Source organism: Nitrospirillum bahiense, from assembly GCF_007828025.1.
Taxonomy (GTDB): domain Bacteria; phylum Pseudomonadota; class Alphaproteobacteria; order Azospirillales; family Azospirillaceae; genus Nitrospirillum; species Nitrospirillum amazonense.
The window spans coordinates 1-106,672 of record NZ_VITO01000021.1; the positions used below are offsets into that span (position 1 = coordinate 1).

Below are 106,672 nucleotides of genomic sequence, written 5' to 3' on the forward strand. Positions count from 1 at the left end.
GGCCTCTTGCCTGCCACCGCGTCTGGTAGCTTACCCGACGCGGCCTCATTCAAGTTACAAGGATAGCCAAGGCCACGGATGTGGCCGCCCGGCGCTTGAGGAACATCACTCTAAACCGCCATTACGGCATTCTGCCGCAATGGCAGGTGACACTGGATCAGCGTGCCCTGGTCGCTGTCGCTGATCTCCACATGGCCGCCGTGCAGCTCGACGAAGCTTTTCACCAGTGACAGGCCCAGGCCGGCGCCGGCGGGATGGTTCTGCACCTCGCCGCGCTCGAACTTGTTGAACACGCGCTGGCGGTCGGCGGCGGGGATGCCGATGCCGGTGTCGCTGACCGATAGCACCATCTCCGGCCCCCCCTCCCCCATCTGGCGCTTGGCCGACAGGGTGACCTGGCCGCCTGGCGGCGTGAACTTCACGGCGTTGCTGACCAGGTTGTACAGCGCCTGCTTCAGCCGGCGCTCGTCGGCGTCGAGGTTGCCGATGTCGGACGGCACCTGCACCAGCAGGGTCACATCCTGCTTGCGCGCCCAGTCCAGGGTCAGGCCCGACACCGCCTCCAGCAGCTGGCCGACATCCACGGGGGAGCGGTCCAGGGTCATGAAGCCGGCCTCGATGGTGGCCAGATCCAGGATGTCGTTGATCAGGGCCAGCAGGCGGCGGCTAGCCTCCAGGACGCCCTTGGTGTAGTCCGCCTGGCGTTCGTTGAGCGCGCCGAAATACTGGTTATTGAGGATTTCGGCGAAACCCATGATGGCGTTCAGGGGCGTGCGCAGCTGATAGGAGACGTTGGCGATGAATTCCGACTTCAGTCGATCGGCGGTCGCCAGCGCTTCATTGCTGGCGCGCAGCGCCTCTTCCACCCGCACGCTGTCGGTGATGTCCAGCACGCTGATCAGCACGGCGCCGTCGGGCAGCGGCACGTTGGACACGTCGACGATGGACCGGTCGGTGCGCTCCAGTCGGCCGGCGTAGCTGGACCGTTCCAAAAGGTCGGCGATCATGGTGCGCCGGCGGGCCGGCCAGTCGCCGTCGTGGTCCAGCAGGGGTTGCAGCTTGTCGATCACCTGGGTGATGTGCGGCTCGCCGTTCAGGTCCGGTCCCTTCAGCCGCCAGATGCGGGCGAAGGATGGGTTCCACAGCTTCAGCCGGCCGTCGCCGCCGAACACCGCCACCCCTTCCGCCAAATTGTCCAGCGTCTCCTGCTGCACGGCCATCAGGGTATTGTAGGAGGATTCCAGGGCCAGCGCGTTGGTCACGTCCTCCAGCACGAACATCAGGCCGCCGAAGGGGTGGGGCACGGCGATGGTGCGCAGGGTCGTGCCGTCCGGCAGGTGGGTCAGGTCCTCGCGTGGCTCCGTCAGGTTGGTGAATTGGGCCAGCTGCGCGCGCTTCCACCGGGGGAAGTCCACCTCCTCCTGCAGGCGCCGGCGGCTGCGCAAATCCTCCAGCACCTCGCCATAGCTGGGCTCGGTCTCCAGCCAGCTCTCGTCCAGGCCCCACAGCCGGGCGTAGGAGCGGTTGTGGAACTTCAGCTTGGTGTCGGCGCCATAGATGGCGATGGCGGAACCCAGATGCTCCAGCACGTCGGCATGGGCGGCGATGTGGCGCTCCAGCTCCGACGACAGTTCCTGCTCGCGGGTGGTGTCCAGCGCATGGCCCAGTAGGGCGGCGCCCCCCTCCAGCGGCATCTCCAGCGGCGTTTCCGTCAGGCGCAGCAGCTGGCGCTGGCCGGCGACGATGACATGGCGGCTTTCCCAGGCCGGCTGCCTGCTTGACAGGGCGCGGGCGGCCAGCGACTGGCCGGCACCGGGACCGGTGACCAGCTCCACGCCCTGCGCCACCACTTCCTCCGGCGGCACGCCGACCGCCGTGCCGTAGGCCTGGTTGCACCAGGCCAGCGCTCCGTCGGCACGCCGCATCCACAAGGGGAAGGGCAGCAGGTCCAGGGCGGCGCGGAACTGGGCCAAGCCCTCCTCCGCCACTTGGCGGCGCCGCTCCTGGGCCTTGGCGTCCGCCGTGGCCGCGGTGACGTCGCGCAGCCACAGCACACTGATTGCCGACGGCAGATCGCCCCCATCGCCGGGGGCCACGGGCGGCACAACCCGGCGGCCGATCGCCAGCAGGCTGCGGCGGCCCTGATGGCAGGCCAATTGGCGGGTGAAGGGGGTGCCACCGGTGTCCAAAGCGCGCAGCGCCTGACGCAAAGCCTCATCATCCGGCGTGGTGAAGGCCTGCGCGATCTCATCCGGGCGGCTGCCAGGCTGCGGGTCGGGAATGCCAAGCCAGGCGCCGGCGCTGGCGCTGGTGCCGATGACGCGGCCGTCCTGCCAGGCCACCCATTCATCGGGGCAACCGGCCAGCAAGGCGTCGGCCCGCACCGCCTGAGCTTCGACCCGGCTGCGCTGGCGGGTAAGGCGCGTCAGGCAGACACCCACCGCCACCAGGCTGGCGGCCGACCCCGCCAGCACCAAGGACAGCGGCAGGTCGGGAAATCCCAGGCGCAGGCACGGAATCCCGGGCGCGGCCAGGGCGGCGACAGTCAGCGCTAGAGGCAGGGTGGTGGCGTTCTTCGGCATGACGCGCGAATCTTAGTTAATGACGAGGTGGGTGCCAAGCCAACGGAAGGCTACGTTTTCGCGGCAAACCCTTGCCTCACCAAACAAAGCTCCCTCCCAGGGCGTTCCCGTGCCTGGCCCACGCCTGGCGCGCCCAAGGAAAAGGCCGGGCGCGACGGCCCGGCCTTTCCCTGAAACCGCTGGAACCAGGGGCCCCGCGTTCTTCTCAATAACGGTAGTGATCGGGCTTGAACGGGCCCTGCGGGCTGACGGCGATGTACTCCGCCTGCTTGTCGGTCAGGGTGGTGAGGATGGCGCCGATCTTGGCCAGGTGTAGGCGGGCCACCTTCTCGTCCAGGTGCTTGGGCAGCACATAGACCTTGTTCTCGTACTTGTCGGCGTTGTTCCACAGCTCGATCTGGGCCAGCACCTGGTTGGTGAAGCTGGCGGACATGACGAAGCTGGGGTGGCCGGTGGCGCAGCCCAGGTTCACCAGGCGGCCCTTGGCCAGGACGATCAGACGCTTGCCGTCGGGGAACACCACCTCGTCCACCTGCGGCTTCACCTCTTCCCACACGTAGTTGCGCAGGGCGTCGATCTGGATTTCGCTGTCGAAGTGGCCGATGTTGCAGACGATGGCCCGGTCCTTCATCTCACGCATGTGGTCCAGCGTGATGACGTCGACGTTGCCGGTGGCGGTGACGAAGATGTCGCCCAAGGGGGCGGCCTGTTCCATCGTGACGACCTGATAGCCTTCCATGGCGGCCTGCAGGGCATTGATGGGGTCGATCTCGGTCACCATGACGCGGGCGCCCTGGCTGCGCAGCGAGGCGGCGGACCCCTTGCCCACGTCGCCGTAGCCGCAGACCACGGCCACCTTGCCGGCCATCATGACGTCGGTGGCGCGCTTGATGCCGTCCACCAGGCTCTCGCGGCAGCCGTACAGGTTGTCGAACTTGGACTTGGTGACGCTGTCGTTCACGTTGATGGCCGGGACCTTCAGCGTGCCCTTCTTCATCATCTCATACAGGCGATGCACGCCCGTGGTGGTCTCTTCCGACAGGCCGCGGATGTCGGCCAGCATCTCGGGATACTTGTCGTGCAGGATCTGGGTGACGTCGCCGCCGTCGTCCAGGATCATGTTGGGGGTCCAGCCGTCCGGGCCGCGCAGCGTCCGCTCGATGCACCACCAGAACTCCTCCTCCGTCTCGCCCTTCCAGGCGAAGACCGGGATGTTGGCGGCGGCGATGGCGGCGGCGGCGTGGTCCTGGGTCGAGAAGATGTTGCAGGAGGACCAGCGCACGGTGGCGCCCAGGTCCACCAGCGTCTCGATCAGCACGGCGGTCTGGATGGTCATGTGCAGGCAGCCGACGATGCGGGCGCCTTCCAGCGGCTTCTTGCCCGCATATTCCGTGCGCAGGGCCATCAGGCCCGGCATCTCGGTCTCGGCGATGGTGATTTCCTTGCGACCCCAGCCGGCGAGGCCGATGTCCTGGACTTTGTAATCGGTGAAGGCGGTCATGGGGACGATGCTCCTTTGGTGCCCGGGGGCTTTCGGGGGCGGCAAGACGCGCCGGCGCCCCGGCCTTCCCAGGCTGGATGATGGCCAGGGTGTACCAGCGGACCGCCGCACCAGCAAGCATAAAGATATCTTTATGTGTGTATTTGTTGGGGAGACTCTAGGCCGCGACCGCGGCCGCCGGAGCTTTTCGGGGAGCGCCAGCGGACTGGAAAGCGAGGAAGGCAAGCGGGCGGATGCCCGCGCCCGCCGCCTGAGGGAACTATCTCAAGAACCTCTCCACCTCGTGCACCAGCACGACACGCCCCGCCAAACGGCCGCCCAGGGGGCCGCGCACGGATCGGACCAGGGCCGGGTTGGCGGTGACGTAGACCAGCTGCAGGCCCTGGGCCAGGGCCAGGTACAGGCAATCCTGGGCCGGATGGGACAGTTGCGCCGCCAGGCGCACGGCATCGGCCAGCAGCGGGCGTGACGGCATCAGCTCCACCTCCGCCCCTTGCAGGGCCATGGCGGCGGTGGCGGCCTCCACCGCCGTCAGGTCGCCCAGAGCCACCTTGGCGCCCAGCACCTGGGCCAGGTCGCCCATCAGCACGTCGGGCGCCAGCAGGCGGTGGCCCAGCAGGCGGTCGGCCACCGGGCTGGTCGCCTCCGGCACCACCCATTGCAGGGCGACCGAGGCGTCGATGACGAATTGCAGCGTCATGGCTCGTCCCCCGGCCCGGAAATGCCACCCGCCGGAATGGCCTCCGGCAGGGCGGCCCAGGTCTCGGCCCGCGTGGCGGCCATGACGTCGCCGGCAGGGCGGTGGGCGCGATCGGCCAGGGACTGGCGCAGGGAAGAGGCGAGGGCGCGGAAATCCTGCGGCTCATTGGCCAGCGCCTGGCGCAGGATGTCGCGGCACTCGGCTTCCATGGAACGGCCGTGACGGGCGGCGCGCAGCTTCAGGCGGCGCACCAGTTCCTCATCCAGGCCACGGACGGTCAGGGCGGTGGGCATCGGGGTCCTCCCAGGCAATGCCAGCAATGCTGGCACGCCCAAAGGTGAATCAGAGACCCGAACCCCGTCAAGCTATTCGCATTGCCCTCAAGCGCCGGGCGCCGGCGTCCGCCGGCTTGGCTTCCTCGCTTTCCAGTCCACTACGTTCCCCGGAAAGCTCCGGCGGCCACGGTCGTGGCCTAAGCCGCTTGGCGGCATATCGCCGTCAAGCGGCGGCGTCGTTGAAGTCGTCCAGCAGGGCGGCGATGCGGCCCCGGTCGGTCTGGTCCATGATGGTGCGGGCGCGGCGGGTGGCCTCGATCAGGTCCAGCCCGCGCAGGCGGCGCTTCACCAGGGGCAGGTTGTTGGGCGCCATGGACAGCTCGCGAATGCCCAGGCCCAACAGCAGGGCGGTGTAGCGCGGGTCGCCCGCCATTTCCCCGCAGATGGACACGGGGATGCGGGCGCGCAGCGCCGCTTCGGTGGTGAACTGCACCAGGCGCAGCACGGCCGGATGCAGCGGGTCGTACAGGTCGGCCACCTGCTCGTCGCCCCGGTCGATGGCCAGGGTGTACTGGATCAGGTCGTTGGTGCCGATGGCGAAGAAGTCGCAGAAGGGCGCCAGGCCGTCGGCCGACAAGGCGGCGCCCGGTATCTCGATCATGATGCCCAGCTTGGGCAGGGGGTGGGCGATCTTCACCCCCCGGCGGCGCAGGCGGCGCACCACCGTGGCCATGATCTCACGCACGCGCCGCACCTCCGCCACCGAGCTGATCATGGGCAGCAGGATACGCAGGTTGCCGTGCGCCCCGGCGCGCAGCATGGCGGCCAGCTGGGTTTCCAGCAGCTTGGGTTCCTTCAGCGACAGGCGGATGGCGCGCAGGCCCAGGGCGGGGTTGGTGGGTTCGCTGAAATACCCCCGCAGGGCGGTGGCGATCTTCTCCCCGCCGATGTCCAGCGTGCGCGCCGTCACCGGCTTGCCGTCCATGCTGGTGACGATGCGGGTCAGGATCTCCGTCTGCTCATCCTCGTCGGGCAGGTCCTCGCGGTTCATGAACAGGAACTCGGTGCGCAGCAGACCCACGCCCGATGCCCCCACCTCGATGGCGCCGTCCAGCTCACGCGGCAGTTCCAGGTTGGCGTTCAGGGTGACGGAGGTGCCGTCGCGGGTGATGGCCGGCAGCTTGCGCAGGCTTTTCAGCTGCGCCCGTTCGGCCAGCAGCTCGGCCCGGCGGCGGCGGTAGCCGTCCAGCACGTCCGGGCTGGGGTTGACGCAGACTTGGCCGGCGATGCCGTCCACCACCACCGTGTCGCCATTCTGAACGCCCTGCAGCAGGCCCAGGGTGCCCAGCACGGCCGGCAGGCTGAGGGACCGCGCCATGATGGCGGTGTGGCCCTCCGGCCCGCCCAGCATGGTGGCGAAGCCGGCGATGCGGCGCGGATCCATCAGGGCGGTGTCGGCGGGGCTCAAATCCTCCGCCAGGACGATGCAGCCCTCCGGCAGGAAGGAGAAGGCCTGGTATTTGTGCTGCATCAGGTTGCGCAGCAGCCGCTGGCCCACCTCGCGCACATCGGCGATGCGGGCCGCCAGGTAGGCGTCCTCCATATCGGCGAAGCTCTGCGCGATGCTGGTGATTTCCGCCTGGACCGCGGCCTCGGCGTTCACCTTGTCCTGACGGATGCGTTTTTCCACGCCGCGCATGAGGCGGGAGCCCGACAGCATGGCGAAATGGGCGTCCAGCAGGAAGCCGATCTCCTCCGCGGCGCTGTCCGGCAGGCCGGAGGCCTTGGTCTTCAGCTTGCGCACTTGGCGGCGCGCCTTGTCGGCGGCGGTGGCGAAGCGCTGGACCTCCGCCTCCAGTTCGGCCTCGGGAATGGCGTATTCCGGCGCCAGCAGGGCGCTGGCGTCCACCACATGCGCCGGCCCGATGGCGATACCGGAGGAAACCCCCACGCCCCGCAGCAGACGATCGGCCGCCGCCTTCATCGTGCGGCCCCGGCCAGATGCGCGATCGGCCATTTGCCGTTCAGTCCTCATCGAACTTGCGGTCGACCAGGGCGACCAGGGCGTCCAGCGCCTGTTCCCCCTGTGGCCCCCGCGCCCGCAACGTGATGGAGGTGCCGATGGCGGCCGCCAGCATCATCAGGCCCATGATGGACTGGCCATTGACCTGGGTGTCGCCCCGCTCAACCTCCACCTCGGCATCGAATTCCGCCGCCAGCTTCACGAACTTTGCCGCCGCCCGGGCGTGCAGGCCGCGCCGGTTCTGGATCAGCGCCGTGCGCGACGGGCCGAATTCGCCCGCGTTTCCTTCCCCCCCGCCCGTCATGGCTTAGTTGTCCGCCAGCAGAGATGACGCGACGTTGATGTACTTGCGGCCCGCCTCGCGCGCGGCCTGTACCGCGCTCTCCAGCGTCTCGGTCTTGCGCACCGAGGCCAGCTTGATCAGCAGGGGCAGGTTCACGCCGGCGATGACCTCGACCTTGGCGCGGTCCATGGTGCTGATGGCCAGGTTGGACGGCGTGCCGCCGAACATGTCGGTCAGGACCACCACACCGTCGCCGGTGTCGCACTCCGCGACCTTGGCCAGGATGTCTTCCCGCCGCTGCTCCATGTCATCTTCCGGCCCGATGCAGACCGCGCGCACTTGTGCCTGTTCCCCCACCACGTGTTGGAGGGCCAGTATGAACTCCTCGGCCAGGCGGCCGTGGGTCACGAGGACCATACCGATCATCGGGTCTCCCTATTGACGACATGCGCGGGCTCCGGGGACACGCCGGACCGGTCCAATTCCCGGTGGGCGACGCCCACCCGGGAGCCCTGGGTTTGCAACCATGCCGCCAGCCGGTTGGCGACAAAGACGGAACGATGGCGGCCCCCGGTGCACCCCACGGCGATGGTGAGGTAGCGCTTGCCCTCGTTCAGGTAGCGGGGCAGCAGGGGGGCCAGCAAGCGGGTGAGGTTGTCGAAGAAGGCGGGGAAGTCGCCATCCTTCTCGATGAAGGCACCCACGGGCGGATCGTTGCCGGTCAGGGGCCGGAGATCGGGAACCCAGTGGGGATTGTCGAGAAAACGGACGTCGAACACCAGGTCGGCCTCACGCGGGACGCCGTGGCGGAACGAGAAGCTGGTCACGAAGACATGCAACGACGGCGCCGTGTCCAACCGGAAATGCCCGCCCAGCAAACGGCGGACATCGTGGATGGAAAGCTGGGTCGTGTCGACCACCACATCGGCGTTGTCACGCAAGGACCACAGCAGACCGCGTTCCCGGGCGATGCCATCGGGCACGGGCCGGTCGGTGGCCAGGGGATGGGGCCGGCGGGTTTCGGTGTAGCGCCGCTGCAGCGCCTCGTCCGACGCCTCCATGAACAGCAGGCTGACGGTCCGGCCCGTGGCCTTGCGCAACCGGTCCAGTTCCGCACCCACGGCGTCGGCGGAGAAATCGCGGGTGCGGCTGTCGATGCCGATGGCCAGCGGCCGGTCGCTGGCCTGTTCCACCAGATGGGTCAGTAGCGACAGGCGCAGGTTGTCCACCGCCTCGTAGCCCAAATCCTCCAGCGCCTTCAGCGCGGTGGAAAGACCGGCGCCGGACAGGCCGGTGACCACCACCACGGGCGGCCGGGTCATGGGAAGCTCACTCATGCCGCCACCTCCTCGAACGCAGCCGGCACCAGGGGCAGGCCGGCGGCCACGGCCGCCAGGGCCAAGCGCAGGGCGGCGGGGGCGGAGGCGGCGAAGGGCCACAGCGCCACGCGGGGCACGGCCACGCCGGCCAGGGTCACGGCGGCGGGATCGGGCAGGCGGGAAACGGCATCGCGGTCGACCAGATCGACCACGAGGCGCACGAAGGCGGACGGGGTGGCGGGGGCGGGCAGGATGCCCAGTCCGCGCACCTCTATCAGGCCGGCCAGACACTCGGGCGCGGTGGCGGTCAGCAAGGTTCCCGTAGGATCGGCGACAAGATCCACCTGGTCGTCAGCCACCAGCAGGGCGCCCGCATCCACCAGGCGCAGGGCCAAATCGGATTTGCCCGACCCCGACGGCCCCCGAAGGAGGACGCCGGCACCGCCAACACTGACGCAAGTGGCATGGACGCGGATCATGGTCGAGGGAAGGTGCGACCGATGGTCCCCCCTGTCAATGGCATGACGCGTATGCGCGGTCCCCCCGGACCCGCCTGCCCTTACCATCGCCCCCCCGCCTTCCCTTCCCGACCCCGCTGCGATCCCTGCCGTCGCGGCCCCTTCGCCAACCCCCGAAGGCGGATATGGGATACCGATCGCGCCGTCGGTTTTAGCAGAAGCGGCGGGCGGGCGCAAAGTCGGGCCGACATATTCGTTTGGCGGCGCAACATTCGGTGGGGAGATTTGTAACGACGCGTGGCGGCGGACCACGATAGAGTGCCGAGGTCGGGCCGGCCTTCCGCGCAAACGGCCGGACGCGGCGCGAATGCCGCTCTTGGACCAGCGGGGTGCGGCCCCATATCATTGACGCCCCGGGGACGCCGCAAGGCCCGCCACCCAGGGGTATCTTCGCGTTCCGGCCGCCGTTCGGTTGCGCCGCATCATGGATCAACCCAGCGACAAGGTCCCCCGATGCCCGACAGCACGCCTCCCCAAAACCCACCCGGTTCCAACGAGACCACCGCCCCCAAGATGAAAGGGCGCAACGGCCAGCCGCATAAGCGGGTCAACCTGGGCCTGCAGGGCGGCGGATCGCACGGCGCCTTCACCTGGGGCGTGCTGGATCGCCTGCTGGAAGATGGCCGGCTGGAAGTGGAGGCCATCTCCGGCACCAGCGCCGGCGCCATGAACGCCGTGGTCATGGCCGACGGCTATGGCAAGGACGGGCGCGAGGGCGCCCGCCAGGCGCTGCGCACCTTCTGGACCAAGGTGGGGGAGGCGGGACGGAGCTCACCCTTGCAGCGCAGTTGGCTGTCGCGCCTGCGCGGCAGCTGGCGGGTGGACGACAGCCCGGGCTATGCCTTCATCAACCTGATGAACATGGTGGTCTCGCCCTATCAGAGCAATCCGCTGGGCATCAACCCGCTGCGCCGCATCCTGGAAGACCTGATCGATTTCGACCAGGTGCGCTTCGCCGCCGGCATCGACCTCTACCTGTCCGCCACCAATGTGGAGACGGGCAAGGTCAAGATCTTCCGCAATCGCGACATCACCGTGGACGCCGTGCTGGCCTCGGCCTGCCTGCCCCAGATGTTCCAGGCGGTGGAGATCAAAGGGGAGTATTATTGGGACGGCGGCTTCATGGGCAACCCGTCGCTGTGGCCCATCGCGTACGAGAACGAGAGCCACGACATCATCGTCGTGCAGATCAACCCGCTGGTGCGCAAGGGCGTGCCCAAGACGCCGTTCGAGATCGCCGACCGGGTGAACGAGATCACCTTCAACGCCTCGCTGATGCGTGAGATGCGGTCCATCCGCTTCGTTTCCCGCCTCATCGACTCCGGCGACCTCACCTCCGACCAGTACAAGGCCCTGCGCATGCACGTCATCGAGAATGACGAGGCGCTGGCCGACATGCACGCCAGCAGCAAGCTGAACGCCGAGCCGGAATTCCTGCAGTACCTGTTCACCAAGGGGCGGGAGACGGCCGACAGCTGGCTGGCCGCCAATTTCGATAAGGTGGGCGTGGAGACCAGCGTCGACATCGTGCAGGATTATTTGTGAGGTTTGAGGGGCTGCCCATAAGGCCCCTTGGCCCCAGGCCCCCGCCGGCTATATGATCGTGCTATGGTCGAGACCCGCCCCACCACCTCCCGCCTCGGCGGGCTGATCCCCGACGGTTCGGACCGGCACTCCATCCTGGTGCCGCCGCCGGCGCCCACGCGCGCCGTGCAGAAGGCCAAGCCCGGCAACCGCTGGCCCTCGGCCCGTGAGCTGGCCAGCCTGATGGTCAATGGCATCCTGACCCTGCCCGCGCGCTATCGCCGGGGCATGTTCCTGGACGTGCTGATTTAGCTTTCCCCGGCCTTCGTCCCCCGGCCTTCGTCCAAGCGTCGCCCCAGGCGACCACTCCGATCATCTTTATCCGCGAAGCCCGGGCGATCCTCACCCTTGGCTGGCGGGGCTTGGTGCTGATCGCGCGTCCAGGCAAACTGCTCTTCTCTGATTTTTTAATTAGAATAATTCCAATCCTGGCGCTTTGGGACTAGGATGGTGCGGTCACCGTCCCCTTGAAGACGCCACCAATGACCCTGCCCAGCCTCAAGCAACTCCGTTATCTCGTGCACCTGCATGAGCACCGGAATTTCAGCCGGGCGGCCGCAGCGTGCAACGTCACCCAGGCCGCCCTGTCCTCCGGCATCCAGGAACTGGAGTCCCTGCTGCGCCTGCACCTCGTGGAACGCACGCGGCGCATGGTGGCCTTCACCGCCGTGGGCGAGCAGGTGGTGGAAAAGGCGCGCGAGATGCTGCGCGTGGCGCAGGACCTGGGCAATATCGGGCATGGCGAGGGGCCGCTGGCCGGCATGCTGCGGCTGGGCATCATCCCCACGGTGGGCCCCTATCTGCTGCCCCGCCTGCTGCCCAGGTTCGCCAGCAGCTATCCCCTGCTGGAACTGCATGTGCGGGAGGAGTTCAGCGCCAACCTGTGCGCGGCACTGGGCCATGGGGAGTTGGACTGCGCCATCCTGGCCCTGCCCTATCCCTGCACGGCGCTGGACTATGATTTCCTGTTCGATGACCCGCTGATGCTGGCCTTCCATATGGAGGACCCGGTGGGTGGCCACGCCACGCTGCAGGAGGCCGACTGGACGGAACGCCTGCTGCTGCTGCCGGACGGGCACTGCCTGCGCGACCATGCCCTGGCGCTGTGCGGCCGCGCCGACCTGCAACGTCAGGCCATGTCCGCCGCCACGCTGCAGACCCTGGTGCATCTGGTGGACAACAGGCTGGGCGTCACCTTGCTGCCGGAAATGGCGGTGCAGGCCGGCCTGCTGCATGGCCTGCACGTGACCACCCGCACCCTGCCGGATCCGGAGGCCAAGCGCCGCATCGTGCTGGCTTGGCGCAACGGTGCCGCCCTCAGCACCACCTATCAGCGCCTAGCGCAAGCGATTCGCGAGGCGCAGCACTAGGTGGGCATGTCCAACGCCACCACATTGCCGCGCCGCACAAATTATTAATACCTCTGACCTGCCTTATGTTAATAATTATGTCGCCTATCCATTAGCGGCGTTTTTCATTTTTATTTCCTTTATAGATTTTCCCTATAAGAATTATAGAATCAATTAGTTTGTTCCGTGTTTTTCAGCATGTTAGCTGCAGATGCATCCGAGTTCTGACTTTCCCACAAGGGAGATTTCGATGCACACGCGCGCCCTTTCCTTCGCCCTGCTGCTGTCGGCGGCCGTCTCACCACTGGCTCTGGCCTGCACCGCCCATGCCCAGGACAAGCCCCAAATGGACAGGCCCCAAGGGGACAAGCCGATGTCCAACCAGGACTGGTGGCCCAACCGGCTGGACCTCAGCCCGCTGCGCCAGAACGAGGCCGCGTCCAATCCCTATGGCGGCACGTTCGATTACGCGGCCGAGTTCAAGAGCCTGGATCTGCAGGCGGTGAAAAAGGACATCGACAAGGTCCTGACCACACCCCAGGCTTGGTGGCCGGCGGACTACGGCAACTACGGCCCCTTCTTCATCCGCATGGCCTGGCACAGCGCCGGCACCTATCGCGTGGGTGACGGGCGCGGCGGCTCCGGCGGCGGGGAGCAGCGGTTCGAGCCGCTGAACAGCTGGCCGGACAACGTCAACCTGGACAAGGCGCGCCGCCTGCTGTGGCCCATCAAGCAGAAGTACGGGCGCAAGCTGTCCTGGGGCGACCTGATGGTGCTGGCCGGCAACGTCGCGCTGGAGAACATGGGCTTCAAGACCCTGGGCTTCGCCGGCGGCCGCATCGACGAGTGGGAGCCAGACCTGGTGTTCTGGGGGCCGGAGAGGAAGTGGCTGGACGACCAGCGCTTCGACGGCCAGCACCAGCTGAAGGGGCCCCTGGCCGCCACCCAGATGGGCCTGATCTACGTGAATCCGGAGGGGCCCAACGGCAACCCCGACCCCATCGCCGCCGCCAAGGACATCCGCCAGGCCTTCGGCCGCATGGCCATGGATGACGAGGAGACGGTGGCCCTGATCGCCGGCGGCCACACCTTCGGCAAGGCCCACGGCGCGCATGAGGCCAAGTGCCTGGGCAGCGACCCGGCGGGCGCCGGCATCGAGAAGCAGGGCCTGGGCTGGGAGAACAAGTGCGGCACCGGCAACGGCGCCGACACCGTCAGCAGCGGGCTGGAGGGCGCCTGGTCCGCCAACCCCATTGCCTTCACCACCCAGTACCTGGACAACCTGTTCGGCTTCGACTGGGTGCAGACCAAAAGCCCGGCGGGCGCCATCCAGTGGATGCCCAAGGACAAGGGCGCCGGCGAGCTGGTGCCCGACGCGCACGACCCGAACAAGCGCCACCCGCCCATGATGTTCACGACGGACCTGTCGCTGAAGATGGACCCGGGCTTCCGCGCCATCGCCCTGCGCTTCCAGAAGAACCCGGACGAGTTCGCCGCCGCCTTCGCCCGCGCCTGGTTCAAGCTGACCCACCGCGACATGGGGCCCCGCGCCCGCTACCTGGGCAACGAGGTGCCGAAGGAGGTGTTCAGCTGGCAGGACCCCATCCCGGCCGCCGATTACGCCATGATCGACGCCCAAGACGTGGCGCAGCTGAAGGACAAGATCCAGGCGTCGGGCCTGACGGTGCCGGAACTGGTGCGCACCGCCTGGGCCTCGGCCGCCAGCTTCCGCGGCACCGACATGCGCGGCGGCGCCAACGGCGCCCGCATCCGCCTGGCCCCGGAAAAGGACTGGGCCGTCAACGACCCGGCGGAGCTGAAGAAGGTGCTGGCCAAGCTGGAGGGCATCCAGGCCGACTTCAACCGCGCCGCAAAGGGCGGCAAGAAGGTATCGCTAGCCGATCTGATCGTGCTGGGCGGCGGCGTGGGCATCGAGCAGGCGGCCAAGCAGGCGGGCTACACCGTCGAGGTGCCGTTCAAGCCCGGCCGCACCGACGCGACCCAGGCGCAGACCGACGTCGCCTCTTTCGCCTACCTGGAACCGGCGGCAGACGGCTTCCGCAACTACTACGGCCCCCACAACCGGCTGTCCCCAGCCGAGGCGCTGGTGGACAAGGCCAACACCCTGACCCTGACGGTGCCGGAGATGACGGTGCTGGTGGGCGGCCTGCGCGCCCTGAACGCCAATGAGGGGCAGTCCAAGACCGGCGTGCTGACCACCCATCCGGGCACGCTGAACAATGAGTTCTTCGTGAACCTGCTGGACATGGGCACCAAATGGGCGCCGTCCACCAAGACCCAGGGCGTCTACGAGGGCTATGACCGGGCCAGCGGCGCCCTGAAGTGGACCGCCAGCCCCGTGGACCTGATCTTCGGATCGAACGCGGAGCTGCGCGCGGTGGCGGAGGTCTACGCCAGCGACGATGCGAAGGAAAAGTTCGTGAAGGACTTCGTGGCGGCCTGGAGCAAGACCATGGAACTGGATCGCTTCTGAGGTTTTGGGCCAGTCGATATCGACCCGCCATTCGGGGGGCCAGGCATCGCGCCTGGCCCCCTTTTCTCATTCAGGCGCTGCGCACGGCGTCCAGGAAGGCGCGGACCAGAGCCGGATCCTTGTGGCCCGGCCCATCCTCAACGCCCGAGGACACGTCCACCGCCTGCGCCCCGCTCACGCGGATGGCCTTGGCCACCGTGTCGGGGGCCAGGCCGCCGGAGAGCATCCAGGGCTTGGACCAGCGCCGGCCGGTCAGCAGGGTCCAATCGAAGGCGACGCCGTTGCCGCCGGGCAGCACCGCGCCTTTCGGCGGCTTGGCGTCGAACAGCAGGATGTCGGCCACCGGCTCATAGGCCGAGGCTGCGTCCAGGTCGGCGGCGGTTTCCACCTTTAGCGCCTTCATCACCGGCAGGCGGGTGGCGGCACGGATGGCGGCCACCCGTTCCGGCGTCTCCTCCCCATGCAGCTGGATCAGGTCCAGCGGCACCTGGGCCAGGGCCTGGTCCAGGAACTCATCCGTGGGGTCGACGAACAGGCCCACGGTGCGCACGCCGGTGGGCACCATGCGCGCCAGCTCCGCCGCCAGGGGCAGCGAGACGTTGCGTGGCGACTTGGCGAAGAACACCAGGCCGATGTAGCGGGCGCCACCGTCCACGGCCGCCCTCAAGGCCTCGGGATGATTGATCCCGCAGATCTTCGCCTTGACGGGCATGGTGCGTGCTCCTCAAACGCCGGCGCGGCCCTGCGGCCGCTTGGCTAGTCCTCAGTTTCCAGTCCGCTACGCTCCCCGGAAACTTCCGGCGGCCCCGGTCGGGGCCCAGGAGCAATGCGCTAAATTCTCAGGCCGCCAGCTCGGTGACGATGCGCTGCGCGGCCTGGACGGGGTCCTGGGCGTCGGTGATGGGGCGGCCGATGACCAGGTAGGTGGCGCCGGCCGTCACGGCGGCGGCCGGGGTCATGATGCGCTTCTGATCGTTGGCCGAGGCCCACACGGGGCGGATGCCCGGCACCATCAGGGTGAAGTCGGGCCCCAGCTGCCGGCGCAGCACGGCGCACTCATTGGGCGAGCAGACGACGCCGTCCATGCCGGCGACATGGGCCAGATCCGCCAGCAGGGCCACCTGGTCGGCCACCGGCCGGTCCACGCCCACCGAGGCCAGGTCCAGCAGGCTCATGCTGGTCAGCACCGTGACGCCCAGCAGCTTGGGCCGGGGCACGCCCATCTGGGCCGCCGCGTCGGCCGCCGCGTCCACCGCCGCCCGCATCATCGCCGCCCCGCCCAGGGTGTGCAGGGTGATGAAGGCCGGCGCCAGGGGCATGACGGAGCGGATGGCGCCCGCCACCGTGTTGGGGATGTCGTGCAGCTTCAGGTCCAGGAACAGCGGCATGTCCAGGCCCTCGGTCACGGCGCGGATGCCGTCCGGCCCGGCGGCGCAGAAGAATTCCAGCCCCAGCTTGACGCCGCCGACATGGCCGGCCAGCCGTTGGGCCAGGGCGCGGGCCGCCTTGGGCTCAGGCGTATCCAGGGCGACGAAGGTGCGGCGGGCGGGCTGGATCATGGCGGGGCTCGACTCCGGCTATCGAGGGGATTTTAGAGGAGATACGGCATCCGCACCCCGGGCGCATGCGCAATTATGCGCGAGGGGGCCTGCGCGTCAGGGGGCCTCTTCCGCCGGCCGCCAGCCGCCCAGCGGATAGCCCCGCAGCGCATGGTAGGTGCTGCCCTGCCGGCCCAGCACGCTTTCATAAAGGATGAAGCGGTCGACCGGGAACGGCCCCGCCTGGAACAGCCCGTGTTCCTCCATCAGGCGGCCCACGCGGGCCGCCGGTGTTTCCCGGCCCAGGGTGGCCAGGGTGACGTGGGGGCTGAACTTGCGCGTCTCGGCCGCCAGCCCGGCCCGCACCACCGCGCTCTCCACCTTGGCCTGCAGATGGTCCAGCGCCGGTTCGGGGCGCACGCCGGCCCAGAGCACGCGCGACTTCTCCCCCTTGCCGAACTGGCCCAGGCCATCGAGCGCCAGGGTGAAGGCAGGCGCCACCACCAGGTCCAGCGCCTCATCGATGTCCTGGGCCACGCCTTCATCCACCTCGCCGATGAAGCGCAGGGTGAGGTGATAGTTTTCCGGCGGCACCCAGCGGGCCCCCGGCAGGCCGCCGGTGAGGCGGGACAGGGCGTCCCGCACCGCTTCCGGCATTTCCAGGCCCACGAACAGGCGGATCATGACGCTGTACCTTGGGACCCCGTCCTTACGGGCAGGGTGACGGGTTGGACTGGTGCACGGCCTCGATCTCGTCGATCACCGCGTCGCTCAACGTAACGTCGGCCGCGGCGATGTTGCTTTCAAGGTTGGCCATGCTGGTGGCGCCGATGATGACGGCGGTCATGAAGGGCTGGCGCAGGGCGAAGGATATCGCCATCTGCGTCGGGTTCAGGCCGTGGCGGCGGGCAATGTCCAGGTAGCGCGCCACGATGGGGTCGACCACCGGCCCGCCGTAGCGGGACCCGCGGGTATCGATGGCGCGGCGCGAGCCCGCCGGCATGGCGCCGTTCAGGTACTTGCCGCTCAAGGTGCCGCCGGCCAGGGGCGAATAGCCCAGCAGGCCAACCTGCTCGCGCACCGCCACCTCCGCCAGATCGGTGTCGAAGACGCGGGACAGCAGGTTGTAGACGTTCTGGATGCTGGCGATGCGGGGCAGCCCCTGCCGTTCCGCCGCGCGCAGATAGGCCATGACGCCCCAGGCCGTCTCGTTCGACACGCCGATGTGCCGGACCTTGCCGGCCGTCACCAGCTCACCCATCGCCGCCAGCGTCTCCTCGATGGGCACGCCGCCGTCGCTGTACAGCCCTTCCGGCGCGCCCCGGCCGAACAGGGCCAGGGGCCGCTGCGGCCAGTGCACCTGATAGAGGTCGATGTAGTCGGTGCGCAGGCGCCGCAGGCTGGCGTCCACGGCGGCATGGATGTTGGCGCGGTCCAGCCGGTGCTGGCCGCCGCGCACCCAGGGCATGGGACCAGGGCCGCTGACCTTGCTGGCCAGGAAGACCTGGGACCGCCGGCCGGTGGCCTGGAACCAGCTGCCGATGATCTCCTCCGTCCGGCCATAGGTCTCGGCGTTGGGCGGGACGGCGTACATCTCCGCCGTATCGAAGAAGGTGACGCCCCGGTCGAAGGCGTAGTCCATCTGCGCATGGCCTTCCGCCTCGGTATTCTGGCGGCCCCAGGTCATCGTGCCCAGGCAGATGGCGCTGACGGTGATGTCGGTACGGCCGAGACGGCGGTGTTCCATGGGGGGTGTCCTTGAAAGGCGGGAAAAGGTTAACGCCTGTCTACGCGAGGTCAGCTGCGGGGAATAGCCCCGGCGGCGCTGTGAAACCCCCTATTTGCCCGCCGCCGCGCCACCGTTCAGCGTCGTCAGCGCCTTGGCAACCAGGGGCTTCAGCCCCCGGACCATGACGGCCACGCCGTCGCCATTAGGATGCATGCGGTCGGCGATGGTCAGCTTCGGGTCCAGCGCCACGCCGTCCAGGATGAAGGGATAGAAGGGCAGCGCGTACTGCTTGGCCAGGTCCGGGTAAATCTTGTCGAAGGCGGCGACGTAGTCGGCGCCCAGGTTGGGCTGGGCCTTCATGCCGGCCAGGATGGCGGGGACGTGCCGGTCCTTCAGGGTGGACAGGATCTTGTCCAGGTTGGCGCGGGTTGATTTGGGATCGATGCCGCGCAGCATGTCGTTGGCACCCAGTTCCACCACCACCAGGTCCGGCTTGTCACCCAGCATCCAGTCCAGGCCGGCCAGGCCGCCGGCCGAGGTCTGGCCGGAGACGGCGGTGTCACCCACCGTAACGTCGAAGCCGTCCTGGCGCAGCGCCGCCTCCAGCTGGCGCGTCAGCCCCTGGCCGGGCGGCAGGTTGTAGCCGGCCGACAGGCTGTCGCCCAGCACCGCCACCTTCAGCGGCCGGGCCTGGGCGGCGCCCGTCACCAGGCCCAGGGCCAACAGCGGGGCGAGCAGCAGCGAGGCGAGTGGAAAGGAAAGTCGCATTGCCGGTATTCCTGTTGAAATAAAAGGGGCCCGGGCCATATCGGCTGGAGACCTTCAGCCCGAAAGCCACGCGCCCATGCCCCCTGTCCAGCCCGCCCTGGAATTGAACGGCCTGACCCTGACATTGGAAAGCGCCGCCGGGCGCGTCAACATCCTGAAAGGTATCGACCTTTCGATCCAGGCGGGGGAACGGATCAGCATCGTCGGGCCCAGCGGGTCGGGAAAATCATCGCTGATGATGGTCATCGGCGGGCTGGAACGGCCCACCGGCGGCACGGTCACGGTGGCGGACCAGATACTGAACACCCTGTCGGAAGACGCGCTGGCCCGCTTCCGCCGCGATCATGTGGGGATCGTCTTCCAATCCTTCCACCTCATGGCGGCGATGACGGCGCTGGAAAACGTGGCCCTGCCCATGGAACTGGCGGGCGAGGCCGACGCCTTCGACCGCGCCCGCGACGGCTTGGCGGCCGTAGGCCTGTCCCACCGGCTGGACCATTATCCCGGCCAGCTGTCGGGCGGCGAGCAGCAGCGCGTGGCGCTGGCCCGCGCCTTCGCCCCCCGGCCCCGCCTGATCCTGGCGGATGAACCCACCGGCAACCTGGACCAGGAGACGGGGGAGCAGATCATCCGCCTGATGTTCGACCAGGCGCGCCGCCACGGCACCACCCTGATCCTGGTGACCCACGACCCCGGCCTGGCCGCCCGCTGCGACCGCACCATCCGCCTGGCCGACGGCCGGGTGGTGGAGGATACCGCCTTGGCGCGCGCAGCGCTCGCCGACTGAGGCCGCCATGATCACCCTGACCGAACTTAAGCTGGCGGCCCGGCTGGCGCGGCGCGAACTGCGCGGCGGCATCCGGGGCTTCCGCATCTTCCTCTTGTGCCTGGCCCTGGGCGTGGGCGCCATCGCCGCCGTGCAGTCGGTGGCGGGCGGCATCCAGCGGTCCCTGACCCAGGACGGCCGCGCCATCCTGGGCGGCGACGCGTCGGTCCGCGTCCTTTACCGCGAGGCGACGGCGGAGCAGCGCCAGTGGCTGGAGGGCCAGGGCACCGTGGCGGTCACCGCCGACATGCGGGCCATGGCGCGCAAGGCGGCGGACACAGCCGGCGGAGAAGCCGACCTGGGCGCCAGCGGCCTGGTGGAGCTGAAGGCGGTGGACGGCCGCTATCCGCTCTATGGCCGGTTGACCCTGACGGATGGGGGAAGCGACGCACAGACCCGCCTGGCGGCGCGCGACGGCGTCTTCGGCGCCTTCGTCGATGACACCCTGGCCACCCGCCTGTCGCTGAGGATCGGCGACAATCTCGTCGTCGGCGACACGACGGTGGAGGTGCGCGGCATCATCGACCATGAGCCGGACAAGGCCGGGTCGGGCAGCATCGCGCTGGGGCCCCGCCTGATGATCGCGATGGACGCCCTGCCCGCCACCGGGCTGATCCGGCCGGGCAGCCTGGTCAACTGGTCCTACCAGTTGCGCCTGCCCGAGGGCACGGACGCCGCCGCCTGGGCCAAGACCGTGGACCAGACCTTCCCCGACGCCGGCTGGCGGGTGCGCGACTTCCACAACGCCGCCCCGCAGTTGACCCGCTTCATCGACCGGCTGGCCCAGTTCCTGACCCTGGTGGGCCTGACCGCCCTGCTGGTGGGCGGTGTGGGCGTGGGCAACGCCGTGCGCAGCCATATGGACGCCAGCGTCCATTCCATCGCCACCCTGAAATGCCTGGGCGCGCCCGCGCGCCTGATCTTCCAGGTCTATCTGATGCAGATCCTGGCGCTGGCCGGGCTGGGCATCGCCGCCGGCCTGGTGCTGGGCGCCGTGCTGCCGCTGGTGGCGGGGCGCGCGCTGGCGGGCCTGCTGCCCATCACGGCGGAGATCGGCGTCTATCCCGGCCGCCTGGCCCTGGCCGCCCTGTTCGGCCTCACCACCGCGCTGGTCTTCTCCCTCTGGCCGCTGGGTCAGGCGCAGGGGGTGCCGGCGGCGCGGCTGTTCCGCGAGGGATCGGCCGGGCGCCGGGGCCGGCCGCCGGCCCTGGTGCTGGCCGCCCTGGCCTGGCTGGCGGCGGCCCTGGGGTCGCTGGCCGTGCTGACCTCCGTCGACCAGAAGCTGGCGGCCTTCTTCGTCGTCGGGGCGGCGGCGACCCTGCTGCTGTTCTTAGGCGCGGGCACCGGCATCACCCGCCTGGCCCGCCTGCTGCCGCGCCCCCGGCGGCCGGCCCTGCGCCTGGCCCTGACCAACCTGCATCGGCCGGGCAACCTGTCAGGCATGGTGGTGCTGTCGCTGGGCCTGGGGTTGACCGTGCTGGTGGCCGTGGCCCTGATCGAGGGCAACTTCCGCCGCGAGGTGGGGGAGAGCCTGCCGGCCAACGCGCCCAGCTTCTTCTTCGTCGATATCCAGCCCGACCAGCTGGACCAGTTCCGCCGGACGGTCCTGGCCGTGCCCGGCGCGCACGATCTGGAAACCACGCCCAGCTTGCGCGGCACCATCGTGCGGGTGGAGGGCAAGCCGGCGCAGGAGCAGGTGCACGACCCCGACAAGAAGTGGGTGGTGAACGGCGACCGCGGCGTGACCTATCAGGCCGCCGCCCCCGCCGGCGACAAGGTGGTGGCCGGCGCCTGGTGGCCGGCGGACTACAGCGGCGATCCTAAGCTGGCCATCTCCAAGGACGTGGCGCAGGCCTTCGGCATCGGCCCCGGCGCCCACATGACCCTGTCCGTCCTGGGCCGCGAGATCGAGGCGGAGGTAGCGGTGGTGCGCGACCTGGACTTCACCACCCTGGGCATCAACTTCACCCTGGTGATGAGCCCCGGCGTGCTGGAGCACGCGCCACAGACGCATCTGGCAACGGTGCGGGCCCCGGCGGAGGCCGAGGCCGCCATCCAGCGCGCCGTCATCCAGGCCTTCCCCAACATCACCGCCATCCGGGTGAAGGAGGCGCTGGCCACCGTGTCCACCATCATCGTCAACATCGGCATGGCGGTGCGGGTGGTGGCGGCCGTGACCCTGGTGGCCGGCACCCTGGTGCTGGCCGGCGCCATCGCCGCCGGCCACCGGCGCCGCGTCTATGACGCCGTGGTGCTGAAGGTGCTGGGGGCCGTGCGCGCCACCATCCTGCGCACCTTCCTCATCGAATACGGCGCGCTGGGCTTGGTGACGGCCGTCATCTCCGGCGCGCTGGGCACGCTGACGGCCTGGGCCGTCCTGACCAAGGTCATGAACATGAAGTGGGTGTTCCTGCCCCAGACCCTGGTGCTGACTGCCCTGCTGAGCACCGCCATCACCCTGGCGCTAGGCCTGGTCGCCACCTGGCGGGCGCTCAGCCAACCGGCCGCCCCGCTGCTGCGGGAGGAGTGAGGTGCCTTTCCGTATCTACGGATTTGTAGTAACATTTTCCTGTGAAGAAGCGCTTCGTATGGGATCCGGATAAGGCGGCCAGTAACGTCCGCAAGCACGGCGTCACCTTTGGGGCCGCCATCGTCGCTTTTGCGGACCCATTCGCGCTTACCACTCAAGACCGTTTCGAAGATGGCGAGGAGCGTTGGCAAACCCTCGGCATCGCGGAGGGATTCATGCTGCTCATGGTGGCCCACACCATCTGGGAATTGGATGAAAACGGCGAGGAGTTGGAAATCATCCGCATTATTTCGGCCCGCCGGGCCGATCGACAGGAAAGGCGACGCTATGAACAAGAAACTCGTTAGCGTGACCATCGACCTGGCCAATCCCCCACGTTTGAGCGAGGAGGAAAAGGCCCAGTTGAAGGCCTTGGCCGAACGGCCCGAGAGCGAAATCGACTACAGCGACATCCCCCAGACGACGGATGAGTTCTGGAAGAACGCCGTGCGTGGCCGCTTCTACAAGCCGACCAAGACGTCGACGACCGTACGGATCGATTCCGACGTGCTGGCTTGGCTGCGGTCCCAGGGCAAGGGCTACCAATCCCGCATCAATGCCATTTTGCGGCGGGAAATGTTAGCTTCCCTCAAGAACGGCTGAGGGGCGGCGATGAATCAGGAACAGGCGGTCAGCAAGCTGAGGGCCCATGAGGCCGAACTGCACCGGGCCGGCGTCGCGCACCTGTTCCTGGTGGCGGGCGCCACGGCGCCGGAGCACGAGGGCGGCGTCGACCTGTTCCTGGACAGTCACAACCCGCGCTTCAGCCTGATCGAACTGGCGGACATCCAGGACAAGGTGCGCGCCATCCTGGGCCGGCAATCCGAAGTCACCACCCGCGACGGCCTGCACCCCCAGTTGCGCCCGAGGATCGAGGCCGACGCCTTGCGCGTGTTCTGATGATGCGGCGGAGCGTCATTCTGCGCCTGGGCGACCTGCGTGAAATCCTGGATGGGATCAGCGGCATCACCGCCGGCACCGCCTATCCGGAGTTCGCCGAAAGCTGGGGCCTGCAACGCGCGGTGGAACGATCGCTGGAGATGGTGTCGGCCACCGTCCGGCAATTGCCGCCCGACGTGACGGCGGCGGAGCCGGACATCCCCTGGCGCCAGATCGCGGCCATGGGCCAATTGCTGCATCCCCCCGACCGGCGGGTGGCAACCCGCGTGCTGTGGAACAGCGTGCTGGAGCACCTGCCCCCATTGTCGGATGCCATCGACCGCCTGATCGTGCGGGAGGAAGGCCGGTAGGGCCGGAGCTACCTTCAACTCCTATTTTTCCTCTTTTCCATAGGATGCGACCGCATCCGCCGGAAGTTTCCGGACAGCGGCAGCGGACTGGAAACTGAGGACAAGCCAAGGGGCGCATGCCCCGCCGGCGCCTGAGGCGACGTCAAGCCCCAGGCACGCCCCGGCTGGTGGAATACTCGAAGTGCAGCGCCTCACCCGGGTGGACCAGGGGATGGATGGCGTGCACGGCCATGGCGGCCTCGGCGAAGCCGCACAGGATCAGCTTCACCTTGCCGGGGTATGTCGCGATGTCGCCGATGGCGTAGACGCCCGGCACGTTGGTGGCCATGGTCGCCGGGTTCACCGCCACATGGTGGTGTTCCACGTTCAGGCCCCAGCTGGCGATGGGCCCCAGGTCCATGGCCAGGCCGAAGAAGGCCAGCAGGGCGTCGGCGGGCAAGGTCTTCTCCTCCCCCTCCAGCGTCGCGACCTTCACACCGCTCAGCCGGCCGTTTTCCCCCTCAAGGCCGGCCAGCTGGTAGGGCACGACCATGTCGATGACGCCGTCCTTGGCCAGCTGGTCCAGGCGGGCGGCGCTTTCGGGTGCCGCGCGGAACTTGGCCCGGCGGTGGACGACCATCACCCGCTCCGCCACCTCGGACAGCGAGATGGCCCAATCCACGGCGCTGTCGCCGCCGCCGGCGATGACCACGCGCTTGCCCGCGAAATCCTGGCGGCGGCGCACCAGATAATGCACCGACTTGCCCTCATACTCGCCCAGGCCGTCCAGCGGCGGCTTGTTGGGGCCGAAGGCGCCGCAGCCGGCGGCGACCAGCACGGCGCGGCAGTCGATGGTTGTGCCCTTGTCGGTGCCCACCAGCCAACGGCCATCCTGGCCCGGGGTCAGGGTCGTGACCTGCTGGCCCAGATGGTAGTTGGGCTTGAAGGGGGCAGCCTGTTCAGCCAGCCGGTCGATCAGGGTGGCCGCCTCCACCTGCGGATAGCCCGGAATGTCGTAGATGGGCTTTTCGGGATAGAGGGCGGTGCACTGGCCGCCCACCATGTCCAGCGCGTCGACCACGTGGCAGTCTAGCTTCAGCATGCCGCATTCGAAGATGGCGAACAGGCCCACGGGGCCGGCGCCGATGATGCAGACGTCGGTGCGGTGGACGCCGCCGGGGGCGATGGTCTCAAGCTGGCTGGACATGGGTCTGGTCTACTCCTGACACGGCACTTGGGCGCACGGCACGCGGGGACCGGCGGCGAAGGGCGTGTCCAAAGGGGTCCGCACGGCCGGTCGGCGGTTCGGGTTGCTTTCATCACGCGAATTGATGCGCTAATCAACTGCCCAGTTTGCGGGGCCCAGTTTGCGGGATGCGTCCCGCCTGGATGCTTGCTCCGGTAACGTACGCCGCCGCAGTATCCGCCGGCGGCCCTCCATCCCCCCGGCACCCCACCCTCAGGAGTCCCATGCCCCACGCGCTGACATTGGATCTGGCTGATGAGCAGGCGACGGCCGACCTGGCGGCGCGGCTGGGCCGCCTGTTGCGGCCGAGCGACGTGGTGGCCCTGTCGGGTGACCTGGGGGCCGGCAAGTCCGCCTTCGCCCGCCACCTGATCCGCAGCCTGGGGGATGCCGAGGAAGAGGTGCCCAGCCCCACCTTCACCCTGGTGCAGACCTATGACCTGCCCGGCTTCCCCCTGTGGCATTTCGACCTCTACCGCCTGACGGAACCGGATGAGGTGCTGGAACTGGGATGGGAGGAGGTTATTCATGAGGGCGTGGCGCTGGTGGAATGGCCGGTGCGCCTGGGCGCGCTGCTGCCCGCCAACCGGCTTGACCTGCACCTTGCCATCACCGGGCCCGAGAGCCGGCGCGCCACGCTGACGGGCCACGGCGCCTGGGCCCGCCGCCTGGATACCCCTGATTGGGGCCCCGAGACTGGGAAAGCTTCTGAGCCATGAGACGCGACACCCCGCCCCGTGAGACCGTCATCCGCCGCTTCCTGGACCAGGCCGGCTGGGGTGCCGCCCGGCGCCAGCCCATGGGCGCCGACTGGTCGGCCCGCCGCTATGAGCGCCTGACCCTTAACGGCGCCACCGCCATCCTGATGGATTGCCGGGACGAGGTGGCGGCCAGCCAGGTGCCGCCCTTCGTCCAGATCGCCGGCCTGCTGCGCGACTGCGCCCTGTCGGCCCCCCTCATCCTGGCGGGGGATGAGCCGCAGGGCCTGTTGCTGATCGAGGATTTCGGCGGCGACGACTACGCCCGCCTGCTGGACGGCGGGGAAGAGCCATGGCAGCCGCTGTATGAGGTGGCGACCGACGTGTTGGTCGCCCTGCACCAGCGTTTCGTGCCGGCCTCCGCCCCCGACCTGTCGCGCTATGACGTCGGCCTGTTCCGCGATCAGGTCATGCTGTTCGCCGACGCCTTCGTGCCTGTCGTGCGGGGCAGCGCCCTGCCGGCCGGCGCCTGGGACGAGCTGGCCGAGGCGTGGGAGGGGGTGCTGCCCGCCGCCCTGTCCCTGCCCCCCACCCTGCTGCTGCGCGACTACCACCCCGGCAACCTGATGCGGCTGAAGGACCGGGCCGGCGTGGCGGCCTGCGGCCTGCTGGACTTCCAGGATGGCGGCATCGGCCCCCGCGCCTACGATCTGGTGTCGCTGCTGGAGGACGCGCGGCGCGACGTGCCGGAGGCGTTGCGCCAGGCCATGACCCTGCGCTACCTGGCCGCCTTCCCCGACATCGACCAGGGGACCTTCAGGGCGTCCGCCGCCATCCTGGGCGCCGTGCGCCACGCCCGCATCCTGGGCCGGGTGGCGCAACTGATCCAGGCCACCACCGGCGCGCCGCAGCTGTCCTTCCTGCCCCGGGTGTGGGGCCAATTCACCGGCGCCATCCGCCACCCCGCCTTGTCGCCGATTGCCCACTGGGTGGAACGCCATCTGCCCGCTAACCTTGATGCCGATTCCATCGTCCGGAGTTTCTGACGCGATGTCCGCTTCTGCCGCCACCGCCACCCCCCCTTCTGCCAACCCCGCCCCTGCCGCCTCCGTCCCCCACACCGCCATGGTGCTGGCCGCCGGCTTGGGCCTGCGCATGCGCCCGCTGACCCTGACGCGGCCCAAGCCGTTGGTGGAGGTGGGCGGCGCCCCGCTGTTGGACCACGCCCTGGACCGGCTGGCCGAAAGCGGCGTGGAACGCGCGGTGGTGAACACCCACCACCTGGGCGCCATGATCGAAAGCCATCTGGCGGGCCGGTCCAGCCCCGCCATCACCCTGTCGCCCGAGGCGGACCTGCTGGAGACGGGCGGCGGCGTACGCCACGCCCTGCCCCACCTGGGCGCCGATCCCATCTTCGTCGTCAACGCCGACATCCTGTGGCTGGACGGGCCCATTCCGGCGCTGAAACGGCTGGCCGCCACCTGGGACCCGGCGGTCATGGACGTGCTGCTGCTGATGATGCCCACGGTGGCCGCCGTCGGCTATGACGGCCCCGGCGACTACCACATGGAAGCCGACGGCCGCCTGCGCTATCGCGCCGAGGGGGAACTGGCCCCCTTCGTCTTCGCCGGTGTGCACATCGTGAAGCCGGAGCTGTACCACGCCATCACCGAGAACCGTTTCTCCAACCTCAGGCTCTGGCAACAGGCGGAAGAGGCGGGGCGCCTGTACGGCATGCGCCACGACGGCGTCTGGTTCCATGTCGGCACGCCCGACGCGGTGGAGGAGGTGAACACCCTGCTGGGCCACCCCATCCTGCACGACGCCAAGCTGAGCCAGCCGCGCAAGGCCGAGCCCTGACCCCATGACCTGGCCTGCCGCATCGGGGGAGGAGACCGGCACATCCCTGTTCACCATCGCGCCGGGGCTGCCGTTCGTGGACGCGCTGGCGGCCGGCATCCTGGCGCGGGTGGGCGATGACCCGCTGGCCCTGTCGCGGCTGACCGTCCTGCTGCCCACGGTGCGCGCCGTACGCTCCCTGCGGGAAGCCTTCCTGCGCCTGTCGGGCGGCAAGCCCATCCTGCTGCCCCGCCTGTCGCCCCTGGGCGACGTGGATACGGACGAGGTGGTGTTCACCCAGGGTGGCACCGAGCTGCCCCAGGCCGTGCCCGCCCTGCGCCGGCAGCTGCTGCTGGCCCGCCTGGTCATGCGCGCCCCCGACCTGGCCGCCACCCCCGCCCAGGCCGTGAGCCTGGCGGGCGAATTGGCGCGCCTGCTGGACGAGGTGCAGACCGAGGGCTGCAAATTCGAGGATCTGGCCCGCCTGGTGCCGGACGACTACGCCCAGCACTGGCAGGTGACCCTGCGCTTCCTGGAAATCATCACCCAGCATTGGCCGGCGCTATTGGCGGACGAGGGGGGTGTCGATCCTGCCAAGGAACGCGAACTGCGGCTGAAGGCCCTGGCCGAAACCTGGCGCGCCCAGCCGCCGCCCGGCCCCGTCATCGCCGCCGGCTCCACCGGCAGCATCCCCGCCACCGCCGACCTGCTGGCGGTGGTCGCGGCCTTGCCCCAGGGCGCCGTCGTCCTGCCCGGCCTGGACCTCGATTGCGATGAGGCCACCTGGCAGGATTTGGACGAGGCCCACCCGCAATACGGGCTGAAGCGCCTGCTGGAACGGCTGGAGATCCGCCGGGGCGCGGTGCGGCCCTGGCCCCTGCCCGACCCGCTGCCGGAGGTCATGGCCCACCGCCGCAGCGACCCCGCCCGCGCCCGCCTGGTGGCGGAGGCCTTGCGCCCCGCCGGCACCACGGAGGCCTGGCAGGACCTGTCCGCCAGCGCCCTGGCGGCGGTGGCCGATCAAGCCCTGGCCGGCCTGTCGCGCCTGGATGCCGCCACCCCGCAGGAGGAGGCGGGCGCCATCGCCCTGATGATGCGCGAGGTGCTGGAGACGCCGGGCCGAACGGCGGCCCTGGTGACGCCCGACCGCGACCTGGCCCGGCGCGTGGCCCTGGCGCTGAAACGCTGGGACATCGCCGTCAACGACAGCGCCGGCCTGCCCCTGACCCAGAGTGCGGTGGGCAGCTATCTGCGCCTGCTGGCCGACTGGGCGGCGGAGCCGGCCCCCCTGGCGCTGTTGTCCCTGCTGAAGCATCCCCTGGCGGCGGGCGGGCAGAACCCATCCTTCTTCCGCGCCCAGGTGCGCGACCTGGAACGGGCGGTGCTGCGCGGCCCCCGGCCGGCCGATGGCTTCGAGGGCCTGCGCCTGGCCCTGGCCCAGGCGGAGCCCCGGCGCTTCGACAGCCATGGCGACCCGGACGCCCACCGCGCCCGCCTGTCGGCCTTCATCGACGGGCTGGAGGAAATCCTGCGGCCCCTGCTGGCGGCCATGAGCGGCACGGGCAAGACCCTGGCCGGCTGGCTGGACCTGCATGCCCGCACGGCGGAGGCCCTGGCCGCCAGCGACACGCAATCGGGCGCCGACCGCCTGTGGCGCCTGGATGATGGCGAGGCCGCCGCCGCCTTCGTGGACGAGTTGCAGGACGCCGGCCACGATTTCCCCGAGCTGGGCGGGCCGGACTATGCAGCCGTCATCAGCGCCCTGATGGTGGGCCGCGCGGTGCGCCCCCGCTATGGCCTGCACCCGCGCCTCTACATCCTGGGCCTGCTGGAGGCGCGGCTGCAGCAGTTCGACGTCATGATCCTGGGCGGTCTGAACGAGGGCACCTGGCCGCCGCAGCCCAAGGCCGACCCCTGGCTGTCGCGCCCCATGCGCCAGCGCTTCGGCCTGCCCACGCCGGAACGGCACCTGGGCCAGACGGCGCATGACTTCGCCCAGGCCTGCGGCGCCGCCACCGTGGTGCTGACCCGGTCGGAAAGGGTGGAGGGCACGCCCACCGTGCCGTCGCGCTGGCTGCTGCGGCTGGACACGGTGCTGAAGGCGCTGGGCCGCCCCCGCGCTTTAAGCACCACCATGGGCCGTTGGACCGCCTGGACGGAGGCCATGGACACGCCGGCGGCCGTGCGGCCCTGCCCCCCGCCGGAACCGCGCCCGCCCGTGGCCGCCCGGCCGCGCCGCCTGTCGGTCACCCAGGTCGAGACCTGGATGCGCGACCCCTATGCGCTCTACGCCCGCCACGTCCTGCGCCTGGAGGCGCTGGACCCGCTGGACGCCGATCCCGGGGCGGCCGACCGCGGCACGATGATCCACAAGGCGCTGGACGACTTCATCAAGGCCAACCCCGGCACCCTGCTGCCCGAGGATGCGCGCGAGCAGCTGCTGCGCTTCGGCCGCCTGGCCTTCGCCCCCTACAGCGGCCAGCCCAGCCTGGAAACCTTCTGGTGGCCCAGGTTCGAGCGCATCGCCGACTGGTTCCTGGCGCTGGAGCGGGAGCGGCGGGCCGGCGGCATCCAGCCCCTGGCGACCGAGGCCAAGGGCATCCTCACCCTGGAGACGGCGCACAAGCCGTTCGAGATCATCGCCAAGGCCGACCGCATCGACCGCCACCCCGACGGGTCCATCGCCATCATCGACTACAAGACCGGCACACCGCCGCGCGCGAAGGACGTGGAGCTGGGCTTCGCCCCCCAACTGCCGTTGGAAGCGGCCATCGCCCTGTCCGGCGGTTTCGGCCTGCGGGCACCGGTGGTGGAGCAACTGGCTTTCTGGCGCCTGACGGGGGGTGAGCCCGCCGGCCAGGTGGTGGCCCTGAAACTGGACCCCGCCCGCCTGGCGGCGGAGGCGGTGGAGGGCCTGCGCCAGCTGATCGACCTGTTTGACCAAGAATCCACCCCCTACCGCTCGCAGCCCCGGCCGGGCATGGCGCCGCGCTATTCCGACTATCTGCATCTGGCACGCGTGGCGGAATGGTCAGTGGGCGACGGGGGTGAGGCATGAGCGAGGTCTTGAACCGCCCCATCGACCCCACGGTCAAGCAGCGCCAGGCCTCGGACCCGGACACGTCCGTCTGGGTCGGGGCGTCGGCGGGCACCGGCAAGACCAAGGTGCTGACCGACCGGGTGGTGCGGTTGATGCTGGCCGGCACCGAGCCTGGCCGCATCCTGTGCCTGACCTTCACCAAGGCGGCCGCGGCGGAAATGGCCAACCGCATTGCAGAACGCCTTGCAAGTTGGGCTGTCATGGCGGATGGCGACCTGACGCAGGCCCTGGCCGAGCTGAACGGCCGCCCGCCCACGCGGGATGAGGTGCTGACCGCCCGCCGCCTGTTCGCCCGCGTGCTGGACACGGCCGGGGGTATGAAGATCCAGACCATCCACGCCTTCTGCCAGTCCCTGCTGCGCCGCTTCCCGCTGGAGGCGCGGCTGCCGCCCAATTTCCAGGTCATGGATGACCGCACGGCGGCGGAAGCTCTGGCCGAGGCGCAGGCCCACATGCTGGCATCCGCCCAGGACCGGCCGGACACTCCCCTGGGCCGGGCCCTGAAACGCCTGGCCGGCGCCCTGAACGAAGAAAGCTTCGCGGAGCTGCTGGCCGACCTGGTGGCCCAGCGCGGCCGCATCCGCCGCATCCTGGACGCGCATGGCGGCCTGGAAGGAACGGTGGCCGCCCTGTTCCGCCATCTGGAGGTCGATCCGGGCGAGACGGAGGGAAGCGTGCTGGCCGCCGGTTGCCGGGACGAGGTGCTGGACGTCCCCGGCCTGCGCGCGGCCTGCGCCGCCTTGGCCATGGGCACCGCGACAGATGTGGAGCGCGGCCAGGGCATCCAGCTGTGGCTGGACCAGATCGACCGCCGCCTGACCGACATCGCGGCCTATCGCCAGCTGTTCCTGACGGCGGACGGCACGGTGCGGTCGCGACTGGCCACCAAGGGTGCCCTGGCGGCCAACCCGCGCACGGCCGACATCCTGGCCCAGGAAGGCCAGCGCCTGGTGGCGTTGCAGGAGCGTCTGCGCGCCGTGACGGTCGCCCAATCCACCGCCAGCCTGCTGACGCTGGCCGGCAGCATGCTGGAAGGCTATCAGCGCTGGAAGGACAGCCGGGCGCAACTGGACTTCGACGATTTGATCCTGGCGGCCAGCGCCCTGCTGACCGGCGATGCCCAGGCCTGCGCCTGGGTGCTGTACAAGCTGGACGGCGGCCTGGACCACATCCTGATCGACGAGGCGCAGGACACCAACCCGGAGCAATGGCGGGTGGTGAGCGCCCTGGCAGAGGAGTTCTTCGCCGGCGAGGGCCAGTCGCAGGCCCGGCGCACCCTGTTCGTGGTGGGTGACGAGAAGCAGTCCATCTTCAGCTTCCAGGGCGCCGACCCGGCGGAGTTCGCGCGCATGCGCCGCACCTTCCAGGCGCGGGTGCAGCAGGCGGAACGCCCCTGGGCCATCGTCGACCTGGAAACCAGCTTCCGGTCCGTCGGCGCCGTGCTGCAGGCGGTGGATACGGTGTTCGCGCAGCAGGAGGCCCGGGACGGCGTGTCGGCCCAGGCCATCCGCCACCGCCCCTTCCGCCAGGGCATGGCGGGCACGGTGGAGCTGTGGCCCCTGGTGCGGCCCGGCGACGGGGCGGACACCCCGGCCTGGTCCCCGCCCCTGCACCATGAGCCGGAAGACAGGCCCCAGGCCCGCCTGGCCACGGTCATCGCCGACCACATCGCCCATTGGATCGCCAAGGGCGAGGTGCTGGAGGCGCGCGGCCGGCCCCTGACCGCCGGCGACATCCTGGTGCTGGTCCGCCGCCGCAACGCCTTCGTCCAGCAGCTGGTGCGCGCGCTGAAGGAACGGCGCGTGCCGGTGGCGGGCGTGGACCGCATGGTGCTGACTGAGCAGTTGGCCGTCATGGACCTGATGGCGGTGGGCCAGTTCCTGCTGATGCCGGAAGACGACCTGACCCTGGCCACCGTGCTGAAAAGCCCCTTCATCGGTCTGGATGAGGAGGCGCTGTTCACCCTGGCGCACGGGCGCGGCGGCCGCCTATGGCCGGCCCTGGTGAAGCGGGCGGAAACGGACCCGCGCTTCCAACCCGCCTACGCCTGGCTGCGCCGCCTGCTGGGCGAGGTCGACTACACCGCCCCCTATGAGCTGTTCGCTGGATTGCTGACCCGCCCCTGCCCGGCCGACCCGGTCAGCGGCCGGCGCGCCCTGCTGGGTCGCCTGGGGGCGGAGGCCATCGACCCGGTGGATGAGTTCCTGAGCCTGTGCCTGGGTTTTGACCGCGCCCATCCGCCGTCCCTGCAAACCTTCCTGCACTGGCTGGCCGCCGGAAAGACGGAAGTGAAGCGCGAGCTGGACACGGGCGCCAAGGATCGCGGGCCGGAGGGCGGGCAGGTGCGCATCATGACCGTCCACGGTTCCAAGGGCCTGCAGGCGCCGGTGGTCATTCTGCCCGATACGACGCGCAAGCCGGTGACCAGCCCGCGCATCCTGTGGCCCCACGGAGACGAAGAGGGCGGCGGCGATGGCCACTCCGCCCCTGGTGTACCCCTGTACGCCCCCCGGCGGGAGCAGGAGGACGTGAGGGCCCGGGCCGCCCGCGCCGCCGCCGACCGCCGGCGCGACCAGGAATACCGCCGCCTGCTGTACGTCGCCCTGACCCGGGCGGAGGACCGGCTGCATGTCTGCGGCTATGAGGGTAAGACGGCCACCAGCGACGACACCTGGTTCCGCCTGACGGAACGGGCGCTGGCCGCCGTGGCGCCCAGCCGGGCCTTCGACCTGACCGCCGTGTCGGGCCTGGGATGGGCCGGCGATGGCCGGGTGCTGTCGGAGCCGCAGACCCGCCCGCCGCCCGCCCAACGCGCCGCGCGCGACGGTGCCGAGGCGATCCCCCCCACCCCCGCCTGGCTGCTGGCCCCACCGGCGGCCGAGCCCGCACCGTCGCGTCCGCTGGCCCCCTCCCGCCCGGATGGGGAGGAACCGGCGGTGCGGTCGCCCCTGGGCGATGGCGAGGCGAAAGAGGCCCGCCGCTTCAAGCGCGGCACCTTGATACACAAGCTGCTGCAGCTGTTGCCGGAAATGCCGGTGGCGGCCCGGGCCGGGGCCGCCCGCCGCTGGCTGGACCGCCCGGCCCATGGCCTGGACGAAGCCGCGCGGGAGGAAATCTGGTCGGAAACCCTGCGCGTGCTGAACCATCCGGAGTTCGCCGACCTGTTCGGTCCCGACAGCCGGTCGGAAGTGCCCCTGGTGGGCACGGTGGGCACGCGCCCCCTGGCGGCGCAGATCGACCGGCTGGTGGTGACGGCGACCGAGGTCAAGATCGTCGACTTCAAGACCAACCGTCCCCCGCCCCGCACGGCGGAGGATATTCCCGGCCTGTACGTCTCGCAGATGGCCGCCTACCGGGACGCTTTGAGGCGTATCTATCCGGACCTGGCCATCCGCTGCCTGCTGCTGTGGACCGACGGTCCCTTCATCACCGAGGTCGATCCGGCCCGCATGGATGCCGTCATTTTGAGCTGAACCTTATCGCGCGCCGGGAGTTACCCAAGAGGGGGGATAAGTGGGTCATTGGCCCGCCAGCCTACCGGAGGAGCCCTGACGATGTCCGACTACACCCTGTACTACTGGCCCGTCCCCTTTCGGGGGGAATTCATCCGCGCCATCCTGGCCCATGCGGGCAAGGCCTGGGACGAACCCGAGGTAAGCACCCTGGTGGCGGTGATGGAGGATGCCCCAGGCGACCAGCCGGCACCCTTCATGGGTCCGCCCGTGCTGGTGGACCGGGCGGCGGATTTCACCGTGTCGCAGATGCCGGCCATCGCCCTTTACCTGGGCGATACCTTGAGCCTGCTGCCGCCCTCGCCACAGGGCCGGGCCATGACCCTGAAGATCGTGGCCGACGCCAACGACGTGATCGATGAGATCACCCTGCACGGCGGGCGGGAGATGTGGACACCCCCGACGTGGGAGGATTTCGTCCCGCGGCTGCGGCGCTGGATGTCGATCTTCGAGGCGACCGGCCGGCGCCACGGCTTGCAACGCGACCATGGCCTGATGCTGGGTGGGGACGCCATTGGCGTGGCCGACATCGTCACCGCCACCCTATGGTCCACCCTGCGCCGCGTCCTCCCCCGCATCGGCGCGATCCTGGACGAGACGGCCCCAGGGATAGCGGCCCTGAGCCGCGGGGTCTGGCAGACGCCGGCCCTGGCCGCTTGGGACAAGGAGTCGGTCAGGCGCTACGGCGACAGCTATTGCGGCGGCCAGATCGAGAAATCGCTGAAGAGGGCGGTCAACGGCTGAGGCGGCCGGCGGGCCCCAGTCAGATCAACTGGCGTCAGACCAACTGCGTCAGGTCAGGCGGCGGTTCCACTCGCGGTACATCCGCTCCGCCTCGTCCGAACCGGCCAGGATCTCGACCAGGCGCAGGTTGTTGAACATCTGCCGTCGGACCTCGGGATCGCCCCGGGCGCCAGGCGCGGCCATCATGCGCTCGGTCTGGCGGTCGATCTCCCGCCGGATTTCCGTGATCTTGGCGGTGATCTCGCGCTGGATGCCCAGGTGCCCCGCCAGCTTGGCGGAGCGCTTGAGCGCCAGAACCGTGGCCTCCGCCTTCTTCATCTCGTCGGGCGGGGTGGAGACGCCGCCGGCGGAATACATCAGGCCGGCCAGGGTCTTTTCCACGTCGCCCAGCACGGTGGTCAGCACGAATTCGCCGATCTCACTGCGGGCGGCGGCCACGCGGTCGACGATCTTCTTGTCGCGCAGGATGGCGACACTGTCGTTGACCGAGGTGAGCCCATCGGTCAGCCGCTCCGCCACCGCGGCAAGGGAACCCAATTGCTGCACCGGATCCTTGGGAAGTGGGGCGGCTCCTGGTGTGGCGCCCGGCGTCGGTTCCGGCGCTTTGGCCATGGTACCGGTCTGGCGCAGCAGGTTGCCCACGACCACGCCCGACAGGTCGCGCGTCAGGGCGTCACGCTGCGCCTGGCTGTTGCCGGTCACGCGCATGTCGGTCAGCATCTTCAGGACCACGCCGGGGCGCAGCATGCGGGCGGTCAGCACCAGCAGCACGGGCGCCGCGGCCTGCGGGCTTTCCGCCCCGCCCAACTGCGCCATGACGCCCTTGATGGCCTCGACATGGCTTTCCGCCAGGTCGCCGATAGGGCGTTCCGGTAGGCGCTGCTTCAAATCCTCGATGATTCCGCCCAGCAGCAGGACGTCGCGCAACGTCTGGATCTGCCGCAGCACATCGTCGTCACGGCCGAAATTATCGACCATGAAGCGCAGGTTATTTTCGGCCTCGTCGGCGATGGCCGCCAGCGCCTGGGCGCCCGCTTCCCAGAGGGGGGCCGCCACGCGGGCCATCACACGCGGATCACGCGGATCGGCCTTCAGGATGCCCTGGGCGACGCCATCCACCATGCCGCCGTCCAGCCGCGCCCGCACCAGCTTCCACGCGGTGGGCAAGGTGCCGCGCGACACCCGCTGCAGCCTGCGTGTATAGACGCCGGGATCGTCGAACAGATCCTCCGCCGGGCGGAAGAACAGGCGCGAGACGGTGGGCCGCCGGGGCGGGCGCAGCTGGGTCAGGCGCGGGCGCATCGCGTCGAATGCGCCGGCGATGCCGGGCTTGTCCCCCAGCTGTTCCAGCAGGGCGTAGATTTGCAGGAACTTGGCGTCGCTGAGCCGGGTGGCGTCACGCGCCAGGGTCTGCCACTGGGCGATGGCCGCATCGGTCATGACAGCGTCGCCTTCAAGGCTTCGATCCGCATCACCGCCGTCATGTCGAGGGCACCGGTACGCCAGTCCTCCCCCATGCGCAGCCAGCGCGTCTGTATCTTGCCCAACACCTCAAGATCGTAAGCCGACGGCTCCTTGCCGCCCTCGCCCACCGGGATCAGGGGGGCCAGGCGGAACAGCTCACCCATGGTGGACTGCTGCGTCTCCAGCGGGCTGTCGGACACGCTGTCCCACAGGCGGATGAGGAAGGGCCAGCCGTCCATGAGCCAGCCAAGCCGCGTCACATCCTCCGCCACCGCGGCGCGCAGGGCACGGAAATCACCGGCGATGGCGCCCAGGTCGCGGCAGCGGGCGTCCAGCCGCGCCAGCCGGTCGCGCGACATGTCCAGCGCCGCCTTGGCCGTCTCGGCCACGAAATCGGCCAGCTGCGACACTTCGGAGAAGTCGGTGGCGCCCCAGCGCTGCAAGCTGGCGCGGGTGCGCTCCAGTTCACCCACCGCCATGCGCAGGCGGCCCAGCTGCTGGCACTGCGGCAGGCCCACGGGGGCGATCAGCGTGGCCAGGGTCTCCACCCGCGATACCATCTCCTCCACGGGCAGGTTGGCCCGCTGGCCCAGCTGCCCCAGGGCGGCGCGCATCAGGCGCCGGCTTTCGGAACCGGTCATGCCGGTGGCCAGCAGCTCGCCCGGGTCCATGCGCGCCAGCTTCAGCAACTCGATGACCAGGGTGAACTGAGTCAGCGCCTGATAGCCCACATCCAGCGCCAGGGTCTTTTCCGCCGCCAGCGAGGCGTCGCCGCCGGCCACACCCGTCGCCTGCACGGCCAATACCGCCTGGCGCACGGTGTCGGGCGAATACTGCTTCAGTTCCAGCAGGGCGTCGTACAGCAGCCTGTCATGCAGGGTGACGGTCATGACCGCGGGCAGGGAGCGCCAAGGCATGATGTACATGCCCTTGCCGCCGTTGAAGCTGGGCAGCAGGAATTCCGGTTCGCCCTGGCGGGTGGGCCGCATGCGGGCCTGACTCAGCATCGGGGTGGTGAAGGGAATGGAAATTCCCCGCTCACCAAACGTACCCGGCGAAATATCCAGACTTTTCGCTTGGCTCATCCCAGAAACCGCCGCCCCCCGCTGTCCCCCGGGCCCTGCCCGCCCCCCATTTGGGGAGGCGAGCCCAGCCTCTCCTATCCAAAGGAAATATGCCAGACAAATGATTAATTGTGACGGGACGTGATGGAACCCGATTCCACCCAGCCTGGTCACGGACTGACCCCTGGACAATTCTTTAAGCAAATCCCGGGCCAGCGCCACGTCCCCCATAACCAACGTGCGCCCGAGATTTTACCGCATGCCGCCAAGGAAAGAAGCTTACAGACGTCGCGTTAAAATATTTCAACCGACTCGAAAAAGGGGAGCGGACAGGGGTGGCATGGCAAACCCCGCCATGGCCAAACGTCCCCGTCTTCAAGGATGGCCCGCCGCCGTTGGGGGCCCGTCGCGGGCGGGCCCGACGCCATGACCATGCGGCCGCACCGTCTTCGACTGGGCATTTTCTGCGTTTTGGGCCCGAGGGGGAAGGTATTGCCGCTTTTCAAGGGGGGCCCGCCACCGCCCTGCCCCCCATCCGGGCCCGCCTTGACCATACCCGCCCAGGGCACCTACATTTATCGGTGAAACTGGGCGCGGAATCCCCGCGCACCTACCCGCACTAGGTAGGGCCACCATAGGAACCCCCAAGCCCTGGGGCCCTAGCAGCCAAGGATAGCGTTATGAGCGAGAATACGGTGAAGGTGACGGACAGCAGCTTCGAGACCGACGTGCTGAAGGCCGGCGGCCCGGTGCTGGTCGATTTCTGGGCCACTTGGTGCGGCCCCTGCAAGATGATCGCCCCGTCCCTGGAGTCCATCGCCGAAGAGCTGAACGGCCAGCTGACCGTGGCCAAGCTGGACATCGACGACAACCCCAACGTCCCGGGCAAGTACGGCGTGCGCGGCGTGCCGACCCTGATGCTGTTCAAGGACGGCGAAGTGGTCGCCACCAAGGTTGGCGCCCTGCCCAAGCAGGCCCTGACCGACTGGGTCAAGTCCAACCTGTGATCTGAACCGGCCCACCGGGCCGGAAGCTGCCGGGTAGAGAAAGGCGGGCGTCCCCAGGGCGCCCGCCTTCTTCTTTGCGCATCACGCGAGGCAACATCCTGGGGCCGCCTTCCCGGGAGGCGCGTCACCCCCTGCCTAAAAATCTTGTTAATAATGATATTGATTCTTAGTTTCATAGCATTTACGGTCCCGACAAAAGACGGGGACGAAAATGCGAACGAAAACAACCTACTCCTTCCTGCTGCTGGCCATGACCGCGTTGTCCTGGCCGCCTTCAGGGGCCGCGCTGGCCGCTGAGGCCGCGCCTGCCGCCGCCCCGGGGGATGCCCCCGCGGAGGGCGAGGCGCTGGACGACATCATCATCACGGGTGAAAAGGCCAACCGCACGCTGAAGGAGACGACGACCAGCGTGGCCGTCACCACGCCGGCGCGCATCGCCCAGGAAAACATCCAGACCATCCAGGACATCTACGACCGCACGGCCAACGTCGCGCAGACCTACGGCGCCGCCGGCTTCACCATCCGCGGCATCGGCAACACCGGCGTATCCAACGCCGGCAACGCCGACGCCGCCACCGTCTATATCGACGGGGCGCCTATTCCCGGCGCCGCCCTATTCGGCGGGCCGACGGACATGTGGGACGTGGCGCAGGTGGAAATCCTGCGCGGGCCCCAATCCACCATCCAGGGGCTGAACGCCATGGCCGGCGCCGTGGTCATCACCACCCGCGACCCCGCCGCCGACCATTGGGCCGGCGACGCCCGTGTGCAATGGACCGACCAGCAGGAACGCACCTTCTCCGCCGCCGCCGGCGGGCCGCTGGTGGCGGATGAACTGGGCCTGCGGGTGGCGGCGGAGCGGCGCATCAACGACGGCATCATTGAGAACAAGGTGCTGGGCGACCATGACGACGCCCTGCGGTCCCTGGCCCTGCGCGGCAAGCTGAAATGGACGCCCAAGGCCCTGCCCGACCTGACGGCGGTGCTGAGCTATGACCGCACGCGGCGCGATGGCGGCTATCTCTACCAATATGTCCGCACCGACGTGCCGGACTATTACGACCACCGCACCTCATTCTCCAACCGGCCCAACATCGGCAAGGTGGATACCGACATCGCCACCCTGAACCTGTCCTATAAGCTGAGCGACACGCTGACCATCACCAACGTCGCCTCCTGGAACCGGCTGCGCCAGGACGCCAGCCAGGACAGCGACGGCACGCCGGCGGACATCGAGGTGGTCGACAACAAGACCAAGGCTACCACCTACACCGAGGAACTGCGCCTGAACTATGCGGGCGACCGGTTCAGCGGCCTGCTGGGCGGGTGGTATTATAACCGCGATTTGGCCGTCGACGCCGATAGCCACGTCACCGTCACCACGCCACTGACGACCATCACCAACCTGCTGCGGGGCGCCGGCTTCCCCGCCGCCACCGCCAGCGCCATCAGCGCCGCCTATGGCCAGGTCCTGCCCGTGATCCCGGTGTCCTACCAAGCCCACCAGCCGCAACAGGTGGAGACGGCGGCCCTGTTCGGCGACGGGCGCTACCGCCTGACCGACCGGCTGTCGCTGCTGGCCGGCTTCCGTTACGACCATGAGCAGAACCGGTATGGCGCCGGCACCGCCACGCAGTTCACCGGCACCTATCCCGACCCCGCCGCCTTCGGCGCCGCGGGCACGCCGTTGAACCTGGCCGTGCAGGCCATCAACCGGGGGGTGGCCGGCATTGTCGCCCAGGCGGCCTCGGCCACCGCGTCCAACCAGCGCACCTTCGACGCCTTCCTGCCCAAGGCGGGCGTTTCCATGGATTGGACGCCGGACCTGGTGACGGCCTTCACGGTGCAGCGTGGCTATCGCTCCGGCGGATCCAGCCAGAACGCCGCCCACGCGGCTTTGGTGCCCTATGATCCGGAATACAGCTGGAACTATGAGGGCTCCGTCCGCTCCACCTGGCTGGACGGGTCGCTAGCCGTGAACGCCAACGCCTTCTACACGGACTGGAGCGACCAGCAGGTCACCGCGCGATTCAGCGACAACGTCTACGACTACAACACCGTCAACGCCGGCAAATCCCACCTCTACGGCGTTGAGCTGGAAACCACGCACAAGATCAGCCCGGTGGTGGACTGGTACGCCTCCGTCGGCTATCTGCGCACCAAGTTCGATGAGCTGCACATACCCAATGGCGGCAGCGCCACCGTGGATCTGACGGGATCTGAATTCCCCTATGCCCCGCATTGGACGCTGGCGGGCGGCGTGAACCTGCATTTCGGCGGCGGCTTCGTCGCCAACCTCAACGCCAACTGGCGCGATGCTGTCTTCACCGCCGTGGGCGCGACGCAGGGCCAGTACCGCGTGGGCGCCCGCACCATCGCCAACACCCGCGTGGGCTACGACGCGGGGCTTTGGGGGGCCTACCTGTTCGTGAACAATCTCACGGACGAGCATTACGCCCAGTACGTCCTGACGTCCCAGAACCGCGCCATCCTGGGTGCGCCGCGCACCATCGGCGGCACGCTGGAGGTGCATTGGTGACGGCGGCGCGTCAGCCGTTGTCGGCCAGGATGGAACCCGCGAGGTAGAGCGACCCGCAGATCAGGGTGCGGGGGGCGGCACCCTGCCTGGCCAGCCAGGCGATGGCGTCCGCCGGGCTGGCGGCCTCGGTCACATGGGGGATGCCGACCGCGCGGGCCGCCTCGGCGATATCTGCGGCGGGGCGGGTCGCCTCCTCGCCCGGAATGGATATCGCCACCAGGCGGCGAACGTAGGGGGCGATGGGCCGCAGGAAGTCCGCCGGCACCTTGCTGGTGATCATGCCCACCACCAGGTCCAGCACCTCACCGGTGCCGGTCCAGCGCTCAGCCTGCACACCCAGAACCTCGCCCGCCGAGTCGTTGTGCCCGCCGTCCAGCCACAGCTGGGTGCCAGGCAACAGCTGGGCCAGGGGCCCGCGCGTCAGGCGCTGCAGGCGGCCGGGCCATTCCACCGTGGCCAGGCCCGTGACGATGTCGGCGTCCTGCACCGTCAGGGGCAGGTGCTGCAAGGCGGCGATGGCGGTGCCGGCGTTGCCGATCTGGTGGGCGCCCAGCAAGCCCGGCATGGGCAGGTCCAGCGTGCGGCCAAAGCCTTCGAAGCGGAAACCGACGGCGGTGGCCAGGGCCGACCAGTCCGCACCGGCGACCGCCAGCGGCGCGCCCAGCGCGGCGGCGCGGTCACGGAAGACGGACAGAGGCACGTCCGGCGCCTGGGGGCCTACCACGGCGGGACAGCCGGGCTTGAAGATGCCGGCCTTCTCGCCCGCGATGGCCGCCAGCGTGTCGCCCAGGAACTGGGTGTGGTCGAAGGAGATGCGGGTGACGACGGTGGCCGCCGGCCGGTCCACCACGTTGGTGGCGTCCAGCCGCCCGCCCAGCCCCGTCTCCAGCAGCAGCACGTCGGCCGGCACCTCGGAATAGGCGAGAAAGGCGGCGCAGGTGATGATCTCGAAGATGGTGATGGGGTCGCCCTGGTTGGCGGCCTCGCACCGTTCCAGCAGGGTGACCAGGGCGGCGTCATCCACCAGGCGGCCGGCCAGGCGCACCCGCTCGTTGAAGCGGACCAGATGGGGGCTGGTGTAGACATGCACCCGGTGGCCCGCCGCCTCCAGCATGGCGCGGAGGAAGGCGATGGTGCTGCCTTTGCCGTTGGTGCCAGCGACGTGGACGACGGGGGGCAAATGATCCTGCGGCCGGCCCAGCCGGTCCAGCAGGCGCTTAACCCGGTCCAGCGACAGGTCGATGACCTTGGGATGCAGCTGGCCCAGCCGGGCCAGCACCTGGTCCAGATCCGACACGACCATCCCCCCTCCGTTCAAACTCCAGCCTTAGCGGCTGGTCACAGGCACCGGGCGCGGGCGCGACGGCTCGGTGGGGATGCGCACCACGTCGGCGCCGGGGCCGGGGCTGCGCAGCAGGTCGATCAGGCGGGACAGCATGCCCTTCATCTCGCGCCGGTGCACCACCATGTCCACCATGCCGTGTTCCAGCAGGTATTCCGACCGCTGGAAGCCTTCCGGCAGGGTCTCGCGGATGGTGCTTTCGATGACGCGGGCGCCGGCGAAACCGATCTGCGCGCCGGGCTCGGCGATATGGATGTCGCCCAGCATGGCGAAGCTGGCCGTGACGCCGCCGGTGGTCGGGTCGGTCAGGATGACCAGATAGGGCAGCCCCGCCTCCTTCACCATCTCGGCCGCGATGATGGTGCGCGGCATCTGCATCAGCGACAGGATGCCTTCCTGCATGCGGGCGCCACCGGAAGCCGGGACCACGATCAGCGGCGCCTGCTGCAGCACGGCCAGCTTGGCCGCGGCCAGCAGGCCCTCGCCCACCGCCATGCCCATGGAGCCACCCATGAAGGTGAAGTCGAAGGCGGCGACCACGGCCGGGCGGCCGTCGATGCGGCCGTGGGCCACGACGATGGCGTCGGGGCGGCCGGTCTTGGACTGCGCGTCCTTCAGGCGGTCGGTGTAGCGCTTCTGGTCACGGAACTTCAGCGGATCCACCACCGGCTTGGGCAGCTCGATGGTCTGGAAGCCGGCGTCCAGCGTCATCTTCAGGCGCTGCATGGGGTCCAGGCGCATGTGGAAACCGCAGTGCTGGCAGACGTGCAGGTTCTCTTCCAGGTCGCGGTGGAAGATCATCGCGCCACAGGACGGGCACTTGTGCCAGAGGTTGTCCGGCACCTCTTTCTTGGACACCAGGGCCTGAAGCTTGGGGCGGACGAAATTAGTGAGCCAGTTCATGTGCTTAACCTTAAAGACATTCGCCTGGCCAGGGCCGGCGCTGACAAACACCAGCGGGGGCGGCGCCTGATGGCGCGCCCCCGGGACAGGTGAAAGCCGATCTTGTAGCCTATTTCCGCGCGCCGCGCACCCCGGCCGCCAACTCCCCCACGAAACCCAGCACGTCGGGCACCAGGCCGGGCTTGGCCTTGCCGTCGGCGTCCAGGTTGGCCTCCAGCCGGCGGACGATGGCGCTGCCCACCACGGCGGCGTCCGCCACCCGGGCCACGTCGGCCGCCCCGTCCGGGGTGGTGATGCCGAACCCCACCGCCACGGGCAGGTCTGTCCCCGTCCGCAGGTGGGCCACGGCGGCGGCGATGGCGTCGCTGGTGGCCGAACCGGCACCGGTGATGCCGGCGATGGAGACGTAGTAGATGAAGCCCGAGGTGTTGGCCAACACGGCCGGCAGGCGGGCCTTGTCCGTGGTCGGCGTCGCCAGGCGGATGAAGTTGACGCCCGCGGCCTGGGCCGGCAGGCACAGCTCGCCATCCTCTTCCGGCGGCAGGTCGACGACGATCAGGCCGTCCACCCCGGCCGCCTTGGCGTCGGCCAGGAAGCGGTCCACGCCATAGGCGTAGACGGGATTGTAATAGCCCATGAGGATGATGGGCGTGTCGGCATCACCCTCACGGAAGGCCTTCACCAGGTCCAGCGTGCGCGTCATGCGGGCGCCGGCGGCCAGCGCCCGCAGGGTGGAGGCCTGGATGGCCGGGCCGTCCGCCATGGGATCGGTGAAGGGCATGCCCAGCTCGATCAGGTCGGCGCCGGCGCCCGGCAGGCCCTTCAGCAGGCCCAGGCAGGTGTCATGGTCCGGGTCGCCGGCGGTGATGAAGGCGACCAGGCCGGCGCGGCCCTCCGCCTTCAGGGCGGCGAAGCGGCGATCGATGCGGGAATTCGTGGTGCTCACAGGCTGACCCCCAGTTCGCGGGCGACGGTGAAGATGTCCTTGTCGCCCCGGCCGCTGAGGTTCACGACCATCAGGTGATCCTTGGGCAGGGTGGGCGCGCGGCGGATGACCTCGGCCAGCGCGTGGGAGGATTCCAACGCCGGGATGATGCCTTCCACCTTCGACAGGCGCTGGAAGGCGTTCAGCGCCTCCGTGTCCGTGGCGCTTACATAGGTGACGCGGCCGACATCGTGCAGCCAGGAATGCTCCGGCCCGATGCCCGGATAGTCCAGGCCGGCGGAGATGGAATGCCCCTCCAGGATCTGCCCATCCCCGTCCTGCAGCAGGTAGGTACGGTTGCCGTGCAGCACGCCGGGCCGCCCACCGGTGAGGGAAGCGGCGTGCGCGCCCGTCTCGATGCCGTGGCCGGCGGCCTCGACCGCCACCATGGCGACCTCGGCGTCATCCAGGAAGGGATGGAACAGGCCCAGGGCGTTGGACCCACCGCCGATGCAGGCGACCAGCGTGTCCGGCAGGCGGCCCTCCATGGCCATCATCTGTTCACGCACCTCATGGCCGATGATGGACTGGAAGTCGCGCACCAGGGCCGGATAGGGGTGCGGGCCGGCGGTGGTGCCGATGATGTAGAAGGTATCGCCGACATTGGTGACCCAATCGCGCAGCGCCTCGTTCATCGCATCCTTCAGCGTGCGCGAGCCGGAGGTGACGGGCTTCACCTCCGCGCCCAGCAGCTTCATGCGGAAGACGTTGGGCTGCTGGCGGGCGATGTCGACCTCGCCCATGTAGATGGTGCAGGGCAGGCCGAACAGGGCGCAGACGGTGGCCGTGGCGACACCGTGCTGGCCGGCGCCGGTCTCGGCGATGATGCGGGTCTTGCCCATGCGCTTGGCCAGCAGGATCTGGCCGATGCAGTTGTTGATCTTGTGCGCGCCGGTGTGGTTCAGCTCTTCGCGCTTCAAGTATATCTTGGCGCCGCCCAGCTCATTGGTCAGCCGCTCGGCGAAGTACAGCTTGCTGGGGCGGCCGACATACTGGTTCAGGTAATAGCCCATCTCGGCCTTGAAGGCCGGGTCGTCCTTGGCGGCGGTGTACGCCTTTTCCAGGTCGAGGATCAGGGGCATCAGGGTTTCGGCGACGAAGCGCCCCCCGTAGATACCGAAATGGCCGTGCTCGTCTGGACCGGCGCGGTAGGTGTTCAAGCTCATGGGGCGGCGCTCTCATGTCAGCTGGGCCAACCCCGGTTGGACCCAAGGGCAGGCAGGCCGCCGACGATACCGGCCCTGGCGGCGATTTCAAGACCGGCCGCGCCGCCGCGCCCTGATGCCCGCCATGCGCAATGGCCCGTGATCCAGCAACTTAATTGCGCGTACGAGAGATTTCAGCCCCGCGGCAGCTGCACCGTGAACACCGCGCCCAGCACCTTGCCGGTCGCGTCCGTGCGGTTGGTGGCGAAGATGCGGCCGTTGTGGGCCTCGACGATCTGCTTGGAGATCGAGAGGCCCAGGCCCGAATGGGTGCCGAACTTTTCGCCCGCCGGCCGCTCGGTATAGAAGCGGTCGAAGATGGCCTCGGTCTTGCCGGCCGGGATGCCGGGCCCGTCGTCGGTGCAGGTGATCTCCACCCTGTCGCCCACCACCTTGGCCGCCAGCACCACCTTGCCCCCGGGCGGGGAGAAGGATAGGGCGTTGGAGATCAGGTTCTGGAACACCTGGGTCAGGCGACCCTCGATACCCGGGACCACCAGGTTGCGGCTGGCCGGCGGCAGCTCCACGTCCACCGTCACCGGCGGCGGTCCACCCTCCCCCTCCTCGTCCGGCGCGGCGCCCAGCGTGTTCTCGTGGATATCCTTGAACATGGTCAGCATGCGGCGCAGGTCGACGGAGTTGGCCTCCGCGCGGCTCAGCTCCGCATCCAGGCGGCTGGCGTTGGAGATGTCGCTGATCAGGCGGTCCAGGCGGCCCACGTCGTCGGCGATGATACCCAGCAGCTTGCGCAGCCGCGTCTCATCCTTCACCAGCTGCACCGTCTCCACGGCACTGCGCATGGAGGTCAGGGGGTTCTTGATCTCATGCGCCACGTCGGCGGCGAAGCGCTCGATGGCGTCCATGCGGTCCCACAGGGCCGATGTCATGGCCCGCAGCGATTGCGACAGGTCGCCGATCTCGTCATGCCGGCCGGAGAAGTCGGGCAGCACCGCCTGGCGGCCATGGCCGTAGCGCACGTCGTCGGCCGCCGCCGCCAGCCGGCGGATGGGACGCACGATGGTGCTGGCGAGATAAATGGACATCAGGACCGTCAGCACGATGACGCCGCCGAACACCTTCAGGATGTTCACGCGGAATTCGCGCACCTCGGTATCGATCTCGGACCCGCTGCGGCTGATCAGGACGGCGCCCAGCACCTGCTTGTAGCGCTGGATGGGCACGGCCACGGTCAGCACCATGTCCTGCTTGCCGGCATCGCCGGCCACGCGCCAGACGTGGGTGGCCGCCTCACCGTTCAGGGCCTTCTGCACGTCGGGGAAATGGCTGCCGTCGGCCGCCCGGTTCTCCGCGTAGACCGGCAAATGGTCACGGGTGGGCAGGGCCCGCACGATGGCGTTGTAGAGGTCTATGCCCAGCTGGGTCAGCTGATTGCCGTCCGGCAGGGGCGGCAGTTCCTCGATCTGCACGCGGGTGCCCTTGGCCAGGCTCAGCACCCGGCTGTCGGCCTGCAGCTTGCCCTTGGGATCGTACAGGCGGAAGCGGGTGTCGGTGGTGTCGCCCAGGCGGCGCACCATCTGGGCCGCCAGCGTCCAGGAGATCGTGCCCGCAGGCTCGTTGAACTCATCGCTGCTGGGCTCCATGGCGCCTTCGCCCAGGGCGCCGGAGAAGATGCGCGCCTCGGTCGTCAGGATGTCCAGCTGGCGTTGCACCAGCCAGTCCTGATAGCGCTCCAGGTACAGCAGGCCTGACAGCAGCAAGGCCAGCGCCAGCAGGTTGACGGTCAGGATGTGGCGCGTCAGGGGGGAAATGACGCCATAGGACCGGCGCCGGCGGGCGCGCACCACCGGCTTGGCGTCACCGTCCGCCTCCGCCTGGGCGCCGCGCCGCAGGGGCGCGGCCGCCATCTCCTGCGCCACCGCGGTCCCCCCGGCGGGGGCCGCACGTCGTCCCAGCATATCCTTGAGCATCTACATTGCCTCAGGCGTCGCGGTATTTATAGCCCACGCCGTACAGGGTTTCGATCTGGGCGAAGTCCGCGTCGGCCACCTTGAACTTCTTGCGCAGCCGTTTCACATGGCTGTCGATGGTGCGGTCGTCGACATAGATGTGCTCGCCGTAGGCGGCGTCCATCAGCTGGTCGCGGCTTTTCACATGGCCCGGACGCTGGGCCAGCGCCTTCACCAGCAGGAATTCCGTCACCGTCAGGTCGATCTCCTGCCCTTTCCAGGTGCAGGAATGGCGAGCGTTGTCCAGCACCAGCTCACCCCGCACCATGACGGAGCCCGGTTCGACCGTTCCCTTGCCGCCGCCGGCGTTCAGCACCTCGCGCCGCAGCAGGGCCTTGATGCGTTCGATCAACAGGCGTTGGGAAAAGGGCTTCTTGATGTAGTCGTCCGCGCCCATGCGCAGGCCCTGCAACTCATCGATCTCATCATCCTTGGAGGTGAGGAAGATGACGGGCATGGCCGAGTTCTGGCGGATGCGCTGCAGCAGCTCCATGCCGTCCATGCGTGGCATCTTGATGTCCAGCACGGCCAGATCCACGGGGCGGGAGCTGAGCGCGCGGTGGGCCTCATCCCCGTCGGTGTAGGTGCGCACCTCATACCCCTCGGCCTCCAACGCGATGGAGACGGAGGTCAGGATGTTGCGGTCATCGTCAACCAGCGCGATGGTCTGAACCACGGAGTTTTCCCCTCTTCCCACTTTGCCCCGGCCGTCCGTCCGACCAAAGTCGGGGGACAGCCCCAGTTCACCAGATTGCCTGGCACTATGGCATGATTACGGCGAAGTATGCAGCCGCCCCTGCCACTAGAGGAATAGTCCGCAAGGGGCGGGGCGGTTCCAAAGAAATGGGTGGAGTGACGCCGGTGACAATGCCTCCCGACATACCCCCGCAACCGGCAGCCGCCAGCGCCCCGGCCGAGGCGCGGCAAACCGCCCTGGACCTGTTGGCGAGCCGACCCCAGGCCACGCTGACCACCCTGGTCGCGGGCTCGGCCGATGACGCAACGGCCATGGCCGGCTGGCCGTACCCGTCCCTGGTGCTGGTGGCGCTGGATGGCGGCGGCCGGCCCCTGCTGTTGCTGTCGGAACTGGCGCTGCACACCCGCAACCTGCGCCAGGACGGCCGCGCCGCCCTGCTGTTCGAGGACACCGCCGGCCGGGAAAACCCGCTGACCGGGCCGCGCCTGTCCGTCATGGGGCGGGCGGAAGCCCTGGCCGGGGAGGCGGCGGAGGCCGCGCGCGCGGTCTACCTGGACCGCCATCCCGGGGCCGCGCTCTATGCCGACTTCCCCGATTTCCGCTTCTGGCGGATGGAGATCGCCCAGGCCCACCTGGTGGCGGGCTTCGGCCGCATCCACTGGCTGAGCGCGGCGGATTTGACCGTGTAAGTCACATCCCCGCCAGCGAGCGGATGGCGCTGTATTCATGGGTGCGCACGCCGCCGATGGCCGGCTGGCTGGCGGTGGTCACCAGGGCCGCGGCCACCACCTTGGCTGGGATGGGGCGGTACTTTTCCAGGCGTCCGCTGAGGAAGGGGCCGACCACGGGCGCCAGCAGCTGGAAGAACCGCTCCAGCGGCCGGTCCTGCCTGCGCTTGCCCAGCAGCAGCGAGGGGCGCAGGAAATGGCGGGAGGTGAAGCCCAGGGTGGCCACGTAATCCTCCATCATGCCCTTGGTCTTCAGATACAGGCGATGGGAGGTCGAGTCGGCATCGACGGAGGAGACGCCGCCGAAAAAGGTGGCGCCGGCGCGCCGCGCCGCCTTGGCCACCGTCACCACATACTTCAGGTCCACATCCTGAAAGGCGGCGTCGCTGCCGGCATCCTTGCGGGTGGTGCCCAGGGCGCACAGCAGGGCGTCCACCTGCACGTCGGGCGGCAGGTCGGTCAGGGTGGCGAAGTCCACCACCAGCTCGCGCAGCTTGGCATGCCGCAGGCCGGTGGGCGTGCGCACCAGGCTGACCACCTGGGCCACCTTGGGCGATTCCAGCAGCATGGTCAGGGCATGGGCACCCACCAGGCCCGTCCCTCCCACCAGCAAAACCCGCAAACCGCCCGCCTGATTCATGCCCGCCTATCCTTGAAAGCCGTACGACCCAAAACCGCGAAATCGCGGGACCTTAACACGGGATCTGGGCGTTAAGGAAAGAGGTGCCGGTTTGAACCAGGTTTATTTCGCAATTGCGAAAGACTGGGACGGTTTTTTGAGACGTCCAAATGGGTAGTGGCGGAATCGAAAAAGTGAGCGCATCATTCCTGTAATAAATAGGGAGGCTGCTATGAAAAAGGACGCTCAGATCCTTCAGGATGTGCCTGCTTTCAACGCGATCGGCCTTGGCCTGGTTTTCGGCATGTCCGAACTGGCCGTGTACGCCGCCGCCCAGCTCTTGCTGCCCGGTCTGGGCCTGAAGATGGACATCGCCATCCTGGCCTGGGGCGCCAGCCTGATGATCCTGGGGCCGACCCTGGGCCTGGCCGCCATCTACGGCTTGCATCAGGTGGTGGCGAAGAGTGGCCCGGGCAAACCCTCCGGTCACAGCCTGGCGCCCGTGCCGCCGGGCACGCCGGGGTCGGACGACAAGCCCACCAACTGGTTCCCCTACGATCCTGACAGCATCGACATGTTCGACACCGAAAGCCCCTACCCGCATGTGGGCGCGAAAGCGCCGGCGAGGCCGCTGGAAACCGTGAGGTAGGCGACGCACCCTCCCATCAGGACGAAGGCCGGCCCCGTGACGGAGCCGGCCTTTTGTTTGTCTCAATCGAAATCCCCGGCCAAAGCGGCGCGCACAGCCTCCGGCATCACCGTCATGTGCGGATATTGGTCGTGGTCGATGCCCACCACCACCCGCGCGTTCGGCTGGCGGAACAGGGCCACCTGGGCGTCGGTGAAGGGGAAGTGGACGAACTGCACGCTGGAGGCCTTGCCGGCGGCGGAGGTGCGGTCCAGGTCGGCCTCGGGCAGGCCGCGCACCTTTTCGCCGGCGAACTCCAGCCACAGGGTGTTCTCCACCCCGCCCAGCCGCCCCAGCAGGGCCTTGCGCCGCAGCGGGTCGTCGATCTCGAACATGATGGTGGCCACCAGTTCCCGCCCCTTGGGGATCAGCGGGTTGTAGGCGCGCAGCTCATCCTCGATCTGGGCCTCGCCACCGCGCTCGATGAACAGCATCTCATGCACCTGGGACCACATGGTCTCATAGCTTTCGAAATGGAAGGTGGCATAGGGCCCGACCGCCAGGCGACGGTTACGCTTCACCGCCACCAGGGCGCGGCGGCGCTCCGCCCGGATCCGGCCGTATTCGTCCATGGGCATGATGTCGTCCCGGCCGATGGCGTGCCGCCGGCTGGAAACGAGAGAGGGGGCCTGGGTCATGATGGGGTCTCCTGAACGCGCCCGGACTATGCCCCAAAGGCCTCACAGCCCATAGGCCCGGGCGAAGATTTCGACGGGGTGCAACTGCTCCAGGGATGCCGCCCACGCCGGATCCAGCCGCTCCACCCCCTGGCGAATGTGTTCGCCCGCCAGCGGGCATTCGGATGCCAGGTAGTGCTTGGCGTTCTTGACGGCCTGGCTGGCCACCGGCTTGCCCACCTTCAGCGCCGTCTCGAAATTGCCTTTCATGACGCCCCAGCTGCCGCCATGGCCGGAGCAGCGTTCCACCACCTTAAGCTCGGCCGGGCCCATCCGCCCGCCCTCGGCGTCCTTGGGGATCAGGCGCAGCATCTCCGCCGCCTTCTGCCCCATGTTCTGCGCCCGGGCGTGGCAGGCGATGTGCAGGGTCACACCGCCCTCCAGCGGGCGCAGGCCGGGGGCCAGCCCTTCCTTCTGGGCGATGTCGACGATGTATTCCGCGATGTCGAAGGTGGCCTTGGACAACCGCTCCACCGCCGCGCGATCGGGATGGTTCGCCGGCACCAGATGCAGCCATTCGAATTTCAGCATCAGGGCGCAGGACGGCACCAGGGCGATGACGTCATAGCCCTGGTCGATCCAGCGGCCCAGGTGACGGGCGACCAGGCCGGCGTTTTCCACCACCTGTTCGATACGCCCCTGTTCCAGCTGGGGCATGCCGCAGCAGGCGGGATAGGCCACATCCGTCGCCACCCCGTTGTGCGCCAGGATGGACTGCGCCGCCTGGCCGATGCCGGGGTTGCTGAAGTTGACTAAGCAGGTGGCGTAGAACACCGCCTTGCGCCCCGCGGCGGGCCCCACCGGATTGACCGCCGGCGGGTCGTCGGCCGCGCGCGCGACGAGGCTGCGGCCCTGGAACTTGGGCAGGCTGGCCGCGGCGTCGATGTCCGCCACCTTTTCCATCACGCGGCGCGTCAACCGGTTGCCGGTGGAGGTGGCCCAATTCACCAGGGACGCCACCTTGCCCGCGACACGGCCGTTGCGGTCGGTGCGGGTCATCTGGTCCACCGCGAAGGGCACGCCGTGTTTGCGCGCCTGCACCGCGCGATAGCGCAGCATCAGATGGGGGAAATCCAGGTTGAAGGGGTGCGGCGGCACATAGGGGCATTTGGTCAGGAAACACATGTCGCACAGCGTGCAGGCGTCCACGACCCTGGCGAAGTCCTTGCTTTCCACCGTATCCAGTTCTTCCGACGGGGAATGGTCCACTAGGTCGAACAGGCGGGGGAAGCTATCACACAGGTTGAAGCAGCGGCGGCAGCCGTGGCAGACGTCGAAGACGCGCCGCATCTCCGCATCCAGCAGCGCCTCGTCATAAAATTCCGGGTTCTGCCAATCCACCGGGTGGCGGACGGGGGCCTCCAGGCTGCCTTCGCGCATGGGCGCACCTCCGCCGACGCCGGCCTGCATCCAAGAAACGGCGTCGGGATAGGGCTGGGGAAGATCAGGCTTTACCGGGGGCCGTGGTCAGCTGTTCAGCTGGTCCAGCGCCTTCTGGAAGCGGCCGGCGTGGCTTTTCTCCGCCTTGGCCAGCGTCTCGAACCAGTCGGCGATCTCATCAAAACCTTCATCGCGGGCGGTGCGGGCCATACCGGGATACATGTCGGTGTATTCGTGTGTCTCACCCGCGATGGCGGCCTTCAGGTTCAGGTCGGTGGAGCCGATGGGCTCACCCGTCGCCGGGTCGCCGACCTCTTCCAGGAATTCCAGATGGCCATGGGCATGGCCGGTTTCGCCTTCAGCGGTGGAGCGGAACACGGCCGCGACATCGTTGTAGCCTTCGATGTCGGCCTTTTGCGCGAAATAGAGATAACGGCGATTGGCCTGGCTTTCGCCCGAGAACGCTTCCTTCAGGTTGCTTTCGGTCTTGGTACCCTTGAGCGACATGGCAACAGTCCTCCACGACAGGGTTCACGCAAACCTTCAGCGGCCATCTGCGGTGGCCTTTCATGCGGGCGATGATCATGCCACGCCCAGGCCGGCGGGGCAATTCGTCTAGAGAAATTCCAAACTATCGGCTCGCCCGGAAGGGGAACCGTTTGAAGGATGGGGGAGGATGCCGCCCGCCGTTCAGTTCCCGTCGCTGAGGCGGATGATGACGTCCACGCGGGCGACACGTGTGCCGGCGGGCGCGTCGGGCAGGCCGCTGACGGCCAGGGCGTCGCCCGGGATGTCGATCAGGTGGCCGTTGCCCTCGAAGAAGAAGTGGTGATGGTCCGACACGTTGGTGTCGAAGTAGGACCGCCCGGCCTCCACCACCACCTCGCGCAGCAGGCCCGCTTCGGTGAACTGGTGCAGGGTGTTGTAGACGGTGGCCAGGGACACCCGCATGTCGGCGGTCGACGCCTCGCCATGCAGCTGTTCCGCCGTCACGTGGCGGTCATGACCGTCGAACAGCAGCTTGGCCAGGGCCACCCGCTGGCGGGTCGGGCGCAGGCCCGCGCGCGCCAGGCGATCCGTCGCCTGGATGGCCATCGCTTCGCTGCCGAAGTCTTCAGCGGTGAGGGGGGCGGGGGTGAGGTCGGTCATGATCTGCATATGGGCAAGAACGGGGGACCGGAAAAGACCCGATCCTCAAGGATTTCCGCTATTCAGCCATGAAATTTGGAATGAATCCAGATTTAAAGGCGCTGGCCTGGACTGCGCCTGGGGAAAAGGTTGGTGGCGGCCATCATTCAGCCGACCAAACGAAAAGAGGGCCGAAACCGGCCCCCTTCCCTTGCGATGATCCCGCGTCATGTCCCCCGACCGCGATCCGCACTCAGTACCCCGTCGCGATCCGCTCCACCAACTGCTTCACCGTCGGCACGAAGCCGTTCTGGTACCAGGGGTCGCTGGCGAAGCGGTAGGCGTTGTGGCCGGCGAACATGAGCTGGTGCTCCACATCCTCGGAATGGCTGATGTTCTGCAGGGTCTTCTGGATGCAGAAGGAACGCGGATCCGCCTTGCGGCCCGTGGTCCCTTCCTCGTTCTGCGCCCAGTTGGAGAAATTGCAGGCCGACAGGCAGCCCATGCAGTCGATCTGGTCCTGGCGGATGACCTCCGCCTGGGCGGGATCGACGAAGATAAGGGTGGTGTCCGGGGTCCTCAGGGCCACGCTGTTGCCGCCGGCCACCCAGCCCTGCGCCCGCTCGCGATCATGTTCGGTGAGATACACCGGGCGGCCGCGCGGGCCCACCATGAACTCGGCGGTCAGGTCGCCGACCGGCTCCACCGAATAGGCCACCTGCCGCTCGGCCCGGCCCTTCAGCTCTTCCAGGAAGGGGTTGCTGACGGCGGAGGAATAGAAGCCGGTGGGGGAGAAGTGGTTCAGGTAGACGTCACCCTTCTTCAGGGTCAACAGCCGCTGCTTCCACGCGTCGGAAATGGGGCTTTCCTTGGTCAGCAGCGGACGGGTGCCGAACTGGAAGCCGACGGGCCCGATCTCCGGATTGTCCAGCCAGTGGTCCCATTCCGACAGCCACCACACGCCACCCGCCATGATGATGGGCGTCTCGTTCAGGCCAAAGCTGTTCATCATCTCGCGCAGGGCCTTCACGCGCGGATAGGGATCCTCCGGCTTCAGCGGGTCCTCGCTGTTGGACAGGCCGTTGTGGCCGCCGGCCAGCCACGGATCCTCATAGACGACGCCGCCCAGGAAATCCCGGAACTTGTTGTAGGCGCGCAGCCACAGGGCGCGGAAGGCACGGGCGGACGAGACGATGGGGTAGTAGTACACGCCGTGCTTCACGGCGATTTCGGCCACGCGGTAAGGCATGCCGGCGCCGCAGGTGATACCATGGATCAGGCCCTGCGCCCCTTCCAGCACGCCGTGCAGGATCTGCTCGGCCGCCGCCATTTCCCACAGCACGTTCATGTGGATGCGGCCCTCGCCGCCCGCCGTCTCGTGCGCCACGCGGGCCTGGTAGATGCCGCCGCGGATGGAATGCTTGATCAGTTCCTCATGCCGCTCACGGCGGGTCTTGCCATGATAGACCTGGGGGATCAGCTGGCCGTTGTCGTCGTAAGCGTCGGCGTTGACGCCGGAGAAGGTGCCAACGCCGCCGGCCGACGCCCACGCGCCGGAGCTTTCGCCGTTGGAAACGGAGATGCCTTTGCCACCCTCGACGACGGGCAGCACTTCCTTACCGGACATCACCAATGGCCGCAGCGCCTTCAACTCACGTCTCCTGAAAACCGGACCTCGCGCCAACCCGTGCCCCATGCGAGGGGTACCGGAATGGTTCGGGTCCCCAATACATATAGGGTGGCGGCGGGCGGCCGCTAACATATCGCAGGCTGGATATAGGAAAACCGGGGCGGGCGAAAGGCCCCTCGTCCGCTTGACGGGGACTGCGCCTGATGTTTTTGCCCACCCAGCCCGCCTTTTCAGCCCGCGATTTCCATGAGCCCGCTGGGCGTGTCGGTGAATACCGATGAAACGCCCCAGCCCAACACCTCCCGCGCCATGGGCACCGTGTTGACCGTGTAGGCCAGCACGGGCCGCCCGGTGGACTTATACTCCCGAATGCTGGCCGCGTCCTCCCTGCGGGCGTTGACGTTGATGGTGCTGACGTTCAACTGCTCCACCCGCTGGCGCCAGTTGGCCGGCCGCCGGTCGATGAGGTAGCCCAGGGGCCAGCGCGGCACCACCTGGCGCGCCATGTCCAGGGACGCGTCGGCGAAGGAGGAGACCAAGGGCGGCGGCCGGTCGTCCGGCCACAGGGAATAGGCCAGGGTCAGCGCGACGCCGGCCGTTTCCTCCTCCCGCCCCGGGCAGGGCTTGATCTCCAGGTTCAGCCCCAGGTTCAGGGCCAGCACCAGCTGGATGACCTCCACCAAGGTCGGCACCTTCTCACCCCGGAAGGCGGGCGAGAACCAGGACCCGGCATCGAGCTGGCGCAGGGCGTCCAGCGTCAGGTCCTTGGCCGGGCCCGTGCCGTCGGTGGTGCGGTCCAACGTGTCGTCGTGCATCAGCACCGGCACCAGGTCGGCCGTCAGCTTGACGTCCACCTCCACCCACCTGGCGCCCTGCGCCGCCGCCATGTGGATGCCGGACAGGGTGTTCTCCGGCGCATGGCGGGCGGCGCCCCGGTGGCCGATCAGGCGGGGCAAGGGGCCCAAAGGCAGGATGTCGCTCATGGTATCGGTCCTTGATCAGGAACACACAGCCGGTCCCCCGGCTGGCAGTGGGACAGCAACCGACGCAGATCGTCCAAGTCCAGGGCGGTGCAGCCGGCCGTGGCGGCGCGGTCGGGCCGCGTCAGGTGCATGAAGATGGCGCTACCCAGGCCGGGCACGGGAGGGGCGTCGTTGTGCCCCAGCACCACGACGATGTCGTAGACGTGGTCGTCCCGCCACATCACCTCATGGCCGGCGGGAAACGGCAGCGTCACCGGGCGGTTGTAGTCGGGATGGGTGGGATCGTCGCACCAGCCCCCGTCCGGCGTGAGCGCCACCACCGGCAGCGCCGTCACGGGTGCGGAGACGCGGTCCGGGCGATACAGAACGCGACGCAGCGGGAAGCAACCCACGGGCGTGCCCCCGTCCCCTTCCCGCTTGTCCTGGATGATGCCACCCCGGCCGATGACGCAGGCGGCTTCATGCGCCTGGCCCCGACGGTCCCGCCAGCGCAAACGGTAGCCGGCGCCGGAACCGGGGGTGGCGGAACTGGAAAACGCGGGGCCAGGAAACGCGGGATCAGGGATCAAATGGATGTCCATTCCCCCCTCTATACCTTAACGGGCCCCCAATCAATTGGGCCGCGTCAATGCGGGGCGACGTCAGTGCGCGGCGCCCTGGGCGTCCTTCATCGCCTGATACTTGGCCAGGTTGGCCATCATGATGTCGGCGATGAACTGCTTGGGCAGCGGGGGCGGACCACCAGTGGCGTTGCTGATGACGGCGGCACCCGTTTGGGCGGCGCCACCCTGGGATGCGGCCTGGCTGTCGGTCGCCCCGGCCGGCGGCATAGCGCTGGCGGACAGGACGCCGCCCGGCTGCTGCGGAATCGCGGGCTGGGCACCGGTGGGCGCCTGGCTGCCGTTGATGCTGGCCGAGGCGGCCGTGGCCTGGGCCAGCAGGGTGGCCGTGTCCTGGCCCATGGCGTTGGTGTAGGCCTGGATGGCCTGGGGAACCGGGGTGCGCTGCGGCTGCGCGGTGGCGGCCGTGCCGCCATCCATCACCTGGATCATGGCGGGGTGGGAGGCGGCGGCCAGGGCGGCCTGCGACTGTACCGCCTGGGATTGCGCGGCATTGGCCTGCACCGCCCCCGTCTGCAGCACGGTGGGGCCGGCGGTGGCGGATTTGATGTTCTGGACGTAGCTGGGGGCGACCAAGGTGCGGCCGGTGGGGGCGCCCGCGCCGGCGCCCGCCATGGCGCGGTAGTTGGCCAGGGTCAGGCCGTGCGCCTGCTTCTGCCCCAGGTGGGTGCCCGCCTCGTTGCTGGCTGGCCGGGCCATGGCGGCGGCCTGGGCCGGCATCAGCTGCGGACCGGCGGCCATGGGCATGGACTGGGTGCTCACACCGATGTTGGCGGCGGCGTTCGCGGCCTGGGCCATCGCCTGGGTAGCGTTGGTGATCTGGCTGGCCTGCTGCGCCAGGGCCTGGGACGGGTTGGCGCCGGGCACGGCCCCCGGGGAAGCCATGGCGGGAGCGTTCACGGCCATGGCGGGTACGGCCGCCAGGTTGGGGAAGGCCTGGCCCTGGGACCGCACCGTGGTGGCCGGCGTGGCCAGGCCGGGCACGGCACCGGCGGGAACCGAACTGGTGCGTACCATCTGGCCCGGAACCGGCGCCGCCTGCGCCACGGCCGGGGCCGCACCTGCCGTCTGGGGCGCCAGCACCAGGGACTCGACCTTGGCCACGGGCGCACGGCCAGCGGTTGGGGCTTGGTCGGGGGCGTGGTCCGGCTGCTCCTGGCCATCACCGTGGCCGCCCTGGCGCCCTTTGCCGCCGCCCTGGTCCTCGTCGGGGTCCAGCGTGACTGTGCCGGTCTTGTGGTGCCCCAGGCCCAGGGCGTCCATGACGTGGCCGCCCACGTCCTCGCCCGTTTCCTCCTCGATGATGGCGTCGCCGGTGGCCAGCGCCATGCCGATGGGGCCGCCATAGAGCAGGCCGCCCAGAATCTTGGCGGGGGCCTTGATGGTGTCGCCCGTGATCTCCCGATAGATCGTGCTGATGACGGGGATGTGCTGCAGGGGATTGATGATGTCGACCACGTCCCAGAAGGACATGTGGTTGTCCTTGTGGGCGGCGGCCTGGGCCTGGACCGCGGCCGCGGTACCCACCGGGGCGGAACCCACCTGGCCGGGCAACGCGCCGGCCTGTTGCGTCGCGTCCTGCGCCACCTGCTGGCCCAGCTGGTCCTGGAAGTCACCCGTCATCCCCGCCTGGCCGGCGGTCGCGGCCGTGGCGTTGCCGCCCGCCAGCGCGGGATCGGGGTAGGACGGCGACAGGGCAGACTGGACGCTGGGGGTCATGGGGCTTTCTCCTGCACCCACAACCCAAAGCAAGCAATATGCCAGTCTAAATATTCAATCTTTTCAGATCGTTAGATCACGATGCCGGCCCTGCGAAACCGCCCATCGGCAGATTCAACCGAGCGGGGTCAGCCGGACTTGCCGGGCCCTTGCCCGTCATAGCCCCGGGCCGTCACAGCAGGTGGCCGGCCTTTTCCGCCTTGGTGCGCAGGTAGGCGATGTTGTGGCCATTGGCGGGGAAGATGTGGGGAACGCGATCCACCACCTGCACGCCCCAGCGGGCCAGCTGGGACAGCTTGTCCGGGTTGTTGGTCATCAGCCGCACGGCATGGAAGCCCAGGGCCTTCAGCATGGTGGCCGCCGGCAGGTAGGTGCGCTCGTCCGCTTCGAAGCCCACCATCAGGTTGGCGTCCACCGTGTCGACGCCGGCGTCCTGCAGGCGGTAGGCGCGCAGCTTGTTCATCAGGCCGATGTTGCGGCCCTCCTGCGCCAGGTACAGCACCACGCCGCTGCCCTGGGCCGCGATCTCGCGAATGGCGCCGCGCAGCTGGGCGCCGCAGTCGCAACGCAAGGAGCCCAGCAGGTCGCCGGTGAAGCATTCGGAATGCAGGCGGGCCAGCACCGGCTGCGCCGGATCGGGGTTGCCGATCAGGATGGCCAGATGCTCCACCCCGCCGTCCGGCGCGCGGAAGGCGATCAGGCGCGTATCCTCCGCATCCAGCAGGGGGACCGAGGCTTCCACCACCTGGCGCAGGGTGGACTCGCCGGCGGCCTGGTAGGCCTGGACGTCGGCACCGCGCACCGTCAGCAGGTCGTTGCGCGCCGCCACCTCGGCAGCGCGGGCGGCCGGCACCTCGGCCACCACGACGGCCGGTAGTAGGCGCGCCAGCTTGACCAGCAGCAGGGCCTCGCCCTCGGCCGAGGGGAAGGGGCGGACGATGGGCGTGATGTCCAGGGTGGCGTGACCTGGCCGGGTGGGGTCGGCCAGCAGGCGCACTAGGTCGGGCGTCAGGCCTTGACCCGACGTGCCTTTATTCGACGGGCCTGGGGCCGGGGCGATGACCACGGTGCCGGCCCCCATGGGGTCGGCCTGCGCCGGCTCCACCGCCTGGGTCAGCAGGCCGGCGGCGATGGCGCGCTTGTCGGTCACCACCAGGGCGGGCTCGCCCCCGCCGCCTTGGGCCGCCGCCTGCCGCACTAGGGCCAGGGCCGGGGCGTCCGCCATCTCCGCCGCGCGCACCAGCAGGGCACGGCCGTCACCGCCCTGCAGCATCACCAGATCGCCGCGGCGCAGCTCGGACACCACGCGCTGGACGGAGCGGCTGGCGGTCCGCAGCAGGGGCGAGATGGGTTCGGCGGCGAGCGACATGCGGGTATATCCAGGCGACACGGGAGAGCGGCACGGGGCCTTGGGACTTAACTACGAGACAGAGCTGAGGGACGGCGCAAAAAACGGGCACCGGCGTATGGGCAGCAGATGGTCATTTGGCCCGCCCGGCACAACCACTTCCGCCCAAATCATACGGTATCGGTCCCCGGCGCGCGGGCGAAGCGCTAGCGTTGCATGGGTCCCCAGCCCGCCGGTGGGCCGCCGTGTGGGAATAAATCCCGCGCCGGCGTCGATCGCCCCACCAGCCCCGCGCCGGGCGGCCAGCCGATATGACCGATCGCGCCATGGCTTTTCCCGGCGGGAAACACCAGAGTAAGCGGCGCATCCGACCATCGGGCGGTTGGCCGGCGGTGTGGCGGACACCACGGTAACCCGCTGATGCAACGGTGTTTCCCACCCCGTTTCCGTTTGTTTCCGGCCATCGCGCCGGCCCCGTCACGTCAGGACCCGAACGGGATGTTCCGTGCCTTCACCCCGGCCTCAGCCCCCTCTTCCGGCCCGCCCCCCGGCGGTGGTCGCGGAGGCGACGCATGATCCAGCCGCAGATCATCGACGGTGACTGGCAGGCCCTGCGCGAGCCGCTGGACGACAAGGCGCGGGCCATCGAGCTGGCGTGGGAATTCGCCCGCATGGTGCCGTCGCGCCCCCATGTCCTGGATCTGGGCGCCGGCCTGGGCGCCAACGTCCGCCACCTGCTGCCCCGCCTGGGGCGCATGATCCAGGACTGGACCCTGATGGACACCGACGCCACGGTCCTGGGCGGCGTGGCGGAGCGCATGCAGCGCTGGGCGCATGAATTGGGCTGGGGCATGGCGCGCAATCCGCCGGAAGCCGCGACACCGGGCGCGGTGGGCGAGTTGATTCTGTTCGGCGACGACATGCGCAGCCGCCTGACCCTGATCCAGCGTGACATGTCGTCCGACCTGCACGACCTGGGCATCCAGCGCCATGACGGCGTTACCGGCAATGCCTTCTTCGATCGCGTGTCGGCGGAATGGCTGGACCATTTCGTTGTCGAACTGACGGCCAGCGGCCTGCCGCCCGTACTGGCCACCGGGGTGCAGGATGGCCGGCTGCTCTGGCGGCCGGAGGATCCGGACGATGGGATGGTGGTGGAACTGGCGACGGCCGCAGCCCAGCGCGACTACGGCTTCGGCCCGCCGCTGGGCGACCAGGCATCCGCCGTTCTGGTGGAAAGGCTGGAGGCCGCGGGCTATCGCCTGGACGGCGCCCGGTCGGACTGGCGGCTGTCCGGCCTGCGCGCCCGGCAGGCGCACCTGGACCTGGTGGACATATTGGCCGCCCAGGCGGAGGCGCGCGACCCCGCCATGGCCGACCGCATCGGCGCCTGGCGCGAGCGCCGCCGCGCCGCCGTCATGCGGGTGGAGCTGATCGTGGGCCACGCCGACATCCTGGCCAGGCGATAGAGGGAAGCCCAGCCCATGGGGGCATGCGTCCATGGACCCCCGTGCGAACGATCCGCACCCATGGTAAGAAGACGACACGACTGTCCGCCTCCATCCCCCGTTTCCCTAGTCCAGGCCTATGACGACCCCAGGCGCCAAGAAGCTGTTGCTGGTTGAGGATGACGAAACCCTGCGCCACCTGTTGGCCGAGCAGCTGACAGCCTTGGAGGAATTCGACGTGCGGCAGGCCGCCCAGGGCGCCACGGCGCTGGCCGCCGCGCAGGCGGTTTCGTTCGAGGCCATCCTGCTGGCCAGCCGCCTGCCCGACATGGACGGGGCCGCCGTCTGCGCCGCCTTGCGCCAGGCCGGTGTGGACTGCCCCATCCTGCTAATGGCGGCGGAGGGGGAACCCGACGTGGCGGGCTGCAGCGACCGGCTGGTCAAGCCCTTCCGCATCGGCACCCTGCTGGCCAAGCTGCGCCAGCATGCCCGGCCCACGGGCGACGACCCGGCCCTGCGCATCGGCCCCTATGAATTCCGCGCGGTCGCCCGCACCTTGCGGGAGGACGGCACGGGCGCCGAGACCCGCCTGACCGACAAGGAAGCCCAAATCCTGGCCTATCTGCACCGCGCCGAGGGCGCGGTCATCAGCAGGGAGCAATTGCTGGAGCAGGTGTGGAACTATAACGAAGGCGTCACCACCCACACCCTGGAAACCCATATCTACCGCCTGCGGCAGAAGATGGAGCGGGACCCGGCCAACGCCGTCCTGCTGGTGACCGAACCCGGCGGATATCGACTGGCCCCATGACAAAACCCCCTTTCCGGTTCGCCCGGGCGGCATCCCTTTCCCTGGTGCTGGCCGTGGTCGCGGCCTGCGGCGGCGCGCCCAAGCCCTTCCCCGTGCCCCCGGCGGAGGCTGATCTGCCGCCGGCAAATACCGCCGCCATCCGCCGCGTCGTGCTGGTGCATCCGCCCAGCAAGGAGAAGGTGGACGTCATCTACTGGCATGACGGCGCCTACGACGCCCACGCCATGGCCGAGGTGGCGCACATCATGCGCGATCGCCATACCGGCGAGACCCATGACATCGACCCGGCGCTGATGGACTTCATCAGCGGCGTCATCCTGCGATCCAGCCTGCCACCGACCACACAGGTGGACATCCTGTCGGGCTATCGCTCACCCGAGACCAACGCCGCGCTGGTCAAGGTCAACCGCAACGCCGCCCGCGAAAGCTTCCACATGCAGGGCCGCGCCGCTGACATCCGCATCCCGGCGCTGAAGGGCGACGCCATCACCGAGATCGCCAAGACCATGCAGCGCGGCGGCGCCGCCTTCTACGATGGCAGCGGCCACACCCATGTGGATACGGGCCCGGTGCGCACCTGGGCGACGTATTCCACGCGCTGATTGGGTATCCTCGCGCTTCAGTCCGCCTTCGGCTCCCCGAACGCTCCAGCGGGCGGGGGGCGCGCCCTAACGAAAAAGGCCCGGGGGTGAGCCCGGGCCTTTTCCTTGAGAAGGCGCGCTTTTATCAGAAGCGGATGCCGACGCCGACGCGGACCTGGCTTTCGTCCGGGGTCGTGCGCAGCTGGCCGCCGGCCAGATCCCGCGTGGAGTGCGAGTAGTCGGTGTAGTCGTACTCGATGCGGGTGAACAGGTGCTCGTCGATGGCGTAATCGGCACCGACGCCGTACTTCACACCGTCATAGTCCTGGGCGTATTGGCGGGAGGCGCCACCCGTCAGGGCGGTGGTCGTGTCGATGGAGGTGTGCTGGTAACCGACGCGGCCGAACAGCAGCAGGTCGGGCTGGACCACGTAGCCCAGGCGGGCGCTGACGCCGGCGCTGTAGTTGGGCTGCACGCGGTAGCTGCCCAGGGCGTCGCCGTAGGTCCGGTCGCCGGTGTAGAAATTGGCTTCGCCTTCGGCGCCGACATAGATGTTGTCATAAACGGTCTGGCCGTAGCCGGCGAAGAGGCCGCCGTTGAAACCCTGGGTCTCATGGCTGGGCGTGCTCTGCTGGCCGCCGACGGTGGCCCGCTGATGGGCGTTGAACCAGTCATAGCCGGCGTTGGCACCAACATAGCCGCCATCGAACGTGCTCTGCGCCAGGGCCGGCGTCGCGGCAACCGCGACCAGAGCCGAAGCGGCCAAGACAATAGTCCGTAAATGCGACATGGTAACTCTCCTTTAAGGTCCCTAATCCGCCACAATTTCATTGCTGCAAGCAATAAAACTTGGGCGTGTTTCGGCGATGTTTCGTCATCACCTTCAAGTCCATCGCGCTACTATTGCGGATAACTACTGATGGATGACCGATTCATTACGCCCTCGAGACGGTCATAACCTGTGAGGATCGTCACACTTTCCATGTCGTCAGCGCACGGCTGGAAATCAATACTAAGCCCTTATTTCATGCCTAGACCGAATTAGTGCCCAGACTTCGCCACAAATGAATCGTTGTCGGCACGCGGCGGACATAGAAAAAGCCGCCCAAGCTACCCTGGGCGGCTTAATCCTTAACCAAAGGCATCGGCTGCGGCCGGATGCCTCGGGCTTATTATAGGTCCCCCTCAAGCGGCGGGGCGCGGGCATCCGCCCGCTGGCCTTCCTCGTTTTGCAGTCCGCTGACGCTGCCCGCGAAACTCCGGCGCCCGCCCTTGCGGGCTACCAGCGGCAAGGAGCCCCTGCCGCTGGGGCAAAAGTCCGGCCCTGGGGCTTACGCCTCCTCGGCCTTGTCCTTCTTGCTCAGATCTTCGCCAGTGGCCTGGTCGACAACCTTCATCGACAGCTTCACCTTGCCGCGATCATCGAAGCCCAGGACCTTCACCTTCACCTCGTCGCCCTGGTTGACCACGTCGGTCACCTTGGCCACGCGCTGCGGCGCCAGTTCGGAGATGTGGACCAGGCCGTCACGGGCGCCCAGGAAGTTCACGAAGGCGCCGAAGTCCATGACCTTCACGACCTTGCCGACGTAAATCTCACCCACCTCGGGTTCGGCGACGATACCCTTGATCCACTTGATGGCGGCGTCGGACGCCTTGCTGTCCACGGCCGCCACCTTCACGGTGCCGTCGTCCTCGATGTCGATCTTGGCGCCGGTCTGCTCCACGATCTCGCGGATCACCTTGCCGCCGGAGCCGATCACGTCGCGGATCTTCTCCTTCGGGATGTTGATCACGGTGATGCGCGGGGCGTTCTGGTTCACGGCGTCACGGGCACCGCCGATGGCCTTGGCCATCTCGCCCAGGATGTGCAGACGGCCGTCCTTGGCCTGCGCCAGGGCGACCTTCATGATGTCCTCGGTGATCGAGGTGATCTTGATGTCCATCTGCAGGGCGGTCACGCCCGCCTCGGTGCCGGCCACCTTGAAGTCCATGTCGCCCAGGTGATCCTCGTCACCCAGGATGTCGGACAGCACGGCGACGCCGGTGTCTTCCTTGATCAGACCCATGGCGATACCGGCCACGGGGCGCGGCAGCGGCACGCCGGCATCCATCAGCGCCAGCGAGGTGCCGCAGACGGTGGCCATGGAGGACGAGCCGTTGGACTCGGTGATCTCGGAAACCAGGCGCAGGGTGTAGGGGAAGGCTTCCTTCGCCGGCAGCAGCGGGTGCACGGCGCGCCAGGCCAGCTTGCCATGGCCGATCTCGCGACGGCCCGGGCTGCCCATGCGGCCGGCTTCACCCACGGAGTACGGGGGGAAGTTGTAGTGCAGCATGAAGTTTTCGCGGTATTCGCCTTCCAGCGCGTCCACGATCTGCTCGTCCTGGGCGGTGCCCAGAGTGGCGACCACCAGGGCCTGGGTCTCGCCGCGGGTGAACAGGGACGAACCGTGGGCCCGGGGCAGCACGCCCACTTCCGCCACGATGGGGCGGATGTCCACGGTGCTGCGGCCGTCAATGCGCTTGCCGGTCTCCAGGACCGTGCCGCGCAGCACGTCGGCCTCCAGATCCTTGAAGGTGCTGCCGACGGCTTCCGCCGTGTGGGCCGCGTCCGCCGTCAGGGCCTCGACCGCCTTCTTCTTGGCGGTGGAGATGGCCTCATAGCGTTCCTGCTTCACGGTCAGGGTGTAGGCGGCGCGGATGTCGGCACCCACCAGCTCGTTCAGCTTGGCCTTCAGGGCGGCCTTGTCATAGGCCGGGGCCGGCAGATCCCAGGGATCCTTGGCGGCCTGCTCGGCCAGGTCGATGATCAGGTTGATCACCGACTGGAAGGCGGTGTGGCCGAACATGACGGCCTTCAGCATGATCTCCTCGGACAGCTCCTTGGCTTCCGACTCGACCATCAGCACGCCTTCCTGGGTGCCGGCGACCACCAGGTCCAGATCGGTGGTCTCGACCTGCTCCAGCGTCGGGTTCAGGATGAACTCGCCATCCTTGTAGCCGACGCGGGCGCCGCCGATGGGGCCCAGGAAGGGCAGGCCGGACAGCGTCAGCGCGGCGGAGGCGCCGATCATCGCGACGATGTCGGGATCGTTTTCCAGGTCATGGCTCAGCACGGTGCAGACGACCTGCACCTCGTTGCGGAAGCCGTCGACGAACAGCGGGCGGATGGGGCGGTCGATGAGGCGGGAGGTCAGCACCTCCTTCTCGGTCGGACGGCCCTCGCGCTTGAAGAAGCCGCCCGGGATCTTGCCGGCGGCGAACGCCTTTTCCTGGTAGTTGACGGTCAGGGGGAAAAAGTCCTGGCCCGGCTTCACGGACTTGGCGCCGACGGCGGTACAGAGCACGACCGTGTCGCCGTAGGTGGCGATGACAGCGCCATCAGCCTGACGGGCGACCTTGCCCGTCTCGAGGACCAGCTTGCGGCCGCCCCATTCCATCTCTTTACGGAAAACCTTGAACATATCTTGCTTCCTTCCATCCGATACTCGGTGCACGTCCCGGATTGGACGGCCGAGCCGGGGCCCTATCGGCAGCACCCGCATTAGAAACCTTTAAATGACAGATGGCCAGCCGGGTCCACCCCGGCTGGCCATCTGCACTACTCAATAACCGCACTCATCCGCTTTTGGATCATCCGGACCGCGTTCTGCGCGCGGAACGGCAGCGTCGGGGCGCCGGTCCCGCCGGAAGGCGGGTGGCCGGTACCACCGGTCACTGCGGTCGCTTGCGCCAGGGGCGCCGTCCGGACCATACCCTTAGCGACGCAGGCCCAGGCGCTGAATCAGCGACGTGTAGCGGGCGGCGTCCTTGCGCTTCAGGTAGTCCAGCAGGCTGCGGCGCTGGCTGACCATGACCAGCAGGCCACGGCGGGAGTGGAAGTCCTTGTTGTGGGACTTCATGTGGTCGGTCAGGTTGGTGATGCGTTCCGTCAGGATCGCGACCTGCACCTCGGGCGAACCGGTGTCGCCTTCGGCGGTCTTGTACTCGGCAATGAGCGCCTGCTTGCGCTCGGCAGTGATCGACATCGTCGTCTCCATCACTTAGAGGTTCAAAACGCGCACCGGACGGACCTCCGCCCCCTCGACATGGACCAACGCCACCGGCTTGCCACCTGAAATGGCAAGCGCGATGGGCTCCCCGCCCGCCAACTGATCGTGAATGGCCTCAAGCCGTTCCAGATCATGACGGCGCAGCAGCGCCACCGTTTGTCCGTGTCTCAGTCGGTGCGCTTCCGCTTCCGCCAGGGCCAGCGCCGGGATGTCGTCCAGCGCGGTCTCGATCGGTTGCAGAAGTCCTTCGACCGTGGGTGTCTGCGCCACCCGTTCCAATTCGTCAAGCGAAATCGCCTGATCCATGGTGAAACGCCCGACCCGCAAACGCCGCAGGACGGACACATGGCCCACCGTGCCCAAGGCCAGGGCCAGGTCGCGCGCCAGCGAGCGCATATAGGTACCCTTGCCGCATTCCACCTCGAACTCGGCGTGGTCGGCGTCCGGGCGGCCAGTCAGCAGGAAGCTGTCCACGCGCACGATGCGCGGCGCCAAATCCACCCGCTCACCCTCGCGCGCCAGATCATAGGCCCGCTCGCCCGCCACCTTGATGGCGGAGAACTGCGGCGGCACCTGGCTGATCTCGCCCTGGAAATTCTCCAGCGCCGCCTCGATGTCCTCGTCGCTGGGACGGTGGTCATGGGTGGCCGTGACCTCGCCCGCCAGGTCGTCGGTGGTGCGGGACTCACCGAAGCGCAGCGTGAAGCGGTAGGTCTTGCCGCAGTCCATGGCGTAGGACACGGTCTTGGTGGCCTCGCCGAAGGCGATGGGCAGGATGCCGGTGGCGATGGGGTCCAGCGTGCCGGCGTGGCCCGCCTTTTCCGCCTGCATCAGCCAGCGCACCTTGGCCATGGCCTGGGTGCTGGTCATGCCCGGCGGCTTGTCCAGCACCAGCCAGCCGTGCAGCGGCCGGCCCTTGCGCTTACGGGCCATCGTGGCGCTCCGCGTCGGCGCCATCCTCGGCGTCCGCGCCACCACCGTCGTGGTCGCCATCCGCATGATCCAGGTCGCGCTGCACGTCCGGGCGGTGCAGCAGCTGGTCGATGCGCTGGGCGTAGTCGAAGGACACGTCGACCTGGAAGCTGAGGCGCGGCACGTGCTGCAGGCGCATGGCCTTGGCCACCTGGCTGCGCAGATAGGCCGAGACGCGGTTCAGCGCCTTGATCTGCTCCGGATGGCCGCCGCCCAGCGGCATGACGAAGGCCGTGGCGTTCTTCAGGTCGGGGCTGATGCGTACCTCGCTGACCGTCACGTTGAGGTCATGCAGGTCGGGGTCGCGGAAATCGGCCCGGCGCAGGATTTCGGCCAGGGCGTGGCGCAATTCCTCGCCCACGCGCAGCTGACGTTGAGAGGGGGCCTTGCCGGCGCGCAGGTCGGCGTCACCATGTCGGCTCATGGGTCACTATCCTAGTAAGGGCCCGGCCCCATTCCGTTGGGGGACAGGGCCGGCCCGCCCGTCCCATCACGGGAACGGCGCAGGGTCCAAGCGGCTCGGGTAAGAGCCAAAACGGCCGTCCGGGGTTGGACCGGACGGCCGGGTTGTCAGGCAGTACTCTTCCAGTCGAGGAAAGCGGGCCGCGCTTACAGGGCGCGGGCCACCTCTTCCATCTCGTAGGCTTCGATGACGTCGCCCGCCTGGATGTTGTCGTAGTTCTCGAAGGCCATGCCGCACTCGTAACCTTCGCGCACTTCCTTGACTTCGTCCTTGAAGCGCTTGAGCGTCTTGAGCGTGCCCTCGTGGATGACGACGTTGTCGCGCAGCAGGCGCACGCCGGCGCCGCGCTTCACGATGCCTTCCGTCACGCGGCAGCCGCCGACCTTGCCGACCTTGGTGATGTTGAACACCTCCAGGATCTGCGCGTTGCCCAGGAAGCGTTCGCGCAGGACGGGCTTCAGCATACCGGTCAGCAGGGCACGGACATCGTCGATGATGTCGTAGATGACCGAGTAGTAGCGGATCTCCGCGTTGTCCCGCTTGGCCATTTCACGGGCCTGCGGATTGGCGCGGACGTTGAAGCCGATGATGATGCCGCGCGAGGCGTTGGCCAGCGTGACGTCGCTCTCGTTGATGGCGCCCACACCGGAGTGCAGGACGCGCACCTTGACCTCGGCATTGTCGCCGGCCAGCTTTTCCAGCGTGCCGGAGATCGCTTCGATCGAGCCCTGCACGTCGCCCTTGATGACCAGCGGCAGTTCCTTCACCTCGCCCGCCTGGATCTGCTTGAACATCTGTTCCAGCGAACCACGCGCCGACTGGGCGACCTGGGCCTCCCGCTTCTTGCGCTGACGGAACTCGGTGATCTCACGGGCGCGGGCCTCGCTCTCGACGACCGAGAACTCGTCACCGGCCAGCGGCGTGGCGTTCAGGCCCAGCACCTCCACCGGGGTGGCGGGACCGGCGCTCTCGACGTTCTGGCCACGATCGTTGACCAGGGCGCGGACACGGCCCCACTCGCTGCCGGCGACGACGATGTCGCCCACCTTCAGCGTGCCGCGCTGCACCAGCATGGTGGCCACGGAGCCACGGCCGCGTTCCAGCTTGGCTTCAACGACCACGCCTTCGGCGGTGCGCGCCGGGTTGGCCTTCAGCTCCAGGATTTCGGCCTGCAGGAGGATGTTCTCCTCCAGCTTGTCCAGGCCCTTGCCCGTCTTGGCCGACACTTCCACGTCCAGGACGTCGCCGCCCATGGCCTCGACCACCAGGCCGTGCTGCAGCAGTTCCTGCCGCACCCGGTCCGGCTTGGCGCCGGGCAGGTCGCACTTGTTGATGGCGATGATGATCGGAACCTCGGCCGCCTTGGCGTGCTGGATGGCTTCGACCGTCTGCGGCATGACGCCGTCGTCGGCGGCCACCACCAGCACCACCACGTCCGTGACGTTGGCGCCACGGGCACGCATCTCGGTGAAGGCGGCGTGGCCGGGGGTGTCGATGAAGGTGATGCGCGAGCCCGACGCCAACTGCACCTGGTAGGCGCCGATGTGCTGGGTGATGCCGCCGGCCTCGCGGCTGGCAACGTCGGTGTGACGCAGGGCGTCCAGCAGCGAGGTCTTGCCGTGGTCGACGTGGCCCATCACGGTCACGACCGGCGGACGCGGCGACAGATCCTCGTCCCGGTCAACGTCACCCTTCACGCCCACCTCGACGTCGGCTTCCGACACGCGGTGCGCGCGGTGGCCGAATTCCGTCACGATCAGTTCGGCCGTGTCGGTGTCGATGTTCTGGGTGATGGTGGCCATCACGCCCATGCGCATCAGCGCCTTGATCACATCCGCGCCACGCTCGGCCATACGGTTGGCCAGTTCCTGCACGGTGATGACTTCGGGGATGATGACGTCGCGAGTCACTTTTTGCGTATCCTGACGCCCGCTCAGGCGCTGCTTCTCACGTTCACGGGCGCGGCGCAGCGCGGCCATGCTGCGGCCACGCTGGGCGCCACCGCCCTCGTCGCTCAGCGCCTGGGAAATGGTCAGCTTGCCGGCGTTGCGGCGACGCTCGCCACCCTTGGCGGCCTTGGCCGGGGCCGGGGCCGCGACCTTGCTGGCGGTCTTCGCGGGACCGCCCGGGCCGGCGCGGCGGCGCCCACCCTCGTCATCCTCGTCATCGACGGCGCGCGGGGCCAGCGGGCCGCGCGGCGCCACCGAATCGGCGGTGGCGGTGGTCGTGGCACCGGCGTTGCCGGCGGCGGGACGGGCGGCGCGCGGGGCCTCTTCGGCCTTGCGGGCGGCCTCGGCCTCCTTGCGCTTGGCCTCTTCCTCCTGGCGGCGCTTCTCCGCCTCGGCGGCGACGCGCTTTTCCTCTTCCTGGATCATCCGCAGCTCTTCCAGCTCGCGGCGACGCAGGGTTTCGTCGTCCAGGGGGCCGTCGTTGACCGGCTCCTCGACCACGGGCTCAGGCGCGGGCGCGGCCTCGGCCGGGGCCTCGTCGGCCATCGGCAGGTCGGCGGCGGCCACCTCATCCAGCAGCTCGTCGGCCACGTCCTCCTGGGCGGGGTTCTCGCCCATGGCGCGCAGGGCGCGCAGACGGGCTTCACGCTCGCTGTCGGTCAGCTGGCGGGGGGCACCGCCACGCGGCGGCTGGCCGCGGCTGCCGCCCTGGGCGGGCCGGCCCTCGGCGGCGGCACGGGCGGCGGCGCCGCCATCGGCCACGCCCGGACGGGCGCCCTGTTCAAAGGTTCGCTTGCGCTTGACCTCAACCGCAACGGTCTTGGTGCGGCCGTGCGAGAAGCTTTGGCGCACGGATCCCGCGGCCTCCGTCTTCTTCAGCTCCAGCTTGCCTCGACCGGTAAGGCTCAACTTCTTGCGGTCCTGGTCGCTCGTGTCAGTCATACGATTTCCGACTGTTTCATCGTTGTCGCCCCGGGGCCGATGCCCCAAGGCCATCCCTTACCCAGCGCTGGGCCTAACGCCCCTTGGAGAGGGCGCGCAGCCTGTCCGCCTCCCGCTGCAGGCGCTGGACCAAAGGTCCGGCACCCACCACGGCATGCACCGCGTCATCGCGGCCCAGCGCCATGCCCAACTCCCCCCGGTCGAAAATATCGACCACCGGGATGCCGGGGGACAGCGCGTCCAGCTTGGACCGGCCGTCGGCAGCCCCATCGGACGCCTCCAGCCTGAGCCCTATGCCCGACCGCGTACCGATGGCCTTGGCGCGCAGCGCCGCAGCCACCTTCTCAAACCCCGCCACCGCCTGGCCGCCCCGCCGGGCAAGCCCGACCAGGTCCAGACAACGGCGACGCAGAAGGCCCGACACCTGGGCCCCCAAGTCCGCCGGGGTGCGCACCGACCGGCGCGCCGCCTTGGCGAACAAACCTTTGGCGACCGCCTTTTCAACCAAGGCGGGGTCCGCCGTCAACCACAGCCCGCGTCCGGGCAGGGTTTCCTCCACATCGGGGACGATCGTGCCGTCGGGTCCGACGACAAAACGGATCATCCCGTCCTTCTCTCCGACCACCCCGCTGGCGATGCACCGGCGCAGTGGGCTTTTGGCCCCCCCGACCGCCTCCGCCTCGCCTTCCGGCAGCAACGGCGCGTCGGGGTCCGGTGTCATCGCCGGTCCCGAGACCTGCGGGGAGACCATGAACCAGGCCCCCCTCAGGCGTCCGCGCCGGACTCTTCGTCCGCGAACCAGTGGGCACGCGCGGCCATGATCAGCTCATTGGCCTCGTCCTCGCTCATCGAGTCCTTGCCCAGGATTTCGATGAGCTCGTCGCCCGCCAGGTCGGCGAAGTCGTCCAGCGTCTTGACGCCCTTCTCACCCAGCTTGACCAGCATGGGGGCCGTCAGCGCCTCGATGGCCGCCACCTCGTCGGTGACACCCAGTTCCTTGCGGCGGTTTTCCAGGCGGCTGTTCTGCTCTTCCAGGAAATTGCGGGCGCGTTCCCGCAGTTCCTCGGCCACGTCCTCGTCGAAGGCGTCGATGGAGGTCAGTTCCTCGGTATCGACGTAGGCGATCTCCTCCACCGAGCTGAAGCCTTCGGCCACCAGCAGATGGGCGATCACGTCGTCAACGTCCAGGGCCTCGATGAACATCTGCGACCGGGTCTTGAATTCCTCGGTGCGACGGTCGGATTCCTCCTGCTCCGTCATGATGTCGATGTCCCAGCCGGTCAGCATGGACGCCAAGCGGACGTTCTGGCCGCGGCGGCCGATGGCCAGCGACAGCTGGTCGTCGGGCACCACCACCTCGATGCGCTTGGTCTCTTCGTCCAGCACCACCTTGGCGACCTCGGCCGGGGCCAGCGCGTTCACCACGAAGGTGGCGGCGTCGCGGTTCCAGGGGATGATGTCGATCTTCTCGCCCTGCAGCTCGCCGACCACGGCCTGGACGCGGCTGCCGCGCATGCCGACGCAGGCGCCCACGGGGTCGATGGCGCTGTCATTGCTGATGACGGCGATCTTGGCGCGGCTGCCCGGGTCGCGGGCCACGGCCTTGATCTCGATGATGCCGTCGTAGATTTCCGGCACTTCCTGCTTGAACAGGCCGGCCATGAAGGCGGGATGGGTGCGCGAAAGAAAGATTTGGGGGCCGCGCGGCTCGCGCCGCACGTCGTAGATGTAGGCGCGCACGCGGTCGCCGTTCTTGAAATGCTCGCGCGGCAGGCATTCGTCGCGGCGCAGCACCGCCTCGGCGCGGCCCAGATCCACGGTCACGTTGCCGTATTCCACGCGCTTGACCAGACCGTTGACGATGTCGCCCATCCGGTCCTTGTACTCGTCATACTGACGGTCGCGCTCGGCCTCACGCACCTTCTGCACGATCACCTGCTTGGCGGTCTGCGCGGCGATGCGGCCGAAGTCGATGGGGGGCAGCGGGTCGATCAGGAAGTCGCCGACCTTGGCGTCCGGGCGCTTGCGCTTGGCCTGGGCCACGGAAACCTGGGTCGCCTCGTCCTCGACCGTCTCGACCACTTCCAGATAGCGCATCAGGTGGATATCGCCGGTCTTGCGGTCGATGCGGGCGCGGATGTCGTGCTCGTGGCCGTACTTGGACCGGCCAGCCTTCTTGATGGCCTCTTCCATCGCCTCGAGCACATGCTCTTTCTCGATGTTCTTTTCGCGGGCGACGGCGTCAGCGACTTGAAGAAGTTCCATCGAAGCGAACCTTGCCTTCTGTTACGTCAGTAAGAACGACTGTTGGGTGTGATACGTGGCGACTTGGGGGAAACGGGGTCAGTGCTGGTGCTTGCCCTCGGCGGCCGCCTTCAGCAGCGCGTCGTTCATCACCAGCTTGGCCCGCAGGATCAGGTCGAAGGGCACAGCGGCCGGGCCAGTGGGCATTTCCACCAGCACCTTGCCATCCTCGATCCCCTTCAGCATGCCGATGAAGCGGCGCCGGTCATCCACCGGCTGCGACGTCTCCACCCGCACCTCAAAACCCGCGTAGCGCTCAAAATCCTTGGGCCGGGTCAGCGGCCGGTCGATGCCGGGGCTGCTGACCTCCAGCGTGTAGGCGACATCGATGGGGTCTTCCACGTCCAGCAGGGCCGACACGGCGCGGCTGATCTCCGCGCAATCGTCCACCGTCATGGCGGCACCGTCCACGCGCTCGGCCATGATCTGCAGCGTCGGACGGGCATTGCCCGTCAGCGACACGCGCACCAAGTCGTAGCCCATGGCCTCGACCGAGGGGGCGATGATACCGGCGATGCGTTCCTGTACGTCCATCGATCTCTATCCAGGGAACGGCCGATCGGGCCGTCCCCGCCTTCGCTTGGGGACGGTTATGGGGCGAAACCTGCCCGCCTGACATCGCCGACCCCAGATAATAAAAAAAGTGGGCCAATGGCCCACCCGCAAAGCGTTCCAGCCAGCCACCAGATTGTCGATGGCCGGATCGTTATGAGGATTGCTGCGGCGGATCATAGTCGTCACGGCGTTTTGCGCAAAGGGTTTTCATGCGCCATCCGCCATGTGCCGGAAGGGATGCAGGCCAGCGTCACCGCCGGTTGTCATCATCCCCACCAAAGCTGGTGCCGTTAAACACCAGCGAGCCCCATATGGTGTGAAAAATAGCTAACGTCAAGATGTCCGGCGTCCCCGGTCAAGGCTGCCGGAACATCTTTTTCGCGAGCGTCAGAACATGGATTCGATGACCCGGTCGGGCGGCTTGTGGCCGTCGACGAAGGTCTTGATGTTGACGATGACCTTTTCGCCCATATCCTGCCGCCCCTCGATGGTGGCGGAGCCCATGTGCGGCAGCAGCACCACGTTGGAAAGCGCCAGCAGCTTGGGGTTGATGGCCGGTTCCTGCTCGAACACGTCCAGGCCGGCGGCGCCGATCTCGCCCTTGGCGAGCTTGCGCGTCAGCTCGTTCTCATCGATCACCTCGCCGCGCGCGGTGTTGACGATGATGCTGTTGGGACGCAGCAGGTTCAGGCGGCGGGCGGACAGCAGATGGTACGTCGCCGGCGTGTGCGGGCAGTTGATGGAGATGATGTCCATCCGCGCCAGCATCTGGTCCAGGCTTTCCCAATAGGTGGCCTCCAGCTCCTGCTCGATCTCGGGATGGACGCGATGCCGGTTGTGGTAATGCACCGACAGGCCGAAGCCCCGGGCGCGTCGGGCCAGCGCCTGGCCGATGCGCCCCATGCCGACGATGCCCAGGCGCTTGCCCCAGATGCGCGTGCCCAGCATCAGGGTGGGGCCCCAGCCCGTCCACTGGCCGGCGCGGATCAGCCGCTCGCCCTCGCCCACGCGCCGGGCGGTCGCCAGGATCAGGGCCATGGTCATGTCGGCCGTGTCCTCGGTCAGGACGCCGGGCGTGTTGGTGACCATGATGCCGCGCTCACGCGCCGCCTTCAGGTCGATGTGGTCGACGCCGTTGCCGAAGTTGGCGATCAGCTTCAGCTGCGGGCCGGCGTGGGCCAGGACGGTGGCGTCCAGGCGGTCGGTCACGGTGGGGACGACGACGGTGGCGACCTTGACCGCCTCCGCCAGTTCGGCGGGGGTCATGGCATGGTCGTCGGTGGAGAGCCGTGTATCGAACAGCTCCATCATCCGCGTCTCGATGACATCGGGCAGCTTGCGCGTCACGATGACGAGGGGCTTTTTCCGCTCGGACATGGTTCCTCCCGAGATAGCGTTCTTGCCATAGCAGCGAGGGGCGCCGCTGTCCAGCGGCCCTGGGACGCATGCCGGGTTCGTGGCCCGATGATACCCGTGACAGGGGCGACGCTTGACCCCGGCGGATGGGCGATTTCTATTGGGGACCGAAACGTCGCCCCATCCTTCTTTCCCATCAACGGGGACAGCCTTTGAAACGGTCGCCCATGGTCCGCTTTTTCCGGCAGGTGCTGCCCCGCGCCGCGATCGTCCTCGCCTTCGCCACCGCCGCCGCCCTGGCCGCCCCACCCACCCACACCGGCACCGACGGCACCGGTGCCGCCAGCGACCAGCAGGAGGGGGAGCCGCAAAGCGACGCCGCCCACCCCGACGCGGTGGTGCGCAGCGGTCTGCCCGTGCCGCGCTTCGTCACCTTGCGGTCCAACGAGCTCAATGTCCGCACCGGCCCCGGCGTGCGCTATCCCGTGGAATGGGTGTTCGTGAAGGCCGGCATGCCGGTGGAGATCACGGCGGAGTTCGACACGTGGCGCCGCATCCGGGATGTGGAGGGCACGCAAGGCTGGGTGCATCAGAGCACCCTGTCCGGCCGGCGGGGCATCATCGTCACCGGCCAACAGACCCGCACCCTGCGGCGCGACGCCGCGTCCGCCTCGGAAGCGGTGGCCCAGCTGGACCCCGGGGTCATCGCCAAGCTGCGCAAGTGCAAGGGCCCGTGGTGCCAGGTGGACGTGGGCGGCTTCCGCGGCTGGCTGCAGCGCGATGAGGTCTGGGGCGTCTACCCCAAGGAAGAGGTGGGTGAGTGATGGACACGCCCCTGCCGCCGGAGGACGACCAGGCGCTGCGCCAGGCGGTGATCGACACCGCCCGGGCCATGAACACGCTGGGCATCAACCAGGGCAAGAGCGGCAACGTCAGCGCCCGCTGCGGCGGTGGCTTCCTGGTCACGCCCTCGGGCGTGCCTTATGAGGCGCTGACGCCGGACGCCATCGTCTTCATGGACCTCCAGGGTCGCTATCGCGGTACCATGGTACCGTCCAGTGAATGGCGCATGCACCTGGCCATCTACCAGGAACGGCCCCAGGCCGGCGCGGTGGTGCATACCCATTCCACCTTTTGCACCGCCTTGGCCTGCCTGCGCGAGCCCATCCCGGCCTTCCACTACATGGTGGCCGTGGCCGGCGGCACCCGCATCGAGGTGGCGGACTACGCCACCTTCGGCACGGCGGCCCTGTCGGACGCCATGATGGCGGCACTGGGATCCCGCCGCGCCTGCCTGCTGGCCAATCACGGCATGATCGCCTTCGGCGCCGACCTGCGCCGGGCCCTGGACCTGGCGGTGGAGGTGGAAAGCCTGGCCCGCCAGTACTGGCACGCGCGCATGATGGGCACGCCGGTCATCCTGGGGGAGGAGGAGATGGCGGAAGTGCTGCGCCGCTTCGCGACCTATGGGCGCCAGCCCAAGGACCTGCCGCCCGGCACGCCGCAGGCGCTGGAGTTTCCTGAAAAGCTCCCCTGATGCGCGCCTGGACGGATGCTTCCGTTCAGGCTCACACTACCTCCCAGCGCCGCCCGATGAGGCGGCGGTGAAACGACTGGGAGTGCGCCATTCATGACCCTGGATACGCCGCCGGGCTATGCCCCGCTGAGCGATGCGACCCTGCCCGATTTCCTGGCCGCCGTGCCGGCCCTGGCCACGCGCCTGGGCGGTTCCCCCGCCGACTGGCGGGTGACCGAAGTGGGCGACGGCAACCTGAACCTGGTCTTCCTGGTGGAGGGGCCGGGTCACGACGGCAAACCCACCGGCCTGTGCGTCAAGCAGTCCCTGCCCTATCTGCGCCTGGTGGGTGAGGGATGGCCCCTGGATCTCAACCGCGCCTGGTTCGAGCAACGGGCCATGGCCCTGCATGCCGCCGGCGCCGCCGGCCGGGCGCCGGCCCTGCTGCACTATGACCCCACGCTGTACGCCATCGTGATGGAGCGGCTGTCCCCCCACATCATCCTGCGGCGCGGCCTGGTGCAGGGTATCCGCTATCCCCGCCTGGCGGAGCATGTCAGCGATTATCTGGCGGGCACGCTCTACGCCACCAGCGACCTGGCCCTGCCGGCCTCGAAGAAGCGGCCCCTGGTGGCGGCCTTCACCGCCAACGACGCCCTCTGCCGCCTGACGGAGGACGTGATCTTCACCCAGCCCTACATGACCCATCCGCACAACCGCTGGACCAGCCCGCAACTGGACGCGACGGCCAAGGCGGTGCAGGCGGACACGGCCTGGAAGCTGGCGGCCAGCCGGCTGAAGCTGAAGTTCATGGCCAGCCCCGAGGCGCTGATCCACGGCGACCTGCACACCGGGTCCATCATGGTGACGGAGACGGACACGCGGGTCATCGATCCGGAGTTCGCCTTCTTCGGCCCCATGGGCTTCGACGTGGGTGCCATCATCGGCAACCTGCTGCTGAACTACCTGTCCCAGGACGGGCACGGCACGGAGGAGCATCCCCGCGACGCCTACCAGGACTGGGTGCTGCAGACGGTGGAGGAGCTGTGGACCCTGTTCCGCGCCAAGTTCCTGCACCTGTGGCGCACCAGCGGCGAGGGCGACGCCTATCCCGCCGCCCTGTTCTCCGGCCCCGACGGCACCGCGTGCCTGGAAACGGAGCGCCGCGCCTATCTGGACCGGCTGTTCACCGATGCCCTGGGCTATGCTGGCGCCAAGATCACCCGGCGCATCCTGGGCCTGGCCCACAACATCGACCTGGAAAAGATCGCCGACCCCGACATGCGCGCCCTGTGCGAGACCCGCTGCCTGGCCTTGGCCCGGTCGCTGATGGTGGAAACCGGCCGCTATCCCACCATCAAGTCCGTGACGGAGGCCGCCCGCCACGTGCGCCGGACCGTCACGGCGGTGGGGCCCATCGACAGGCACGGGCTGGCGCTGGACGCGCTGTAATATCATACCAGCGGCACGAGATGGTGACTCGTGCCGCTGTAGGCCCCGACCGGGGCCGCCGGAGCGAGCACCGCCCAGTTGGTGTATAGGGGGGGCGTAGCGAGGACAAGCCTAGGCGGACGGATGTCCGCCGCCCGGCGCCTGAGGGAGCATTTGAACGGTCACGTTCAAATGCCGCGCGTATCAGATGTCCCCCGGCGGCGGGTACGCCTGCTGCCGGGGCCACAAGCGCCCCTACTCGTCATTCACCGCCACCTGGGCCATCCGTTCCGGCGGCTGGTGGTCGGGGAAGAGCTGGGCAAGGTCTTGCGGACTGCACACGCCGCGTTCGGTGATGAGGCCGGTGATGAGGCGGGCGGGGGTGACGTCGAAGGCGTAGTTCACCACCGGGCTGCCCTCGGGCACCAGGCGCACGGTTTCCAGGTCGCCGTGGCCGGCCAGGCCGGTGATATGGGCCACCTCGTCGCCCGAGCGTTCCTCGATGGGGATGCCGGCGACGCCGTCCTCCAGCGTCCAGTCTATGGTGCTGGACGGCAGGGCGACGTAGAAGGGCACGTCGTTGTCCTTGGCCGCCAGGGCCTTCAGATAGGTCCCGATCTTGTTGGCCACGTCGCCCTTGGCCGTGGTGCGGTCGGTGCCGACGATGGCCAGGTCCACCAAGCCGTGCTGCATCAGGTGGCCACCGGTGTTATCGGGGATGACGGCATGCGGCACCCCATGCTGCCCCAGTTCCCAGGCGGTGAGGAAGGCGCCCTGGTTGCGCGGTCGCGTCTCATCCACCCAGACATGCAGGGGGATGCCGGCCTCATGCGCCAGATAGATGGGGGCGGTGGCCGTGCCCCAGTCGACGGTCGCCAGCCAGCCGGCGTTGCAATGGGTCAGGATACGCACCGGCCGGTCGGGGTTGCGCTGGTGGGCGGCGCGGATCAGGTGCAGGCCGTGGCGGCCGATGGCGCGGCAGATCTCCACGTCCTCGTCGGCGATGGCGGCGGCCTCGGCATAGGCGCGGTCCAGCCTGTCGCCCGGCGGGGTCAGCAGCAGCACCTCGCGCATACGGTCCAGGGCCCAGCGCAGGTTGACCGCGGTGGGCCGCGTGGCCATGAGGCGGGCGTGCGCCCGTTCCACATCGCCGTCCTCCACACCGGCTTTCATTGCCAGCGCCATGCCGTAGGCGGCGGCGGCCCCGATCAAGGGGGCGCCCCGCACCTGCATGGTGGTGATGGCCGTGGCCATGGCCGCCGCGTCGGACAGCGCCACAGTCTCGAACCGGAAGGGCAACCGTGTCTGGTCGATGATGCCGACGGTCCGGCCATCGGGCTCCGCCCAGATGGTCCGCATCGCCTCGCCCGCCACTTTCATGGGATGTGTCCTCCCAGTTGGTATCGGGCCCATCCTGGCCCCCCAAACCACAAGGCCCCCGGAACCGGTGGTTCCGAGGGCCTCTGGCGAATACGATCAACAGGCTGATCCCGCGCTCAACGGGGCGCGAGGATCATGATCATCTGCTTGCCTTCCAGCTTCGGCATCTGTTCGACCTTGGCCAAGTCGTCCAGGAACTCCTTCACGCGCACCAGCACATTCATACCCAGATCCTGGTGGGCCATTTCACGGCCACGGAAGCGCATGGTGACCTTCACCTTGTCGCCCTCCTCCAGGAAGCGGCGTGCGGCGCGCATCTTCACGTCGTAGTCGTTGTCGTCGATGTTGGGACGCAGCTTGATCTCTTTGACTTCGATGATCTTCTGCTTCTTGCGCGCTTCCGCGGCCTTCTTCTGCGCCTCGTACTTGAACTTGCCGTAGTCGAGGATCTTGCAGACGGGGGGCTCGGCGTTGGGCGAGACCTCGACCAGGTCGAGGCCGGCCTCTTCGGCGGCGATCAGTGCATCGCGCAGACTAACGACGCCAACCATCTCGCCAGCGGCGTCGATGAGGCGGACGGAACGAGCGTTGATCTCCCGGTTAACGCGCGGCCCCTCACGGGTGGGGGCCGACTCTTGGCTGGGCCTGGCTATGGAACCTTCTCCCTGGTTTACGGTGGCCGCGGGGTGGGTGGGTGCCCCGGGACGGGGCGGGCGGCGACACCGGATAAAAAGACGTGGATGTGTACTTGTAAGAAAAGCCAGCGCCGCGCAACTGCGGATTTCTCTCCACAGCCCCGTTGGGCGCTGGTCAGACCATAATTATCCTCAGAACGCGGCCTCCGTCACTCCCTCCGAAGGGACAGGGGCCCGTGCCTCAAGCTTAAGCGCCGCCACCGCGTCGTCAAGCGACAGCAGCTCCTGGTCCTTGCCACCCAGGCGGCGCAGGGCCACGGTACGGTTCTCCGCCTCGCGGCCGCCGACCACCACCAGGACCGGCACCTTGGCCAGCGAATGCTCGCGGACCTTGAAGTTGATCTTCTCGTTGCGGGTGTCGACCTCGACCCGCAGGCCGGCCTTGGCCATCACCTTGGCCACGTCCTCGGCATAGGCGTCGGCCTCGGACGTGATGGTGCAGACCGTGGCCTGGACGGGCGACAGCCACAGCGGGAACTTGCCGGCGTAATGCTCGATCATCATGCCGATGAAGCGCTCGAACGAACCCAGGATGGCCCGGTGCAGCATCACCGGGCGGTGGCGGGCGCCATCGGCGCCGATGTAGCTGGCGTCCAGGCGTTCCGGCAGCACGAAGTCCAGCTGCAGGGTGCCGCACTGCCAGGTGCGGCCGATGGCGTCGGTCAGGTGGAACTCCACCTTGGGGCCGTAGAAGGCGCCTTCGCCGGGCAGCTCCTCGAACTCCAGGCCGTTGGCGGTCAGGGCGTCGCGCAGCCCCTGCTCGGCCTTGTCCCACACCTCGTCGCTGCCGGCGCGCACGTCGGGGCGCAGCGCCAGCTTCACGGCGATCTTGTCGAAGCCCAGATCCTTGTACACGCCCAGCTGCAGCTTGAAGTAGTCCGCCGCCTCCGACGGCACCTGGTCCTCGGTGCAGAAGATGTGGGCGTCGTCCTGGGTGAAGGCGCGGACGCGCAGGATGCCGTGCAGCGCGCCCGAGGGCTCGTTGCGGTGGCAGGCGCCGAACTCCGCCAGGCGCATGGGCAGGTCGCGATAGCTCTTCAGCCCCTGGCGGAAGATCTGGACGTGGGCCGGGCAGTTCATGGGCTTGAGGCCCAGGAACTTCTCACGTCCCTGGTCGTCCACCGACTCCCGGATCTTGAACATGTTGTCGCCATACATGTCCCAGTGGCCGGACGCCTTGAACAGGCTGCTGTCGTAGAGCTGCGGCGTGCGCACCTCCAGATATCCCGCCTCCTTCAGCTTGGCGCGGATGTAGCGTTCCAGCGCCTGCCACAGGGTCCAGCCCTTGGGGTGCCAGAAGACGCTGCCCGCCGCCTCTTCCTGCAGATGGAACAGGTCCATCTCGCGGCCCAGCTTGCGATGGTCGCGCTTCTCCGCTTCCTCGATCTGGTGCAGGTGCTCGGCCAGCTCCTTCTCCGTGCGCCAGGCGGTGCCGTAGATGCGCTGGAGCATGGGGTTGCGGCTGTCACCGCGCCAATAGGCGCCCGCCACCTTCATCAGCTTGAAGGCGTGGCCGATCTTGGACGTGGACGGCAGGTGCGGGCCGCGGCAGAGGTCGTACCAGCCACCCTGGCGGTAGATGGTGATCTTCTCGCCCGCCGGGATGTCGCCGATGATCTCGGCCTTGTAATGCTCGCCGATGGACTTGAAGTGGGCGATGGCCTCGTCCCGATCCCAGACCTCACGCGTGAAGGGGCTGTCCGCATCCACGATCTCGTGCATACGCTTCTCGATCTTCACCAGGTCGTCGGGCGTGAACGGCTCATCCCGGGCGAAGTCGTAGTAGAAGCCCGTGGCGATGGCCGGGCCGATGGTGACCTGCGTGCCGGGGTACAGCTGCTGCACCGCCTCCGCCAGGATGTGGGCGCAGTCGTGGCGGATCAGCTCCAGCGCGTACGGCGCGTCGCGCGTCAGGATGGCGACCTTGGCGTCATGCTCGATGGCGCGCGACAGGTCGCGCTCCTCCCCGTCCACCGTGACGGCCAGCGCCGCCTTGGCCAGGCTCTTGGAGATCGACTGCGCGATCTCCAGGCCCGTGACGCCCGCCGCGTAAGTTCGCACGTTGCCGTCGGGCAACGTGATCGCGATCTGAGGCTGGTCAAGGTTTTCAGCGGTCGTCATGGCGTTCAGGGTTTGTCCAAATTGAAGAAAGGCGACTTTGGGTAGCGGGGGCGGAACTGTCAAGCGTTGGGCCCGGTGGTAAGCCGGCTGGCGGGGCATAAGCGCCGCATGGCTGTGTCCCCCCGGGCACAGGCGCGCGCAACAAGTGGAACAATCGGCCTAAGCCGGAGCGTTTGCCCCATCTGGCTCCCCATCTGGGGCCACATCGGGCTTGGGCCGCAGGCGCAGCGCGGTCTCCACCGCGTCCACCCCCAGGTCGGCCAGATCCAGCACCTTGATCCAGGCGGCGTCCGGCCCCCAGGGGGCGGAACGCGCCGGATCGGTATGGTGCGACATGATCATCAGCGTCGGGCAGCCCAGGGCCGCCGTCAGGAAGATGGGGCCCGTGTCGTTGCCCACCGCGCCCTCGGCCCGGCGCGCCAAGCTGGCCAGCTGGCCCAGGCTGGTGCGGCCTACAAGATCGACGGCCCAGGGGCAGTCGCGCACGATGGCCCGCGCCGCGTCGCGGTCGGCCTCGGTGCCCACCACCACCGGGGTCAGGCCCCGGTCGGCCAGGCGCCGGCCCAGCATGGCATAGCGCTCGGCCGGCCAGCGCTTGTGCGGCAGGTGCGGCGAGCAGCCCGGCACCAGCAGAACGAAGGGCCCCTCCGGCGCTAAACCGGCCAAGTCGCCGGCCAACCAGTCCAGGTTGGCGGGGCCGGTGTCGGGCACGCCGGCGGCCTCCAGCTGGACGCGGTAGCGGTCGTGGTTGTGCAGGCCCTTGAGGTCGGGTAGCGGAAAGGCGGCCCCGGGGGCGGCGCCCGACCACAGCGGCCGGCGCCCCGGCCCCATCAGCCAGTAGTAGCGGGCGGTGCGCGGCTTGTTCTGCAGGTCATAGATGGTGTCGAAGCGGCCGGCGCGCAACTGGCGGCGCAAGCGCCAATAGGCCAGCGGGCTGCGGCCGCGCGGATCGGCCCAGACCTCGTCGAACCAGGGCATGGCCCGGCCGAAGCCGACGAAGGCCGGCCCGGTCAACAGGGTGACATGGGCCTGTGGGTGACGGCGGCGGATGGCCTGGAAGGCATCGAAGCATTGCACCAGGTCACCCAGGGCACCCAGGCGGATGACCAGGATGCGTTTGGTCTCCGTCACGAGCCGACCTTGCGGTACGCCGCCATGCCGACGGTGGCCCGCAGGTGCAAGAGCTCGGCATAAACGGCCAGCGTGGCGTCGCACATGCGCTCCCGCGTGTAGTTCTGCAGCACGAAGCGGCGGGCGTCGGCCGCCAGCGCCCGGCGCTGCAGGCTGTCCAGGGCCAGGGCCTCGCCGATGGCGGCCGCCATGGTGGCGGGGTCGCCCGGCGGCACCACCAGCCCGGTTTCGCCATCGATCACCGTCTCCGCCACGGCGCCGTGGTTGGTGACGATGACGGGCTTGCCCATGGCCTGGGCCTCCACGATCACGCGGCCGAAAGCCTCCGGCCGGGCTGACGCGCTGACCACCACGTCGGACAGCAGGTAGGCGGCGGCCATGTCGTTGCAGTGGTCGGCGATGGTGACCTGGCCTTCCAGGCCCAGCTCGCGGATGCGCGCCACCAGTTCCGCCCGGTACTCGGTGCGGCCCTGGTCGGACCCCACCAGCACGGCGCGCACGTCGTCGCGCTTCAGCCGGGCGATGGCTTCGATCAGGTCCAGCTGCCCCTTCCAGCGCGTCAGGCGCCCCGGCAGCAGGACGATGCGCTGGTCCTCGGGCAGGCGCCAGTCGCGCGCCAGCTTGATCAGCCGCTCCTGGCTGACCCGCTCGGGGTCCAGGTTCACGGTGTCGACGCCGCGCGGGATGGTGCGCAGCCGTTCCGGCCCCACGTCGTATTGGCTGGCCACATGCTCCGCCACGAAGCGGGAGACGGCGATGACCCGGTCGCCCCTGCCCATGACCGCGTTGTAGCGGCGCTTCAGCTCACCCTTGAAGTTGTAGGGCGCGTGGAAGGTGGTGACGAAGGGGATGCCGGTGCGCCGCGCGGCGATCCACGCGCTCCACGCCGGGGCGCGGGACCGGGCATGGATGATGTCCACCCCGCGCTCGCGGATCAGGGCTTCCAGCCGGCTGGCGTTGCGCCAGATGGTGAAGGGGTTCTTGGAGGCCAGCGGCAGGGTGATGTGCTCGGCCTTGTAGCGTTCCAGCTCACGCGCCATGGGGCCGCCGCCGGACGCCACCAGGGCGGTGCCGCCGGCGCGCATCAGGGCGGCCGCCATGTCGACGCAGCCGCGCTCCGCCCCGCCCGTCACCAGGTTGGGGATGACCTGCAGCACCACGGGCCGACCGCCGCCGAACCAGCCGGCGACGGTGGTTCCATCGGCGGCCCCATCGGAACTGGCCCCATCGGGGGCCGGCGCGGGATTGCCGGTGTCGATCGAGGCCGTTACGGTGCCGGGGGTGTGGGTCAGGGTCATCTGGGGAAGGCAAGCATGGCGGGGACGTCGATACATAGCGTACAGCGGGGGCCCGCCACCATAGCCTATCGACAGAGCCCCGGCCGCAGCCCCGGAATTGTCTTCCTGGGCGGGCTCAAGTCCGACATGACGGGCAGCAAGGCCACTGCGCTGGAAGCCTATGCCCAGGAGCGCGGCCACGCCTTCGTCCGGTTCGACTACCAGGGTCACGGTGCCTCCAGCGGCGATTTCCGCGACGGCACCATCGGCACCTGGGCGGAGGATGCCGTCGCGGTGCTGGACCAGGTGACGGAGGGGCCGCAGATCCTGGTGGGGTCCAGCATGGGCGGCTGGATCATGCTGCTGGCGGCCCTGGCCCGGCCGGACCGCGTGCGCGCCCTGGTGGGTGTCGCCCCGGCGCCGGACTTCACCGAGCGGCTGATGTGGGCACGGATGGACGCCGAGGCCCGCGCCACGCTGGAGCGTGACGGCGAATGGCGCCAGCCCTCACTCTATGACGACGCGGGATACCCCATCACCAAGGCGCTGATCGAGGATGGCCGGCGCCACCTGCTGCTGGACCGGCCCCTGGTCCTGCCGTCCGTGCCCGTGCGCCTGATCCACGGCCAGCGCGACCCCGACGTACCCTGGCAGACCAGCCTGGATTTGGCGGCGGCCATCAATCACGACGACGTGCGCGTCACCCTGGTGAAGGACGGCGACCACCGCCTGTCCCGGCCGCAGGACCTGGACCTGATCACCCGCCAGGTGGGTGAGCTGCTGCCATGCTGAACCGCCGCGCCGTGCTGCGGGCCGGGGCCGGCCTGCCCCTGCTCTCCGTATTGCCCGCTTCCGCCTGGGGTGCGGGGCATCCGGACACCGTGGTGGACGCCTTCGTCCGTGATACCGGATTCCAGGGCGTGGTCATGCTGGGCCGTGCGGGCAGGGCCGATTACGTCCGCACCGTGGGCTATGCCGATATCGAGGCCAAGGTCCCGGCCCGGGCCGACACCCCCTACGCCATCGCCTCCATCAGCAAATGGTTGACCACGGTGACGGTGCTGAAGCTGGTGGAGCGCGGCCTGCTGGACCTGGACGCGCCGCTGACGCGGGCCCTGCCCGACTATCGCGCCGACACCGGCGCCAGGCTGACCTTGCGCCGCCTGCTGTGCAACGCCAGCGGCCTGCCCAACCTGTTCATCGCCGAGGCCAAGGCCGACCCCACCCTGTTGCAGGCCGACCTGACCACCGCCCAGGCCCTGGCCCGCTTCGGCCAAGGCGACCTGGCCTTCGAACCGGGCGCCCGGTTCGACTACCACCCGGTGAACTGGATCGTAGTGATTGCGGCGGTGGAGCGGGCGACCGGCCTGCCCTTCCAGGCGGCGGTACGCTCCATCACCCTGGAGCCGCTGGGCCTGAAGGCCACCGGCGCCACCGACGCGATGCTGGCGGCGGCGGCGCCCTCGTACCGCGCCACCAATCCGCCCGACCGTTGGCGCAATGATCGCCGGCCCTATCTGGCCGCCTCCGGCGGCTACGCCAGCACGGCCCCCGACCTGATGCGCGCCGCCCACTTGGCATTCGACACGGATTTCCTGACGGCGGAGTCCCGCCGCCAGTTGACCCATGTGGAGGTGCCCACCGAGGACTATGCCCTGGGGGGCCGGGTGCGCCGCCTGACCATCCAGGGTCAGACCGTGCCGGCGGGTTGGGAAACGGGACGGACGGCGGGCTATCGCCTGGTGCTGGGCCACCGGCTGGACGGCAGGCGCACGGTGGTGCTGATGAACAACACCGCCCTGTCGCAGAAAACCATGGACCAGTTCGCCGACGCGCTGCTGGGCGCGGAACCTCGCGCCTGACCCGATCAACGCGCCAACGACGGCATGAGGCACCACCTCATGCCGCAGGCCCCGACGGGGCCGCCGGAAGTTTCCGGGGAATGCAAGCGGACTGGAAACTGAGGATAGCCAAGTAGCCGGATGGCCACGCCGGCGCTTGAGGAACTAACGATCCCGCCTGCGGAAACGCAGGTAAACCGGCACCCGTCCCGCCTCCAGCGCCTTCTGCTCGTAGCGGGTCTGGACCCAATCGGCCGGCGGCACGCGCCAGTCCGACGCCCTGTCTGCCAGCCATTCGAAATCGGGATGGCGCCACGTGTGCTCCAGCATCCAGCGGCACAGCTGTTGGTCGTCGGTCGCCAGGCGCAGTTCGGCGCCGTCGCGCAGCACGCGGGCCAGGCGGGGCAGGTTGGCGGGGCCGATGAAACGACGTTCGGCGTGCCGCAGCTTGGGCCAGGGATCGGCGAACAGCACGAAGGCGCGGCCCACGCTGGCCTCGGGCAGGGCGTCCAAGATGGGACGGGCGTCATCCGGACAGACACGGATATTGCCGGACAGGTTCTGCGCCTCGATGTGCTGCAGCAGGTTGGCGACGCCGTTGATAAACGGCTCGCACCCGATGAAGCCGATCTCGGGGTTGGCCGCCGCCTGCTGGGCCAGATGCTCCCCACCGCCGAAGCCCACCTCGACCCACAGGTCGCGCTTGGGCGCCGGGAACAGGGTCGCCGGGTCGATGGCGCCCCCGCCGGCGGGCGGATCCAGCTGCAGGCGGGGCAACAGCTCCTCGATCAAGGACGTGCGGTGCTGGCGTAGCGGCCGGCCGCGACGACGCCCGTAAAGCAGGGCGCGATGCTGGGCTGGGGTTTCGTCCGTCATGATGCGATCGAAAACAAGGCAAGGGGCAGAAAAGCCAAGGGCCCTGGCCAATCCGTCGATCGGCCAAGGCCCCGGGCGTCAGGACAGGGGAACCTTAGAACGCGCGCTTCAGCTCGTCCACCAGGTCCAGCTTCTCCCACGAGAAGCCGCCGTCGGCGTCCGGGGTGCGGCCGAAGTGGCCGTAGGCCGCCGTGCGGGCATAGATGGGGCGGTTCAGCTTCAGGTGCTCACGGATGCCGCGGGGGCTGAGGTTCATCAGCTGGCGCAGCACGTCGGACAGCTTTTCCTCATCCACCCGGCCGGTGCCGGCGGTGTCGATGTAGACCGACAGCGGGTGCGACACGCCGATGGCGTAGCTCAGCTGGATGGTGCAGCGGTCGGCCAGGCCGGCGCCCACCACGTTCTTGGCCAGATAGCGCGCGGCATAGGCGGCCGAGCGGTCCACCTTCGTCGGGTCCTTGCCGGAGAACGCGCCGCCACCGTGCGGGGCGGCACCGCCGTAGGTGTCAACGATGATCTTGCGGCCAGTCAGGCCAGCGTCGCCATCCGGGCCGCCGATGACGAAGCGGCCGGTCGGGTTGACGTAGAAGTGGGCCTCGTCGCACATCCAGCCCTCGGGCAGGACCTTCAGCACGTGCGGACGCACGATCTCGCGCACGGCCTCCTGGTCCAGGCCGTCGGCGTGCTGGGTGGACACGACGACCGAGGTGGCGCGGACGGGCTTGCCATCGACGTATTGCAGGCTGACCTGGCTCTTGGCGTCGGGCCCCAGTTCCTTCACGCCACCGTGGCGCGCGTCGGCCAGCGACTTCAGGATGCGGTGGGCGTAGTGGATGGGCGCCGGCATCAGATCGTCGGTCTCGCGGCAGGCGTAGCCGAACATGATGCCCTGGTCGCCCGCGCCCTCATCCTTGTTGCCGGCGGCATCGACGCCGACCGCGATGTCGGCGGACTGGGCGTGCAGGTAGCACTGCACCTCGGCCGTCTGCCAGTGGAAGCCTTCCTGCTCGTAGCCGATGGCCTTCACCGTGTCGCGGGCGACGCCCTCGATCTCCTTCAGCAGGCCTTCGGGCCCGCGCACCTCACCGGCGATGACGATGCGGTTGGTCGTGGCCAGGGTCTCGCACGCCACGCGGGCGTAGGGGTCCTGGGCCAGGAAGAGGTCGACCACGCCATCGGAGATTTGATCGCAGACCTTATCCGGATGACCTTCGGAAACGGACTCGCTGGTGAAGACGTAATTGGATTGGGCCACGGGACGCCTCGGCTAAATTAACGACGGCTATTTACGGCGGAGTGATGTGATATCGACAAAAAACGCCGCCCGGGCTTTCGCAGCCAGGCGGCGTTTTTTCGCAGGCTTCTACAGAACGGTCAAGGGGCAGGCCCTATCACGCGACGTCGGACACAGATTCCACACCGGAATTGGCAACGGCCTTGGTCAGTTCGAACAGGCGCTTGCGGACGGCGGGATCGGAGATGCGATAGTAGGCGCGCACCAGTTCCAGGGTCTCACGCTTGGCCATCGGGTCGGCGTCGAAGCCCATGTCCGGCGACAGCGCCTCATCCACGACGTCGTTCGGCGCGTCGCCGGCCATGTCGTCGAAGAAGAAGGACACCGGCACGTCCAGCACGCGCGACAGGTCGAACAGCCGCGAGGCGCCGATGCGGTTGGCGCCGCGTTCGTACTTCTGCACCTGCTGGAAGGTCAGGCCGATGGCCTCGCCCAGCTTTTCCTGGCTCATGCCCAGCAGGGTGCGGCGCAGGCGCACGCGGCTGCCGACGTGAACGTCGATCGGGTTGGGCTTTCCGATCCGAGGCCGCCCACCGGTGGAACGGCGGGCCCCAATTACACTCTCCATGATCCAAATCCTCACGTTACGGATCGATTACGACCCTAAGCCAAGCGTTCAGGGGTGGTCAAGGCACGCCGCCCGCATCCCACCGTCCCGCTCCCCGGCCCTTGTTCGGTCCGCCAACCTCATATGGGGGCGTGATCCATACGACCACAAGCCGGCGCCTGGTCCTGGTGACAATCGCGGGGTCATTGACCCCGACGGCTCCGCCACGGGTCCCTTCGGCGCCCGATCACGGACATCCGGTCATGGACATCTCAAGGGCACTGCCTACCCTGATACATCCGAAGCGTGAAAAAATAGATAACGCCCAATACAGCCAAGAGTAAAGCGGCCAAGGGGCCATCACCCCATCGGGCATAAGGTGTAGGCCAGGGCGTAGACTGCGGGAGCGGAAGGTCCAGGACTCCCCGGGAGCCCAATGCCAAATGACCCAGTTCGCGCCCATAGGGATCTACCACTGCGGAAATACCGGTGTTGGCGGCGCGCACCAGGGGCAGCCCTTCCTCGATGGCGCGCATGGTGGCGATGGCCAGATGCTGGTGCGGCCCCGCCGTGCGGCCGAACCAGGCATCGTTGGTGACGTTCAGCAGCCATCTTGGACGTTCCGGGAGGGGGCGGTTCTTTGTCGCATCCCCATTTCCGCTTTGGTCCCCTCCGGAAGCGGTCCCCGCCTCCTGCGCCGTCACCATGCCGGGAAAGATGACCTCGTAGCAGATCAGCGGACTGGCTGGCGGCAGGCCGGGCAGATCCAGGGTGCTGGGACCCGGCCCCGACCCCAGGATGGAGTTGCCTGGCGACACCAGCGCCACCGCGCGCAGGGGCAGCCAGCGGCGGAAGGGGGTGTATTCACCGAACGGTACCAGGTGGGCCTTGTCGTAATGGCCCAGCACCTGGCCCTGGTCGTTCACCACCACCAGGCTGTTCCAATAGGTGTCGGTGCCGTCCTGCGCGCCGGGGGTGCCGGCGGGGGTCAGGCGCAGGCTGCCCGTCAGGGTCAGGCCGCCGCGCGGCGTCACTTGGCCCACGGCCTTCAGCAGCTCCGGTTCGTCCTCCAGCAGGTAGGGCACGGCCGTCTCCGGCCAGACCAGGGTGGTGATGGGCGGCTGGCCCGGCGGCTGCGGCTGGCGTGACAGCGCCAGCAGCAGGCGGACGTGGTCCAACTCCGCATCCGCGTTCCACTTGTCGGTCTGGGCGATGTTGGGCTGCACCAGGCGCAGCATGACACCCGGCACCAGCGGCGCCTCACCCGCCGGCACGCGCGCGACGCCGTAGATGGTCATGACGACGACCAGGCCCAGGCCCACCACCGGCCCCGCCCAGGGCCGCCGCCCGCCGTCGGCCAGGACCGCCGGCAGGCTGGCGGGCAGCACCGTCAGCAGCGACAGGCCGTAGACGCCGATGAGGGAGCCCACCTGCGCCGGCCCCGGCAGCCCGACCCAGACATAGCCCATGAGGTTCCAGGGAAAGCCGGTGAAGGCGTGGCCGCGCACATACTCCACCACCGTCCACAGCACCGCGAACAGCAGGCAGCGGGCTACACCCCCGATCCGAAAGCGCCGCGCCAGGGCCCACCACACCAGCGTGCCCGTGCCCACGAATAGGCCCAGCAGGAAGGGCAGGCCGGCCACGGCGAAGGGCAGCAAAGCCCAGAAGCGGGGGAAGACCAGCAGCGCCTCGCCCACCCAGTAGAGGCTGAGCACGAAATGGCCGAAGGCGAAGGCCAGGCCCGTCCAGAAGGCGGCAGCCGGGCGTTCCACCCCGTCCAGCAGCCAGATCAGCCCGGGAAAGGCCAACCACAGCACCGGCACGGCGTTGACGGGCGGCATGGCCAGGGTGGCGAGGCCACCCAGCAGGGCGGCCAAGCCCAGGCGACGCCAGCGTCCGCCCCCGCGCATGCGGGTGGCGAGGCGGGCCAGACGGTCAGGCAGGCTCACGATGGGGGTGGTCTCCGATTACGGGCGGCGCCGGGACGTTCAGGAGCCGGTCGCCAGCGGCATGTCCTGGCCAGCCGCCTGGGGCAGGTTGCGGACGCGCAGCCGCTTGATGCGGCGGGGGTCGGCGTCCACCACCTCGAACTCGATGCCCGAGGGATGGACCAGTGTTTCGCCCCGGCGGGGGATGCGGCCGGCCAGCGAGAACACCAGGCCGCCCAGGGTGTCGACCTCCTCCCGCTCCTCGTCATCCAGGACGGCGCCGACGCGCGCCTCGAAATCCTCAAGCGGCAGACGGGCGTCGGCGATCAGGGTGCCGTCGGGCCGTTCCACGATGCGCGGCTGCACCGCGTCGTCATGTTCGTCCTCGATCTCGCCGACGATCTCCTCCACCAGATCTTCAATGGTCACCAGGCCGTCGATGCCGCCGAACTCATCCACCACCAGGGCCATGTGCTGGTGCGCCTGGCGCATGTGCAGCAGCAGGTCCAGCACCGGCATGCTGGGTGCCACGATCTGCACCTCGCGCACGATGGATTCAAGGTCAAAGGGCCGCTGGTCCGCCACCACCGCCAGGATATCCTTGATGTGGACCATGCCGATGACGTCGTCCAAGGTTTCGCGGTAGACCGGCATGCGCGAGTGCGCGTCCTCGGAAAAGCGGCGGATCAGATCCGGCAGGCTGATCGAGGCCTCGATGCCCAGGATATCGGCGCGGGGCACCATGATGTCGACCACGGTGCGGCCCCGGAGCTTCAGGATGTTGGCCAGCAGCGTGCGCTCATTGCCGCCCACGGACGTCTCGTCCGCGCTGCTGTCCTCGATCAGCTCTTCAATGGTGTCGCGCAGCGTGGGATCCACGCGCCCGCCCAGGGCGGCCCGCAGCCAGCCCCGGAATTGCTGGGTCAGTGACCCGTGATCTTCGGCCCCGTCTTCACGGGGCGTTCGACTGTCGGAAAGATCGGCCATCGGTTAGCGCGTGGTCTCTTCGCTCTGAGGGTCTTCGCGGGTGGGGCCGGCACCGTCCCGGTAGGGATCGGCGATGCCCATGTCCGCCAGGATCACCGTCTCCAGCCGTTCCATGGTCTCGGCCTCGGCGTCCTCAATGTGATCATAGCCCAATAAGTGCAACACGCCATGGATCACAAGGTGGGTCAAGTGGTTGGCGACCGGTTTGTTCTGTTCCGCCGCCTCCGTCATCAAGGTTTCATACGCCAGGATGATGTCGCCCAGCAGGTAGGGCGGGCGTTCCATCCCTTCCGGAAGCTCAAATTCCTCGTCCTCATCCTCGTCGCCCAGCATGGGGAAAGAGAGGACGTTGGTGGGCTTGTCCTTGCCCCGGTACTGGTGGTTCAGCACCCGCACGGCGGCGTTGTCGGACAGCAGGATGGAGACCTCGCCCTCCCCCTCCGGCAGGGCGTCGGCGTCGACGGCCAGCGCTTGCCGCAAGGCCTTGCGCGCAGCCTCGCTCACCAACTCCTCGACGTCGGGGATGGTGGCTTCCCAGTCGCCAGCCTCGACCTCGACGATGATTTCGAGGGCATCGGCCCGTGCCATGTCCATGGTCATTCCCCGGTTTCCGCCGGTGTCTTGACCTTGTCGGCCAGGCGCTTCCTGCGGGCGTCGGCGCGGTCATAGGCGTCGACGATGCGGCCGACCAGAGGATGGCGCACGACGTCGGCGGCGGAGAAGTGGACGAAGGCCGCCCCCTCCACACCCTCCAGCACCTCCACCGCCTCGCGCAGGCCGGACTTCACGCCGCTGGGCAGGTCCACCTGGCTGAGGTCGCCGGTGATGGCCATGCGGCTGCCTTCGCCCAGGCGGGTCAGGAACATCTTCATCTGCATGGGCGTGGTGTTCTGCGCCTCGTCCAGCACGACGAACGCATTCGCCAGGGTGCGGCCGCGCATGAAGGCCAGCGGCGCCACCTCGATCTCGCCCGACACCAGGCGCTTGGCCACCTGCTCCGCCGGCAGCATGTCGTGCAGCGCGTCGTAGAGCGGCCGCAGGTAGGGGTCCACCTTCTCGCGCATGTCGCCGGGCAGGAAGCCCAGCTTCTCCCCCGCCTCAACCGCCGGGCGGGACAGGACGATGCGGTCCACCCGGCCGGTGATCAACAGCGACACGGCCTGCGCCATGGCGAGATAAGTCTTGCCCGTGCCGGCGGGCCCCAAGCCGAACACCAACTCGTTCTCCGCCAGCGCCTTCAGATAGGCCGCCTGGGTGGGGGAGCGCGGGGTGATGTCGCGGCGGCGGGTCTTCAGCACCGCCTCCGGCCGGGTGATGGAGGCCAAGGCCCGGCCCCGGCTTTCGGCATCCACGCCGGTGGCGATGCGCATGGCGGCGTCGACCTCGGCCGGACCCACGGGCATGCCGCGCTTCAGTCGTTCCCACAGGGCATCCAGGGCGGCGCGAGCGGCCCCGGTGGCATCCTCGGGCCCGGTGATCGTCAGGCAGTTGCCGCGGCTGATGAGGTTGACGCCCAGCTGGCGCTCGACTCGGCTCAGATACTGCTCATGTTCCCCGAACAGCAGGGGCAGCAGGCGATTGTCATCGAACTGCAGATCGATACGCTGGTCCGGTCCGGACACTTGGGTCACGCCGTCATCTCCTGATGATTGGCCTTGATATCGGGGCTGATGAAGGATGGGCGGCCGCCCGCGCCCTGCTGGGCCTCGCCGTGCACGCTTTCGGTGGTCACGACCTCGCCGCCCAGGCTGCTGGCCGACACCGCGGTGACGCGCACCGGCACCACTTGCCCCAGCAGGCGGTCGGGTGCCGCGGCGTGGACGGCCTGCATATAGGGGCTGCGGCCCAGCAACTGGCCGGGCAGTTTGCCCCGGCGGTCGAACAGCACCTCCTGCACCGTGCCCAGCAGGCCGGCGTTGAAGGCGCGTTGCTGTCCGGCCAGCAGGTTCTGCACCGCCTCAAGCCGCGCCGACTTGTCGTCCTCGGTCAGGCGACCCTCCGCCATGGCGGCGGCGGGGGTACCGGGGCGCGCGCTGTATTTGAAGGAATAGGCGCTGGCATAGGTCACGTCGGTGATCAGCCGCAGGGTGGCGGCGAAATCCTCCGCCGTCTCACCGGGAAAGCCGACGATGAAGTCGCTGCTGAGCGCCAGACCCGGCCGGGCGTCGCGCAGCTTATCGACGATGCGGCGGTAGTCGTCGGCCGTGTGCTTGCGGTTCATGGCCGCCAGGATGCGGTCTGACCCGCTTTGCACCGGCAGGTGGACGAAGGGCATCAGCTGCGGCACCTGGCCGTGGGCGCTGATCAGGTCGTCGTCCATGTCGCGGGGATGGGAGGTGGTGTAGCGGATGCGCCGCAGCCCATCGATCTCCGCCAGTTCGCGGATGAGCCGCCCCAGGCCCCAGGTCCGGCCGTCCGGCCCTTCGCCGTGGTAGGCGTTGACGTTCTGGCCCAGCAGGGTGATCTCCACCGTGCCGTTGGCCACCATGCGGCGCGTCTCTTCCAGGATTTGCGCGGCGGAGCGGGAATATTCCGCGCCCCGCGTGTAGGGCACGACGCAGAAGGTGCAGAACTTGTCGCAGCCTTCCTGGACGGAGACGAAGGCCGACGGCCCCTGGGGCGTGGCGCCCTCGCCCGGCAGCAGGTCGAATTTGCTCTCCACCGGGAAATCGGTGTTGATGACGCCGCCGGCGCCGCGCACGGCGCGGGTCACCATCTCCGGCAGCTGGTGATAGGTCTGCGGCCCGAACACCATGTCGACATGGGGCGCGCGCGCCATGATCTCCGCGCCCTCCGCCTGGGCGACGCAGCCGGCCACGGCGATGATCATGCGCTCACCCGCCGCGGCCTTCTCCTGCTGCTGCAGGCGCAGCCGGCCCAGTTCGGAATAAACCTTCTCCGACGCCTTCTCGCGGATGTGGCAGGTGTTGAGGATGACCATGTCGGCCCCCTCCGCCTCCTCCGCCGGCTCATAGCCCAGCGGCGCCAGAACGTCGGCCATGCGGCCGCTGTCATAGACGTTCATCTGGCAGCCGTAGGTCTTGATGAACAGCTTCTTACGCGACGTCGCCACACCGAACTCCTTGCCACGCCGGATCACCGGCCGCGGGCACCGCACGAACAGGAAAAGGCGCGCCGGCTCTGGGCTGGCGCGCTGGCCGTAACATTAGGCGGCCGGGGGCAGTAGTCAAGGTGGGGTTCGGCCTGGGCTGATCCGGGCGGCAAGCGGGGCGGCGCACGTCATGACGGTGATCAGGCCGTCCCGGCCGCCGCTTCCGGCGCGATGCCCGCCGGTGCGGACGATGCGGGGCGGGTGGGCGCCAAGGCCCGCGACCAGCGCCCGGACACGGCGCGGTCCACGCCCGCGGCCACCACCTGCCAGCAATGATCGGCCAGGGCCTTGCGGGAGGAGAAGTCCTCCAGCGACACCACGGGGTGGAATTCCACCCGGATGCGCAGGCGGCCGGCACCGATCATCTGCCACAGGTGGGGCGGCAGTTCCATGTCGCCATACCAGGCGTACAAGGGGCGCAGTTCATGCCCCAGCGGCAGATCGTCCAGGTGGGTGCAGGTCACGCTGACCGGCTGCACCGCCACCGGATGGCCGTCCACCTGGGTGTTGGCCACGGCGAACAGGGCGGTCTTGAACGGCAGGACGCGGTTGCCGTCGCTGCTGGTGCCCTCGGGGAACAGAACCAAGCTGTCCCCACCGATCAGGCGGCCGGCCATGTCGTCGCGCTGCTTCCCGGCCTCGCGCTTGTTGGCGCGGTTGATGAAGACGGTGCGCTGCAGCTTGGCCAGCAACCCGAACAGGGGCCACAGGCCCACCTCGGACTTGGCCACGAAGGAGCAAGGAATGACGGAGCCCAGGACCGGGATGTCCAGGTAGGAGGAGTGATTGGAGACGAACAGGGTCGGGCGGCCCACCGACGGCTCCCCCACCACATCGACGTCCAGCGCCAGCATCAGCCGGCAACAGACACGATGGTAGAAACGGGGGAAGCGCGCCTGCCCCGGCAAGTTCAGCGACACCAGGGCCGCCTGCACCGGAATGCACAGGAAGGTCCACGCCATATAGAGGGCCAGGCGCACGGAACCGGCACGGGTGGAGCCGATCGCCATGGTATGCCCTCCTCCGGACGAGGTTGCGGATGCTGGGGAAGCGGACAGGATCAGATCAGGGACGAGCCGCGCCGCTCGTAATGGCGCAGGTACTTGTCGGTGATCATGTCGGTCTTCACCACGATGGAGACGTCGGTGGTGTTGAACTGATGGTCGACCACGGCGCCATCGCCCACGAAACCGCCCAGGCGCAAGTAGCCCTTGATGAGCGGCGGCACCATGGCCAGCCCCCGGCGCGGGTCCACATCATGCTCTTCCATCAGCCGCATGTCGACGTAGCGGTGCGGCAGGGCCACCGGGCGCAGGGCCGGCGGGGCCAGGTGATGATAGTGCAGGTAGGACAGCGGCAGGGCCAACGCCTTGGGATCGGTGCCGGGCAGGCTGGCGCAACCGAACAGCAGATGGATGTCGTACACGGCGACATAGGCCGCGATGCCGCGCCACAGCAGCTGCATGGCGTGGCGGCTGCGATAGGCGGCGTCCACGCACGAGCGGCCCAGCTCCAGGATCTCGCCCCGGTATTCCTCCAGACGGGCGATGTCGTATTCATCACTGGAGTAGAAGGAGCCTGCGCGGGCGGCGGCGGCGCGGCGGATCAGGCGGTAGGTCCCCACCACCCCGGCGGCCCCGGCCCCACGGGCGTGGTCGATGACCAGCAGGTGGTCGCACAGCGGGTCGAAATCATCGAAGTCGCGGCGCAGGCGCAGCATCTCCGGCGTCGGGTGCGCTTCCATCTCTTCGTAGAAGACCTGGTAGCGAATGGCCTGGGCAGCCTCGACCTCAGCCTTGGTTTCGGCGAGGCGGACCTCCAGGCTCCCCATGCGAAGATCGCCAGAGGTCAGAGCGTCGATCGTGATGTCAGCCATGCTCTCGTTCGCGGTCCTTGAGCGGCGCCAGAGGCGGTCGCGATTTGCGTGACGCGCTCCCGTTCGAAGTCCTGGCCTGTTCGAAGCCGGGCTTACGACCCCCCGGGAGGACGCTTCCGACATTGGCATACCACAAAGCGACGCGGGGCGGTCAACCGACTCATGCGGGGGAGCCCCACCGGGTCACGAAAGATTCACGCGTCTGTTAGGTCGAAGAAACAATCACCGCGGTTTCGCCAAAGCTGCGGAAACGCGCTGCACCTGGGGTGGTGGTGGGGCTTGTCCGGCGCGTCTGGAACCAATGGCGGGGGCCACCGCAAATGGCCGTCACCGCTTGGAAAACCGGTCCGGGACGGTCCGCCCCCTGCTGCCTTCCGGCCCGGGACCGCAGCCGTAGGCGCCGGGCGCCTGGGACGGTCATTCCGGGCGCCGCAGGGGTGCCGGACGGTTGCGGCGCAGCCCTGCCCTGCGGCCGGCCGGATCGGACGTTTTGCCTGGACCGGCAGGCCAAACCGACCGCCGAGGGGGCTGGGCAGGAGTGTCAGGCGTCGCCGCGTGCCCGAGTGCCCAGGCCGATTTCCTTGGCCAGGCGCGAGCGCTGCTTGGCGTAGTTCGGGGCCACCATGGGGTAATCCGTCGGCAGGGACCACTTCTCGCGATATTCCTCGGGCGTCATGTTGTAGGCCGTCTTCAGATGGCGCTTCAGCATTTTGAGCTTTTTTCCATCCTCAAGGCACACAATGTATTCAGGCGTGACCGACCGCTTGATCGGCACGGCGGGCTGGGGCTTCTCCACCGTCGCCGGCTGCTCCTGCCCGATGTTGGTCAGGGTCTTGTAGACCTGTTCGATCAGCGCCGTCAGATCGGCAGGGGGCACTGTATTATTGGAGACGTGGGCGGAAACAATTTCGGTGGTCAGGGATAACAACTCACTCGCCGCGGACGGACCGGTCATTTTCCTTACTCCAAGGATTCAGTACCTGACTTGTATAAGTCTAAACCATAGGCATGGCAATAACGTTCAAGTCCATCGCGTGAGGATAGATTGATAACCGAGACGCCTATACCCAGTCTTTTGGATATAACGACGCAGGTTTGCCCTATTACCTTTGTGAGAGCCAAGCTTGCGGTGGAAAAGTTGAAGCCGGGCGAAACGCTGGAAATTCGGCTCAACAGCGGTGAGCCGCTTCAGAACGTCCCAAGGTCATTGGCCGAGCACGGCTATACAGTGGAGATGCGCGGGCCGGAGCGGATTGATCAGCCGGAAGGCATACACCGCATACGTGTAACAAAGTAAAATCCACGCGCTTATTTTGTTTCCGTGGCCGTGCGCGCGGCTTTACCCTGCGGCGTTGGCGCCCACCGCGCGGCGCAGCAGCAGCGCCGCCACGGACTGGCCGCCAAGGTGGTAGTAATTCGCCCGGCGGCCCACGGGTTCAAAGCCCGTGGCGGCGTAAAGACGGCGGGCCGGCGCGTTGGTCTCCGCCACCTCCAAATAAAGCGCGGCGGCACCGGCGGTGGCGGCCGTATCGACACAGGCCTGGGTCAGGGCGGTGCCAAGGCCCCGGCCCCTGGCCGTGGGGGTAACCCCGATGGTAAGGATCTCCGCCTCGTCCACCACGGTGCGGATCAGGGCCATGCCCAGGGGTTCCTGTTCATCCTGGGCGATCAGGGCGGCCACGCCGGGCAGGCCCATGAGATCGACAATGGCCTGGGCCGACCAAGCCGGTCCGGCCACGTCGGGATCGGCGAAGCACAGGGCGTGCACCGCCGCCAACACCTCGGCCTCGACCGCCAGCGCGGGGCGGATCCGCCAGGCGGCCGCCATCAGGCCGGTTTCCCCGGGGCCACCGTGACATCCGGTGCCCGGATGTAAAGGGGGTTGGCCGGATGGGTGGCCAACACGGCCGGGGTGGCCAGCGCCGTCATGCGCGCCACCGCCAGCGCCGGCCCCTCGGCGGAGAGCCCAGCCACCAAATGGTCACAGCCGGCAATGCTCAGCACCGTCGCCAACGCGGGCGCCGCATCGCCCAGCAGCAGTGGCAGGCCGGGCAGGCGGGCGGCGAAGGCCGGCACATCGGCCGGCAGCACCGCTTCCGGTTCGGACAGGGCCAAGCCGGTAGCATCGAACGCCTGCAGGTAGACGTCATCGCGCCGGCTGTCGATGGCGACCAGCAGGGGCCGCCCGTCGGGCACCGTGCCCCCCAGGCCATGAACGGCGGCGTGGGCGAAGGCCTGCAGGCCGGTGACGCCCATCAGCGGCCGGCCGGCGGCCAGCGCCAGGCCGCGCGCCGCCGCCAAGCCCACGCGCAAGCCGGTGAAGGCGCCGGGGCCGATGGTGACGCCGTAGCGGTCAATAGCAGCGTAATCCAGTCCGGCCTCGGCCAGCACCTCTTCCACCAGGGGCAGCAGGCGCTCGGCCTGGCCCCGGGCCAGCGCCTCGGCCTTGGCCGCCAGGGCGCGGGACTCGCCCGTGGCGGGATCCACCTGCCACAGGGCCACAGCGCAGACGCTGGTGGCGGTGTCGATGCCCAATGCTATCGTGGGCCCCGGCAGGAAGGCATCGGCCGGTGAGCTGGCGCTGGTTTGGCCCATATGGCGGTTTCCCTAGAACGTTCCCGAACCCAAGACATACCCAAACGAGGCAGCACGCGACCATGGCACCCACCGGCCAGCCGCATTTCATAACCATCGCCCCAGGGTCGGGGTTCGACGTCGACCTCGACCTTCGCTATGCCACGGCCGACAACCTGACGGGAAGCCCCCTGTATAGCCGGCCGACCTGCCTGCTGCATCCGGCTGCCGCCGCCTGCCTGGCCCGGGCCGTTACCCGCGCGGGCGCGCTGGGCCTGCGGCTGCGCATCTTCGATGCCTATCGCCCGCCGCAGGCGCAATGGGCGCTGTGGCGGGCCCTGCCGGATCCGGTGTTCATCGCCGACCCCCGCGAGGGCTCAAACCATACGCGCGGCGTGGCGGTGGATCTCACCCTGGCTCAAGGCGACGGCACACCGCTGGACATGGGCACGGGCTTCGACGATATGAGCCCCCGCGCCTACCACACCGACGACACGGTGCCGGCGGAGGTCCAGCGCAACCGCGCCCTACTGATGGGCATCATGGCCGTGGCGGGGTGGACGCACTACGTATCGGAATGGTGGCACTACCAGCTGCCCGACGCCCACCGCTATCCGCTGGTGGACGACGGCGCGCTGGGGCCGAGGCTGACGGCCTGAGGTGCTGGCCTGAACCCTAGGGGCCCAGGCCGCACTTTTTACCCTAGCCCGCGACTGCGGGCGCCGCAGGGCGGAGCGAAGATAGCCAAGCCAGCGGATGCTGGCGCCCGGCGCCTGAGGGAACCTCAAACAATACTGCACGCTTCCTCGAACTCCAGCCGCGGCAGGCGTGGGAAGACCTTGGCTGGATCGCCATAACCCAGGTTGCACAGGAAGTTGGACTTCACCGTGCTGTCGGGAAAGAACTCGGCATCGACCTTGGCGTTGTCGAAACCGGACATGGGGCCGCAGTCCAGGCCCAGGGAACGGGCGGCCAGCATGAGGTAGGCACCCTGCAGGGTGCCGTTGCGGAAGGCCGTGGTGCGGGCCAGCTCTTCGCTGCTGGTGAACCACGACCGGGCGTCGGCATGAGGGAACAGCCGGGGCAGCTGGTCATAAAAGGCCAAGTCATGGCCGATGATGGCGGTGACCGGCGCCTTCATCGTCTTCTCGGTGTTGTTGCCGGACAGGGCGGACTTCAGCCGTTCCTTGCCCTCGGCCGAGGTCACGAAGACGATGCGGGCTGGGCTGCAGTTGGCACTGGTGGGGCCGAACTTGAACAGGTCATAGAGTTCGCGCAGCAGCGCCTCGGACACCGGCTTGTCGATCCAGCCGTTCTGGGTGCGGGCGGTACGGAACAGCAGGTCCTTGCCTGCCTCGGTCAAGGGTTCGCTCATGGGATCCGGTTTCCTGCCTGTGATTGTCCGGGTGGGGGCCCCGAAGCATGCCGGGGGGAAGCATGCCGAGGGGTCTGGGGCGCCGCAAGACTGCCGGCTTCGCGGCGCCCGGAAAATCAAGAAACCGTCAAGAGAGCGGGCGGGCCCGTGCAAGTGGGCGCGTCAGCTGGCCCGCTTCACCTGCACCACGATCTGTTGCGGCTCGTTGTGCAGCACCGCCTGGTCGAAATCGCGCAGGTTGTTGGTGCGGATGAGGGAGCGCACGGCCTTCACATAGACTGGACCCAGTTCGGAATACTTATCCAGCGTGTTCAGCAGCAGCATGGTGTCCAGCGGCTTGCCCTGCCGGCGCAGGCTGGCGCGGGTGGCGCGGAACTGGGCGTAGGCGTCGTGCGTGTTCAGGTTCTGCATGTAGACGCGCACGCATTCCAGCAGATCCTCGAACTTGCGGAAGCGCGAGGTGTCGCCGGGGTGACGGTTGCGGGGGGTGATGCCCTCCTTCTCCTCTTCCGACCAGGTCAGCTGGCCGAACAGGGCGTTGCCGTGCTGGGCGAAGCGGGACGTGCCCCAGCCGCTTTCCTCGGCCGCCTGGGCCAGCGCCATGGACACCGGCACCACGTCCACCCGGCGCAGCAGGGCGTCGAGGTCGATCTTGCGGGCGGGATCCATGCCGTAACGGGCCGCCAGCCGCGCCACCCACACCTGATCCAGCGGCGACATGGCGGCGCCGGGGGTGGGCGTCGTGGCGGTTTGGGCCGGGTCGGCGGCGGCGTGGGGCGTCACGCCCACGGCCGGGGTACGGACGGCGGCGGTCACCACCGTGCCGCCGATGGGCGCGTTGGCATTGGCGGGGGTGGGGGCGGCGGTCACGGCCGCCTTGGCGGCGGCATCGGCCGGCACGCCCTTCATGCTGTCGCGCAACGCCATCAGGCGGGCGCGGTCCCGCTCGATCTCCTCATTCACCAGCAGCAGCAAGGGCAGCATGGTGTTCACGAAGATCTGCTTGCGGTCGTCCACGCTGTCCATCTTGCCGAGGTCGCGGGGCAGGCCCGCCAGCACGATGCGGGGCACGGGACGCTCGCCGGTGCGCACCTCGTCCAGCGTGAAATTCTTTTCCTTAAACAGGGCCAGCAGGTTCTGCGCGTCCAGCTTGGGCTGGACGGTCACGGGCTGCTGCACCTGGGCCACGGCCGGGGCGGCCGGGCGGGTCACGGGAATGATAAAACCGGTGGGTGCCAGAAGCGGACCGCTTCCGGACGCCAGCTCAGCGAGGGTTAACGGGAACACCGCGAAAACCATCACGAGCACGGAACCAATAGCCAGCCAGCGCTGCGCGGGAATCCCCGCAGTGTCGACCTTCGCCATTAATGAATGCTCCGAACAGTTACCGAGGAACGTCCAGACGCCCGCCCCATCGATCGCGTCCACAGCTCAGGGACATAGGGCGATCGGGGTACGCGTCCATGGGACGTTTTTGCTGCCGGAAATCAAATCCGGGATAATCCGTTCAGCCATGCCCAATGGGCCCGCCACTATGTGGGCCATTCTCCAGGCCGGCATGGCTGCACGGGAACTTACACCGTCGGGGGGACGCGTCTCTGTCGGTCCCAGTTCCCATCAGGTGCCGCCCACCAAACCATCCTCCCCGTTCCGATCCGGGGGGTGGGCGGCGCGCATACTAGCGGGCAGCGCGCACTTCGACAACCTCAGGAATGTAATAACGCAGCATGTTTTCGATGCCGGCCTTCAATGTCGCGGTCGAGCTGGGGCAGCCGGCGCACGAACCCTTCATGGTCAGGTAGACCACGCCCTTGTCGAAACCGTGGAAAGTGATGTCGCCACCATCCTGCGCCACGGCCGGACGCACGCGGGTGTCCAGCAATTCCTTGATCTGGGTGATGATCTCGGAATCTTCTTCTTCACCTTCGCTGTGGCCGTCTTCCGCCTCGTCCAGCAGGACGGGGCGCTCGGCGGCGAAATGCTCCATGATCCGGCCCAGGATCTGGGGCTTCAGCGTGAACCAATCCTGGCTCCCCCCCTTGGTAACGGTGACGAAATCACCGCCCAGGAAGACCCGTTCCACGCCGTCGACATCGAACAGCGCCTGCGCCAGGGGAGAGCGGTCGGCGGCCGTCCGGTCGGCGAAATCGGCCGTTCCCCGCGCCAACACCTCCCGGCCCGGAATGAACTTCAGGGTGGCCGGATTGGGGGTGTCCTCGGTCTGGATGAACATTCGGAAAACCTTGAAAGACAACACGGAAATGTGGATTTAAAATACGGCAGCGCGCCGTATGTGCACCAGCATTTTAGCCAAAATGGGGCCACTGTCCGCCAATATCAAGGCGTCACGTCACAGACCCGGTCTGCGCGACCCCGCGCCGGGACTGGCACGGCCGCAAAACAAGCCGCGAAAACCCTCGGAAACGGCCGGAATTAGTGCCTGTGGCGATGCGATGCCGGGCCCGCGATTGCGAGCGCCGGCGGATTTTAAAAGGTCGGATTTTCAAAAGCGGAATGACCGCCATCACCGCTTTTAAAAATCCCGGTCACAGTTTTAAAACAGGGCGCCCACCCATATCGCGAACGCAAGAATGCCGGTCTGGCCGCGCCTCAGGTGATCAAATCCAGCTGCAGGTCATTCAGCGAGCCGGGAACGATGGTGATGGGGATGCGCAGCGTGCCGGACATCTTGCCCACGATATAGGTGATGAGGGGGCCGGGCCCGGCGGTTCCGGTACCGGCGGCCAACACCAGGATGGAGATGGTGGGTTCCTCCGCGATCAGGGCCAACAGCTCATCGCGGGTGTCGCCCTCCCTTAGATAGATCGCCGGGGGGGAGCCGCAGATGTCCACCACATCGCGGGCCAGGCGCTGCAGCAGCTGCTCCGCCTCCTCCCGCCGTTCCTGGCGCATCAGGTCCTCCACCGCCGCCCAGTGCTGGAAGTCGCCCGGCTCGATGCAGTGCATCAGGGCGACCCGGCCGCCGGTGCTGCGGGCGCGCCGGGCGGCGTAGTGCAGGGCGACGGTCATCTCTTCCGTCTCGTCCACCACCACCAGGAAGATGCGGGTCTGGCAGGCAGCGGGAGCGGTGCTCAGCGCGGAGGTGGGATCTTCGGTGGACATGGGACGCGGCACCCCTCTGCTCAACGGTTGGAACGATCAGGCCTCAGCCCTTGCGGAAGACGCTGCCGGCCAGCCAGCCGGCGCCCACCGCCAACAGCACACCCACCAGGCCATAGACCAGGCCGTTGTGCTGGGCGAAGTCGAAGATGTCGGCGGAGAAGCCGATCTTGCTGACGGCCAGCGGCGTGGTCTGAGCCCCCACCACGTCCTGGTTGCGGATGAGGTAGACGCTGACGGTGTACAACCCGATCGGCACGTTGGCCGGAAAGCTGATCGAGGTGCGGAACAGGCGCTGGCCCAGGAAGACCACCTCCCCCACTTCGGTGCCGTACAGCCCCTCGCGCTGCTTGTTGCGGATCAGGGCGGCGCGGAACTCCGCCACCGTGGCCGCATCGGCGTCGGCGCGCGGCAGCATGCGCACATGATCAAGCCCGATTTCGTGGCGCTGAGCAACCGCCGGCGGCAGCAGCGCGTCCAGCGGCTTGTTGCTGGCGACGCCGTAGAAACCGGGAACGTGGGAGAATTTCAGGGTCTCGTTGTTGATCCAGATGCCGGCCATGCGGTCCTTGCGCCGCACGGTCTGCGAGGTTTCCGGCCCCTCGATCACCACGGCGACGTCGCCCGGCTGGTCGATGGCGCCGAACAGCACAACGTCGGTGCCGGTGAAGCCGGTGGTGATGGCGATCAAATGGCTGGACAGGTCGGCCACCAGGGTCTGGGCCCGCGCCGGTGTCCAAATTGCCAGCAACGCCAGCACAGCCATCGCCCCGCCCCAGCGCCGCGCCCTCATTTCGGGCCCGCCGTGGTGGTGATGGAATAGAGGTCGTCCGGCGTCAGCACCAGGTCCACCGCCAGCTTGACGGCCACCCCCAGCACGGTCAGGGCCAGCAGGGCGCGGGCCTGTTCGCCCTTGAGATAGCCGCTGGCGCGCGAGCCGAGCTGGGCCCCCAGCACGCCGCCGATCAGCAGCATCATGGCCAGCAGGATGTCGACCGTGTGGTTGGTGGCGGCCTGCAGCACGGCGGCGACCGCCGTGGTCAGGATGATCTGCAGCAGCGAGGTTCCGGCCACCAGGGTGGTGGGCATGCCCAGGATGTAGATCATGGCCGGCACCAGCAGGAAGCCGCCGCCGATGCCCATGATGGCCACCAGCACGCCACCGATGAAGCCGATGCCCACCGGCAGCAGCACGCTGATGTACAGGCGCGAGCGGGGGAAGCGCATCTTGAACGGCAGGCCATGCAGCCAGGTGTGGTGGTGCAGCTTGCCCCGCGTCGCCCCCTTGCGCCGGCCACGGAACAGGGCGCGCACGCTTTCCATCAGCATCAGGCCGCTGATGCCCCCCAGGAAGATGACGTAGGACAGGGAGATGACCAGGTCGATGTGGCCCAGCCGCTGCAACATGCCGAACAGCATGACGCCCAGCACGGTGCCGACGATGCCCCCGGCCTGCATCACCAGGCCCAGCTTCACATCCACGTTGCGCTTGCGCCAATGGTACATGACGCCGGAGACGCCGGCCCCCACCAGCTGGTTGGCCTGGGTGCCCACCGCCACCGCCGGCGGCACGCCGATAAAGATCAAGAGCGGCGTCATGAGGAAGCCGCCGCCCACACCGAACAGGCCCGACAGGAAGCCGACCATGGCCCCCAGGCCCAGGACCCAGAAGACATTGACCGACATCTCGGCGATCGGCAGATAGATTTGCATGGGACCCTTAAGGCGTGCCGGCCACGGGTCCAACTCTACCCGAGCGGCGGCACGCGGGCCATGGCCCTTGCCGTCGCGCCCAAAGAAAAACGGCACGGGAACAGGTCCCATGCCGTTGATCTCAAAGCACCGGAACCTCTGCGCGGCTCAGGGCCGCAGCAGGCCCACGATGTCCTTCACCTCGGCCATGGTCCGGGCCGCGATCTCATTGGCCTTGTCGGCCCCCTTGCGCAGGATCCGGTCCAGCTCGGCCGGGTCGGCCAGCAGCTCGTTCATCTTGGTCGTGATGGGCGACAGCTTGGCCACCGCCAGGTCGCACAGATCGGCCTTGAAGGCGGAGAAGGTGGCGCCGGCGTGGCGGGACAGGGCGTCCTGCTTGGAGATGTTCTCCAGCGCGGCGTAGATGGTGACCAGGTTGTCGGCCTCGGCCCGCTTGGCCAATTCCTCCAGCGTGGCCGGCAGCGGCTCCGGATCGGTCTTGGCCTTGCGGATCTTCAGGGCGATGGCGTCGGCGTCGTCCGTCAGGTTGATGCGGCTGTAGTCGGACTCGTCCGACTTGCTCATCTTCTTGGTGCCGTCGCGCAGGCTCATCACCCGGGTCGCCTCACCCAGGATCTGCGGTTCCGGCAGGGGGAACACGTCCTTCTCATAGAAGCGGTTGAAGGCGCCGGCGATGTCGCGGGCCAGTTCCAGATGCTGCTTCTGGTCCTCACCCACCGGCACGTGGGTCGCCTTGTACAGCAGGATGTCGGCGGCCATCAGCACGGGATAGGCATAGAGGCCCAGGGCCGCCATGTCCTTCTGCTTGCCCGCCTTCTCCTTGAACTGGGTCATGCGGTTCAGCCAACCCATGGGGGTGTGGCAGGAGAAGATCCAGGCCAGTTCGGAATGACCCGACACGGCCGACTGGTTGTAGATCAGGTTGCGGTCGGGATCGATGCCGGCGGCGATGTAGGCTGCGGCCACGGCGCGGATGTTCTTGGTCAGCGTCGGCGCGTCCTGCGGCAGCGTCAGGGCGTGCAGATCCACGACACAGAAGATGCATTCATACTGGTCCTGCAAGGCCACCCAGTTCCGCAGCGCGCCCAGGTAGTTGCCGAGGTGGAGCAGGCGGGTCGGCTGCATGCCGGAGAAGATGCGGGTCATGGATATGGCCTTGGCAGGAAGATAAAACCGGATGGCGAAGGTAGGGCCCCGGCCCCCTGGCGGTCAAGCCGGGCCGGGCGGTCCTCAGGGCAATCGCTTGAAGCGCTGGTTGACAGCGGAGCTGGCATAAGCGTGTAGCCTTCGCCGTAGAAGGATGATTCATAGGAAGCCATCGATTGC

General features: G+C 68.5%; 98 protein-coding genes. 30 read left to right on the forward strand and 68 right to left on the reverse strand.

Features of this window, described 5'->3' with window-relative positions; translation table 11 throughout:
* Positions 1-110 precede the first annotated feature (110 nt).
* The 9 genes from FBZ88_RS23770 to FBZ88_RS23810 all read right to left on the reverse strand — a co-directional run bounded on the left by FBZ88_RS23770 (position 111) and on the right by FBZ88_RS23810 (position 9,162).
* Positions 111-2,582 (reverse strand): sensor histidine kinase, encoded by a 2,472-nt coding sequence (locus FBZ88_RS23770; RefSeq protein WP_246138828.1) that lies wholly within the window; start codon positions 2,580-2,582, stop codon positions 111-113.
* Between the two features lie 205 nt (positions 2,583-2,787).
* A complete protein-coding gene (gene ahcY, locus FBZ88_RS23775; RefSeq protein ID WP_145619573.1) occupies positions 2,788-4,083 on the reverse strand; it encodes an adenosylhomocysteinase in 1,296 nt (431 codons plus the stop codon).
* Positions 4,084-4,342: 259 nt separating this feature from the next.
* Positions 4,343-4,783, reverse strand: a complete 441-nt coding sequence (locus tag FBZ88_RS23780) for a type II toxin-antitoxin system VapC family toxin (protein WP_145610894.1) — start codon at positions 4,781-4,783, stop codon at positions 4,343-4,345.
* Positions 4,780-5,076 carry a FitA-like ribbon-helix-helix domain-containing protein gene (locus tag FBZ88_RS23785; protein WP_145619574.1) on the reverse strand — a complete coding sequence of 99 codons (297 nt, stop codon included), beginning with the start codon at positions 5,074-5,076 and terminating at the stop codon, positions 4,780-4,782. The genes FBZ88_RS23780 and FBZ88_RS23785 overlap by 4 nt, the downstream gene beginning before the upstream one ends.
* A gap of 205 nt (positions 5,077-5,281) precedes the next feature.
* Entirely contained in the window at positions 5,282-7,075 is a 1,794-nt protein-coding gene (gene ptsP / locus FBZ88_RS23790; RefSeq protein ID WP_244410759.1) for a phosphoenolpyruvate--protein phosphotransferase, read from the reverse strand.
* Between the two features lie 7 nt (positions 7,076-7,082).
* Positions 7,083-7,385, reverse strand: coding sequence for an HPr family phosphocarrier protein (locus FBZ88_RS23795; RefSeq protein ID WP_145610891.1), 303 nt, complete (start codon positions 7,383-7,385; stop codon positions 7,083-7,085).
* Between the two features lie 3 nt (positions 7,386-7,388).
* Positions 7,389-7,790, reverse strand: a complete 402-nt coding sequence (locus FBZ88_RS23800; RefSeq protein ID WP_145619575.1) for a PTS sugar transporter subunit IIA — start codon at positions 7,788-7,790, stop codon at positions 7,389-7,391.
* Positions 7,787-8,701 (reverse strand): RNase adapter RapZ, encoded by a 915-nt coding sequence (rapZ, locus tag FBZ88_RS23805; RefSeq protein WP_145619576.1) that lies wholly within the window; start codon positions 8,699-8,701, stop codon positions 7,787-7,789. Before rapZ ends, FBZ88_RS23800 begins: the two co-directional genes overlap by 4 nt.
* Positions 8,698-9,162: an HPr kinase/phosphorylase gene (locus tag FBZ88_RS23810; protein ID WP_145619577.1), complete on the reverse strand. Its 465-nt coding sequence runs from the start codon at positions 9,160-9,162 to the stop codon at positions 8,698-8,700. Before FBZ88_RS23810 ends, rapZ begins: the two co-directional genes overlap by 4 nt.
* Before the next feature lie 492 nt (positions 9,163-9,654).
* Here FBZ88_RS23810 and FBZ88_RS23815 point away from each other — a divergent pair, with 492 nt between their 5' ends.
* The 4 genes from FBZ88_RS23815 (at position 9,655) to katG (ending at position 14,628) form a co-directional block, all read left to right on the forward strand.
* On the forward strand, positions 9,655-10,746 hold the full coding sequence (locus tag FBZ88_RS23815; RefSeq protein ID WP_145619578.1) for a patatin-like phospholipase family protein: 1,092 nt from the start codon (positions 9,655-9,657) through the stop codon (positions 10,744-10,746).
* 63 nt (positions 10,747-10,809) lie between these two features.
* Positions 10,810-11,037, forward strand: coding sequence for a hypothetical protein (locus tag FBZ88_RS23820; RefSeq protein WP_088872341.1), 228 nt, complete (start codon positions 10,810-10,812; stop codon positions 11,035-11,037).
* A gap of 230 nt (positions 11,038-11,267) precedes the next feature.
* Positions 11,268-12,155: a hydrogen peroxide-inducible genes activator gene (locus FBZ88_RS23825; protein ID WP_145619579.1), complete on the forward strand. Its 888-nt coding sequence runs from the start codon at positions 11,268-11,270 to the stop codon at positions 12,153-12,155.
* 229 nt (positions 12,156-12,384) lie between these two features.
* Positions 12,385-14,628, forward strand: a complete 2,244-nt coding sequence (katG, locus tag FBZ88_RS23830) for a catalase/peroxidase HPI (RefSeq protein WP_145619580.1) — start codon at positions 12,385-12,387, stop codon at positions 14,626-14,628.
* 70 nt (positions 14,629-14,698) lie between these two features.
* Here the strand turns inward: katG and FBZ88_RS23835 are convergent, their stop codons facing one another.
* The 5 genes from FBZ88_RS23835 to FBZ88_RS23855 form a co-directional block, all read right to left on the reverse strand.
* On the reverse strand, positions 14,699-15,340 hold the full coding sequence (locus tag FBZ88_RS23835) for a phosphoribosylanthranilate isomerase (RefSeq protein WP_145619581.1): 642 nt from the start codon (positions 15,338-15,340) through the stop codon (positions 14,699-14,701).
* Positions 15,341-15,467: 127 nt separating this feature from the next.
* Complete coding sequence (pyrF, locus tag FBZ88_RS23840) at positions 15,468-16,187, reverse strand: orotidine-5'-phosphate decarboxylase (protein WP_088872346.1); 720 nt, start codon at positions 16,185-16,187, stop codon at positions 15,468-15,470.
* Between the two features lie 96 nt (positions 16,188-16,283).
* Positions 16,284-16,850 (reverse strand): RNA 2',3'-cyclic phosphodiesterase, encoded by a 567-nt coding sequence (gene thpR / locus FBZ88_RS23845; protein WP_145619582.1) that lies wholly within the window; start codon positions 16,848-16,850, stop codon positions 16,284-16,286.
* A 25-nt stretch (positions 16,851-16,875) separates the two neighbouring features.
* Positions 16,876-17,913 carry an aldo/keto reductase gene (locus FBZ88_RS23850; RefSeq protein WP_145619583.1) on the reverse strand — a complete coding sequence of 346 codons (1,038 nt, stop codon included), beginning with the start codon at positions 17,911-17,913 and terminating at the stop codon, positions 16,876-16,878.
* A gap of 90 nt (positions 17,914-18,003) precedes the next feature.
* On the reverse strand, positions 18,004-18,663 hold the full coding sequence (locus FBZ88_RS23855) for an arylesterase (RefSeq protein WP_145619584.1): 660 nt from the start codon (positions 18,661-18,663) through the stop codon (positions 18,004-18,006).
* A gap of 76 nt (positions 18,664-18,739) precedes the next feature.
* On the opposite strand from FBZ88_RS23855, the gene FBZ88_RS23860 reads away from it, so the two are divergent.
* The 6 genes from FBZ88_RS23860 to FBZ88_RS23885 are packed head-to-tail and all read left to right on the forward strand — an operon-like array spanning position 18,740 to position 23,308.
* The gene (locus FBZ88_RS23860) at positions 18,740-19,450 is read left to right on the forward strand and encodes an ABC transporter ATP-binding protein (RefSeq protein ID WP_145619585.1); all 711 of its coding nucleotides are present in this window, start codon (positions 18,740-18,742) and stop codon (positions 19,448-19,450) included.
* Between the two features lie 7 nt (positions 19,451-19,457).
* A complete protein-coding gene (locus tag FBZ88_RS31420; RefSeq protein WP_145619586.1) occupies positions 19,458-22,019 on the forward strand; it encodes an ABC transporter permease in 2,562 nt (853 codons plus the stop codon).
* A 41-nt stretch (positions 22,020-22,060) separates the two neighbouring features.
* Positions 22,061-22,366: a BrnT family toxin gene (locus FBZ88_RS23870; RefSeq protein ID WP_088872352.1), complete on the forward strand. Its 306-nt coding sequence runs from the start codon at positions 22,061-22,063 to the stop codon at positions 22,364-22,366.
* Positions 22,347-22,661 carry a BrnA antitoxin family protein gene (locus FBZ88_RS23875; RefSeq protein WP_145619587.1) on the forward strand — a complete coding sequence of 105 codons (315 nt, stop codon included), beginning with the start codon at positions 22,347-22,349 and terminating at the stop codon, positions 22,659-22,661. The genes FBZ88_RS23870 and FBZ88_RS23875 overlap by 20 nt, the downstream gene beginning before the upstream one ends.
* A gap of 9 nt (positions 22,662-22,670) precedes the next feature.
* Positions 22,671-22,958 (forward strand): nucleotidyltransferase family protein, encoded by a 288-nt coding sequence (locus FBZ88_RS23880; RefSeq protein WP_145619588.1) that lies wholly within the window; start codon positions 22,671-22,673, stop codon positions 22,956-22,958.
* Positions 22,958-23,308: a HepT-like ribonuclease domain-containing protein gene (locus tag FBZ88_RS23885; protein WP_145619589.1), complete on the forward strand. Its 351-nt coding sequence runs from the start codon at positions 22,958-22,960 to the stop codon at positions 23,306-23,308. The genes FBZ88_RS23880 and FBZ88_RS23885 overlap by 1 nt, the downstream gene beginning before the upstream one ends.
* Before the next feature lie 142 nt (positions 23,309-23,450).
* Here the strand turns inward: FBZ88_RS23885 and FBZ88_RS23890 are convergent, their stop codons facing one another.
* Positions 23,451-24,494 (reverse strand): NAD(P)/FAD-dependent oxidoreductase, encoded by a 1,044-nt coding sequence (locus FBZ88_RS23890; protein WP_145619590.1) that lies wholly within the window; start codon positions 24,492-24,494, stop codon positions 23,451-23,453.
* Positions 24,495-24,757: 263 nt separating this feature from the next.
* Here FBZ88_RS23890 and tsaE point away from each other — a divergent pair, with 263 nt between their 5' ends.
* The 6 genes from tsaE to FBZ88_RS23920 all read left to right on the forward strand — a co-directional run bounded on the left by tsaE (position 24,758) and on the right by FBZ88_RS23920 (position 34,426).
* On the forward strand, positions 24,758-25,252 hold the full coding sequence (gene tsaE / locus FBZ88_RS23895) for a tRNA (adenosine(37)-N6)-threonylcarbamoyltransferase complex ATPase subunit type 1 TsaE (RefSeq protein ID WP_145619591.1): 495 nt from the start codon (positions 24,758-24,760) through the stop codon (positions 25,250-25,252).
* Entirely contained in the window at positions 25,249-26,277 is a 1,029-nt protein-coding gene (locus tag FBZ88_RS23900) for an aminoglycoside phosphotransferase family protein (protein WP_145619592.1), read from the forward strand. Before tsaE ends, FBZ88_RS23900 begins: the two co-directional genes overlap by 4 nt.
* A 4-nt stretch (positions 26,278-26,281) precedes the next feature.
* Positions 26,282-27,091, forward strand: a complete 810-nt coding sequence (locus FBZ88_RS23905) for a nucleotidyltransferase family protein (protein ID WP_145619593.1) — start codon at positions 26,282-26,284, stop codon at positions 27,089-27,091.
* Between the two features lie 4 nt (positions 27,092-27,095).
* Positions 27,096-30,128: a double-strand break repair protein AddB gene (addB, locus tag FBZ88_RS23910; protein ID WP_145619594.1), complete on the forward strand. Its 3,033-nt coding sequence runs from the start codon at positions 27,096-27,098 to the stop codon at positions 30,126-30,128.
* Positions 30,125-33,643: a double-strand break repair helicase AddA gene (gene addA, locus FBZ88_RS23915; protein WP_145619595.1), complete on the forward strand. Its 3,519-nt coding sequence runs from the start codon at positions 30,125-30,127 to the stop codon at positions 33,641-33,643. Before addB ends, addA begins: the two co-directional genes overlap by 4 nt.
* 81 nt (positions 33,644-33,724) lie before the next feature.
* On the forward strand, positions 33,725-34,426 hold the full coding sequence (locus FBZ88_RS23920) for a glutathione S-transferase (protein WP_145619596.1): 702 nt from the start codon (positions 33,725-33,727) through the stop codon (positions 34,424-34,426).
* A 48-nt stretch (positions 34,427-34,474) separates the two neighbouring features.
* Here the strand turns inward: FBZ88_RS23920 and FBZ88_RS23925 are convergent, their stop codons facing one another.
* Both FBZ88_RS23925 and FBZ88_RS23930 read right to left on the reverse strand, forming a co-directional pair.
* Positions 34,475-35,866, reverse strand: a complete 1,392-nt coding sequence (locus tag FBZ88_RS23925) for a hypothetical protein (RefSeq protein WP_145619597.1) — start codon at positions 35,864-35,866, stop codon at positions 34,475-34,477.
* On the reverse strand, positions 35,863-36,879 hold the full coding sequence (locus FBZ88_RS23930; protein WP_145619598.1) for a hypothetical protein: 1,017 nt from the start codon (positions 36,877-36,879) through the stop codon (positions 35,863-35,865). The genes FBZ88_RS23925 and FBZ88_RS23930 overlap by 4 nt, the downstream gene beginning before the upstream one ends.
* A gap of 755 nt (positions 36,880-37,634) precedes the next feature.
* Here FBZ88_RS23930 and trxA point away from each other — a divergent pair.
* Positions 37,635-37,961 (forward strand): thioredoxin TrxA, encoded by a 327-nt coding sequence (gene trxA, locus FBZ88_RS23935; RefSeq protein WP_088872363.1) that lies wholly within the window; start codon positions 37,635-37,637, stop codon positions 37,959-37,961.
* A 211-nt stretch (positions 37,962-38,172) separates the two neighbouring features.
* On the forward strand, positions 38,173-40,500 hold the full coding sequence (locus tag FBZ88_RS23940) for a TonB-dependent receptor (RefSeq protein ID WP_246138829.1): 2,328 nt from the start codon (positions 38,173-38,175) through the stop codon (positions 40,498-40,500).
* Between the two features lie 10 nt (positions 40,501-40,510).
* On the opposite strand, the gene FBZ88_RS23945 is transcribed toward FBZ88_RS23940, so the two are convergent.
* From FBZ88_RS23945 to FBZ88_RS23970, 6 genes are all read right to left on the reverse strand, one after another.
* On the reverse strand, positions 40,511-41,803 hold the full coding sequence (locus tag FBZ88_RS23945; RefSeq protein WP_145619599.1) for a bifunctional folylpolyglutamate synthase/dihydrofolate synthase: 1,293 nt from the start codon (positions 41,801-41,803) through the stop codon (positions 40,511-40,513).
* Between the two features lie 24 nt (positions 41,804-41,827).
* A complete protein-coding gene (gene accD / locus FBZ88_RS23950) occupies positions 41,828-42,745 on the reverse strand; it encodes an acetyl-CoA carboxylase, carboxyltransferase subunit beta (RefSeq protein ID WP_088872364.1) in 918 nt (305 codons plus the stop codon).
* 109 nt (positions 42,746-42,854) lie between these two features.
* On the reverse strand, positions 42,855-43,691 hold the full coding sequence (trpA, locus tag FBZ88_RS23955) for a tryptophan synthase subunit alpha (RefSeq protein ID WP_145619600.1): 837 nt from the start codon (positions 43,689-43,691) through the stop codon (positions 42,855-42,857).
* A complete protein-coding gene (gene trpB, locus FBZ88_RS23960) occupies positions 43,688-44,896 on the reverse strand; it encodes a tryptophan synthase subunit beta (protein ID WP_145619601.1) in 1,209 nt (402 codons plus the stop codon). Before trpB ends, trpA begins: the two co-directional genes overlap by 4 nt.
* Positions 44,897-45,069: 173 nt before the next feature.
* On the reverse strand, positions 45,070-46,863 hold the full coding sequence (locus tag FBZ88_RS23965; RefSeq protein WP_246138830.1) for a stimulus-sensing domain-containing protein: 1,794 nt from the start codon (positions 46,861-46,863) through the stop codon (positions 45,070-45,072).
* Between the two features lie 10 nt (positions 46,864-46,873).
* Positions 46,874-47,578 carry a response regulator transcription factor gene (locus FBZ88_RS23970; protein WP_044561898.1) on the reverse strand — a complete coding sequence of 235 codons (705 nt, stop codon included), beginning with the start codon at positions 47,576-47,578 and terminating at the stop codon, positions 46,874-46,876.
* 191 nt (positions 47,579-47,769) lie between these two features.
* On the opposite strand from FBZ88_RS23970, the gene FBZ88_RS23975 reads away from it, so the two are divergent.
* The gene (locus FBZ88_RS23975) at positions 47,770-48,288 is read left to right on the forward strand and encodes a pyridoxamine 5'-phosphate oxidase family protein (RefSeq protein ID WP_145619645.1); all 519 of its coding nucleotides are present in this window, start codon (positions 47,770-47,772) and stop codon (positions 48,286-48,288) included.
* 1 nt (position 48,289) lies between these two features.
* On the opposite strand, the gene FBZ88_RS23980 is transcribed toward FBZ88_RS23975, so the two are convergent.
* A complete protein-coding gene (locus FBZ88_RS23980; protein WP_145619602.1) occupies positions 48,290-48,967 on the reverse strand; it encodes an NAD(P)H-binding protein in 678 nt (225 codons plus the stop codon).
* A 211-nt stretch (positions 48,968-49,178) separates the two neighbouring features.
* Between FBZ88_RS23980 and FBZ88_RS23985 the strand changes: the two genes are divergently transcribed.
* Positions 49,179-49,595 (forward strand): hypothetical protein, encoded by a 417-nt coding sequence (locus FBZ88_RS23985; protein ID WP_145619603.1) that lies wholly within the window; start codon positions 49,179-49,181, stop codon positions 49,593-49,595.
* Positions 49,596-49,657: 62 nt separating this feature from the next.
* Here the strand turns inward: FBZ88_RS23985 and FBZ88_RS23990 are convergent, their stop codons facing one another.
* The 9 genes from FBZ88_RS23990 to ribA all read right to left on the reverse strand — a co-directional run bounded on the left by FBZ88_RS23990 (position 49,658) and on the right by ribA (position 59,140).
* The gene (locus FBZ88_RS23990) at positions 49,658-50,272 is read right to left on the reverse strand and encodes a DUF3501 family protein (protein WP_145619604.1); all 615 of its coding nucleotides are present in this window, start codon (positions 50,270-50,272) and stop codon (positions 49,658-49,660) included.
* A 42-nt stretch (positions 50,273-50,314) separates the two neighbouring features.
* The gene (locus FBZ88_RS23995; RefSeq protein WP_145619605.1) at positions 50,315-51,691 is read right to left on the reverse strand and encodes a (Fe-S)-binding protein; all 1,377 of its coding nucleotides are present in this window, start codon (positions 51,689-51,691) and stop codon (positions 50,315-50,317) included.
* Between the two features lie 87 nt (positions 51,692-51,778).
* The gene (locus FBZ88_RS24000) at positions 51,779-52,198 is read right to left on the reverse strand and encodes a rubrerythrin family protein (protein ID WP_040842562.1); all 420 of its coding nucleotides are present in this window, start codon (positions 52,196-52,198) and stop codon (positions 51,779-51,781) included.
* Between the two features lie 183 nt (positions 52,199-52,381).
* Positions 52,382-52,786 carry an iron response transcriptional regulator IrrA gene (gene irrA, locus FBZ88_RS24005; protein ID WP_145611130.1) on the reverse strand — a complete coding sequence of 135 codons (405 nt, stop codon included), beginning with the start codon at positions 52,784-52,786 and terminating at the stop codon, positions 52,382-52,384.
* Between the two features lie 286 nt (positions 52,787-53,072).
* The gene (locus FBZ88_RS24010; RefSeq protein ID WP_088872661.1) at positions 53,073-54,446 is read right to left on the reverse strand and encodes an NAD(P)H-dependent flavin oxidoreductase; all 1,374 of its coding nucleotides are present in this window, start codon (positions 54,444-54,446) and stop codon (positions 53,073-53,075) included.
* Between the two features lie 233 nt (positions 54,447-54,679).
* A complete protein-coding gene (locus FBZ88_RS24015) occupies positions 54,680-55,432 on the reverse strand; it encodes a glycerophosphoryl diester phosphodiesterase (protein ID WP_186464582.1) in 753 nt (250 codons plus the stop codon).
* The gene (locus FBZ88_RS24020) at positions 55,429-56,013 is read right to left on the reverse strand and encodes a L,D-transpeptidase family protein (protein WP_145619606.1); all 585 of its coding nucleotides are present in this window, start codon (positions 56,011-56,013) and stop codon (positions 55,429-55,431) included. The genes FBZ88_RS24015 and FBZ88_RS24020 overlap by 4 nt, the downstream gene beginning before the upstream one ends.
* Positions 56,014-56,073: 60 nt before the next feature.
* Positions 56,074-57,771 (reverse strand): hypothetical protein, encoded by a 1,698-nt coding sequence (locus FBZ88_RS24025; RefSeq protein ID WP_145619607.1) that lies wholly within the window; start codon positions 57,769-57,771, stop codon positions 56,074-56,076.
* A 172-nt stretch (positions 57,772-57,943) separates the two neighbouring features.
* Positions 57,944-59,140, reverse strand: coding sequence for a GTP cyclohydrolase II (ribA, locus tag FBZ88_RS24030; RefSeq protein ID WP_145619608.1), 1,197 nt, complete (start codon positions 59,138-59,140; stop codon positions 57,944-57,946).
* 551 nt (positions 59,141-59,691) lie between these two features.
* Here ribA and FBZ88_RS24035 point away from each other — a divergent pair.
* The 3 genes from FBZ88_RS24035 to FBZ88_RS24045 all read left to right on the forward strand — a co-directional run bounded on the left by FBZ88_RS24035 (position 59,692) and on the right by FBZ88_RS24045 (position 61,980).
* Positions 59,692-60,588, forward strand: a complete 897-nt coding sequence (locus FBZ88_RS24035; RefSeq protein WP_145619609.1) for a hypothetical protein — start codon at positions 59,692-59,694, stop codon at positions 60,586-60,588.
* Positions 60,589-60,706: 118 nt separating this feature from the next.
* On the forward strand, positions 60,707-61,378 hold the full coding sequence (locus FBZ88_RS24040) for a response regulator transcription factor (protein ID WP_145619610.1): 672 nt from the start codon (positions 60,707-60,709) through the stop codon (positions 61,376-61,378).
* The gene (locus FBZ88_RS24045) at positions 61,375-61,980 is read left to right on the forward strand and encodes a YcbK family protein (protein WP_145619611.1); all 606 of its coding nucleotides are present in this window, start codon (positions 61,375-61,377) and stop codon (positions 61,978-61,980) included. The genes FBZ88_RS24040 and FBZ88_RS24045 overlap by 4 nt, the downstream gene beginning before the upstream one ends.
* Before the next feature lie 124 nt (positions 61,981-62,104).
* Here the strand turns inward: FBZ88_RS24045 and FBZ88_RS24050 are convergent, their stop codons facing one another.
* From FBZ88_RS24050 to FBZ88_RS24095, 10 genes are all read right to left on the reverse strand, one after another.
* The gene (locus tag FBZ88_RS24050) at positions 62,105-62,725 is read right to left on the reverse strand and encodes an outer membrane protein (protein WP_186464583.1); all 621 of its coding nucleotides are present in this window, start codon (positions 62,723-62,725) and stop codon (positions 62,105-62,107) included.
* Between the two features lie 565 nt (positions 62,726-63,290).
* The gene (gene pnp, locus FBZ88_RS24055) at positions 63,291-65,420 is read right to left on the reverse strand and encodes a polyribonucleotide nucleotidyltransferase (protein ID WP_145619613.1); all 2,130 of its coding nucleotides are present in this window, start codon (positions 65,418-65,420) and stop codon (positions 63,291-63,293) included.
* Positions 65,421-65,714: 294 nt separating this feature from the next.
* Positions 65,715-65,984 carry a 30S ribosomal protein S15 gene (gene rpsO / locus FBZ88_RS24060; protein ID WP_145610851.1) on the reverse strand — a complete coding sequence of 90 codons (270 nt, stop codon included), beginning with the start codon at positions 65,982-65,984 and terminating at the stop codon, positions 65,715-65,717.
* A 15-nt stretch (positions 65,985-65,999) separates the two neighbouring features.
* Positions 66,000-66,941, reverse strand: a complete 942-nt coding sequence (truB, locus tag FBZ88_RS24065; RefSeq protein ID WP_145619614.1) for a tRNA pseudouridine(55) synthase TruB — start codon at positions 66,939-66,941, stop codon at positions 66,000-66,002.
* Positions 66,931-67,404 (reverse strand): 30S ribosome-binding factor RbfA, encoded by a 474-nt coding sequence (gene rbfA, locus FBZ88_RS24070; RefSeq protein ID WP_145619615.1) that lies wholly within the window; start codon positions 67,402-67,404, stop codon positions 66,931-66,933. The genes truB and rbfA overlap by 11 nt, the downstream gene beginning before the upstream one ends.
* Before the next feature lie 185 nt (positions 67,405-67,589).
* Positions 67,590-70,334 (reverse strand): translation initiation factor IF-2, encoded by a 2,745-nt coding sequence (gene infB, locus FBZ88_RS24075; protein WP_145619616.1) that lies wholly within the window; start codon positions 70,332-70,334, stop codon positions 67,590-67,592.
* A 73-nt stretch (positions 70,335-70,407) separates the two neighbouring features.
* Positions 70,408-71,085 (reverse strand): RNA-binding protein, encoded by a 678-nt coding sequence (locus tag FBZ88_RS24080; protein ID WP_246138831.1) that lies wholly within the window; start codon positions 71,083-71,085, stop codon positions 70,408-70,410.
* Positions 71,086-71,099: 14 nt separating this feature from the next.
* Positions 71,100-72,599: a transcription termination factor NusA gene (gene nusA / locus FBZ88_RS24085; RefSeq protein ID WP_004272990.1), complete on the reverse strand. Its 1,500-nt coding sequence runs from the start codon at positions 72,597-72,599 to the stop codon at positions 71,100-71,102.
* 78 nt (positions 72,600-72,677) lie between these two features.
* Positions 72,678-73,172, reverse strand: coding sequence for a ribosome maturation factor RimP (gene rimP, locus FBZ88_RS24090; RefSeq protein ID WP_145619617.1), 495 nt, complete (start codon positions 73,170-73,172; stop codon positions 72,678-72,680).
* Between the two features lie 408 nt (positions 73,173-73,580).
* Positions 73,581-74,570, reverse strand: coding sequence for a 2-hydroxyacid dehydrogenase (locus tag FBZ88_RS24095; RefSeq protein ID WP_040846616.1), 990 nt, complete (start codon positions 74,568-74,570; stop codon positions 73,581-73,583).
* Positions 74,571-74,776: 206 nt separating this feature from the next.
* On the opposite strand from FBZ88_RS24095, the gene FBZ88_RS24100 reads away from it, so the two are divergent.
* The 3 genes from FBZ88_RS24100 to mtnK all read left to right on the forward strand — a co-directional run bounded on the left by FBZ88_RS24100 (position 74,777) and on the right by mtnK (position 77,517).
* Positions 74,777-75,373 carry an SH3 domain-containing protein gene (locus FBZ88_RS24100; RefSeq protein ID WP_145619618.1) on the forward strand — a complete coding sequence of 199 codons (597 nt, stop codon included), beginning with the start codon at positions 74,777-74,779 and terminating at the stop codon, positions 75,371-75,373.
* On the forward strand, positions 75,373-76,086 hold the full coding sequence (locus FBZ88_RS24105) for a class II aldolase/adducin family protein (RefSeq protein WP_145619648.1): 714 nt from the start codon (positions 75,373-75,375) through the stop codon (positions 76,084-76,086). The genes FBZ88_RS24100 and FBZ88_RS24105 overlap by 1 nt, the downstream gene beginning before the upstream one ends.
* Before the next feature lie 93 nt (positions 76,087-76,179).
* Positions 76,180-77,517: an S-methyl-5-thioribose kinase gene (gene mtnK / locus FBZ88_RS24110; protein WP_145619619.1), complete on the forward strand. Its 1,338-nt coding sequence runs from the start codon at positions 76,180-76,182 to the stop codon at positions 77,515-77,517.
* Positions 77,518-77,751: 234 nt separating this feature from the next.
* Here mtnK and mtnA read toward each other — a convergent pair whose 3' ends face one another.
* The 5 genes from mtnA to FBZ88_RS24135 all read right to left on the reverse strand — a co-directional run bounded on the left by mtnA (position 77,752) and on the right by FBZ88_RS24135 (position 84,121).
* Entirely contained in the window at positions 77,752-78,876 is a 1,125-nt protein-coding gene (mtnA, locus tag FBZ88_RS24115) for an S-methyl-5-thioribose-1-phosphate isomerase (protein WP_145619620.1), read from the reverse strand.
* A 116-nt stretch (positions 78,877-78,992) separates the two neighbouring features.
* Entirely contained in the window at positions 78,993-79,529 is a 537-nt protein-coding gene (gene infC, locus FBZ88_RS24120) for a translation initiation factor IF-3 (protein ID WP_145619621.1), read from the reverse strand.
* A 174-nt stretch (positions 79,530-79,703) separates the two neighbouring features.
* A complete protein-coding gene (gene thrS / locus FBZ88_RS24125) occupies positions 79,704-81,692 on the reverse strand; it encodes a threonine--tRNA ligase (RefSeq protein ID WP_145619622.1) in 1,989 nt (662 codons plus the stop codon).
* 159 nt (positions 81,693-81,851) lie between these two features.
* Positions 81,852-82,823, reverse strand: coding sequence for a glycosyltransferase family 9 protein (locus FBZ88_RS24130; protein WP_145619623.1), 972 nt, complete (start codon positions 82,821-82,823; stop codon positions 81,852-81,854).
* The gene (locus FBZ88_RS24135; RefSeq protein ID WP_145619624.1) at positions 82,820-84,121 is read right to left on the reverse strand and encodes a glycosyltransferase family 4 protein; all 1,302 of its coding nucleotides are present in this window, start codon (positions 84,119-84,121) and stop codon (positions 82,820-82,822) included. The genes FBZ88_RS24130 and FBZ88_RS24135 overlap by 4 nt, the downstream gene beginning before the upstream one ends.
* Before the next feature lie 15 nt (positions 84,122-84,136).
* Between FBZ88_RS24135 and FBZ88_RS24140 the strand changes: the two genes are divergently transcribed.
* Both FBZ88_RS24140 and FBZ88_RS24145 read left to right on the forward strand, forming a co-directional pair.
* The gene (locus FBZ88_RS24140; protein WP_145619625.1) at positions 84,137-84,892 is read left to right on the forward strand and encodes an alpha/beta hydrolase; all 756 of its coding nucleotides are present in this window, start codon (positions 84,137-84,139) and stop codon (positions 84,890-84,892) included.
* Positions 84,886-85,962, forward strand: a complete 1,077-nt coding sequence (locus tag FBZ88_RS24145; RefSeq protein WP_145619626.1) for a serine hydrolase domain-containing protein — start codon at positions 84,886-84,888, stop codon at positions 85,960-85,962. Before FBZ88_RS24140 ends, FBZ88_RS24145 begins: the two co-directional genes overlap by 7 nt.
* Positions 85,963-86,106: 144 nt before the next feature.
* On the opposite strand, the gene trmB is transcribed toward FBZ88_RS24145, so the two are convergent.
* From trmB to FBZ88_RS24200, 11 genes are all read right to left on the reverse strand, one after another.
* The gene (gene trmB / locus FBZ88_RS24150; protein ID WP_145619627.1) at positions 86,107-86,817 is read right to left on the reverse strand and encodes a tRNA (guanine(46)-N(7))-methyltransferase TrmB; all 711 of its coding nucleotides are present in this window, start codon (positions 86,815-86,817) and stop codon (positions 86,107-86,109) included.
* A 94-nt stretch (positions 86,818-86,911) separates the two neighbouring features.
* Positions 86,912-88,072: a methionine adenosyltransferase gene (metK, locus tag FBZ88_RS24155; protein ID WP_145619628.1), complete on the reverse strand. Its 1,161-nt coding sequence runs from the start codon at positions 88,070-88,072 to the stop codon at positions 86,912-86,914.
* Positions 88,073-88,208: 136 nt separating this feature from the next.
* The gene (locus FBZ88_RS24160) at positions 88,209-88,679 is read right to left on the reverse strand and encodes a helix-turn-helix domain-containing protein (RefSeq protein ID WP_145619629.1); all 471 of its coding nucleotides are present in this window, start codon (positions 88,677-88,679) and stop codon (positions 88,209-88,211) included.
* A 251-nt stretch (positions 88,680-88,930) separates the two neighbouring features.
* Positions 88,931-90,610, reverse strand: a complete 1,680-nt coding sequence (gene lnt / locus FBZ88_RS24165; protein WP_145619630.1) for an apolipoprotein N-acyltransferase — start codon at positions 90,608-90,610, stop codon at positions 88,931-88,933.
* A gap of 39 nt (positions 90,611-90,649) precedes the next feature.
* Positions 90,650-91,576, reverse strand: a complete 927-nt coding sequence (locus FBZ88_RS24170) for a hemolysin family protein (protein WP_040847613.1) — start codon at positions 91,574-91,576, stop codon at positions 90,650-90,652.
* Between the two features lie 3 nt (positions 91,577-91,579).
* Positions 91,580-92,176: an rRNA maturation RNase YbeY gene (gene ybeY, locus FBZ88_RS24175; RefSeq protein WP_145619631.1), complete on the reverse strand. Its 597-nt coding sequence runs from the start codon at positions 92,174-92,176 to the stop codon at positions 91,580-91,582.
* Positions 92,173-93,198, reverse strand: a complete 1,026-nt coding sequence (locus FBZ88_RS24180) for a PhoH family protein (protein WP_186291298.1) — start codon at positions 93,196-93,198, stop codon at positions 92,173-92,175. The genes ybeY and FBZ88_RS24180 overlap by 4 nt, the downstream gene beginning before the upstream one ends.
* 5 nt (positions 93,199-93,203) lie before the next feature.
* Entirely contained in the window at positions 93,204-94,649 is a 1,446-nt protein-coding gene (miaB, locus tag FBZ88_RS24185) for a tRNA (N6-isopentenyl adenosine(37)-C2)-methylthiotransferase MiaB (protein WP_281290156.1), read from the reverse strand.
* Positions 94,650-94,828: 179 nt separating this feature from the next.
* Entirely contained in the window at positions 94,829-95,698 is an 870-nt protein-coding gene (locus FBZ88_RS24190) for a lysophospholipid acyltransferase family protein (protein ID WP_145619632.1), read from the reverse strand.
* A 50-nt stretch (positions 95,699-95,748) separates the two neighbouring features.
* Positions 95,749-96,564 carry a GNAT family N-acetyltransferase gene (locus FBZ88_RS24195; protein WP_145619633.1) on the reverse strand — a complete coding sequence of 272 codons (816 nt, stop codon included), beginning with the start codon at positions 96,562-96,564 and terminating at the stop codon, positions 95,749-95,751.
* A 541-nt stretch (positions 96,565-97,105) separates the two neighbouring features.
* Positions 97,106-97,519, reverse strand: a complete 414-nt coding sequence (locus FBZ88_RS24200; RefSeq protein ID WP_145619634.1) for a Ros/MucR family transcriptional regulator — start codon at positions 97,517-97,519, stop codon at positions 97,106-97,108.
* 120 nt (positions 97,520-97,639) lie between these two features.
* Between FBZ88_RS24200 and FBZ88_RS24205 the strand changes: the two genes are divergently transcribed.
* Positions 97,640-97,861 carry a sulfurtransferase TusA family protein gene (locus tag FBZ88_RS24205; RefSeq protein ID WP_281290157.1) on the forward strand — a complete coding sequence of 74 codons (222 nt, stop codon included), beginning with the start codon at positions 97,640-97,642 and terminating at the stop codon, positions 97,859-97,861.
* 42 nt (positions 97,862-97,903) lie between these two features.
* Here FBZ88_RS24205 and FBZ88_RS24210 read toward each other — a convergent pair whose 3' ends face one another.
* Both FBZ88_RS24210 and tsaB read right to left on the reverse strand, forming a co-directional pair.
* Positions 97,904-98,392, reverse strand: a complete 489-nt coding sequence (locus FBZ88_RS24210) for a GNAT family N-acetyltransferase (RefSeq protein ID WP_246138832.1) — start codon at positions 98,390-98,392, stop codon at positions 97,904-97,906.
* Positions 98,392-99,159, reverse strand: a complete 768-nt coding sequence (gene tsaB / locus FBZ88_RS24215) for a tRNA (adenosine(37)-N6)-threonylcarbamoyltransferase complex dimerization subunit type 1 TsaB (RefSeq protein WP_145619635.1) — start codon at positions 99,157-99,159, stop codon at positions 98,392-98,394. The genes FBZ88_RS24210 and tsaB overlap by 1 nt, the downstream gene beginning before the upstream one ends.
* 62 nt (positions 99,160-99,221) lie before the next feature.
* Between tsaB and ddpX the strand changes: the two genes are divergently transcribed.
* Complete coding sequence (gene ddpX, locus FBZ88_RS24220) at positions 99,222-99,797, forward strand: D-alanyl-D-alanine dipeptidase (protein ID WP_145619636.1); 576 nt, start codon at positions 99,222-99,224, stop codon at positions 99,795-99,797.
* A gap of 125 nt (positions 99,798-99,922) precedes the next feature.
* On the opposite strand, the gene FBZ88_RS24225 is transcribed toward ddpX, so the two are convergent.
* The 7 genes from FBZ88_RS24225 to trpS all read right to left on the reverse strand — a co-directional run bounded on the left by FBZ88_RS24225 (position 99,923) and on the right by trpS (position 106,492).
* Positions 99,923-100,513, reverse strand: a complete 591-nt coding sequence (locus tag FBZ88_RS24225; RefSeq protein ID WP_145619637.1) for a malonic semialdehyde reductase — start codon at positions 100,511-100,513, stop codon at positions 99,923-99,925.
* Positions 100,514-100,675: 162 nt separating this feature from the next.
* Positions 100,676-101,725 carry a glucosaminidase domain-containing protein gene (locus FBZ88_RS24230; RefSeq protein ID WP_145619638.1) on the reverse strand — a complete coding sequence of 350 codons (1,050 nt, stop codon included), beginning with the start codon at positions 101,723-101,725 and terminating at the stop codon, positions 100,676-100,678.
* 466 nt (positions 101,726-102,191) lie between these two features.
* Positions 102,192-102,746, reverse strand: a complete 555-nt coding sequence (locus FBZ88_RS24235; RefSeq protein WP_004271492.1) for a NifU family protein — start codon at positions 102,744-102,746, stop codon at positions 102,192-102,194.
* 377 nt (positions 102,747-103,123) lie between these two features.
* Positions 103,124-103,636, reverse strand: coding sequence for a universal stress protein (locus tag FBZ88_RS24240; protein ID WP_145619639.1), 513 nt, complete (start codon positions 103,634-103,636; stop codon positions 103,124-103,126).
* A gap of 43 nt (positions 103,637-103,679) precedes the next feature.
* Positions 103,680-104,399 (reverse strand): TIGR02186 family protein, encoded by a 720-nt coding sequence (locus FBZ88_RS24245; RefSeq protein WP_145619640.1) that lies wholly within the window; start codon positions 104,397-104,399, stop codon positions 103,680-103,682.
* A gap of 23 nt (positions 104,400-104,422) precedes the next feature.
* The gene (locus FBZ88_RS24250) at positions 104,423-105,346 is read right to left on the reverse strand and encodes a sulfite exporter TauE/SafE family protein (protein ID WP_004271490.1); all 924 of its coding nucleotides are present in this window, start codon (positions 105,344-105,346) and stop codon (positions 104,423-104,425) included.
* Between the two features lie 147 nt (positions 105,347-105,493).
* A complete protein-coding gene (gene trpS, locus FBZ88_RS24255; protein WP_145619641.1) occupies positions 105,494-106,492 on the reverse strand; it encodes a tryptophan--tRNA ligase in 999 nt (332 codons plus the stop codon).
* Between the last annotated feature and the right edge of the window lie 180 nt (positions 106,493-106,672).

Bases quoted from the DNA above. Each gene is read 5' to 3' on its own strand.
- FBZ88_RS23980 (WP_145619602.1), bottom strand. From the start codon at position 48,967: ATGAATCAGGCGGGCGGTTTGCGGGTTTTGCTGGTGGGAGGGACGGGC.
- FBZ88_RS24250 (WP_004271490.1), bottom strand. From the start codon at position 105,346: ATGCAAATCTATCTGCCGATCGCCGAGATGTCGGTCAATGTCTTCTGG.
- tsaB (WP_145619635.1), bottom strand. From the start codon at position 99,159: ATGGGCCAAACCAGCGCCAGCTCACCGGCCGATGCCTTCCTGCCGGGG.
- irrA (WP_145611130.1), bottom strand. From the start codon at position 52,786: ATGGCCATCCAGGCGACGGATCGCCTGGCGCGCGCGGGCCTGCGCCCG.
- FBZ88_RS23965 (WP_246138830.1), bottom strand. From the start codon at position 46,863: ATGCTCAAGGATATGCTGGGACGACGTGCGGCCCCCGCCGGGGGGACC.
- FBZ88_RS24080 (WP_246138831.1), bottom strand. From the start codon at position 71,085: ATGGTCTCCCCGCAGGTCTCGGGACCGGCGATGACACCGGACCCCGAC.
- ahcY (WP_145619573.1), bottom strand. From the start codon at position 4,083: ATGACCGCCTTCACCGATTACAAAGTCCAGGACATCGGCCTCGCCGGC.
- mtnA (WP_145619620.1), bottom strand. From the start codon at position 78,876: ATGAAAGTGGCGGGCGAGGCGATGCGGACCATCTGGGCGGAGCCCGAT.
- ribA (WP_145619608.1), bottom strand. From the start codon at position 59,140: ATGTCGCTCGCCGCCGAACCCATCTCGCCCCTGCTGCGGACCGCCAGC.
- FBZ88_RS23925 (WP_145619597.1), bottom strand. From the start codon at position 35,866: ATGACCGATGCGGCCATCGCCCAGTGGCAGACCCTGGCGCGTGACGCC.
- FBZ88_RS24200 (WP_145619634.1), bottom strand. From the start codon at position 97,519: ATGACCGGTCCGTCCGCGGCGAGTGAGTTGTTATCCCTGACCACCGAA.
- mtnK (WP_145619619.1), top strand. From the start codon at position 76,180: ATGACCCTGGATACGCCGCCGGGCTATGCCCCGCTGAGCGATGCGACC.
- FBZ88_RS24190 (WP_145619632.1), bottom strand. From the start codon at position 95,698: ATGGCGATCGGCTCCACCCGTGCCGGTTCCGTGCGCCTGGCCCTCTAT.
- thpR (WP_145619582.1), bottom strand. From the start codon at position 16,850: ATGATCCGCCTGTTCGTGGGCCTGGAAATGCCGGAAGCGGTGCGGGAC.
- FBZ88_RS23875 (WP_145619587.1), top strand. From the start codon at position 22,347: ATGAACAAGAAACTCGTTAGCGTGACCATCGACCTGGCCAATCCCCCA.
- FBZ88_RS23905 (WP_145619593.1), top strand. From the start codon at position 26,282: ATGTCCGCTTCTGCCGCCACCGCCACCCCCCCTTCTGCCAACCCCGCC.
- FBZ88_RS23795 (WP_145610891.1), bottom strand. From the start codon at position 7,385: ATGACGGGCGGGGGGGAAGGAAACGCGGGCGAATTCGGCCCGTCGCGC.
- truB (WP_145619614.1), bottom strand. From the start codon at position 66,941: ATGGCCCGTAAGCGCAAGGGCCGGCCGCTGCACGGCTGGCTGGTGCTG.
- FBZ88_RS23825 (WP_145619579.1), top strand. From the start codon at position 11,268: ATGACCCTGCCCAGCCTCAAGCAACTCCGTTATCTCGTGCACCTGCAT.
- infB (WP_145619616.1), bottom strand. From the start codon at position 70,334: ATGACTGACACGAGCGACCAGGACCGCAAGAAGTTGAGCCTTACCGGT.
- FBZ88_RS24020 (WP_145619606.1), bottom strand. From the start codon at position 56,013: ATGGACATCCATTTGATCCCTGATCCCGCGTTTCCTGGCCCCGCGTTT.
- FBZ88_RS23770 (WP_246138828.1), bottom strand. From the start codon at position 2,582: ATGCCGAAGAACGCCACCACCCTGCCTCTAGCGCTGACTGTCGCCGCC.
- pnp (WP_145619613.1), bottom strand. From the start codon at position 65,420: ATGTTCAAGGTTTTCCGTAAAGAGATGGAATGGGGCGGCCGCAAGCTG.
- rpsO (WP_145610851.1), bottom strand. From the start codon at position 65,984: ATGTCGATCACTGCCGAGCGCAAGCAGGCGCTCATTGCCGAGTACAAG.
- FBZ88_RS23835 (WP_145619581.1), bottom strand. From the start codon at position 15,340: ATGCCCGTCAAGGCGAAGATCTGCGGGATCAATCATCCCGAGGCCTTG.
- FBZ88_RS24135 (WP_145619624.1), bottom strand. From the start codon at position 84,121: ATGACCCTGACCCACACCCCCGGCACCGTAACGGCCTCGATCGACACC.
- FBZ88_RS23900 (WP_145619592.1), top strand. From the start codon at position 25,249: ATGAGACGCGACACCCCGCCCCGTGAGACCGTCATCCGCCGCTTCCTG.
- FBZ88_RS23780 (WP_145610894.1), bottom strand. From the start codon at position 4,783: ATGACGCTGCAATTCGTCATCGACGCCTCGGTCGCCCTGCAATGGGTG.
- FBZ88_RS24015 (WP_186464582.1), bottom strand. From the start codon at position 55,432: ATGAGCGACATCCTGCCTTTGGGCCCCTTGCCCCGCCTGATCGGCCAC.
- FBZ88_RS23880 (WP_145619588.1), top strand. From the start codon at position 22,671: ATGAATCAGGAACAGGCGGTCAGCAAGCTGAGGGCCCATGAGGCCGAA.
- FBZ88_RS24095 (WP_040846616.1), bottom strand. From the start codon at position 74,570: ATGTCCGAGCGGAAAAAGCCCCTCGTCATCGTGACGCGCAAGCTGCCC.
- trpS (WP_145619641.1), bottom strand. From the start codon at position 106,492: ATGACCCGCATCTTCTCCGGCATGCAGCCGACCCGCCTGCTCCACCTC.
- FBZ88_RS23820 (WP_088872341.1), top strand. From the start codon at position 10,810: ATGGTCGAGACCCGCCCCACCACCTCCCGCCTCGGCGGGCTGATCCCC.
- FBZ88_RS23945 (WP_145619599.1), bottom strand. From the start codon at position 41,803: ATGGTCGTGTCGGATCTGGACCAGGTGCTGGCCCGGCTGGGCCAGCTG.
- FBZ88_RS24140 (WP_145619625.1), top strand. From the start codon at position 84,137: ATGGCGGGGACGTCGATACATAGCGTACAGCGGGGGCCCGCCACCATA.
- FBZ88_RS23930 (WP_145619598.1), bottom strand. From the start codon at position 36,879: ATGCGGCCCACCCGCCAGGGCGAACCGGAATTCCTGCTGCCCAGCTTC.
- accD (WP_088872364.1), bottom strand. From the start codon at position 42,745: ATGAACTGGCTCACTAATTTCGTCCGCCCCAAGCTTCAGGCCCTGGTG.
- FBZ88_RS24170 (WP_040847613.1), bottom strand. From the start codon at position 91,576: ATGGCCGATCTTTCCGACAGTCGAACGCCCCGTGAAGACGGGGCCGAA.
- FBZ88_RS23920 (WP_145619596.1), top strand. From the start codon at position 33,725: ATGTCCGACTACACCCTGTACTACTGGCCCGTCCCCTTTCGGGGGGAA.
- FBZ88_RS24225 (WP_145619637.1), bottom strand. From the start codon at position 100,513: ATGAGCGAACCCTTGACCGAGGCAGGCAAGGACCTGCTGTTCCGTACC.
- FBZ88_RS23860 (WP_145619585.1), top strand. From the start codon at position 18,740: ATGCCCCCTGTCCAGCCCGCCCTGGAATTGAACGGCCTGACCCTGACA.
- FBZ88_RS24145 (WP_145619626.1), top strand. From the start codon at position 84,886: ATGCTGAACCGCCGCGCCGTGCTGCGGGCCGGGGCCGGCCTGCCCCTG.
- FBZ88_RS24160 (WP_145619629.1), bottom strand. From the start codon at position 88,679: ATGGAGAGTGTAATTGGGGCCCGCCGTTCCACCGGTGGGCGGCCTCGG.
- addA (WP_145619595.1), top strand. From the start codon at position 30,125: ATGAGCGAGGTCTTGAACCGCCCCATCGACCCCACGGTCAAGCAGCGC.
- FBZ88_RS23995 (WP_145619605.1), bottom strand. From the start codon at position 51,691: ATGCGCGAAGGCAGCCTGGAGGCCCCCGTCCGCCACCCGGTGGATTGG.
- rbfA (WP_145619615.1), bottom strand. From the start codon at position 67,404: ATGAGCCGACATGGTGACGCCGACCTGCGCGCCGGCAAGGCCCCCTCT.
- FBZ88_RS23975 (WP_145619645.1), top strand. From the start codon at position 47,770: ATGCCTCCCGACATACCCCCGCAACCGGCAGCCGCCAGCGCCCCGGCC.
- addB (WP_145619594.1), top strand. From the start codon at position 27,096: ATGACCTGGCCTGCCGCATCGGGGGAGGAGACCGGCACATCCCTGTTC.
- FBZ88_RS23810 (WP_145619577.1), bottom strand. From the start codon at position 9,162: ATGATCCGCGTCCATGCCACTTGCGTCAGTGTTGGCGGTGCCGGCGTC.
- FBZ88_RS24000 (WP_040842562.1), bottom strand. From the start codon at position 52,198: ATGTCGCTCAAGGGTACCAAGACCGAAAGCAACCTGAAGGAAGCGTTC.
- trpB (WP_145619601.1), bottom strand. From the start codon at position 44,896: ATGAGCTTGAACACCTACCGCGCCGGTCCAGACGAGCACGGCCATTTC.
- FBZ88_RS24040 (WP_145619610.1), top strand. From the start codon at position 60,707: ATGACGACCCCAGGCGCCAAGAAGCTGTTGCTGGTTGAGGATGACGAA.
- pyrF (WP_088872346.1), bottom strand. From the start codon at position 16,187: ATGATCCAGCCCGCCCGCCGCACCTTCGTCGCCCTGGATACGCCTGAG.
- FBZ88_RS23855 (WP_145619584.1), bottom strand. From the start codon at position 18,663: ATGCGACTTTCCTTTCCACTCGCCTCGCTGCTGCTCGCCCCGCTGTTG.
- FBZ88_RS23800 (WP_145619575.1), bottom strand. From the start codon at position 7,790: ATGATCGGTATGGTCCTCGTGACCCACGGCCGCCTGGCCGAGGAGTTC.
- FBZ88_RS24195 (WP_145619633.1), bottom strand. From the start codon at position 96,564: ATGGCTGACATCACGATCGACGCTCTGACCTCTGGCGATCTTCGCATG.
- ybeY (WP_145619631.1), bottom strand. From the start codon at position 92,176: ATGACCATGGACATGGCACGGGCCGATGCCCTCGAAATCATCGTCGAG.
- tsaE (WP_145619591.1), top strand. From the start codon at position 24,758: ATGCCCCACGCGCTGACATTGGATCTGGCTGATGAGCAGGCGACGGCC.
- FBZ88_RS23990 (WP_145619604.1), bottom strand. From the start codon at position 50,272: ATGACCCAGGCCCCCTCTCTCGTTTCCAGCCGGCGGCACGCCATCGGC.
- FBZ88_RS31420 (WP_145619586.1), top strand. From the start codon at position 19,458: ATGATCACCCTGACCGAACTTAAGCTGGCGGCCCGGCTGGCGCGGCGC.
- trmB (WP_145619627.1), bottom strand. From the start codon at position 86,817: ATGACGGACGAAACCCCAGCCCAGCATCGCGCCCTGCTTTACGGGCGT.
- FBZ88_RS24235 (WP_004271492.1), bottom strand. From the start codon at position 102,746: ATGTTCATCCAGACCGAGGACACCCCCAATCCGGCCACCCTGAAGTTC.
- FBZ88_RS24245 (WP_145619640.1), bottom strand. From the start codon at position 104,399: ATGGCTGTGCTGGCGTTGCTGGCAATTTGGACACCGGCGCGGGCCCAG.
- FBZ88_RS23885 (WP_145619589.1), top strand. From the start codon at position 22,958: ATGATGCGGCGGAGCGTCATTCTGCGCCTGGGCGACCTGCGTGAAATC.
- thrS (WP_145619622.1), bottom strand. From the start codon at position 81,692: ATGACGACCGCTGAAAACCTTGACCAGCCTCAGATCGCGATCACGTTG.
- FBZ88_RS23940 (WP_246138829.1), top strand. From the start codon at position 38,173: ATGCGAACGAAAACAACCTACTCCTTCCTGCTGCTGGCCATGACCGCG.
- FBZ88_RS23985 (WP_145619603.1), top strand. From the start codon at position 49,179: ATGAAAAAGGACGCTCAGATCCTTCAGGATGTGCCTGCTTTCAACGCG.
- rapZ (WP_145619576.1), bottom strand. From the start codon at position 8,701: ATGAGTGAGCTTCCCATGACCCGGCCGCCCGTGGTGGTGGTCACCGGC.
- FBZ88_RS23785 (WP_145619574.1), bottom strand. From the start codon at position 5,076: ATGCCCACCGCCCTGACCGTCCGTGGCCTGGATGAGGAACTGGTGCGC.
- rimP (WP_145619617.1), bottom strand. From the start codon at position 73,172: ATGGACGTACAGGAACGCATCGCCGGTATCATCGCCCCCTCGGTCGAG.
- FBZ88_RS23850 (WP_145619583.1), bottom strand. From the start codon at position 17,913: ATGGAACACCGCCGTCTCGGCCGTACCGACATCACCGTCAGCGCCATC.
- FBZ88_RS24105 (WP_145619648.1), top strand. From the start codon at position 75,373: ATGGACACGCCCCTGCCGCCGGAGGACGACCAGGCGCTGCGCCAGGCG.
- FBZ88_RS24045 (WP_145619611.1), top strand. From the start codon at position 61,375: ATGACAAAACCCCCTTTCCGGTTCGCCCGGGCGGCATCCCTTTCCCTG.
- FBZ88_RS23890 (WP_145619590.1), bottom strand. From the start codon at position 24,494: ATGTCCAGCCAGCTTGAGACCATCGCCCCCGGCGGCGTCCACCGCACC.
- FBZ88_RS24100 (WP_145619618.1), top strand. From the start codon at position 74,777: ATGGTCCGCTTTTTCCGGCAGGTGCTGCCCCGCGCCGCGATCGTCCTC.
- FBZ88_RS24210 (WP_246138832.1), bottom strand. From the start codon at position 98,392: ATGGCGGCCGCCTGGCGGATCCGCCCCGCGCTGGCGGTCGAGGCCGAG.
- ptsP (WP_244410759.1), bottom strand. From the start codon at position 7,075: ATGGCCGATCGCGCATCTGGCCGGGGCCGCACGATGAAGGCGGCGGCC.
- FBZ88_RS24035 (WP_145619609.1), top strand. From the start codon at position 59,692: ATGATCCAGCCGCAGATCATCGACGGTGACTGGCAGGCCCTGCGCGAG.
- nusA (WP_004272990.1), bottom strand. From the start codon at position 72,599: ATGGAACTTCTTCAAGTCGCTGACGCCGTCGCCCGCGAAAAGAACATC.
- ddpX (WP_145619636.1), top strand. From the start codon at position 99,222: ATGGCACCCACCGGCCAGCCGCATTTCATAACCATCGCCCCAGGGTCG.
- FBZ88_RS23815 (WP_145619578.1), top strand. From the start codon at position 9,655: ATGCCCGACAGCACGCCTCCCCAAAACCCACCCGGTTCCAACGAGACC.
- katG (WP_145619580.1), top strand. From the start codon at position 12,385: ATGCACACGCGCGCCCTTTCCTTCGCCCTGCTGCTGTCGGCGGCCGTC.
- trxA (WP_088872363.1), top strand. From the start codon at position 37,635: ATGAGCGAGAATACGGTGAAGGTGACGGACAGCAGCTTCGAGACCGAC.
- FBZ88_RS24010 (WP_088872661.1), bottom strand. From the start codon at position 54,446: ATGTCCGGTAAGGAAGTGCTGCCCGTCGTCGAGGGTGGCAAAGGCATC.
- FBZ88_RS24025 (WP_145619607.1), bottom strand. From the start codon at position 57,771: ATGACCCCCAGCGTCCAGTCTGCCCTGTCGCCGTCCTACCCCGATCCC.
- FBZ88_RS24240 (WP_145619639.1), bottom strand. From the start codon at position 103,636: ATGTCCACCGAAGATCCCACCTCCGCGCTGAGCACCGCTCCCGCTGCC.